This is a genomic window from Tepiditoga spiralis (assembly GCF_014701195.1).
Lineage (GTDB): Bacteria > Thermotogota > Thermotogae > Petrotogales > Petrotogaceae > Tepiditoga > Tepiditoga spiralis.
The window spans coordinates 452,501-567,843 of sequence record NZ_AP018712.1 but is presented as its reverse complement, the minus strand read 5'-3'; the positions used below and the strand labels follow the sequence as shown (position 1 = coordinate 567,843).

Below are 115,343 nucleotides of genomic sequence, written 5' to 3'. Positions count from 1 at the left end.
TTACTTCCATATGGATTTAACGGTGATGATTTAAATGAAAAAAAATAAAATAGTAGTTATAGATGATTCTTCTATAAATAGGATGTTTATAAAAACAATAATTGAAGAAAACCTTCCAAAGTTTGAAGTTTTTGAAGCGGAAAATGGAATGGAAGGTTTTAAACTCTGTAAAGAAGAAAAACCAAATGTAATACTTTTAGATATAATGATGCCAGAACTTGATGGTTATGAAGTGTGTAAAATGTTAAAAAAAGAAGAATCAACCAAAAGAATACCAGTTATATTTTTAAGTGCTTTAACCGATGCAGAAGATAAAGCAAAAGGATTTGATGTTGGTGGAATCGATTATATAACAAAACCATCAGAAATAAAAGAAGTAATAGCAAGAATAAATACACATGCAGGTTTATACAATGTTCAAAATGAATTGAGAGAATATATAAAAAAAGTAAATGAAGATTTATTAATGGCTCAAAAGGTTCAAATAGAAATGCTTCCAAAAACAAAAAAAGTAGATGGACTTTCAATGGATTGGTGTTTCAAACCATCTTTTAATGTTTCTGGAGATATGTTTGGATTAATACCAATAGAAAGCGGAGCAATTTTTTATGTTATAGATGTATCAGGACATGGTGCAGCATCTGCAATGCTATCTCTTTTAATAAAACAACAAATAGAAAATCTTGTTTCAACCGGAATAACAGATTTAAAAATACTTGGAAAAAAATTAGATGATGGAAAATTTTTTAATTTATCAGATGGAGCATACTTTACAGCGATATTTGTAAAGATAGAAAACAATAAAGCAAATATATGTAATTTTGGACATAGAGAACCTTTGTTGATTTCAGATAAAATAAAAGTTATAAACGAAGGAAATTTTCCACTTGGAATGAACTTGATAAACGAAGAAGAAATAGTTGAAAAAATATATGATTTTCAAAAAGATGATATAATTTTATTGTATACGGATGGTTTAATAGAAGCGGTAAATGAGAATAACAAAGAATTCACAATGGAAATGATAATTAAATTAATAAAAAATATTCAAGAAAAAACTCCAAAAATAATTATAAATAAAATAAAAGAAGAATTTGAGCATTTTATAGAAAGTAAAAAACCAGATGATGATATAACTATTTTTGCTGTAAAAAAGGAGATTTAAAATGAAATTAATAGAAAAAGAATTAACTGAAGAAAAAATATTTAAAGGAAGATTATTGGACGTTAGAAAGTATACCGTAGAACTTCCAGATGGAAAACATACAACAAGAGAATTAGTAGTTCATCCAGGAGCAGTTGCTATCTTACCAATAGAAGATGAAAATGTATACTTAGTTGAACAACACAGATTTCCTATAAGAAAAAACTTAATTGAAATACCAGCAGGAAAATTTGATACACCAAATGAAGATCCTTTAGAATGTGGAAAAAGGGAATTAGAAGAAGAAATAGGAAAAAAAGCAGATGAATGGATATATTTAGGATACATATACACAACACCAGGATTTTCAAATGAAATAATACATTTATATATGGCAAAAAATTTGAAAGATGGTACGATGAATACGGATGATGATGAATTTATAAATGTAAAAAAACTTAAAATAAATGAATTTGAAGAGCAAATAAAAGATGGTACAATAACAGATGCAAAAACAATAACAGCTTATACAAGAGCAAAATTAATGGGAGGAATATAAAAATGATAAGAACAAGATTTGCACCAAGCCCAACAGGATATTTACATGTTGGAGGTGCAAGAACAGCCTTATTTAATTATTTATTTGCAAGAAAAAATGGTGGAAAATTTATTTTAAGAATAGAAGATACAGATATAGAAAGATCAACAAAAGAATCAGAAGAACAATTGATAAAAGCGTTAAAATGGCTTGGATTAGATTGGGATGAAGGACCACAAGTTGGAGGAGAAGTTGGACCTTACAGACAAAGTGAAAGAACAGAAATATACAAACAAAAAACAAAAGAATTAATAGAATCAGGAAAAGCATATGAAGCATATGCATACTCTGAAGAATTAGATAAAATAAAAGAAGAACTTCTCGCAGCAGGTAAACCGCCACACTATTCATATGAAGAAATATCAAAGTATGATACACCTGAAAGAAGAAAAGAATTTGAAGAAAAAGGATTAAAACCAGTAGTATTTTTTAAAATGCCAAGAAAAGATTATTCAATAAAAGATTTAATAAAAGGAGACGTTACATTCAAAAAAGGAGCAATAGGAGACTTTGTTCTTATGAGAAGTAATGGACTTCCAACATATAATTATGCCGTTGTAATAGACGACATGTTGATGCAAATAAGTCATGTAATAAGAGGAGACGATCACTTATCAAATACACTTCGTCAAGTTGCAATATATGAAGCATTTGAAATGCCTCTTCCACAATTTGCTCACGTATCAATGATACTCGGAACAGATGGAAAAAGACTCTCAAAAAGACATGGTGCGACATCAGTTGAAGAATTTAAATATAGAGGATACTTACCTGAATCAGTAGTAAATTACTTAGCCTTACTTGGATGGTCACATCCAGAAGGAAAAGAAATAGTAGAATTATCTGAAATGATAGAAAAATTTGATTTAGACAGAGTAAATTCATCACCAGCAGTATTTGATGAAGTAAAAATGAAATGGATGAATGCAAATTACATAAGAAAAACAAACGTTGAAAAATTGTATGAACTATCCATACCATTCATAACAGAATCAAAATTGTTGACTGAAGAACAATGTAAAGACAATAAAAAATGGTTGCTCGAAGCCTTTGAATTAATAAAAACATCAGTTGAAGAATTACAAAAAGTACCAGAAGAACTATCAATATTGATAAAAGACTTTGAAATAGACGAAACAAATCAAGAATTTTTAGAATACTTAAATGCAGAAAATGTTAAACAATCGATAAAAATAGCACTTGAAAAATTTATAAATGATGAAGAATGGACAGAAAAAACAGTACTTGAAAACTTAAAAATAGCAATGAAAGAAGCAAAACCAGCAAAAAAACCATTTTATATGGCACTTAGAAAGAGCATAACAAATGAATTTCATGGACCAGACTTAGTAAAATCAATACACTTAATAGGAAGAGCAAGAGTAATAGAAAGACTCGAAAGAGTGGTGAATTTATGAAAATATACGACACTTTAAAAGGTGAATTAGTTGAATTTAAACCAATAAAAGAAAAAGAAGTAAAGATGTATGTATGTGGACCAACAGTTTATAACTTGATCCATGTTGGAAATGGAAGACCAATGATAGTATTTGATGCATTTAGAAGATTTTTAGAATACACAGGATACAAAGTAACAATGGTACAAAACTTTACAGATATAGACGACAAAATAATAAACAAAGCAATAGAAGAAAATGTACCATTTGAAGAAGTGAGCGAAAGATACATAACTCAATATTGGAAAGATGCACAAAATTTAAATATAAGAGCATCAAACTTTCATCCAAAAACAACAAATTATGTACAAGAAATAATAAAATTCATAGAAGACTTGATAAAAAAAGGATACGCATACGAATCAAATGGTGATGTATACTTTGAAGTAAGAAAATTTAAAGACTATGGAAAATTATCGCACAGAAATATAGACGATATGAAATCTGGTGCAAGAATAGAAGTATCAGATATAAAAAAAGACCCACTTGACTTTGCATTGTGGAAAAATGCTAAACCAGGAGAACCTGCATGGGAAAGCCCATGGGGAAATGGAAGACCAGGATGGCATATAGAATGTTCTGTTATGTCAGGAGAATTACTTGGAGAAACATTTGATATACATGCAGGAGGAAATGATTTAGTATTTCCACACCATGAAAATGAAAGAGCTCAATCAATGGCAAGACATGGAAAAGAATTTGCAAATTATTGGATGCACAATGGAATGATAAAAGTATCAGGAGATAAAATGTCTAAATCAATAGGAAATATATGGCTAATAAGAGATGTAGTAAAAGAATTTGGAGCAGATACAACAAAAGTATTTATATTGAGCAAACACTATAGAACACCATTAGACTTCACAAAAGAAGGATTAGAAGAACAAAAAAAATCAGTTACAAGAGTACAAAACTCTTTAATAGAAGCAGAAAAATACTTTAATGGAACAGTACCATTTATAAAAAATACAGAGTACATGAAACAAACAATAAACAATATGAAAGAAGCATTATCAGAAGATTTTAATACACCAAAAGTAATAGCAAAAATCTTTGAAGTATCAAAAAATTTAAACAAAGCAATAACAGAAAAAAACGAACAACAAATAAAAGAAAACTACCATTTAATAAAAAATGAAATGGGACCAGTATTAGGAATATTTGAAAAAAACGAAGTAACAACAAATGATTCAAAAATGGATAAAGTAATGGAAGTAATAATAAACACAAGAAAAAAAGCAAAAAAAGAAAAAAATTATGAAATGTCAGATTACATAAGAGAAGAGTTAAAGAAAGTTGGAATTATATTAAAAGACACCCCACAAGGAATGGAATATACAATACAATAAAAAGTATCCTGTAAAATTTACAGGATACTTTTTTTAGTGCGCCCAGCATGTGAGCTTGCTTGTCAGTGAAATATCAACTCTATTTTTTATAGATAGTATATTTTAAATAAAAGTTATCGTTTAAAATCGTTTTATATAAATAATTGTTTAATGTATAATAAAAGTAAGCCAGAAATACAATAGAAAAATGGGCCAGGAAGGAAAAAATACTCCTTTTAAAAGATGAGAGGATACCATGGAAAACTTCACCTTTAAAATTTCATGTAAAGCAGTGTGTCTTTACCAAAGAAAAGTGCCCCTTTGAAGGGGCGAGTCCGAAGGACGGAGGGATGTTGTTTGTTGTTATATTCGCTGTTTATTAGTATATAGAAAATTAGAAAGCTCCACACCCCACCGATAAAACCGCGTCCCCTCAAGGGGACATTTATAAACCATAAATATTAAGACATAATATAAGCATCCCCACATGGAACTGTTTAATGTATAAAAAAATTAAGTCAGGAATAAAAAAGAAAAATGGGTCAAGAAGAAAAAAAGAAGTATAAAAAAAATTTAAACAAAGCAATAACAAAAAAATGAACAACAAATAAAAGAAAACTACTATTTAATAAAAAATGAAATGGGACTAATATTAGGAATATTTGAAAAAAACGAAGTAACAACAAATGATTCAAAAATGGATAAAGTAATGGAAGTACTAATAAACACAAGAAAAAAAGAAAAAATTATGAAATGTCAGATTACATAATTTTTTACTTTTTTTCTTTCATTTTTATGTATTCTATCAATTATTTTTTGATTTTTCAATTGATACGGAAGACTATCTTTTTTATTATACATTAAACATATAGAAAGATTGGAGAGATTATAATATTAACAAACTCTTAATGTTTCCTGAAACGTGGTTTTATTCAGCGTTTTATTTTTTTGGCCCATTTTTTAATTGTAATTTGGCTTATTCTTCACTTGCAAAATACATAAATAATTATAGAAAATACAAAAAATTGAAATATAGTCTCATAAAAATATAAAAAATATTTAGATCAAAAATAATGAAATAAAAAACACAGCTTATAGCTGCGTAAAAAAAAATATAAATACGATTTAAAAAGTAATGAAACTATAATAAGAGACAGTACTATAAATATAATTAAAAAAACATATGGTATAATGAAATTAGAGGTGATAAAGATGAAAAAACTACCAATAGGAGTACAAGACTTTAAAGAATTAATAACAGATTATATATACATAGACAAAACAAAATATTTACATGAATTAATAACAAGTGGAAAATTTAATTTTTTATCTCGACCAAGAAGGTTTGGAAAGAGTTTAACGATATCAACACTGTACTATCTATTTAAAGGGGAAAAAGACTTATTTAAAGGAACATACATATACGATAAATGGGAATTCAAAGAGTATCCAGTGATAAGAATAAATTTGTTGGATGTCTCAACAGAGAACGAACAAAGTTTTAAGTATGGCTTGTTAGAAATAATAAAAGAAGAAGCGAAAAGATATGGAATAACAATAGAAAACACAAACTATAAATATGCATTCAATGAATTAATAATAAAACTATCCCAAAAAGAAAGAGTAGTAATATTAGTAGATGAATATGAAAAACCAATATTAGACAATATAAACAACAAAGAAAAAGCAGAAAAGTATAGAGAAATATTGAGAGACTTTTATGTGAGCATAAAGTCAAAAGATGAATACATAAAGTTTGTATTCATGACAGGAATAACAAAGTTCACAAAAACAGGAGTATTTTCTGCATTAAACAACTTAAATGATATATCATTGAATAAAAAATACGCACAGATGTTGGGATACACACAAGAAGAGTTGGAAAGTAACTTTAAAGAGCATATAAAAGAAACAGCAATTGAAATGAAGATGGAAGAAAAAGAATTATTAAAAAACTTAAAGATGTACTACAATGGATTTTCATTTGATGGAGAGAATTCTGTATACAATCCATTTTCAATATTAAGGTTTTTTAATGAAAGAAAGTTTCAAAACTATTGGTTTGAAAGTGGATCACCATCATTTTTGTACGAATACATAAAAGGGAAGAAGATAAGATATGAAGACTTAGTGAAGTATCCAGTGAGCGAACTCGATTTTTCAACACGAGAAATAGAAGAAGCAAATGCAAGCATATTCTTTACACAAGCAGGATACTTGACCTTTAAAGGAAAAGAACAATATGGAATGGAATATGAATATTTATTAGATTATCCAAATATAGAAGTAAAGAACAGCTTTTCAAAGATGATATTAGAAGCAAACTATGAACTTGAAAGAGGAAAAATAAAAGAAATAAATAAAACGATGTGGAGATCAATAAAAGAAAAAGACATAGAAGGAATAATAAAAGAAATAAAAAGAATAATAAGTGCAATACCATACAACTTACACAAAAAAGAAGAAAGCTACTATCATTCATTGATATACACAATACTCGCATCAACAGGACTAAACGTAACAGCAGAAGAATTAACGAACTTAGGAAGAAGCGATATAGTAATAGAGGAAGACACTATATACATAATGGAAATAAAGATAGATAAAAGTGCAGAAAAAGCCTTAAATCAAATAAAAGAAATGAAGTACTATGAAAAGTACAAAGGAAAAGAAATTTACATAATAGGAATAAACATAAACTCAGAAAAAAGAAATATAGACGAATACAAAATAGAAAAGGTATAATTTGAGAGTATTAAGAAAATGAGTCTGTAAAGATTAGTGTGTATTAGATATATCTGGTAGCATATAAATATTGGAAAACAACGACAAAAATCTTAAAAAAATGTAGTTATTAGAAAATGAAAAAAATGTTCCTGAATAGTATGAATTAAATAAGGCAAAATTGGTAAAACCACCCTTTTACAGTAAAAAACTGCAATGACTGAAAGGGCGACAACCCATCTGCCCGGTACAAAGTAAGGGCGACAACCCATCTGCCCGGTACAAAGTAAGGGCGACAACCCATCTGCCCGGTACAAAGTATAGAGTTTTTAAGGATTACAAGCTACTTTCAGAGGTAGTTTTTAAGACGATCCTCGAAAAGGATGGACTGTTCGGAAATAACAGCGTTCCAGTTGTGAAACCGTGCTGTCCATTTTTTTGTCACGTTTTTGGTAGTAAGGTATAAACTTTTAAGAACAGCATCGTCATTAGGGAATATTGATTTGGTCTTGGTAGCCTTCCTGAAGGAACAGAATATTACAGTGATGTTTTAACTACTAAAATAGATAGTTTTATATCTATATTTAATTTAGAAAGTATGAATAGCTTTATTAGTTTATTTAGGTTAATAATAATAAGTATTATCATGTTTAATTTAAATTATATAATAGGTTTTTCTACTTTTTTCATTATAACAGTTTCATTTTTTATATTTAAATATGCAAATAACTATTATTTAAAAAATATAAGTAATGTTGAAAAAGGATATATGATATATTTTGATGATACTGAGGATACGATAAATGGAAAAATAGAAATAATAAATTATTTTGCTTTTAATAAAGAAAATAAAAGGAACTATACTTTATATGATAAAATAAAAAGAAAAAAATCATATGAAATTTTATTTAATTTGAAAATGATGAAATCATAATAAGAAATAGTACTATAAATATAAAAAAAACATATGGTATAATGAAATTAGAGGTGATAAAAGTGAAGAAGTTGCCAATAGGAGTACAAGACTTTAAAGAGTTAATAACAAATTATATATACATAGATAAAACAAAATATTTATATGAATTAATAACAAGTGGAAAATTTTATTTTTTATCACGCCCAAGAAGATTTGGAAAGAGCTTAACGGTATCAACACTGTACTATCTGTTTAAAGGAGAAAAAGAATTATTTAAGGGTACATACATATACGACAAATGGGAGTTCAAAGAATACCCAGTAATAAAAATAGATATGTCAGATAACACATTAACAACATATGAAGAATTTATAGAATCATTAAAAGATAAGATAAATAAAATATATAAAGAAGAAGGACTAACCTCAACAACAAAAGATTTACCAACAATGTTTGGAAATATAATAGAAGATTTAAATAAAAAAAATAAAGAAAGAACAGTAATATTAATAGATGAATATGAATCACCAATATTAGAACATATGAACAATAAAGAAGAAGCAGAAAAAATAAGAAGATTTTTAAGAGAGTTCTATAAAAAAATAAAATCAAAAGATGAATACATAAAGTTTGTATTCATGACAGGAATAACAAAGTTCACAAAAACAGGAGTATTTTCTGCATTGAACAACTTAAATGATATATCGTTGAATAAAAAATACGCACAGATGTTGGGGTACACACAAGAAGAGTTAGAAAGTAACTTTAAAGAGCACATAAAAGAAACAGCAATTGAAATGAAGATGGAAGAAAAAGAGTTATTAAAAAACTTAAAGATGTACTACAATGGATTTTCATTTGATGGAGAAGATAGTGTATACAATCCATTTTCAATATTAAGATTTTTTAATGAAAGAAAGTTTCAAAACTATTGGTTTGAAAGTGGATCACCATCATTCTTGTATGAATACATAAAAGGAAAGAAGATAAGATATGAAGACTTAGTGAAGTATCCGGTGAGCGAACTTGATTTTTCAACACGAGAAATAGAAGAAGCAAATGCAAGTATATTCTTTACACAAGCAGGATACTTGACCTTTAAAGGAATAAAAAGATTAGGATTGAGGGAAAAGTACATATTAGACTATCCAAATATAGAAGTAAAGAACAGCTTTTCAAAGATAATATTAGAAGCAAACTATGGAATAAGAGAAATAGAACAAATAGAAACCACAATATATGAAAGAATATATGAAAAAGACATAGAAGGAATAATAAAAGAAATAAAAAGAATAATAAGTGCAATACCATACAACTTGCACAAAAAAGAAGAAAGTTACTATCATTCATTGATATACACAATACTAGCATCAGCAGGACTGAACGTAACAGCAGAAGAGTTAACGAACTTAGGAAGAAGCGATATAGTAATAGAGGAAGACACTATATACATAATGGAAATAAAGATAGACAAGAGTGCAGAAAAAGCCTTAAATCAAATAAAAGAAATGAAGTACTATGAAAAGTACAAAGGAAAAGAAATTTACATAATAGGAATAAACATAAACTCAGAAAAAAGAAACATAGACGAATACAAAATAGAAAAGATATAATCCCAGCGGGTGCTGGGATATTTTTTTATAAAAACTCATAAAAAGCGTGAAAGTAACGATGGAAAATAGTGAAAAAATAAAACATTCGCCATTCAAATTTTCTAAAAAACGTATTTTGTTTAATGTATAATAAAAGTAAGCCAGGAATACAATTGAAAAATGGGCCAGGAAGGAAAAAAGAAGTATCAAAAAATTAAAAAAAAGCAAAAAAAGAAAAAAATTATGAAATGTCAGATTACATAAGAGAAGAGTTAAAGAAAGTTGGAATTATATTAAAAGACACCCCACAAGGAATGGAATATACAATACAATAAAAAGTATCCTGTAAAATTTACAGGATACTTTTTTTGTTTTTTGAGTGAACAATAAAAAAAATTATATGAAGTTTTAAGAAATCAAATTATAATGAGAGATAGTACTATAAAAACATATGGTATAATAAAAATTAGAGGTGATAAAAATGAAAAAACTACCAATAGGAGTACAAAACTTTAAAGAGTTAATAACAGATTATATATACATAGATAAAACAAAATATTTACATGAATTAGTAACAAATGGAAAATTTTATTTTTTATCTCGACCAAGAAGGTTTGGAAAGAGCTTAACGGTATCAACACTGTACTATCTGTTTAAAGGAGAAAAAGAATTATTTAAGGGTACATACATATACGACAAATGGGAGTTCAAAGAATATCCAGTGATAAAAATAGATATGTCAGATAATACATTAACCACATATGAAGAATTTATAGAATCATTAAAAGATAAAATAAATAAAATATATAAAGAAGAAGGAATAACACCAACAACAAAAGATTTACCAACGATGTTTGGAAATATAATAGAAGATTTAAATAAAAAAAATAAAGAAAGAACAGTAATACTAATAGATGAATATGAATCACCAATATTAGAACATCTAAACAATAAAGAAGAAGCAGAAAAAATAAGAAGATTTTTAAGAGAGTTCTATAAAAAAATAAAATCAAAAGACGAATACATAAAGTTTGTATTCATGACAGGAATAACAAAATTCACAAAAACAGGAGTATTTTCAGCATTGAACAACTTAAATGATATATCATTAGATAAAACATACGCACAGATGTTGGGATACACACAAGAAGAGTTAGAAAGTAACTTTAAAGAACACATAAAAGAAACAGCAATTGAAATGAAGATGGAAGAAAAAGAGTTATTAAAAAACTTAAAGATGTACTACAATGGATTTTCATTTGATGGAGAAAATAGTGTATACAATCCATTTTCAATACTACAATTTTTTAAAAAAAAGAAGTTTCAAAACTATTGGTTTGAAAGTGGCTCACCATCATTTTTGTATGAATATATAAAAGGAAAGAAGATAAGATACGAAGACTTAGTGAAGTATCCAGTGAGCGAACTCGATTTTTCAACCCGAGAAATAGAAGAAGCAAATGCAAGTATATTCTTTACACAAGCAGGATATTTGACTTTTAAAGGAAAAGAACAATATGGAATGGAATATGAATACCTATTAGACTATCCAAACATAGAAGTAAAGAATAGCTTTTCAAAGATGATATTAGAAGCAAACTATGAACTTGAAAGAGGAAAAATAAAAGAAATAAACAAAACAATATGGAAAGCAATAAAAGAAAAAGACATAGAAGGAATAATAAAAGAAATAAAAAGAATAATAAGTGCAATCCCATACAACTTGCACAAAAAAGAAGAAAGTTACTATCATTCATTGATATACACAATACTCGCATCAGCGGGATTGAACGTAACAGCAGAAGAATTAACGAACTTAGGAAGAAGCGATATAGTAATAGAAGAAGACATCATATACATAATGGAAATAAAGATAGACAAGAGTGCAGAAAAAGCCTTAAATCAAATAAAAGAAATGAAGTACTATGAAAAGTACAAAGGGAAAGAAGTTTATATAATAGGAATAAACATAAACTCAGAAAAAAGAAACATAGACGAATACAAAATAGAAAAGATATAATCCCAGCGATGCTGGGATATTTTTTTATAAAAACTCATAACTTTTAAAGATATTATCCATAAAAGTGTGAAAGTAATGATGAAAAATAGTTAAAAATCAAAGTAAAAAAACACTTAAATTTTTTATATTAATATTTCATCAATAATAAAAAATTAAATCAAAATATTTATAAAAAAAATATTTTAATGGAATTTCACAAACTTTTATAATAAAAATGATTAATAATAACATTATAAAAAATATAAAATTTAAATTCACAAATATTAATAGTTAATATAAATTTAATAACATAAAAAAAAAAAATAAATGATATAAATTAATCAAAAAAACATTATATTTAGGTAAAAATATTAATTAGTGCACTAAAAATAGTTGATTTTTTTTTTTTTTTTTTGCTATAATATTTGTGCTAATTTACAAAAAGCAAACACAAAGATACATTAAATACATATAAAGTTTTTTGTAATACTGGAAATATAAGTAAAATAACTTAAAAATATTAAAGATTATTTTTATAAAATATTTTTCATAATAAAGATAAAAAAAACAAAAGCCGGCTTTGTTTTAAATAAATGAGAAGGGAGGATTTTGTATGAAAGTAATTATAAAAGCAGAAAAATCGGATAAAGGAGCTTATGTTCCAATGGGATGCGGACCATGTTCTCATTTGGGTCCTTGTAGAAAAGTAATAGACAGATAACTAAATAGGAGGAGCTTTGTGCTTCTCCTAAATATTAAATAAAGGAGAAAAAATATGTTTTTAACAAAAAATAAGGCTTTTTTTTATTTAAAAAATAATTATTATATTTTAAATACTGAAAATGGTGCTTTAATAAAATTAGATAAAAATTCATATGAACATTTAAAAAATAAAAATATAAAGAAACTTTCGAATGAAGAAGTTAATATTTTAAGAAAAAACGGATTTATAATTGATAAAAATGAATACAATAATTTTTATTTTAATAATAGAAATAATTATTTAATTAGTAAACATTTAAAAAGTGATTCTTTAAAAATAGATATTGCTGTTACAAATAAATGTAATTTTTCTTGTACTTATTGTTTTGAAAAAGAAAATTTAAATAATTATATTAATGTTAATGAAAAAACAAAAAATGAATTTAGAAAAAATTTGAGTGATTATATTAATAATAAAATAAAAAATAATAATTTAAAAAAAATAACAATTGTATGGTATGGTGGAGAACCAACATTAGAATACGATTTTATTAACAAAATTAATAAAGAATATTATGAGTTAGGAAAAGAAAAAGATATAGAATTTAATAATATAATTATTTCAAATGGATATTTAATAAATGATAAATTCATAAGCGAATTAAAAAAATACAATACAAGTTATATTCAAATCACTCTAGATGGTGAAAAAGATATGCATAATCATCGTAGAAAATTAAAAAGTAATAAAGGAACTTATAATCAAATTTTAAATAATATAGAAAAATTAATTTCTAATAAAATTGAGACAGTTATTAGAATAAATATTGATAAAGAAAATTTTAAACAAGTAAATAATTTAATAGATACTATAAATAAAAAATTTAGTAAATTTGTTGGTAAATATTTGTTTATTGATTTATCTAGAGTTTTTGGAAGTGAATATTCATATACTAATTATGAGTTTAAAGACATAAAAAATAATTTTACCCATAAATTATTTAAATATAAATTTTTAGAACCAATAATATCAAATAATGGAGTCAATGCTTTTTGTAGTGCTGAATGTGATAATGATGATTTAGTTATAGATATTTTTGGAAATGTTTATAAATGTTGGAATTATGTTTATGAAAAAGATAAAGCTTATACTACATTAAAAGAAATTATTGATAATGATTTTAAAATAATATCAAGAAATAAAAATAGATTAGATTATGTAGAAAAAGCATCTTTGTTAACAGTTAATGAAGGGGAATGCCTTTCATGTGAATTTTTGAGATATTGCAAAGGTTTATGTCCAGATCAAAGAAAGAGAATGATAGAAGGTTATGAAGAAAATATTTATAAAAATGATAAATGCAAAGAAATAGTATATAGTTATATAGAAAGCAATATAAAAGAAATATTAAGTTATTAGAACATTTGGAGGAGAAAACTTTGAAAGAATTTTTTATTTTGTTTAAAAAATTATGGAATTATTTTCCAAAGAAGATAAAATTTTATTATATATTTTATATGATTGTTTCTATAATTAATGTATCAATATTTATTATTTTACCATTTTTGTATGGAAAAATCATAGATGTTATAGAAAAAAATCAATACAATAGTCATAAAATATATTTATATGTATCATTAACAATATTAGGATATTTATCAATAAAAATAATGAGTTTAATAAATATAAAGGTTAAAGAATCACTCATTCAAATGTTCAATAATAAAATATATAAAAGTATACTATTATTAAATAATAAAGACTATAAAGATAAAGAATCTGGATATTGGATGAGTATATTAAAAAATGATATGAAACAAATTTCTGTATTATTTTTAGATTTTTTGTATACATTACCAGCAGAAATTTTTAATGCAATTGCTGTTTTTATTATACTTGCTTATTATTCTCTTACTATGTCAATTATTATATTAATATCTTCTATATTAAACATATTAATTAATTTATATAGAGAAAAAAATGTAATACCTTATTATAATAAAGCGCAAGAAAAATATAGACATTTTTATTCTATTTTAAATACTAATTTAAAAGGACAAAAAGATATTAAATACTTTAATTATTATTCTAAAGTATCCAAAGAAATTATAGATAATTATAATGTATATAAAAATGAATTTAATAAATATAAAAAACGTGATTTTATAATTTCTAACACACTAAATTTTATAAATTCAATTTCAGAAATACTGTGTACATCAATAGCTTTCCTTTTATTCATAAAAGGAAAGTATTCATTTGGTACAACTATTTTAATAACACAGTTTTTAACAATAGTAAGTACAAAAGCTACATATATTTATGAAAATATAAAATGGTTGCAGTCATTTCCAAATCATATGAAAAAAATACTTTATATTTTTGATAAAAGTAAAATAAATTTAAATAAGAGTTATTACGAACAAAAAAATGAATTTAAATATATAAATATAGATAATATAAGTTTTAAATATAAAGAAAAGAATATATTTAAAAATTTCAATTTAAAAATTAATAAAGGTGATAAAATTTCTATTTATGGAAAAAGTGGTGTTGGAAAAACAACTTTAATAAATTTAATATTAGGTATATTAAATCCAGATTCCGGAAAAATAAGTATAGAAAAAAACGTTAAAATAGGTGTTTTTAGTCAAGATTTTTATATATTTAATAGATCTATAAAAGATAATATATTGTTATCAGATATGAAAGTTGAAAACGAAGAAATAATAAAAATTCTTAAATATTGTGGATTAAAAACATGGTTTGAAAAGAATAACTATAACTTAGATTATACAGTCGGTAAGAGTGGAAATTTTTTATCTGGTGGAGAAAAAATGAGAGTAGCTTTAGCAAGATTAATTGTATATGACCCAGAAGTTATAATATTAGATGAACCACTTAGAGGTATTGATAAATCTTTAAAAGATGAATTAATATTATTTATGAAAGAATATATTAAACATAAAACAGTTATTATTATAAGCCATGATAAAGATGTATTGAGTTTAGGAAATAAAAAAATTGAATTAAATAAAAAAGTTTTAATAGGTTGTGATAAAAATGTATAAATTAAAATTTTTAATAAAAAAGATAGATAAAAAATTGATTATTCAATTAATGTTTATACTGATATTTTATATGATTGTAAATTTAATAATGCTAACAATTCCTTTAGTATATAAAAATATAATAGATATAATTCAGAGTAATAAATTAATTTCTATTAAAAATATAATTTTATGGGCAAGCTTAACTATATTATGTTTTTTTTTAAAATCATATTTTGAATATAAAAGTTCTATACTAAAATTAAAAGCAAGTGGAAATGTATTAAAGAAATTATTATATAATATATTAAATAAAAATTTTTATAATTTTAATAAAAATGGAACAGAATATTACAGTGATATTTTAACTACTAAAATAGATAGTTTTATATCTATATTTAGTTTAGAAAGTATGACTAGCTTTATTAGTTTATTTAGGTTAATAATAATAAGTATTATCATGTTTAATTTAAATTATATAATAGGTTTTTCTACTTTTTTCATTATAACAGTTTCATTTTTTATATTTAAATATGCAAATAACTATTATTTAAAAAATATAAGTAATGTTGAAAAAGGATATATGACATATTTTGATGATACTGAGGATACGATAAATGGAAAAATAGAAATAATAAATTATTTTGCTTTTAATAAAGAAAATAAAAGGAACTATACTTTATATGATAAAATAAAAAGAAAAAAAGTTAAGATATTATCCAGAGATTTTATTAATTTTTTTATGATTTTAGATTATTCAAGAGTAATTTATGAATTATTTATATTTGTTTTTTCTTTAAATTTAGTAATAAATAAGGAAATAACAATTGGAACATTGATTATATTGGTCGTTTATTCTAAAATGATATCAGAACCAATAATGTATTTAAATTCAATAATTAGTGATATTAGAAATAGCTTTGTAGCAGTAGATATATTATATAGTGAAACAAATACTAAAAGTAATGAAAAAATATATGAAATAAAAGATATTAATACTATATCTCTAAATAACATTAGCATAAATATTGAGGATAAAAATATTTTAAATAATTTTAATATGTATATAGAAAAATATGATAAACTTGGAATTATTGCTCCTTCAGGGAGTGGAAAATCTACAATTATTTCGTTGATAATTAAAGAAATAGAAGCAAAATTGGGAACAATATACATAAATAACAAGAATATAAAAGAAATATCACAAAAAAGCATTTTGAATTGTATGACTATACTATCTCAAGATTCATATATATTTGAAAATACTATTTATGAAAATATAAATATGGGTAGAAATATAAGCAAAGAAGAAGTTTTAAAAATACTAAAAAAAATGTCATTAGAATATTTTGATTTAAATTATAAATTACAATCAAATGGGAAAAATATATCTGGTGGAGAAAAATCAAGAATATTACTTGCAAGAACTATACTGAGTAAAAAAGATTTTATAATATTAGATGAACCATTAGAAGAAGTAGATAAAAATACAAAGGAAAAAATATTAATATATTTAAAAAAAGAATTAAAAGATAAAACATGCATTATTATTTCTCACAATGATGAAGTAATAAATTTTTTATGTAGTAAACATTTATATTTAAGTTGATATATCATTGAGTTATATTATTATCAAAAATGATACGTAAAATAATGAACAAGATACTACCAGAGATAAACAAATTAAAAATCAAAAACAATTGATAGAATAAAAATGAAAAAACTACCAATAGGAGTACAAGACTTAAAAAAATAAAAAAAAGAAAGGGAATGTCAAATAAAATATGTAAACAGTAAATTAAAAATCAGAAAAGTTACGAAAATGAGAGGTAGCATAAAAAATTTTGTGTAAACGGCTCTTCTTGGAAGGTAAAAATAAATAAAATTAGTTATTATTTTTAAAGTATTTCCATAAGAATTATCGACTATAAAGAAATAAGCTTTAAGAGTAAATTTTAGAAGTTTTTAGTATAATTTTTTGTAATAAATAGCCTTTTGCAACTTTTTATGGTCTCTTAAAAATAACTTTAACTGATATTTTTTCCAAAATTTTTATTTAATAATAAACAAAACAGGATAATTCTTTGAATTATCCTGTTTTTAAAGTTATTTATTTTTCTTGCATGAATCCATATTCATAACTTTTAGGAGGATTAAAGTTTTCTTTTACAGATCGCATAGATGTCCATCTCAATAAGTTCATGGCACTTCCTGCTTTATCATTTGTTCCAGAGGCTCTTGCTCCACCAAATGGTTGCTGACCAACTACTGCTCCTGTTGGTTTATCATTTATATAGAAGTTTCCAGCTGCGTTTACTAACTTTTCATTGGCAAGTAATATTGCATTTCTATCTTTTGCAAAAACGGCTCCTGTTAATCCATATATTGATGTTTTATCACATAGTTCTAGTGTTTCTTCATATTTTTCATCTGAATAAACGTATATTGTTAATACAGGGCCAAATATTTCTTCTTCCATAGTTTTAAAATGAGGGTTTGTTGTTTTTATTATTGTTGGCCTTATAAAGTATCCCTTTGTATCATCTGATTTTCCTCCTGCAATAATTTCTGCATCACTGCTATCTTTTGCATGTTTTATATAAGAGTTTATTTTATCAAATGATGCCTTATCAATTACTGCATTTATAAAATTAGTAAAGTCTTCAGGATTTCCCATTTTTAAATTATCAGTTTTTTCTATTAATTCATCTTTTATTTCATTCCACATACTTTCTGGAATGTATGCTCTTGAGAGTGCTGAACATTTTTGTCCTTGATATTCAAAGGAACCTCTTATTAAAGCTGTAAGAACTTCATTTTTTTCCGCAGATTTGTGAACAACCATAAAGTCTTTTCCACCAGTTTCTCCAACTATTCTTGGATATGCTTTATAATTAGAAATATTTTCTCCTACGGTTCTCCACATATATTGGAATGTTCCCGTTGAACCTGTAAAGTGAATTCCTGCAAGATCAGGATGTTTTAATACTACTTCTCCAACTATTGAACCTGAAACAGGTAAAAAGTTAATTACACCTTCAGGAACGCCTGCTTCTATTAATAATTTCATTGTAAAGTATGCTGAATATAACTGTGTTCTTGCGGGTTTCCAAAGAACTGTATTTCCCATAATTGCTGGTGCCGTTGGTAGGTTTCCTCCTATTGATGAAAAGTTAAAAGGAGTTACTGCAAAAACAAAGCCTTCAAGTGGTCTATATTCTACTCTATTCCATATTCCTTTTGGTGATATTGGTTGATCTTTATATAGTTGTGTTAAATAATAAGAATTAAAGTTAAAAAAGTCTATTAATTCGCATGCTGAATCTATTTCTGCTTGAAAAACATTTTTACTTTGGCACATCATTGTTGCAGCATTTAATGTACTTCTCCATGTTGTTGATAGTAGTTCTGCTGCTCTTCTAAAGATAGAAACTCTATCTTGCCATGTGTACTTATCCCAAATCTTTTTAGCATTCATAGCACTTTCTATTGCCATTTTAACTTCTTCTTCACCAAGCATGTGAACAGTTGCTATTTTATGAGTTAAATCGTGTGGCATGAATATATCTTTTGTATTTCCGGTTTTTATTTCTTTTCCGCCTATTATTGCAGGAATTTCTATTACTTTGTTTTCAAGTTCTTTTAACTTTTCTTTTAATTCTTTTTTTTCTTTACTACCTGGTAAGTATCCTAAGATTGGTTCATTTTTTGGCATTTCATACAAATTAATTGAATTCATTTTATCCCTCCTGTTTTTTAAACTACTGATGGTTCTTCTATAATTTCTTTTCTTTTAAATCTTCCTATATCAAGAGTTACATCCCATTGTAATTTTTCTTTTAATATTATATTTGACATTAAAATTCCAACTGCTGGTGATAACATAAATCCATGTCCACTGAATCCTATTGCCATATAAAAGCCTTCTATTTCTTCTGATTCACAGACTATTGGCTGTTTGTCTGGAGAAATATTATAGTATCCTGACCATTGTCTAACTATTCTAAGATTTTTTGTTGGCGGTAATAGTGTTGAAATCTTTTTTGTCATCCTTTCTAAAAATTGCCATGAAACATCTTTTACTTTTTCAATTGGACTCATTCCCATGATAAAAGATCCATGTGGTGTTTGCTGACAATAAAAATTATGTGAAAATGACATAACCATAGGATTTAAAATTGGTTTTACAGGTTCTGTTGCAAGTATTTCATGAACTTCAGAATAAACTGGCAAATCAATTCCAACCATACTTCCTATTTCTTTAGACCAAGAGCCTGCTGCATTTACAACACGTGTTGTTTCTATAAATCCTTTATTTGTTTCTACACCAATTATTTTACTTTCTTTTTTCTTTATTCCAAGTGCTTCTGCTTTTATAAACTTAACTCCAAGTCGTTTTGCTGCGTCAGCATATGCTTGATTTACAAGAAAAGGATTTGCATGTCCATCAGTTGGACAAAATGCTCCACCTATAATATTTTCTGTATTGAGCATTGGTACAATTTCTTTTGCTTCTTCTGGTGTTACTAATGTTGAAGGAATGTTATGCTCGTGTTGAATTTCTATATTTTTTTTGAATTGTTTTAATTCTTTTTCTGAATATGCTAACAGTAAATAACCTTTTTGTTTTAATTCGATATCTCTTTTTGTTTGTAGAATTTCATTCATATTTTCAAATATTTTTATGCTCTCTGTTGATAAAATACAATTTTGATGCGTTCCCCATTGTTGTCTAATTCCAGCTCCACATCTTCCAGTTGCACCATATGATAAGTACTTTCTTTCAAGTACAATAATATCTTTAATGCCTTTTTTAGCTAAGTTATAAGCTATTGAACATCCAGTTACTCCTCCTCCTATTATTACTACATATGCTTTATTCATCATTAATCACTTCTTTAAAAGTTATTCCACCAAATGGGGGTCTTAGTTTTTGAGTCATTACTTCTTCCATTGATTTTCCAGTCATTTTTACGATTTCTCTTGCTATTATTGGACCACAGGTTTTTCCTTGACATGGTCCCATACCGGCTCTCAATACTCTTTTTATTTCTTCTAAAGTTGTAAAACCTTCTTTTATTGCATCTCTAATTTCTTTCATAGTTATATCTTCGCATCTACAAACTATTATATTATCATCATTCATGAAATCGCCACCTTTATGTTTCGTGCTTCCATGTGAAATTCTTTTGGAATTTCAACTGTGATTACAGTTGTATGATCTTGTTTTTTTCCATCTAAAACCCTTATAATCTTACCTTTACATATTTTTTCGCCTTTTCTATTTAAAACATCAACTGTATCGTTTGGTTCTGGTTTCGGTAAAAATTCATATGGTAAGCTTATTGTTGATGTATTTTTTGTATAATTTTTATTGACTACAAAAATTGCAAGTCCTGGACAAGAACTTATACAAATACCACATCCAACACATTTATCATAATCTACGTATGGAATATCATTTATATCTTTAAAAGGTATTACAGCTCCATATGGACAACTATGAACACATGGATTACAAGGTATCTTTTGAAAACATTCAAATATGGCTGCAGGGCCTTTATTTAATCTTTCTTCAGATGGAAGCTTTTCATTTATAATTTCTTTTGAAGCTACACCCGTTTTTTTTAAAATATTTATTTCTATTTTAGTATTATTTTGATGTTCTACTTTAACATCAAAATTCATTTTTAAAAGCCCTTTTCTTATTTTTTCTCCTGTTGGTCCTGCTCTTAGACTATTTAAACTTTCTTTTTTTTCTTTTATTTTTTTATTTAATGCATTATTTTTTGTTATTGAAAATACTGCATTTAAACCCGCTATTTCTCCTTCAAGCATAGCTGCTGTTGCTTCTTCTATTCCATCAACATCTCCAGCAACATATATATTTGGATTTGTAGTTTGCATATTTTCATTTCTCAAAGGTATATTTCCTCCAAGTTCTCCAATATACTTTGTTTTACAACCAGCCTGACTAAATAAATCTATCATTGGACTCAATCCAACAGAAATACATATGACATCACATTCTATTTTTTTCTCTGAATTTTTTACTTCATTCCAATTTTTATCGAGTTCATATATTATTGCTCCTTCTACTTTATTTTTTCCAAGAGCTTTTTTTATTGTATGACCTGTTAGAATTGGTATTCCCATTCTTCTTAATTTTGATGCATGAACCATATAACCACCAATATTTTGAGAAGCTTCTATTACTCCAACAACATCTACACCAGCTTGAGCAAGTTGATAAGAAACTATTAGACCAATATTTCCTGAACCAATCATTAATACTTTTTTTCCAGGTAATATTCCATAAAGATTCATTAAAGTTTGCACTGCACCAGCACCAAAAATACCAGGTAAATGATTATTTTCAAATGCAAGAAATTTTTCAAATGCACCTGTTGCCATAATAATTTTTTTGGGATTTATTTTTTTCATATGTTCTTCATGAAGAACAGTGACTATTCCATCTTCATAAACACCCATTGCAGTAGCTTCAAGCATAACTTTTATATTTTTTAGATCTCTTATTTTTTGATTTAATTCATTAGATATGTCAAAACCTCTTGTTCCTGCATGTTCTTCTTTAGAACCAAAAAATCTATGCGTTTGTTTTACTAATTGACCTCCTAAGATATCTTTTTCTTCTATAAGAGTTACATCAAGATTATTTTCACCAGCAGAAATTGCTGCAGAAATTCCAGCGGGACCTCCACCAATGATTAAAACATCAGTATCAATCATTATAGACTCCCCCTTGGATGTTGTTTTTCAACAATCATTCCTTCTTTAATTTTAGTTACACAAATTCTTGTATTTGGTACTCCATCTACTTTCATTAAACAAGAAGAACAGTGTCCAATAGCACAAAATAAACCTCTTGGTGTATGTGAATGTGCTCCTTCTCCATACTCCCAAATACCTAATGCGTGTAAAGACGCTGCAATTGTTTCACCTTCATATCCATAAACTTCTTTACCTTCAAATAAAAAGTTCACCCGATTTTCTTTTTTAAATTTTAAAATTGGATGTTGTTGTATTCTCAAGGCCATCCCCCCGATACACATATATTATTTGTAAACCTTACTAAATAAATTTAATCATATCTTAATAATTTTTACAAACAATTAAACTTAAGTTTTTTAATAAATAAACAATAATATTGCTATTTAGTTTAAAAAATCTCTTTTATTTTAAAATTATAATACATTTATATTTAGAAAAAAATTTTTATAATTAAAAAATTACAAACAAAAATATTATAAAAACAAATATAAAATAAAATAGTTTTTTAATTTTAAATACAATATAATAAAAAAAAAGAATTTAAAAATTAACATAAATATTATTTATTTGACATATAAAATATTTTTATGTTATAATCATTTTGTATTACTTAATATAATTAATGTTGAAGGAGGGAAAAAAATGAAGATAAAAACTAAAGTTTTTTTATTAGTGAGTGTATTAATACTTTTACAGCTTATTTTCTTTGTGATGTCTAACAATTTTTTCTCTACCGTTTTAAAAAATGAGGATAAATTAACCTCTGTTTATATGAAAAACTTAAAAAATATAGGTAATTATTCTACAGTATTTATGGAAAGTAGAAAACTTATAGCGGAATACTTGGCTTTTAATGATATTGCTTTAAAAACAAATGCTGAAGAAAAAATGAAAAAATTAATAGAAGATATATCAAGATTAAATATAGAAAATAAAGATGAAACTTTAAAGAAAGAAGCAATAAATAAAATAAATACATATTTATCTCTTTTAAAAACATATAAATCTGTTGAAGAAATAAAAAATAATGTAAAAAATTTTAAAAAAGTTGGCAATGATGCAATTTCAGCATTTAGTAAACTTCAAATAGCAATAGAAAAGTCAGTAGATGACTTTGGTAATAAAAATGAAAATATTATTAAAAATTCTAAAAAAATAGGAATTTATATTATTATAATATCTTTTTTTATTGGAATTACTATATCTTGGATTTTAATAAGATCTCTTGCAAATACTTTAATTATATTAATGAATTATGCTAAGCATTTATCAGAAAGAAATTACAATGTAAAAATTCCAAAAACAAAAGATAAGAGTGAACTTGGTCAATTAATAAATATTTTTAAAACAATGCATAATCAATTAGTAAAAGATATGAAAAATATAAAAGAAGAAAGTATAAATTTAAAAAATTCAATGAAAGATATAAATGAAACTTTAGAATCAACAGCAGAAGCAACTCAAGAAACAACTACTGCAACTGCAGAAATATCTACTGAAATAGAGAGTATAACTGCAGCAATACAAGAAACAACAGCTTCAATTGAAGAAATCTCATCAGCAACCAAGTTAATTGCAGATGAAGCTACAGAAGCTGCGCAATTTGGTCATGATTCAACAGAGGAAGCAGAAGAAGCTGGTAATACAGTTAAAAAATCTATAGATAAAATGGTTGAAATAACTGAAGTTACAAAAGAAATAGAAACTGTTGTTAAAGAATTTAATGATAGTTCAGCTAAAATAAGTAACTTTGTAGAAACTGTAGCAAGTATAGCAGAACAAACAAATCTTTTATCATTGAATGCAGCTATAGAAGCAGCAAGAGCAGGAGAAGCAGGAAAAGGATTTGCAGTTGTTGCAGAAGAAGTTAGAGTTTTAGCTGAAGAAAGTAGAAAAGCTGCAGATGAAATTAAAATAGTTGTTGAAGGAATAATTAAAGTATCGAATGAAGCAATGAATGTTTCAAATTTAGTAAATAAAAAAGTTGAAGAAGGATCTGATTTATCAAATGAAGCTGGTAAAAATTTAAAAAAGATTCTTAAATCTGTTAAAGATATAACGGCAAAGTTAGAGAGTATTGCAGCAGCTGTTCAAGAACAAACCGCTTCAGTCGATGAAATAGCTAATGCAATGACTGAACTTTCAGATAATTCTGTTAAAGTAAATGGATCGGTTCAAGAAATAACTGCTGCAACTGAAGAACATACTGCAAATATAGAAACAATAACTTCTGAAACTACTAAAACATTAGAGCTTTCTGATAGATTAGCAGCTATTGTAAAGCAATTTAAATTAAATTAATAATTTATATTTAAAACTAAGCACAATGTGCTTAGTTTTAAATATTATATAACCTTAAAATATGTTATAATTTATTTGAGGTGAAATAATATGAATTTTAAAATAAAAAGAGGTATTAGATTTTCTATTTTTCAAATAGTAATAATGTCACTACTTTCTGTAGCTCTTATTCTTTTTTTCTTATCTAATATATTAACAAGAAATTTAATTGAAAAAAACTACAATCAAAAAAAAGATTTGGCAATTTCAAGTATAATGGAAATATTTGGAATTTCTACAAAAGGTTCTAAGAGTTCAGAAAATAAGTATAATTTAGCTATAAATAGCATTTTTGATAATATAAATAATTTGTATGAAAAAAATTATACTATTCAATCGCAAGATTTGGAAAAAGGAAAGTATATTTTTGACGATTTAAAAAATGTTTTTGAAAAATTGAAACTTCCAATTCCAAAAATAGAATACATATTATTTGATGATAAGAAAAATGTTTTATATCATTCCGAAATGAATAGTGATAAATACATAGATTTAAAAAACAATTTATTAAAGTTAATAAATAATAATACTAATTCAAAAAGGATAACTGATACATTAGATAGTACTGATAGTAAGTATTCTTTTTTAAATTTAGATAAATATATCTTTGGATTAGAAGTAAAACTTGGAAATGATGAGTTTTTTTTAAAAAATACTCAAAAATTTACTGATCTTTTAACAAAGCAATATGATGTAATAGAAAGTATAAAAGTATATAAGTTTGATGATTTTTTTAATTATGATTTAGAATTAAATGATAATCAAATAAGTTCTTTAAAAAACAATGAACAAATAATACTTAAAAATGATTTTAAAGAAACTTATTTTTTACCAATTGAAAATGACTTAATAATAAAAGTTGATTTTAATAAAAAAATAATATATAAAGATATGATACCAATATATTTTTCATTTGTAATTGCAATTTTTGTATCTTTAATAATAGGATTAATTGTTGCACATAGAGTTTCGAATCCTTTAATTAAATCAATTGAAAGTATTTCAAAGTCTATAAAAAAGTATACTGAAGAAAAAGATTTAACTGCTATTGCTGAAATAAAATTAAATAAAAAATCACCATATGAATTAATTAATCTTTCAAAAGGTTTTACTGAAATGACTCAAGAAATATCTGCATACACAGAAGAATTACAAGCAATGAATGAAGCTCTTGAAAATAGTTATAATGAAATAGAAAAAAAGAACAAAAAATTAAAAGAAGAAAACTATTATTTTTCAAAGCAATTGTCTAAAATAGCTGAAAGTTATGATGATGATACTGGAAATCATATAGATAGAGTTGCCTCTCTTTCTGAATTTATAGCAAAAAAATTAAATTTAAATGATGATTTTATTAAAGATATAAAGTACTTTGCCCCGCTTCATGATATTGGAAAAATATTAACTCCAATAGAAATTTTAAGAAAACCTGGAAAGCTAACTAATGATGAGTTTGAAATAATAAAAAAACATCCAATTGATGGTGGAAAGTTAATTGGTGATGGAGAGGAATATAAAGTAGCAAGAAATATTGCAATGTATCATCATGAAAAATACAATGGAAAAGGATATCCATTTGGAAAGATTGGAGATCAAATACCAATAGAGGCTCAAATAGTATCTTTTGCAGATGTTTATGATGCTTTACGTTCTGAAAGACCATATAAAAAAGCTTTTTCACATGAAGAAGTTTGTAATATCCTTGTAAATGGAGACAATAGAACAAAACCAACGGATTTTAATCCATTAATTTTAGAAGTTTTTAAAAGGTATCATAATGAAATAGATAAATTATATAATAGCTTAAAATAAAAAAACAAACTCAAAAATTTTGAGTTTGTTTTTTTATTTTATATTATTTATTCAATGCTTCTTTTGCAAGTGCAACATAAGCGTTAAATGCTTCAATATCACTTACTGCTAATTCAGCAAGCATTTTTCTATTTATATTTGCATTAGCAAGTTTTAAACCATGAATTAATTCATTGTATTTCATATCTTGAAGTCTTGCAGCTGCATTAATTCTTGTGATCCACAATCTTCTAAAATCACCTTTTTTATCTTTTCTTCCTGCGTAAGCCTTTACACCTGATCTATAAAATTGCTGTTTTGCAAGCACATATCTTCTACTTAATGCTCCACGGTATCCTTTAGCTTTTTTCAAATAAAATTTTTTCTTTTTTCTTGCAGTAACGGCTCTTTTTACTCTCATTTATTATCTCTCCTTCCTATTTTTTATTTAAGCGCGACCCATAGCTCTTTCTGTTTGTTTTAACAATGTTTTAGTTAATTCTGTTTGTTTTTGTAATCTTCTCATTTTTGTATTTGATTTAAATCCTGAATTGTGTCCTGTGTGGCTTCTTCTGTATCTTACAATTTTACCAGAACCAGTTACTTTATATCTTTTTTTCATAGCACTCTTTGTTTTAACTTTTATTTTAGCCATTGTTAATCCTCCTTTTTAGGTTTTTCTTCTAATGGTTCAAGATATATATCCATATCTCTTCCAGCAACTTTTATGTTTCTACTTACTTTAGCTATATCAGCTGTTTCTTTTATTATTCTTTCAATTAAATCTTTTCCTCTATCTTTAAACATAATATCTCTTCCAAGAAACATTATTACTGCTCTAACTTTGTTTCCTGCATTTATAAAAGTTCTGATTCTATTTACTTTTGTCATGAAATCGTGTTCATCAATTCTAAGTCTAAACTTCATTTCTTTAACTAATTGCTTTTTTTGTTTTTTCTTAGTTTCTTTTTCCTTCTTTTCTTTTTCATATTTGAACTTTCCGTAATCCATTATTTTAGCAACTGGTGGTCTTGCATTTGGTGAAACAAGTACAAGATCAAGATTTGCTTCATTAGCGAGTCTTAATGCTTCTCTTGTTGAAACTACTCCTTTTTTTTCGCCTTTATCATCTATTAAAAGTACCTCTCTTGCTCTAATTGAATCATTCCTAATAGCACCGTCTTTGGCTATTGGTATCACCATCCTTATATTAATTAAAAACGGGTGGCATTATGCCACCCGTTTTCTATGTAAATAATTTTATTTTTATTAAAAAACCTCTGACGGCTCATTTGCCCGGGGTGGGAAGAACTTTGGGTGACTTCCGCTTTTAAAAGTATTATGGTGGGCCATGCAGGATTCGAACCTGCGGCCTACTGATTAAGAGTCAGCCGCTCTACCAGCTGAGCTAATAGCCCACAACGTGAATATTATACAATAATTGAATCTTTTTGTCAAGAAAAAGGATGTTTCTTTTAAGTTAATTTATTATTTGGTAGAGGCGGTTTTTTTAGAATCATTTATATAGTAACCTGATCCTTTAAATGAAATGCCAACCTTTCCTATTATTCTTTTTGCAGGTGCTCCACATTTTTCACATTTTATATTTGGTGTTTCATTCATAGAGTGCATTACCGTAAAATCATGACCACATTCTGTACATTCGTATCTGTATATTGGCATTTGCATCCCTCCTTTACAACGAATTTTATCACTAATATTTTTATTCAATGTTAAATAATTGTCAAAATTATTTGTCTACAGATTTTTTAGCCATAAACCACATATACAAGTCTAACTTGCCAATAGGTTCTTCAAATTTTTTTGAAATTGGTCTTAATTTTTCTTCTATTTCAATATACTTTTTCTTTGACCAACCAGATTTTGGTAATTCATTTAAAAGACCTGCTTTTATCATCAATCTCATTATGTGTTTGTCTAAAATAGCAAGGTTAGAAATACCACAATTTCTTAAAAAATGACTAGATTCTTTCCAACTTATACCTTTAATATTTTTAACAATATATTCTCTTGCTTCAAAAGGATCTTTTTTTATTAAAGCTTTTAAATTTCCAATTATCCATCTGTTGCTGACAATATATTTAGCTCGTGCTTTTGGAAATCTGTGGCCAACACTTTTTAAGGCTTCAATTAATTTTTCTTCAGATAAATTTATAAAGCCATTTCCAATTTCTTTTTGAGCACGTATTCCACCTTTAGCACTCCAGTTTGCAGTTAAAACACAAAAGGATAATTCAGAAAATAAATCTTCTTCACTTCCATTTTTTCCAAGATTTTCAAATTCTTTAAATCTATTTTCCACTAAAGTATTACATTCTGGTTTTATGTTAAACAATTCTTTTACTAAATCCATTTTTTATTTTCCTTTTCTCATTATAAAAAAGAAGCCAATTGCCATATAAACAATAAAACAACCTAAAAATGTTATTGTTTCTGGTCTACTTATACTTTCAAGACTCATTAAAATTGTATTATCTCCAATTTTTAAAGAAGAGTATTTTTCAAGCAAAAATAATGTATAAAAACTCATCATTAAAGATCCAAAGATTACAGAAAGAGCTGCTATCATTTTTTCAAAGTCTTTGGAGATAATAAAGGCTACTATAAGACCTATAATTACAAGTCCCATCCAAGGGATATAAGAGCTATCAAATGGTAATTTTGTTAAAAATTCTGGATTTGATGAGACTAAGAAATTTCCAAGTGCAAATCCAAGTAAACCACCCATTGTAAAACCACTTATTATTATTGCTACTTTAACTAAACTATAAAAGATAATACCAAATATAATACTAACGATTAAAAAGATCATAAATTTATAATCTGTATACTTTTCTAATAAATTTTTTATTTGTTCTAACTTCATTGCGTAAGGTATTAAAATAGTATATGACATATACATACCAATTAAAAATATTGATATTTTTGATGATAGTTTTGAAAAAAATACAAAAAATGCTGCTATTGGAAACAAAACATACCATGAAGATATTAAAACATCATAATAATTTGAAATAAACTTAGTAACCTGATTCAACTCTTCCATAAATATTCCCCCTTATTCTTTAGAAACCTTTAAAAATCCTGTTGAAGCTAATGTTAGTACACTCATTATTATTATTAAGTTTGAGTGTGTAAACATTCCTGCAAGATACGGACCTAAGAAATTTCCACTTATTCTCAATGAAGAATAAACAGTCATACCAGTTTCTTCAAAACCCTTTGATAGCTTAGATGCATATTCACTACTCATAGTTAATGAAAGACCCAATAAGAACCCTGTTATCATTGTGAATAAAAGATATACAAATACAAAGTTTATGAATATATATGCAATAAACAACATAACAGAAGCTATCATTGGAATCCAGTATTTAACCCCTTTTATTTTGTGTTTCAACATGTTTCCAAGCATTATAAATGTTCCAAATATTGAAACAAGAAATTTTCCAACTATTGGAGAGTTAAAAGAATTTTCTCCAAATCCTGGTAATACAGCTTGATTACTAACTATGGTAGATAAGATTACAATTCCAAAAAAAGTAGCTAAAAATATCTTTGGAGAAAATTTTCCTTTTTTAGTTTCAACAGTATCTATTTTTATGTTTTTAATAATGTTATATCCAAGTATTGCATATAGCGAAACAATAATAATTACTAAAAGAAGAACATATTTTGGATTAAAAACAAAACCTGTTCCTATAATTAAAGGTCCCATTATAGATCCAAAACTTGCCATAAATTCTATTGCTCCATAGTACTTTGCTTTTAAATTACCTTCAATTGATGATTTTGAAACACCAGCAAGTGCTATAGAAAAAAATACTGCATCAAATATCCCCTGCATGCCTCTAAAAATTATACCTAATATAGGATTTGATAGAAATATTGTAATCAATATTAAAGATAAAATCCATCCTAATAAGGCTACACCAAATGTTTTCTTTTCACCAAGAGTTTTTAATATAGGTCCCCATAAAGATCCAAAAATCATAGTTATTAATGGGGTTATTGCTATAAAAGTACTTGTGTAAAAAGAATTTCCATACATTTGTTGTAATTGAGGCCCAGATGAAAGTATACCAACCTGAAAAAAAACACTTAAAAATGGTAAAATAATAAGAAATTTTAAACTTTTAGTTTCATTCACTTACTTATCTCCTTCCTCTTATATATGTTTCCGGTTTCAAGATCGATAAGTTCTAATATCATAGTGTTATTATTTATAGTGATTTTTCCAACACTATTTGGGGTATTTTCTTTTGGAAGAGCTGTTGAACCAGGATTAAAAATTATTAAGTTATTTCTTTTTTCTATCTTTGAAATATGCGTGTGTCCGTGTATTAAAATATCACAGTTATTTTTATTTGCAAGTTCAATAGCTTCTTCTATTGTTGGGGTAAAACCATGGGTCATTAAAATTTTAAAATTTTCATAACTTTCCATTGAATATGGTTTTACTTCTGGAAGATCTAAAACATAATTATCTATTTGTGCATCACAGTTACCAGTAACATAAGAGTATTTTAATTTTTTTAATTCTTTTGCCAATTCTTTTGGATTATATCCATCGGGTAATGGATTCCTTGGTCCATGATATAAAAAATCACCTAAATGAATGTATCTATCTACTTTGTTTAAAACTTTTAAAGCTTTATTAAAATAAGATAAAGATCCATGTGTGTCGCTCATTATTCCAAGTATCATTTTTATTCCTCCAGTTATTAAAAAATAATCTTTTATTATATATTTTATCACACAAATATAACAAAAAGTGGTATAATTTATAGTGATATTATTAATTTTGGGAGGATGAAAAATGGAGGGGATCGAGCTTAAAGTATCGGAGGATTTTATTAATGGTGTGTTTAAAAACATTATAAAAACAACAAATATCAAGGAAATTAAAAATTTAAACATAGAACTTGTAAAAGATGGACTGATTTTTAAAAGTGAATTTGATGTTTTTGGAAAAAGTGTGAATTTTAAATCTAATGTAAAAATATTAGAGACTCCAAACAGTTTAGCATCAGGGAGTTTAAGATTTGTTTTTGGTGGAGATGAGAGTTTAAAAAAAATATTAGAAGGATTATTTTTAATAGTAACAGAAGTTACTAATTCTATTTCATCCAATGATGATGAAATAACAATAAATTTTAATAATTTGAAATTAGATGAATCAATTAAAGGTACTCTTAAAAATCTAAAATTTTATGAGTTTAAGCTAGATAATAAAAATTTAAATTTAAATATTTTATATGATTAGGAGTTGATATAATGAAAGATGCTTACTTTAAAATAGACTCCAAAACACTAAAAAAAATAATTTCAGAAACATTAAAAAACAAATCTCCATTTTTAAAACTTTTATTTAATTCAACAACAAAATTAATTTTTGAAAATGATACAATAAAGATAAATGCTTTAATGTTTAAGTATTACATAAAGATAAAAGAAAAACCTTATTATTTAAATGGTACTTATATGTTTGAACACAATTTACCTCTTGATAAGATAAATACAAAATCTTTGCCTCAAAATATAAAAATAACTTCAAGCATGATGGCTGTTTATGTTCCAGAAAATCTTATAACCAAAAATATAGTATTAAAAAATTTAACTTTTGACGATGATAAAATAATTGTTGAATTAACAACATAAAGGAGGATAATATGTTAAAAAGTGATATTAAAAAACTTGAGAAATTAGCAAATATTGAATTAACAGAAGAAGAGGAAAAGGTTATTGAAAAAGATTTATCAAACCTACTTGAATACATGTCTCAATTAGATGAAATAAATGTAGATAATGTTGAAGAGATGTATTCACCAATTTCAAATGAACTTAAAACAGTAGTTCATAAAGATGATCCTGTATTATTTGAAAATACAGAAAAAATAAAAAATGAATTTCCAGAAATAAAAAATGATCTATTAAAAATACCAAGTATACATGGCTAATGGAAAAGTATATGAAGATATAGCTTGTACTTATTTAAAAAAGAATAAGTATAAAATATTAAAAAGAAACTTTAAAATTAAATTTGGAGAAATTGACATCATCTGTAAAAAAGATGATGTTCTTATTTTTGTTGAAGTAAAAGGAGGTACAGATAAATTATCTGATCCAGCTTATAGAGCTAATAGAAAAAAATTATTAAAAATTTCTCAAGTTGCTCAAATTTTTATACAAAATTCTAATATAGAGTTTTCAGAAACAAGAATTGATGTTATATCTGTAAATTATGATGGTAAGATTAATCATTATAAATCTCAAAGATTTTAAATAAAAAAATGGTTGAGTTAAAACTCAACCATTTTTTTATTATTTTTTAGAATTTTGTTTTTGGTGCAACTGAAATATCAAGTGAAATAACATAATCGTCACCAGGTCCAAAATTATTTGGAACATTTATATCAGCAAGTATAGCAAATTCTGGTCCATAAGTTCCATTATTTCTATTACCTATAAGATTTGAAACTTTTGCAATATTATTTTGATTACTAAGTGTATAACCAGCAAGAGGATCAGCATCTACTATTGATTTTGTAAACTTAACTACACTATTATTTATAGAATTATATGTTTTTAATTTTAAATTTCTAATTTTATCGTTCATATTTGTTTTTCCTGCTGGTGCGTAATTTGATGTTGCTCCTACTGTTATATCAACATTACCATTTGAATAAAGTGCAATTCCACCAAGAAGAACATCATTAACTATACCAGGCTTTGTTATTAAAATACCATCTGTTAAAGGATTTCCTTGAAGGTCTTTTGCTCCACGAACTGTTCTAAATGTTTCTCTTGAAACAAATGTTGCTGAAATCCATTGATAAACCATAACATCTACAGTTTTATTATTTAAATTAACATTACCATTTACAGCATGTGTATAAGCAGGATCATTTAAACCATGCCAATATGGATAAGCACCAAAACTCATAACTAACATCATTAATACTGCCACTAAACCAATAATTTTTTTCATAAAAACTCCTCCTTTATTCAACTTATATTTTCATTAAAATTTTATCTTTATTATGTTAATGAAAAAACATAAAATTTAAATGATTATTAAATAAAAGTAAAACTTAAGTTAATGAGATATTCTTTGTTTACTGTTTTTTAACTAAAAGTCTGTTTCAAAACCAACTAATTCTTCAATAGTATTATTTGTATAAGAAACTCTAAAATAAATTGAAAAGTTTTTATCTTTTTTTAAACTATTTATTTCTAACATTGGATAAATGTTTAAACTGCTTTTATCAAGAAAATAAATAATTCCACCACCAGCAAAAACATTTAAATAATTTGTAGAAAACAAATTAAAGCCTAAACTCAAATTAAAATTAGTTTCATATTTTTTATATATTTCATTAAATTCATCTGTAATATTTTGAATATTATAAGAGTTTATAAAAGAAATAAAACTTTTAGTTTCATTGTATATATTAAAAAAACGATATTTAAATTCAAAACCAAAATTTTCCAAACCACATGAATTAATACCAATAGAAAATCCTAGAGGTTTTATAAAATAAAAGTCTTCATAAGCAAGATCTCCTGATTTTGGAATAGAGTTTTTATCTTTTAATGAAATAATTTTTGTTTTTGATTCTTTTAGCATGGGGAGTACAACTCTAACTTGACCAATTGTTTTGTATTTATCTATAATTCTATATATACTAAATGGTAGAACTCCGTAGTTCAAACCACTATTTATAAAAACTTCGTTGTTTATAACTTTATTTACAGTTGTTCTTATTGGAAAAATAGTCATAATATTATAAGACATATCTTTTGAAATATTGTATACAATAGAATTTATTGCAGTGCTTTCAATATCACTTTCTATTCCTCCATAAAAATTTGTTGGTTTTGATAAGTACAAATCTTTATTTATTGAATTTGTTTTTTCACCTAAAAGTGTTGCGGTTTTTAAATCTATTATTCTATAAGTATAATTTAATATTATGTCTTCTTTTAAGTCAACATTTCCAATTTTAGTATAAAAATTTTTTATATTTAGATATTTAGGTTTTCTATCCCAAGGAGTTTTTATGGTTTTAACATAAATTCCTGTTGCAGATGGAGTATAAGTTATTTTATCTTTATTTTTAACTTCGTTGTAGTATGTACCTACATCCAGTTTATAATTATTACTATATTCACCGTATACATTATTTAAAAAATTATATTCATTATATGTTGAATATTTTTCTTTTTTATACATATTAACCTGTAAGAGAATTATGTATTCAACATTCTTAAAATTTGAAGCAACTTTATTTGTGTTTTTTGTTATCATATCTAGTTTTTTTTCTTCAAATAATTTATCTAAATTATTTCTATCTAAAACTGCATATCTTCCATCATTTTCAAAATTTGTTCTTATATAGTCATAAAGCTTATTTTCTATACTTTCATAACCATTTTTAGATATGTATAAAGCTATTTTAGGTTTTTCATTATAGAATTTTTTAAAATTAAAGTTTATTTTATTTAAGCTAGACTTTATTAATGTTTCTTTGTTTGATGATGATGTGTTTAAGGATCCAGAAGACACGACAAAGCTAGTTTTAAAGTCAACAAGTTCATATATACCATTTAAAGAGTATTTATATGTTTTTATAGTTTTAAGTTCTTTTTTGTAATAACCAGAGAATTCAATAAACTTATCTTCTTCATTTTTTGCCCAAAGATAGTTATCTAAATATATATACTTTCCATTTTTACTTAAAAAATAGTTTTTACCATCATAATCGTATCTTTTTTTACTTGTTATTGGAACATAAATATTTTTAAAATAAACATAAGTTCCAGAATTATCATTTCTTATAAATAAAACATTTTTAGTTATTTTTTCTTCTTTTTTTATATTGTTTATTTTTATATAAATTCCATAATCAGCTATATTAGGATTTTTAAAAATATTAAATGTGAGTTTAGAGTTGTAGGATATTTGCCTTTTAACAAAAGTAAAATTACCAAACTTATTTTCAAGAATTTTTGATATTTCATCAAAGTTTATATTTGTTTCTCTGTTTATTTCAATAAATTCAGCTATTGTTTTAGAATATGTAAGTATAGAAAAAATTAAAAACATTAAAAGTATTATTTTTTTCACACTAATCCTCCTAGAAAAATATTTTAGCTCCGTAATTAAAGTCATTTGAATAATCAATAAATAGACCAAAATGATTTAAAATATCTAATTCAATTCCACCAAATATATTTAAACTATTGATACCACTTCTCAAATAGAAATTTAAATTTTTATTTTTGTATAAAGAAAAACCACATTCAATTTGTTTTATATTGAATTTAAAATTAAAGTTTGCAATACAATAAGCTGTTGTTGTTCCATATATATCATAGTTTCTTAAACCAATACCAAAGGTTGGTTCAAATTCATAAGAAAGTTGAAAAATAAAAGGACTTATAAAAGGAAGAGAAAAAGCTTCTTTTACTGGCATATTATATTTAAAGTTCATTCCATAATCTATATTTATTATTTTAGTTTCTGATGTATTTGCGTTTACATTTTCAACCTTTAAATAAGCTTTTTTTCCATTATTTTCAGCTTTAAATATATATCCTTTTAAAATACCTTCATCTTCACCAACAGATAAATAAACATTTGTTTTGTCAATATCTATAACATTTGCTTTTATGGGAAAAATATATTTTAAGCTATTACTTATAGCATAACCAACTTCATTATTGTTATAAACAGCTATTTTAGGATTTTGTTTTTTAAAAAAACTCTTATATAAACTTGAATATCCATAGTTTTCTGTTGTAATAGTTTTTGCATTTTTTATAGTTTTGCTATAAAGAATTTTATTATCATTAGTGTTTGTTAAAGTGACAGAAATATCATAAGATAGTTTTGTTTTTTTTACTTTATGTGGAAAAAAAGAATAAAAATTAGAAGCAACATAGAACTTTTCATTTGTTGCTTTTACATACTTACCATATTCGTCTTGTATATAACTATTTGTTTTAACATCATATTTGTAATAATTTCCAACAATTACTTTTATATAAACTCCATTTTTATTAATAAAATTACCACTATTATTGTTTAATATATAGTTAAATGAAGTTTCTTGATTTGAAAGGCTATAATTAAAAACTTTTATGCTTAAATTTAAATCAGATGATTTTATTAAGTTATTATCTTTATCATTGTTAAAAATACTAGAAAGAATTAATTCTGTTGATATTTCTTTTTTGTTTACCTCTCCTAAAACAATGAATCTATTTGAAGAGGTTACAAAAGCTCTTATATCATTTATTACTGAATTAAATAAATCTTTTGGAATATCACCATAAACATGCATGTTTAGCGTATATCTTGAAAAAGAAAGTAATGAAATTAGCATAAAAAAGATAAATAAAAATTTTTTCAAAAAAATCCCTCCGTAAATTTTTATAATTTTATATTTTCATATTTATCTGTTTCAGATTCTAGTAATTTTTTTTCTGCTTTTTCTAAAAGTGTTTCTATAGTATCTTCTTCTGTAATTATACTTCCACCAAATAAAAATTCTAACTTAGTTTCATCAATTTCAATATTTTTAAGATTAGAATTAAATCTATTTGCTATTTCTAAAACTTGCGTATTATTTACAAATCTAAGTATCAATATAAAAGTATTTCCTTCCCAAAATCCAAAAAAATCAGATGATCTTGTAATTGAAGAAATCTTTTTAGCAACTTGTTTTAAAGCTTTTTCTGAAAAAACTTTACCATTTTTTTCTACTAAAGAGTTAAAATTTTTAATTTTTAAGAATAATACAGAAAAATCTAATTTATATCTTTTGTAATCATCATATAACTCTCTTAATTTTTTGTTTATATATTTTTTATTTGGTATTCCGGTTAAATCATCTATAAAAGCATCTCTTTTTAATTTTTCATATTCTTCTTTTAATCTTTCTTCTTCAGATATATCTATAAAAACTTCAAATGCGCCAATAATTTGATTTTCTTCATTTTTTAATGGATAAACTTGAACTTCTATAGGAATTCTTTCTTTGTTTTTTATTTGAATGTAAAGTTTTTCTATTCTTTCTCTTCCATCAGCAATTGTTTTCATAGAAGGTGTTTCAAGAGTATTTAAAAAATTTCCATTTTTATCAGAATACTTTAGAAGTTCTTCTTTAAATTTATTTCCAACTATTTCATCCTTTGTTATACCTGTTATCTTTTCTGCACCTTTATTCCAATAAACTATTTCTTTTTTCCAATCTAGTATATATATTCCAAGTTCCATGCTCTTTATAATATTTTCAAATATTTTATAGTTTATTTGCATTATTTTCACTCCTATTTGTTTTTTAATAAATAATTATATATTATTTTTATTTCATCTGAATTTTCTTCAAATATTCTTAAAATTTTTGGATTAAAATCTGATGGATTAGTTCTTTCATCTCCTTCAAATATTATTTTCATTGCTTCTTCATGTTTCATTTCTTTTTTATAAGGTCTTTTTGATCTTAAAGCATCATAAACATCGACTACGGAAACTATAGCAGCTTCAATTGGTATTTCTTCTCCTTGTATACCAAATGGATAGCCATTACCATTGTATTTTTCATGATGATAAAGAGCTATATTTAATGCAGTTTGAAAATATTTATTTTTTCCTAGAAGTCTTCTTGCATAAACTGTATGTTTTTTCATAATTTCCCATTCATCTTTTGTTAAAGGTCCTTTTTTTCCTAATATGTCATTTGGAATAAATATTTTTCCAACATCGTGAAGTGGTGCAAAATTTTTAATTTCAAATATTAAATCATTGCTTAAGTTTAATTTTTGTGCAATAAATTCAGATAAAACACCAACTCTATTTATGTGATTCCCTGTTATATCATCGTGTGCTTCTGCAATCATGGCAAGTCTATTTGCAAAGTTTGTGTAAGAGCTTCTGAATTCTTGATTTTGTGATTTTACTTTTAATAAGGTTTCAATGAATCCTCTTAAAGCTCGTGAAATTTCTAAAAAGTCTTTTTCAAAGTCACCTTTTATTTTATCTATGGTGATTATAAAATTAGTTTTTCCTTCAATAACAAAAGGTATTATAATAGAATATTCTGTTTCAAGTATGTATCCATTTATTTTGTCTTTATTTTCTTGAGGAGTATTTTCTTTTATCATTCTTTTTATATTTTTTAATTTGGTTATTTCTAATCGATTAAAAAAATTTTTTAATTTTAAATCTTTAAAATTATTAATTTCATGACCAAAAGCACTTAAAAAATATAAACAATCATTATCTAATTTAAATGCAATACCATAATTTCCATCTAATATTTTAATTGATACATTTAAAAGTTCAGAAATAAATACTGAATCGTTTAAATTAATATACTGTGGAATTTTAGAGTTTATTTCTAATAATTTTTTAAATTTTTCTTTTTCTTTTTCAGAAAATTCATATAAATCTTCTAATTCAGATTGATTAGCAGTTAATTCTTCATTATAAGCTTGAAGTTCTTCATAGGCAGCTTCTACTTCTTCTTTTTGTTTTAAAGCATCTTTAGTTTTTTTATTTATTATTTTTTTCATAAAGTAAACTGTTATTATAAGAATTATTATTACAGAAAGAATAAATCCAAAGATATAATAAATCCAAATTGGTATTTTATTTGAAACAGTTGATTCTATATACTTATTTATTATTTTATAATAAAAAGAATCATTTTTATTTTTTAATTCAAATAAATATTTATCTAATATAGGAATTATTTTCTTGTTTATTGGTGCATCTTTTTTAAATAAAAAATATAAGTTAATTGGGTTAAAAATCATAGCTGTAGCATTTACATTATATTTTTTTTGACTCATTACTCCATATAATCTTGAAACTACACCAAAGTTAATTTCTTTTTTTTCAAGAGCTTTAAAAATATCTTCATAAGTATCATATTCAACAAAATTACATTTAACTTCAAAATTTTTAAGTATATTTTTGATTCCTACAGGTCCATCATAATAAATGTCAGTTTTCATAACTCCAACTTTTTTATTTTGCATAGAAAAATAATTTAAATCTTTATCAGATAAGTTTGTATAAACAGTAGCCCAGTCATTCATTACAAAAACTTTATTATATTCATAGAATTTTTTTCTTTCTTCTGTAATTCCATATGCAAATGATAAATCTATTTTTCCATCTAAAAGTCTTTTCATTTGTATATTTTGAGGAAGTAAAGTATATTCTATGTTCCATCCTTCTTTTTTTGCAATATAATTTAGTATTTCTGAAAAAATACCAACTATTTTTCCATCATTTTCTTCAAATGAAACTGGTATATTTGAATATGTTCCAGCCCTTATCTTTAATGAGAAGCTATTTATTAAAATTAATAAAAATATTAGTATGAAAAATTTTTTCATTTTATCATCTCCGAGTTTAATTAATATAATTTATTTACTATAATATATATTATAACATAAAAATATAATGAATATAATGTTAAAATTTCAAACAGAATCAACGTGAGTTCTCATTGAGAACTCACGTTGATTAATACCTTTCTTCTATAATTTTTATTAATGTATTGTCTAAATTTTCAAAGGCCTTATTTATTTTAACAACATTATCTATTGTTTTTTCAAGAGAACAATCAATAAATCCTTCTGAACACGCCACATGAGTTTTCTTTAAGACCATTATTGCTGCAGCGTGTGCTTCTGCAACGGCAGTTCCAACTCTAAATGCACAGCTTTCTTTGGCTCCATCACACATAATTCCTGTTGTATTTGAAAGCATAGTTTCAATTGCTTGTTCGATTTGTCCTATATTTCCTCCCATTAGCCAAGTTAAAGCTCCTGCTGCACCAGCTCCTGCAGAAAAAAATGCTCCACAAATTGGAGCTAACTTTCCAACTTTATCTTTTATATAACCAGAAATTAAATGAGCTATTACTGCTGCTTTTGCTATTTCTTTTTTTGATTTTTTTAAGTTTTTTCCTAAAATACCAACTGGAACTGTAGTTACTATTCCTTGATTTCCACTTCCACCACTACTCATAATTGGAACAAAAGCGCCATCCATTCTTGCTGCTGATGCAGCCATGGCACATTTTCTTATTTCATTCATATCACAGTCTTCAAAATTTTTTAAAAGTTCATGACCTGGTATTTCTTCTTTTATACATTTATTTGCTGCATCTAAATTCATTTCTATTCCTTTTGTTATAAAATTTAAATCATTTTCATCAAGTGTTTTTAAAGAATTTAATATTTCATCAACAATTCCATCTTTTAGTTCAAAGTATTTAATTGAATCTTCTTCTATATATTCATTTTTATATATTTCTTTTCCATCTTTTAAAACCAAACTTATAAAATCATGTTTTCCTTCACTTATTGTAATAATTTCATGGTTTTTAGTTTTTATTGTTGCCTTTGTATAAACTCCACTTTTTTCATATAAGCATTTCACAGATACTTTTTTTTCATTAACCATTTTTAAGGCTTCTTTTACTATATTTGAAGTACATCCTTTAAAAATTTCTAAACTTATGTTGTTTAATTTGCTTCCCAATGCTGCTGCAATTATATTGCCTCTTTGACCATTAGTTCCAGGAATTTTAACAGCCATTCCATTTTTGTATATACTTTTACTCGTTTCAATAAATATATTTTCTACCTTTTCATCTGTTTCTTGACATGCCCGAGCAACAGTTAAAGCAACTGAAGCGGGCTCCGTACAGCCATATGCTTCTTTTACTTCGTTTTTTATATACTCTTTTACTTTTATCATAAAAGACCTCCCTTTTCAGTGGTTTAATTATTAAACAGTTATTATTTTTTTTCTTTTATTAAAAACAAAGGAGTAAAAATTAATAATAAAGCTGAAAGAATTATTATAGCATTACCAGGTCCAAAAACATCTGCACAAAATCCAAGAATTATAGAAGATAAAGCAACAATTATAGTACTCATTTGAGATGAAGCAGATAAAATAGTAGCTAAAATGTCTTTGTTTAATGATGAACTAATATAAGCAACACCAAGTGGTTTTCTAAGATTCTCAAGCATATAAATCAATAAATAAAAAACTATAGATAAAATTCTTAAATCAATATCATAAAATAAACCAGCTACTATTCCAGAACTAAGTCCAATTATCAAAGTGATATTAAGTGGTTTCGAAAAAGATGAAAATATCTTTGCAAACTTTCCAGAAAACCTTGCTGCAAATGCAGTAAAAATAAAAATTACAAAGTAAACAACTCCTATTATTAAAGATTCTCTTTGTTCATTTTTAAATGTTAAAAACAAAGGGAGTGTGAGTGCAAATGATTTTAAAACAGGTTGTAAATAATCTTTAACTGCTTTATAGTAACCAGTATAAATAGAACTGTTTAAAACGGCTTTTAGTAATTTAATATCTTTAAATGATAATATAAAATCTTTTATTACCTTTTTAAAATTATTTTTTAATTTTTTCTCATCAAATGTTTTTAATTCACCATCTAATTCTTTAGGGTAAGTCATCATTAATAATAAATCCATTATGTATGGAATTATTGAAAATAAAAATATTAAACTATAGTTTTTACTAAAAAATACAATTGAAGCAGCTATTAATGATGAAACAGCTGATCCAAACTGTGAAGATGATCTTGTGTGTCCATAATAATCAACTTTATAGTCTTCCCATCCTTTAATTTTTAAGTATTCAAAAATCATAGCTTTGTGTGTTCCAGTTCTAAAGGCTTCTCCAAAAGAAAAAAATACCATTCCTAAGATAAAAAGCCAATAACTTTTTGATAAATAAAAAAAGATAAAGGATATTATGTAAGAAGAAAAAGAAGAGATCATTGTTCGTCTTCTTCCAATTGAGTCAGCAACTATACCTGTTGGAATTTCTAATATATTAGTTGAAATTTCTCTAATTGCATAAAGTATTCCTATTTGAAAGTAATTTAATCCTTTTTCTAAAAAAAATAGTATTAAAAATGGTTCAAAAAATCTTAAGTTTTTAAAAAAGCCATACATACAAAACTTATAGTACTGTTTATCTTTCTTAAATTTCATAATATGCACCTCAAATAATTATTTGTAGATTTTTGCCACGTTGATATTTTTACTTCATGATTATTGAGTAAAACTGAATAATTTGGTCTTTTTGCAGGTAAGTTAAAAACTTCTTTTTTTACTTTAACAATTTTTCCAGTGTATTTTATTTTATTTAATATAAATTTTGCCCATTCATATCTATTAGTTGGTGTATTAGTTATGTGATAAGTTCCAAAACTTTTTTGTTTTATAAGAAAAAATGTAACTTTGACTAAATCCAAAGTATATGTTGGTGAACTAACTTCATTGTAAGATACACGAATTTCTTCTTTTTTACTCCACTCCAAAACTTTTTTTATAAAATTTTTATTTCCGCCAAAAAGCCAAGATGTTCTTATTAAAAGATAATTTTTTGACAATTTTTTTAAATATTTTTCTCCTATCAACTTACTTTTTCCATATTCATTTATTGGGTTTGGAGTATCAAATATGTTGTATGGATTATTTTTACTTCCATCAAAGACATAATCTGTTGAAAAGTGTATAAGTTTAGCATTTATTTTATTAGATATTAAAGATAAGTTTTTTACTCCAAGAGCGTTTGTTTTATAAGCAAGCTTTGAATTTTTTTCTGCTTTATCAACATCATTGTATGATGCACAGTTTAAAATATGAGTTATATTTTTATTTTTTAATACTTCATACAAATTGGATATATTTGTTATATCTAATTTCTTATGAGGAACTGCAATATAATTTATATTAATTTTTTCAAAAAATTTTTGAAACTCAACTCCAAGTTGCCCATTTGAACCTGTTATTAATATTTTTATTTTTTTCACCTCATATATCGTATAGTATAACATATTATTACATTAATAATATTCAGAATATATTTAATATATTTTCAAATATTCATTAAAATCAGGTAATTTTTGATCTTTACTCGATAATATCAATTCACTTTTTTTAATTTTATATTTATCTAAGTTCCAATTAATATTTAAAGTTTTATCATTCCAAATTATTCCAGATTCATACTCTGGATAATAATAGTCTGTTGTTTTGTATAAAATTTCTGTTTTATCTGACAAAACAAGATATCCATGGGCAAATTCTTCTGGTATATAAAGCATATTTTTATTTTTATCTGATAATAAAACACTAAAATATTTACCAAATGTTTTTGAATTTTTTCTTAAATCAACAGAGATATCATATATTTTTCCATTAATACATCTTATTAATTTACCTTGTTTATGTTTTGTTTGAAAATGAAGTCCTCTTAAAACTCCTTTTTTACTTTGGACATGATTATCTTGTACAAAGTCTTTTTTTATTCCAATATTAAAAAAATCTTTTTTATTCCAACTTTCCATAAAAAAACCTCTATTATCTTTAAATACTTTAGGTTTTAATATATATACTCCATTTATATTTGTTTTTAAAATATCAAACATTTTATCCTCCGTGCATGATTATATATAAATTATACATTAAAAAAATAGGGCTTAGCCCTATTTTTTTATATGCTTCTTTTTAACATTACTATTTCTACTCTATCTGATGAATCTTCTGCTCTATCTGCAATGTCTCCTATATTTAAAATTAATTCTTTTAAATGAATTTTTTCTGCAAGTTCCATATCAGATTCAAATATTTTTTTTATCAACCCTTTTTCAACAACATCTTCTTCATGTTCATAAACTTCAACATTTTTTATTAGTTCAGGAACTTTTTCAACATTTTCAAACATTTGTTTAATGGCTTCTCTTAATGCTAAATAAGTTTGATCCACCTTTCCCATTTGTTTTACTATTTCTATTTTAAAATCTTCTGGTATGCGTGGTTTTTGTATATAAAAAATATCTGCAACTGTTTCAGCTTTGTTTATTACTTTATCAACACTTTCTATTATACCAAGTAAGTCTCCTCTAAAGTTTGGTAAAAAGGCACCTTTATACATTACAGTTTCAACATCTCTTCTTAATAAATCTGCTTCTTGTTCTTTTGATCTAACTTTTTCTGTTAATTCTTCTATGCATTTTCCTTCCATATAAGTTTCAGACAGTTCAGTTAAAAGTTTTATACCTTCATCTACAAGATCTAAATGCTTTTTAAACATTTCTATTATATGTTCTTCTTTTTTTCCAAAGAAAAATTTCATAAAATCACCTCCATAATTAATGTTACTATCACTGATATTATACCTGAAAGAACTGGCGTTGAAACCCAGCCAGATACAATTTTAAATATTGCTTTTTTATCGACTGTCTTTGTACCAGTTGCAAAGCCTATACCTATAATAGCACCAACTATTGATTGTGAACTACTTACAGGGACACCTATTAATGAATAAATCCAAACTGTTGCTGATGCAGCAAAAATTGTAATCATTGAAGAAAAGTGATCTAGTTCTATGATTCCTTTTCCAACAGTCATCATAACTCTTTTGCTAAAAGTTAGTATACCAAAAGCTATTGAAAGACCACCAATAGTAGCCATTAATGGAATTGTAAATAATTCATTTCTTCCAACTAGTGCTCCAGTTACGTTTGCAACATTATTTGCACCAAGTGAATATGATCCATATATTCCAACAGCCCAAGTACCAACTATTATGAAGATATCTTGTTTTTGTACACTTAAAAATTGTCTAAAAAAATATGAAACAATTTTATAAGCAAAAAATGCAATTATTAAAGCACCAATCGGCGTACCAACCCAAGATATTACAACTTTTATTAATTTACTCAAATCAACAGATCCTCTAAGCATTCCAACACCAACTAAAGAACCAACAACTGCTTGAGAAGTTGAAACTGGTAATCCTAAAAAAGTCATAAAAGTAACTGTTAATGCAGCACCAAATAATGATATAGATGATTCTCTAAGATTTATATCAGTAAGTCCACCAATGGTTTTAAGACCTGCAGCTCCACCAATTATTGCTCCTAGAACTACAAATATTGAAGCTATAATTATAGCATGTTTATACTTAATTATACCACTTGAAACTGGTGGACCAAAAAGATTTGCTGCATCATTTGAACCTAAAGACCAACCCAAAAATATAGCTGGAATTAAAAAATAAATCACTAAGATAACCTCCCATAAAAAATAATGTGTATAGTTTAATATTTTATCACTTTTTTGTGTTTTTTCAAAATTTAATAATAAACATACAAACTCAGTTTTTGTATTTGCATGTATCTTGACACGAGATAGCCCGAAGAGTACAATTTGAATTAGAAAAGATACACTCTTGAAGGTGAAACGTGAAATTATATGTAATTCCATAGCTTATTTAAAAAAATAGGGAGTGAGATTATGAATTTTGAAGTTGTTAAGAAAGGTAATATTAATTATATTTATAAATCTAACAAGTTGTTAAAATACAAACCGTGGCTTGGAGATCTTTTTTCTTTTTTTTATGATAATATAATGAAAAAATCAGTGTTTCCTAAAAAATTTGGTAGTTCTCTTGAAAAACATTATGATTTTTTTAACTCTGAACTTAAAAAATTTGATAATTTTATTATTTTAGATTTGGCATGTGGAAATGCTTCTATATCTAAGTTTTTAAATAAATCAAATTTTTATTATGGTATAGATATTAGTAAAGGATTATTAAAAAATGCTATTAAAAATTTAAATGTAAATGGTTTTCAAAATTTTGAACTGTATCTTGCAAATGCTTCAGAATTACCTTTTGAAGATGATAAATTTGATGTGTGTTTGTGTAATTTGGCTATAAATTTTTTTAATGACTTAGATAAAGTCTTAACAGAAATTAAAAGAGTTTTGAAAGATAAAGGTGTATTTATAGGTGTTGTTCCTGTACCAGAAAAAAATTATCGAAATAGTAAAATTAATGGTACTTTATATTCTGAAAAAAAGTTGGAATCAATTTTTGAAAAAAATGGATTTAATTTTAAATCTTATAATTATGAAAATGGAGCATTATTATACTTTAAAAGTAGTTTTACTATTTAATAAAAAAACTACTACATATAAAAAATGTAGTAGTTTATTATTATTTTATAACCATATAAACATCTATTTCTTTTGTTTCTTCAATGAAACCAGAAAACTTTAAAATACTTCCATTAACACTAACTGTCATATCAGCACCACGTACAACAGAAGGTGGAGTTATATTTATTGGATAGCCAATTTTTTCAAGAGAAATTGCTATTGCACCTGAAATCATATTTCCAAGCTCACCAATGGCACTCAAAGCAAGTTCATCTATTTCTGTGATTTCCATCATTCCACCCATCATATTACCAACAATGCCTTTTGCTGTATCTTCTGAAAGTGTATAAATAACATTTCCTTCAAGAACGCCATTAAAACCAATTGTAGATACTATTGCTCTTGTTTCTCCAATATCTTTTACTAATTCAGGTTTTTGAAGTTTAACAACACTTTTTGCTGCTGCTTTAAAAGTTGCAGTTAAAGATGATAAAACAGCATTTACAATTTTTATGTCTACCATAATTTTTACCTCCTCTTTCTCTCACGTAAAAATTATACCATAAAAATTATAAAGTTATTCCACCATCAACTCTAATTACTTGACCTGTTATATAAGCTGAATCATCAGAAGCTAAAAATAATGCTGTTTTTGATATATCTTCTGCTGTTCCAAGTCTTTTTATACACATTCTATTTATTGCTGCTTCTTTCATTTCATCTTTTAATTTATCTGTCATAGCAGTTTGTATGAATCCAGGAGCAATTGCATTAACTCTAACATTTTCACCTCGCATAGTCATTTCTTTTGCCCATGTTTTTGTCATTCCAATAACCCCTGCTTTAGTTGCAGCATAGTTAGTTTGTCCTATGTTTCCTTCAATTCCAACTATACTTGAAATATTTATTATATTTCCTGATTTTTGTTTTCTCATAACTTTTGCCACAGATTTAGTAACTAAAAAAACACCTTTTAAGTTTATATTGACTACAAAGTCAAAGTTTTCTTCTTTCATCATTACAAGAAGTGTATCTTTAGTTACACCGGCATTATTTACTAATATATCTATTTTTCCAAATTCAGAGTTAATTTTTTTTACTGTTTCATCTATTTTTTTAGAATCAGTAACATCAACAACATATGGATAGTAATTATTTAAAGTGTTTTTTGCTTGCTTTAATCCTTCTTCATTAACATCAAAAGCTATTACTTTTGCACCATTTTCTACAAATTTTTTGGCTATTTCGTAACCTATACCTCTTGATGCACCAGTTATAATTGCTATTTTTTCATTTAATTTCATATTATTAGCCTCCTTATTTTTTTACTATATTGTATAAAGCAACATTGTGCCATAATAAGGAGTTATTTATTCAACTTCATCAAGATACTTTAATTCTCTTCCAACAAAGACCATCACTACTTTTTTTAATGGCCCATTGAACTCTTTGTTTATGGTTTTTTCATATCTCTTTATTTGATTTACTGCTTCTTTTATCTTTTCTTGATATATTTTTTCTGTATAGTCTTTCTTTTTTATGTATTTTAATTCTATTATTGCATTGTAGGGTACTTCTTCGTATCTTTTAAACATTGCTAAATCTATGTATCCACTTTCTACTGGATACTCGCTTTTAACGTATGCCCAGGGGGTTAAGATTAAATAACTAAACAGTAGCATCTTTATATGTTTTTCACTAAAGCTTTGAAAGTCTCTGTCTGATAGTTTTTTCAATACATTTTCTATTTCATTTGCAAATGGGTTTATGTTTCCATCTATTACTATCCTTTTTACTGCAAGTTCTAACTTTTCTGTATTTATATAACTCTTTGCTCTATCTTCTATTGATTCTACAAAGTACTCTGAATATAACTTTTTCATTGAATAGTTTGGTATCTTTAAGTATGTATAAAAGTTTTCTTTTTCAAAGGTTAAAAATCCTAAATAAAAGAGTAAGGTTTTTATATCTTTTATATCGAGTTTTCTTTCCATGTTAAAGGCTTGTGTTAATACTTCTATTTCTGTTTTTGAGTTTAATAGTATTTCATTCAAAAGTTCATTTACAACTTCATGGCTATTTTTTTCTGTATTTATTCCAACGATTTCACCAAGTTTAAATAAATTTTGTATTTTTTTATAGTCACTTGCTATATTCATATCTATTATATCTTCTGGTTTTCTCTTTTCTCTGTTGTATTCAGAGATGAAGTATAAGACCATATCACTGTTATAAACCTTTTTTTTTGCATGTTTATTGAACATGTATCCATTGTAGCTAAACTTCATATCTTGTAAAATATCATCATTTATTTGATATTCTTTCAGAATATCTTTGACTTCACTTTCAGTGAATCCCATCATTTCATTTAATTCTAAAGTTGTTGACATGTTTTTTGAGATGTTGAATCCACTCGTTAAACTATCTAAGGTTATTGGTGCTACTCCTGTTATGAATAGTCTGTCTATAACAGATCGTGTTCCTTCTTTTATTACTTCATAAAACTTTCTAACAAAACCTGTTTTACTGACGATATTTTTAAATTCATCGAGTTTAAAACTCAAAAGTTCATTTGCAAAGTGGTCGTATTCATCTATTAATAAGTATATTTTTGTTTTTAAGTTTAGTTTGTTATATTTGTTTATAAACTCTCTAAAAAGTTCTGAAGGTTCATTTTTACTTTTGTCTAATGTAATATTTAAGTTGTACTTATATATAAAAGTATCTAATTTTTCATAAATTTCATCTTTAAATCCATACTTCAACTCTTCTTTACTGTCTGTATTCAATCCAGAAAAATTAAACTCTAAAATATGATAACTATTTTTTTTAGGTGTTGGATGTTTTTGTATGTATAAGTCTTTAAAGATAGTATCAAACTCATCTGAGTACTTAACATCGTAGTACTTACTCATAGTGTCGAGCCACAAACTTTTACCAAACTTTCTTGGCCTTAAAAATAATATATATGATTCTGGCATATCTTCAATTATTTCTATATACTTAGTTTTATCTACATAGTAAAAATTTTCAGTTCGTATTTTTTTAAAATTTTGAAGTCCATATGGTACTTTTTTCATTTTGATCACCTCTGTTTTATTATAACACAATTGAGTAATTGAATAATAATAAACAAGTTTATAATAGATATAAGTAAAAAAAATAACAGACAACGTCTGTTATTTTTTCATTTCTATTGATGAAAATTCAAATGGAAAGTTTATAGTCTTTCCTGTTTTTGATGATTTATAAATTGCTAATACAGCTTCAACTGCTTTTTTCCCATCTTCTCCACTAACATATGGTTTTCTATTTTCATTGATTGCTTCAATGAAATCTTTGTAAAGTGGAATGTGTCCTGCACCATATACAGTATCTGGATCTGGCAATGATTGATAAGGATGTCCATCTTCATTTTCAAACTTCCAAGTTTCTATTTTGTTTACTGCAAGACCACCTATAACAACGCTTCCTTTTTCACCAAATACCGATAAAGTTTCATTTAAGTTTTTTGGATAAACATTTGCTGTTCCTTCTATTATTCCAACTCCACCATTTTTAAATTTTACTATTGCACTTCCAAAATCTTCTGCTTCATTGTAATCATGATTGAAGTTTTCTATTCTTCCTGTTATGGATTCTATTTCTCCACCAAAGGTCCATATTAGTAAATCTATTCCATGAGTACATTGATTCATGAGAGTTCCTCCATCCATCTCCCATGTTCCTCTCCATTTTGCTTGTTCATAATAATCTTTATTTCTATTCCATCTAATAGATATTTGACCATGAAATAACTCACCAAAATCACCATTTTCAATTTTCTTTCTAAGTTCTTGTACGGGAGGATTGAATCTATTTTGAAAACATACTCCCAGTTTTAAATTTTTTTCTTTTGAAAGTTTTATCATTTCATCCATGTGTTTTGTAGATAGTGCCATAGGCTTTTCTGTTAAAACGTGTTTTTCATTGTTCATAGCTTTCATTGCTATTTCATAGTGTTTTCCGCTTTCTGTTGTTATTGATACTCCATCTATATCTTTTCTTTTTAATATTTCATTGTAATCTGTATAAATTTCTGGTTTTTTTAGTCCAGCATCTTTTATTATATTTGCAAGGGTTTCTGCTCTTTCTTCTATTATATCTGCAACAGCTACTAACTCTATATTTTCTTTATTGTTTATTATTGCTTCTGTATGTTTTTTAGTTGCTATTCTTCCACAACCTATTATTGCCCATCTTAGCATGTTTTTCCCCCTATAATATAACTATCTTTTCTCTATTTTCTTTTACATTTTTCATTATATTTTTTGTATCAAAGATTATTTTAGCATTTTTTGCAACAAAGTCGTAGTCTATATTTGTGTGACCTGTAGTTACAACTACTGCATCAGCATTTTTTAATAATTCTTCTGTTAATTCAACTGTTTTTACAGTATCTCCATTCCATTTAAATTCAGCTACCCAAGGGTCAACTACTGTAACATCTGCTCTTTTCTTTTCAAGATGTTCTAAAACCTTTAATGCTGGAGATTCTCTCATATCATCTATATCATTTTTATATGCTATACCAAGCATTACTATCTTTGCGCCATTCATACACTTTTTATTTTCATTCAACAAGTCCATTACTCTTTCTACAACGTATTCTGGCATATAATCATTTATTTCTCCAGACATCTCAATTATTCTTGTATGATAATCGTATTCTCTTGCTTTATAAGTCAAATAAAATGGATCTATTGGTATACAGTGACCGCCAACTCCTGGACCTGGATAGAATGGCATGAATCCAAATGGTTTTGTTGCAGCTGCATCTATTACTTCCCACAAGTTTATTCCCATTTTTTTTGCAACTATTGCCATTTCATTTATAAAGGCTATATTTACTATTCTAAAAGAATTTTCAAGTATCTTTGCCATTTCAGCTTCTTTTGGTGAAGAAACACAGAATACTTCTGCATCTAATATACTTTCATATAAAGCTTTTGCAACTTTTGTTGAAGCTTCTGATACACCTCCTACTACTTTAGGAGTATTTTTAGTTTTAAATCTTATATTTCCTGGATCCACTCTTTCTGGACTGAATGCAAGATAAAAATCTTCTCCTGCTTTTAATCCACTTTCTTCAAGTATTGGTTGCATAACTTCTTCAGTTGTTCCAGGATAAGTTGTACTTTCTAAAACAACGAGCATTTCTTTGTGAATTCTCTTTGCAACTTCTCTTGTTGATGCTTCAACATAAGTTAAATCTGGTTGTTTAAATTTATCGAGTGGTGTTGGCACACATATCATAACAGCATCACAACTTTCAAGTTCATCAAAATTTGTGCTTGCTTTTATTTTTCCATTTTTTACTAAATCTTTTAATTCACTGTCTACAACATCACCTATATAATTAATACCTTCATTTACCATCTTAACTTTACTTTCTTGAACATCAAATCCAATTACATTGTATCCAGCCTTTGCTTTTTCTACTGCAAGAGGTAGTCCAACATATCCAAGACCTATTACTCCAAGTTTTGCTGTTTTATCATTTATTTTATCTATTAATGCCACTTTTATTCCCCCTTAAAATAATTTTTTATTGTTTTTACAACATGTTCTTGCTCTTTTTCTGTTAATTCTGGAAATATTGGAAGAGCTATTGTTGTTTTACACGCTTTTTCTGTAATAGGAAAATCTCCTTCTTTATATCCGAGATCTTCAAAACATTTTTGAAGATGAAGTCCTTTTGGATAATATATTGAAGTTCCAATTTCGTTTTCTTTTAAATGTTTAAATAGTTCATCTCTATTTCCACTCTTTAAAGTTATAACATATTGATGATAAACGTGCGTTCTATCTTTAAATACTTCTGGATACTCTATGTATTCATTTAGTCCATTTTCTGTAAATAGCTTTTTGTATATTTTTGCTACATTTATTCTTTTTTCTATGTATTCATCTAACTGTTTTAATTTTATGTCAAGTATAGCTGCTTGTACTTCATCAAGTCTTGAATTAAATCCAACTTCATCATGATAGTACTTTTTTGATGCTCCGTGAACTCTCAAATACTTTGCTTTTTGAGAGAGTTCGTCATTGTTTGATACAATCATTCCACCATCACCATATCCACCAAGATTTTTTGTTGGAAAAAATGATATAGTTCCAAACTCACTTGCAGTTCCTGCATATATCTTTTTGTCTCCATCGTACCAAACAGCTCCTATTGCTTGTGCAGTATCTTCTATTACTTTTAAATTATACTTTTCTTTGAGTTCTAATAACTTCTTCATATCAACTGTTTTTCCAAATAAATGAACAGGTATTATTGCCTTTATTTTTTCTTTTTGTGGATGTGTTTTTAAAATTCTTTCTACTTCATTTAAATCTATGTTATAATATTTTTCTTCTATATCCACAAAGATTGGAGTTAATCCATTTCTAACTATACAACTTGCAGTTGCAAAAAATGTGTAAGGTGTTGTTATTACATAATCACCAGGATTTAAATTTAAAGCTTTTACAGCAATAACAAGTGCATCTGAACCATTTGCAACACCAATTGCATTTTTAACATTCATATATTTTTCTATATTTTCTTCTAAATTTTTTACATGTTTTCCAAGAACAACCTTTCCGCTTTTAAAAATCTCATCAATTGTATTTAAAACTTCAGTTCTTATTTTTTCATACTGCCTTGTCATATCAAAAAGTGGTACTTTCATATTTAAGCCTCCTTCAATGAAACCTTTCCTTCATTGTCTATTTTAAAAATTTGTATATTTTTTAATCCAAAGTTTTTTGCTTTTTTCAATATTTCTTCATAATGTCTAAATGAAGCTATTATAATTGCATCATAATTTTTATTTTTCATTGATTCTGGAGAAAAAATTTTTATATTGTAAAGTTTTTCTCCTATTTTTAATGGTGATTCATCTATAAAGCCTTTTATTTCTATGTTTTCACTATTTAAAACTTTTAAAAGTATTCCTCCAACAACACCTGCACCGTATAAATATATGTTCTTTAAAGATTTATTTTTTATTTGATATAAAACACCATCAAAAGATATTTTTGTTTCTGCATACATCTTCGATACTTCGCTGGTATAAGAAACTATTAAAAACTGTAATCTCTTTATTCCATCTTCAGTCAATTTATACTGCATACTTCTTCTCGTTTTTCCAACTTTGTTTATGTACTTTTTTTCTTCAAACTCTTTTAAGTATCTATTTACCATTGACGGCGCTATTCCAGCATTTTTTGCAAGTATTTCTTGAGATACATTAGAATCCTTTGATATTATTTGTAAAAGAACCATTTCTCTAAAGTTTGGTGATGGATTAAAAAAAGAATATTCTTCAAATTTAAACATATTACACCTCGATTATTCATTCACTAAGTGAATGATATCATTTTTTTAATTTTTTGTCAACTATTACTATTTTTTAATAATTTTTAGTATAAAAAAATATGCAAATTGATTTATCAAATTTGCATATTTTTGTCGTATAAGATAAAAATTAAAAAATTATATTACTTGTTTGAAGTTTTTAAAACCATATCCAATTACCGTAGAAATTGGTTGTACAGTTATGAAAGCATCTGGATCAATCGATTGAATTTTATGTATCATTTCATTTTTTTCTCTTCTACTTAAAGCTACATATATAAATTGTTTTTTTTGTCCAGAATAAGCTCCTTCAGCGTTTATAAGTGATGCACCTCTATCTAAATCTTTTAAGATATATTCTAATATTTCTTTTTTCTTTTCAGATATTATCATCATTGTAACATCTGTTGTTATTCCTCTAATAATGAAATCAACTGTTAAGCCATTTATAATAACTGATACAATAGAATACATTCCAACTGTTGGATCATATGCAATTCCTGCAAGAAGACCTATAATTAAATCAGACATTAAAAGACCTATACCAAGTGAAAGTCCAAAATATTTATTAAATATTTTAGCAATTATGTCAGTTCCACCTGTTGATGCATTTTGTGAAAAAGTAATTGCCATACCTGCAGCAGATATAACAACTCCAAAAAATACAGCTAAAAACATATCATTTCCAGTGTATTTTGGTATAGGGAGTATTCTATCAAACATATCAACAAAAAAGTTAAGAATAAAAGTACAATATATACTTTTTGCTCCAAACTCTTTTCCTATAAAAATAAATGAAAGGATAAATAGAATAATATTGACACCATACATCAATATACCAACTGGAACATGAATTACACTGTTTAAAACAATTGCAAGACCATTTGCTCCACCACAAGCTATATCATGTGGCATTAAGAATACAGCAAGTCCAAATGCAGTTAATAAAGCTCCAATAGTTGCAAAAAAATACTCTTTAAAAATAATTTTTTTCATAATATACCTCCATATAAAAATTTTTCTCAATTCAAACCAAGAAATTGAGATAAAAATTGAATTAAGACAGGTCTCCCGACTTCTGTATCATTCTACTAACTACACCTTCCCGATTTCTCAGTGGTATTTTGTAGTGTTCGTTCTCAGTTACGGTGGCTGGACCGTTTTGGATTTTCACCAAATTCCTAAATGCCTTAATTCTAAATTTATTATTTATTTGTAATATATACATGTAATAAAATGAGATGAATTATTTTAAAATTTATATAATTTTTAATTTGCTAAGATTATATTACGTGTAAACCTTCTAATTTAAATTAAACGATATAGTTTAATAAGAGTTTAGCAGTATTATCTAAAGATTTTATATGAGTTCTTTCATAATGATGTGTAGCATCTACACCAGGCCCAAGGAGTGCATAATTTACATCAACACCTTGATGAACTAGTTTGCTTGCATCAGAACCATATCTATTATACATGTCTACTTTATATTGTATATTGTTTTTTTCACATATTTTTTGTAATTTTTTTCTAAATGAAAAGTCATAAGGTCCCGATGTATCTCTTGCTGAAATACAAACAGAAAATTCATCAGAGTTTTGACCGAGTCCAACCGTTCCTATGTCTATTGCAATAAATTCATCAGTTTTTTCTGGAATAGCAGATATTCCATGACCAACTTCTTCATAATTACTTATAAAAAAGTGAGTTGTATATTTTGGTTCTATATTATTATCCTTAATATACTTACAAATGCCCATAATTATTGCAACGGCGGCTTTATCATCTAAATATCTTGATTTTATATAACCATTTTTTGTAATAGTAGTTCTTGTTTCGCAGTAAACAAAGTCTCCAACATTAATTCCTAATTTTAAAACGTCATCTTTATTTTTTACGTCTTCATCTAATCTTATTTCCATATTTTCATCAGATCTAATTGTTTCACGAGGAATCATTCCATGTATATGTACAGATTGTTTATCAAATAAAATTGTTCCTGTATATTCTTCTCCATTTAATGTTTTTACTATAACATTTTCTCCTTCAACAGAAGTCCAAGAAAAACCTCCTATTTGCGCCATTTTTAATCTTCCGTTATTTTTTATTTCTTTAACCATGGCTCCAAGTGTATCTATATGAGCTGATATAGTTTTATGATGTTCATCATCTTTTCCTTTTATTGTTGCTATAATAGCCCCTTTTTTAGTTCTTTTATGAGATATTTTAAGTTTATCAAACTCTTCTTCTACATTTTTTATGCCTTTTTCTGTATCTCCAGATGGACTATGTACTTTCATTATTTCTTTTAAATAGTTTAAGGTATATTCCATATCAATTTTCACTATTTTTTCCTCCAAACATAAGTTTAAATGAACTTCCTTCATTTATTTTTGAGTTTGCTACAATTTTGATATTTAATTTTTCACATAATTTTTTTGCTATTGAAAGACCTAATCCGTGCCCAAAATCTTTTCTTGAAGTATCAGCTTGATAAAATCTTTCAAATATATGTTCAACTTTATCTTCTGGTATACCAATACCAAAATCTTTAATAATTATTGAATTTTTATCATAAATTATTTCTATTTCTTTTTCCGAATATTTTACTGCATTTTCTATTAATGTTTTAAGTATTATAATTAAGTATTCAAAGGATGTTTCTACATTAAAGGATGTTCCTTTTTCTATAAATTTTCTTTCTTGAGTGTTATATAGTTTTAAAACTTCTTTAATTGCATCTGAAATATTAAAAATAGATATTTCAGGATTAAAGTCTGGTTTAGATAAAATTAGAAGTTTTTCTATCATAGATTTTAAATAATTGGTTGATGTTTCAATTTTTTCTATTGATTCTTCTAATAATTTTTCATCATTTTTTCCCCAACGCTTTAACATTTTAATATAACCATTTAATGTTGTCAAAGGTGTTCTTAGTTCATGGGAAACATCTGAAACAAATTGTTTTTGAATTTCATATCCTTGTTCGATTCTGTCTAACATAGAGTTTAATCGATTTGCTAATACTTGAAATTCAATAGTTTTTTGTTCTGGAACTCTTTCTAAATTTTCTATATTAATTTTAGAGAGTTTTTTTGAAATTTTTATAGTTGGACTCAAAGATTTTTTTGCTAATAAATATGAAATTATTATTGAAAATATTAATCCAAATATTAATATTATAATTGATATATAATTAAAAGCTCCCATAACTGCAGTGAATTCAAGTGAAGGTCCTCCAACTATCATCTTTGAGTTGTCAAATAGTCGTAAACCTACAAATATGTAGTATATTCCATTTTTTTTAATTGCTACTGGTGTTCCAGGTATTCTAAAGTTTTCATCTATTATTTTGTAAGGATCATTAATTAATTTGTTATCCAATATTACTATTTTATTTTCCATAAAACTTCGTTTTATTATATCTGTATTTTCTAAAAATTTTGAAAATATATCAGTTTCATCATTTTTTAGTATTTTATTTGGATTTATTTGATTAATTAAAGCTTTTGAGTATCCATGCAATGCTGTTGTTGATACTAGAATTTTCATAGAAAAAGTTATTATGGTTATTATAATAAAAACCATAATAGTAAAAAATATTGCTTGATTTAAAACAGCACTAGATTTAATCTTCTCTGATAACGTATCCAACACCTCTCACAGTTTTTATTTTTTTTCCATAATCTCCAAGTTTTTTTCTAAGATAATTAACATAAACCTCAACTATATTTAGGTTTTCATCTTCATATCCCCAAACTTCTTCTAAAATTTTTTCTTTTGAAACAACGATATTTTTATTCAATAATAATGTTTTTAAAATATTGAATTCAGTTAAACTTAAATGAAGTTCTTTGCCTTTTATAAAAACTTGCATTCTTTCTGGAAATAATTCTATATCTCCAGCTTTTATACTATTTTTTGTTTTTCCAAGGCGTCTTAATAAAGATTCTATTCTTGCAAAAACTTCTTCAACTTCAAAAGGTTTTACTATATAATCATCTGCATTTTTTAAACCATTTACCTTATCTTCTAACTCGCCTTTTGCAGTTAACATTATTATTCCAACATCTTTATCATAATTTCTTATTATTTCTGCAATTTCGAAGCCATTCCTTATTGGAAGCATTACGTCTAATAATATCACGTCAGGCTTAAAATTTCCATAAAACTCAACAGCTTCTTCACCATCTTTTGCAATTAATGTTTTATAACCTTCATGTTGTAACTCTAATTCAAGTAACCTTGCAATAGACGCATCATCTTCTACTATTAAAATATTATACATATATTACTCCTTTCAAAAAAAGACGGCAGAAGCCGTCTTAGAATTCAAAACTCACATAACCATTGATGTCATAATTAAGATTTTTATTTATTTTGAAGTTTAAATACATTAAAGTTTTATCAAAACTGAGTTTGTTTTTTACTAAAAATTCAGGAAGTATATTAAATTTATTAAAATCATAATTTAAATCAAAACCAATTCCAAAATTAATATATTTTATTATAGAAACATCTTTCATAAATCCCCAATAAAGTCCAAGATTATATCCAAGATTTGAAAGTTCTGGAGAAAGTTCATTATTTTTTATAGTTAATGAAGTTCCCAAAGATACCTTTCCAAGCATAAAAAATGGATCAAATTTTTGTTCTTCTATAAATGAAATTTTTGTATTTAATTTTGAATTTTCATCTAATGAAGCTTCCATTTCACCATTTATTCCCGAAACAATATCACTTTTAAATAAAATTTTAAAATCTTTATTGAAATCATAACTAAATTGTACATATTTGTCACTTATGCTTAAGCCTGCAGTATATAATAATTTATTTGTATATTCAATTCCTGTATTTACTTTGGCATAAGTTCCAACTGGTTTAGTTAAAGATGTTTGAATTTCAGGTAATAAATTATAAACAATTAAATAAAAGGCTCCATTTATATTGTATGCTGCATATATAGTATCTCCAACTTTTTGAGTTGAAGAAAATGAATTTAAGACAGTTGAATCTTGAGTTGTTATAGATGTTTTTAAAGAATATAAATTATTTTCTATAGCAATTTGACCATTTAACTTACTAAAATCTATACCAATTGAAAACTTTGCATAGTTTGTAGTTTCTATAAAACCAGTTTGCTCTATTCTTGTTAGACGAGTAAAGTTTTTTTGCAAGAAATTCAATGAGTTTTCAAACTTTACAGGAAAATCATAGTAGTTTAATTGTTGTATAGCTTGATAGGCACTTTGAGTTAATGAGTAAATATTGTACAAAAAGATATATTCATTACCGAGTTTATCAAATTTTTCTATTGTATCAGTAATTTTTTTTGCTATTTTATCATTACCATATACAACTATAAAGTCTGCTCCATCTATATACTTTACACGTTCTCCATATTGAGATAAAACATTTTTTATATTTTCGGTTGTTATGTACTTTAATTTAATTATATTAGGTTGATTTAAGTACATCGAAATATTATTTTGAGCCTCTAATGTTCCTACAACATAAATACCTTCAGATATTTTTTTGTAGTCATAAGTCGTTCCATAAAGAATTAATTCTAAAGCACTATCAACACTTAAACCTCTTACTGAAAGCGTAACTCTTCCCTTAACTTCAGGGCCAATTATTATAATAGAATTACTACCATCTGCTATGCTTTGTATTGCATCTTTTAAAGGAGTTTCATAGAAATTTATATCTATTATTTTAGATGAAGAAAATATATACATTGGAATTAATATTAAAATAAAAAAGATTATAAATTGTTTTTTTAATTTTATTATCATTGTATTTCACCACCAGATGCATAGCATTTAACTAAGAAGATTATTTGTTGATCTGTTTTTTTATCTATACTTGTTTTAAATAAAGAACCAATACCTGGAATATCAGATAAAAATGGTATTCCAATACTTTTTTGAACTACTGTTGAATAATTAAAAGCTGCTATTGTACCTTCTTCTTCAAGATCCAAAACAAAAGTTGATTGTATCTTATTTTCAAGATAAGAATCATTTTCAACACTTCTTTTATCTTTTAATAATACAGTTGCATTTAATCTTACTTTTTTTCCAGACATTAAATATGGAGAAAGACTTAATTCAAAACCAGAATACTCTCCAACTACCTTTTGATCATTTGTTGACTGTACTAATTTTCCAGATAATGTACTGTTTTCACCAGATATAACATTTATTTTAGAGTTTGAAACAACTTCTCCATGCCCTTCTGAAATTGCTTTGTCTATGATTAATCCATAGTCTACTCCATTTAAATTTGCAAGAAAATCAAGAGATTTATCTGAAAGTTGTGTATGAGGGCTATTATTATAACCATTTCCTCTATCATAAGGTTGAGTTATTTCAAGTTTTGATATATTCCATTTTTTGAATTCTTCTGTATCTATTTGAACAACTTTAACCTCTATTGAAAGTTCTGCTCTTCCCATATCTATTTTTCTTATAGTATTTGCAATAGTTCCAGCAATTTTAGGTGGAGCATTTATAACTACAAAATTCCTATCTTGTTCACTGTATGACACAAAATTTTGAAAATATCTTGGTAAAAGTTGCATTAAACTTTTTGGAGTTAAATATCTTGTTTTCATTACATAAGTATCATTTAAATGGATGGAAGTTCCGCTTGAAGGATCGGGAACTCCAACCAATATATAATCATCAATTCTTTTCCAAGCATAACCAAAAGGCATTAAAATCATATCCAATAAAGTTTCTAATGGTTTATCAACAGCATCTAAAGTTACAAATCCAGCGATTTTAGGATCCATTATTATTGTAGTTCCCGTATCATAAGCAAGATTACTTATTGCTGTTCTTAAATCTTCTTGAAATAAAGAAACACTATATAAATTTGCATTTGCAAAATTAAAGGTAGAAAATATAATTAAAATTAAAAGTATTAAAAGCCTTTTTATTAAAATTTTTTTCAATGAGTTCACCCCATTATTTTATTTTTATTTCAGATGTTTTTTCAGAATATAATTGATTTCCATTTGTATCAAATCCATCTAAATATTTGTATTTTATAATTATTTTATCTGCATCACCTATTTTATTTATATCTTGTTTTAATGTATAAGAACAATTAGGATATACAATTAAGTTTTTTAAGTTTATGTCATCACCTATTTTTTCTCCAGTTTTTGAATTCATTACAAATATTGAGGCATCAAATTTAACTCTTGAATTTCCTTTATTTTCTACATTTATAAGTAAAGTAGACGCTTCAAATGTGGCATTTGAATTAAATTTATATGTGTTATCTCCAAAGTCAATTATAATTGGTACAGTTAAGTTTTTAGTTAATGTTTTATCTTTTAATTCACCTTTTGCAGATAATTCAAGACTTCCATAGTACTCACCTTTTAAATTTTCTAAATTTGCTCTTCTATAATCAGCCATAATTCTTAAAGAATTACCTCTTTCTGTGTAAGGTCTTGCTCTTATATCTCTTAAAGGTCTTATTTGAACAAATTTTGGATTTATTAATCTATTAAAGTTATTATCAGATCCTTTTGGATTGAAAGTAGCATTTATTCTTGGAGTAACTATAGCTTCTACATAATCATTATTTAAAATATTTAATGTGAGATTTTTAGGATTTACTTGTAAACCTCTAGATGAATTTCTTTTTTCTATTTTTGTGTAAAGTTCTTTTAAATCAGTACTTAAAAATAGAGATTTTCTATTTTTTTCAATTTCAGCTGGAACTGTAAAGGTACTTTCATAAGTTGTTTTTCCAAAATAATATTTATGATAACCATAACTTAAAGCCATTTGTATTTTATAATCACCAGGTGGTAATAATTTATTTATTTTATAGTTTAAAGATTTGCCCTTTTTAGGAGATACAAAGGTACCATTTTCTTCTGGAATATCTATTGATGCCAATATTTTTCTTAATTGATCTGATTTAACATCGATTCTTCCCCAAACAGAAGAAACCCAATCACTAGGGTTCTTTACATCTAAGTCTAAATTTATACCAAGTAATTCTCCATTTTCTTTTATTAAGGTTGGTGTTGCAGAAGATACAGTTATCTTTTCTTTGCTTCCTTGTCCACTAACTAATATTTGTACTACAGTTAAAAAATTCATTTTGTATGCAACTTGACCAGAAGTAACAGGAGCATTTGAAGAAAAGTTAAATGCAGCAAAGTAGCTTCCTGCAGTTCCAAAAGGAACTTTAACTTTAAATTTTTGTGTTGTTTTTTCATTTGGTAAAAGCGTTATATTTGGATTATATTCTATCCAGTTTGCAGCAGATCTTGAATAATTTTGATCTAATACCCATCCATCTTTTTTTTCATTTATAAAAACACCAGTAATATTTAAATTTATATCTTCTTTTACTTTAGTTGTATTTGACATAACATATTGTACTTCAACTTCTTCTCCGGGTTTTGCTTCAATATTTTGAACAAGTGGTTGAACCATGAAACTAAATGATAATATAGAGCTAAAAATTACTAAAAAAACTAATAATTTTTTCATTAAAAAACCCCCTTAAATTTATTTTGTCTTTTATATTTTATCATATTTTTATTATAGTAAAACAAAAGGGGCTTAAAAAGCCCCATGTTTTTATGAAGATCATGGTAATCTATTATTTGGTTGAAAATCAACAACATAAAATATTACGTAATTATCATTTCCTGTTGCTTTTAATTTGCTATCAATATTGAAATCTGCTCTTATATCATAAACATTTGTTGACAAAGCATCATCTTGAGAAAGAGTAAAAGCAATTTCTTTTGGATTTGTTTCTGTTAAAGGATTATCTTTATCATTATTATGTATTAATCTTAAAGCTGAAATAGCTGAATAAATATCTGATGTTGTTTCAGATGGATCTATTTTTACTTTCATTAATACTTCACCATTTGATTGTATTGAAAATGTTCCTAAACCTTCACCTAAATGATCTCCGCCATCCCAGTTTCCTGCACTAGTAAAGGTTAAAGACTGTGTAGGTTTAAAGGTTGCACTATACCATTGATCAACAAAAACTTTAACTTTAGCAGCAAGTGTTGTTGCATCATTTGAAAACTCTGCATAGTTGTTAACTAATGTTGGAGTATTATCAGCCCATAAAACTGTAATTCCAATTAATACCATTAAAAATACAAGTACTTTTTTCATAAAAATCACCTCACCTTTTAATGTCTCATTTATTAAATAATAATTTTTTTATGTAAAAAAAAAAACACAAATGTAAATTATTCAATTCAATTATATTAAGATAACTTTAATATTAAAAGGTAATTTACATAGTTATAAGTTTGAAATTTCAATTACAAGCACTCCATACTTTTTTTCTTGTTTTATTGAATATATCTCATATATCATACTTAAAAATTTTTCTAAAGAAATATCTTTATATCCATAAATATCTTTTGGAAGAGTTTTAAACATTTCTTTAAAAGTATTAAATTTTTTCAAATTAAATACCTTGACTTTTAAAGTTTCATTTAATTTGGGTAATTTTGAAAAAATAATAATGTCACCTTCTTTTATTTTTTGTCTTTTTTCATCAAATAGTCTAATTTCAACTTTTTTTTCTTTGTTTTTTATTTTTTCAAACATTTCTTCTATTAATTTCATTTGGTGTACCATGCTGTCCTCCAATATTTTTAGATATCAATTGATTATACCATATGAAAAGTGCTATAATAAAAAGAAAGTTTTCTTTTTATTTTAAAAAAAGAAAAAAATATACAGGAGGTGATTTATGAAGATTGGTCTTTTACATTATAGAGTTGGGGAAACAGATGGAGTTTCACTTGAAATGAATAAATGGAAAAATGTTCTTGAAAGCATGGGAAATGAAGTTTTTTTAATTGGTGGAGAAATGGGAAATGCAAGTGGAATACAAATTCCTCTATTAGCATATAGTGAAGAAAGTAATGAAATAATAAAAAAGAAAAGCTATATAAGTTTGGATGATTGGAGTGAAGATAAACTTGAAAAAGAAATAAATAAACTTTCTAATGAAATAAAAAAACAATTAAAACTATTAAAGGATTTTGATTTAATAGTTGTAAATAATATTTGGTCTTTAGGTCATAATCTTTCTGCAGCAAAAGCTTTATGGGAATTTTGTCATGAAAATAAAATAAAAGTTTATGCACATCATCATGATTTTTATTGGGAAAGAGATTATTATAAAAATCCAACGTCTGAATATGTTAAAGAACTTTTGAATGAGTTTTTTCCACCATTAAAAATAAAACATATAGTGATTAATTCAATTGCTCAAAAAAATTTATACAATAAGAAAAAAGTTAATTCTTATATTGTACCAAATGTATTTGACTTTGATAAAAAACTTTGGAAGGTTGATTTATACAATAAAAATATTTATTCAAAATTAGGAATAAAAGAAAATGATATTGTATTTTTACAAGCTACAAGAGTAGTTAAAAGAAAAGGTATAGAACTTGCGATTGATACATTGAGTTTGGTGCAAAAAAAAGCTAAACAAGGAACTTTATACAATGGAAAAAAATTTGATAAAGATTCAAAAATTTATCTTTTATTACCGGGTTTACAAGAAGAATTTGAATATACAAATTTATTAAAAGCGCAAGCTGAACAAAAAAATGTTAATTTGTTGTTTGCAAATGACATATGTGAAGATATTAGAAAAGATAAAAAGTATTCTTTGTGGGATTTTTATGCAATTTCAGATTTTGTAACTTATCCAAGTATACTAGAGGGTTTTGGAAATCAATTTTTAGAAGCATTATTTGCTATGAAACCAATATTAATGTATGAATATCCAGTATTTAAAGAAGATATAGCCAAAAATGGTTTTAAGTATGTTAGTCTTGGAGATAATGCAAGAAAAAATAAAAAGGATCTTTATGAAGTTAATGAAAATACTTTAATTAAGGCGTCAAATGAAATTATTTCAATATTGTATGATAAAAACAAGTATAATGATATAGTTCAAAATAATTTTAATTTGGGAAAAAAATATTATTCATACCAAACATTAGAAAAATTATTATTAAAAATAATATATTAATATTTTTGATATTTTATTAATTAATTATTCTTAATTGTTATTAATTTGATATAAATATATTAAAACAGATTTTGAAAAAAATTTTTTATATTCTATAATTTTGAAGAAAACTTTCTGTTTTTTTAAAAAAAAGAAAAAAATAATCTCAACATAGGAGGGGGAAGTATGAAAAAGTTAATTGTTTTAATTATTGTTCTTTCGATTTCATTGTTTGTATTTTCAAAAACTATAACATTTTGGACTACAGAAACAGAATCTGATAGACAACAAAGGATAAATGCTCTTGCAACAATATTTGAAGCTCAAACAGGTATAGAGGTTAAAGTTGTTCCAATACAAGAAAATGATCTCTTGAAACAAATTCCTGTAGCAAAAAATTCAGGAACATTACCAGATTTATTAGAAGGTGGAATTGAACCTTTATTACTTTTAGCAAGTAGTGGCTATATGAATGAAGATTTAACATCAAAAATAATAAAAGACTTTGGAGATGTTTATCCAGGTGCTTCTAGATTATTGAGTAATGGTAAAAGTAATTTTGGAATACCATTTCATGCTTGGGTACAAGGTATATGGTATAGAAAAGATTGGTTTGATGGTAAAGATTTAGGATATCCTTTAAGTTGGCATAATATTTTAACAGCTGCAAAATCTTTAAATAATCCAGCAAAAGGTGTTTATGGATTAATTTTACCAAAAAAAGCTGATTCTTATGCAGAACAAGTTTTTACAGAAATAGCTTTGGCAAATGGTGCAAGACCTATTGATGAAAATGGAAATATAACCTTTACTTCTAAAGCAATGATAGAAGCATTTAGATTCTATAAAGAATTAAATAAATATGCAAAACCTGGTTATACAACAGTTTTAGATGCATTGAAAGGTTATCTTGCTGGAGAAGCTTCTATGATTTTTTATTCAACATACATAATGGATGATATAGCAGTTGAAGATGTACAAAAGAGTAGAATTAACTCATTTGATCCAAAACTTGTTTTAAATACTGGTTTTGCAAATAAAATGATTAATATAAGACCAACATCTTATGGTCAAATGGTTGGATTAGGAATATTAAAAACTTCAAATAATACAGAAGAAGTAGAAAAATTTGTAAAATTTTTAATGACACCAAAGAACTATGTTTATTGGTTACATATGGCACCAGGTGGAATGAATCCAACAAGAAAGAGTGTTGCTGAAAGTTCTGAATTTTTAGATAATCCAATTTTATCAAGGTATGGAAAAGAAAAAATTTCTGAAATTGTTGGTGCTTTAGACAGTGTTGAAAGATTTGAATTTGTTAACGGAAAAGTTATTTCTGATATGAGTAAACTTTCTGCTAACTTTGTAATTGGAAAAGCTATAAATTATATGTTTGCAAATAATTGGACTCCACAACAAACTGCAGAATGGGCACAAAAGGAAGCAAAAAGAGTTTTGGGTAAGTAATAATGATGGGGGAAACCCCATCTTTTAATTAATTTATATATTCTCAAGATAATTTGAGGAGGAATTTTATGGTTAAATATACAAGTTTAAAAAGGAAAGAAGAAACTTTTGGGTGGAAGTTAATTTCTCCAACATTAATTTTAATAGGATTTTTAATTTTATATCCAGTACTATATAATATATACTTAAGTTTTTTTAAAGTATCATTAAATTTTGGAGAAAAAAACACATTTGTTGGAATACAAAATTATTTAAATGTTTTATCTGATTTATCCTTTTGGAAATCATTTGGAACAACAGTAGCTTTTACTTTGATAACAGTTATGGGAAGCATATTGCTTGGTCTTGGGGTAGCACTTTTAATGAATAAAAAATTTCCTGGTAGAAGTATTGTACGTGGATTATTACTCTTTCCATATGTAACACCATTAATTGCAATTGTGTTTTCTTGGAAGTATGTATTCTTACCAATTGATGGTCCACTAGTACAATTTTTATCTATTTTTGGATTTAATTCAGGAACAGATATGATAAACGATCCAAACAATGCATTTATTGTTGTATCTATTTTTAATATTTGGAGAAATTTTCCATTTGTATATTTAATGATTCTTTCAAGATTACAATCCATATCAGATGATTATTATGAAGCAGCTGAATTAGATGGAGCTTCATCTTGGCAAAAATTTTTAAATATAACTCTTCCAGAGCTTTATTTTGTAATAGGATCTATAGCATTGCTTAGAGGAATATGGAACTTTTATAAATTCGATGAAGTTTATTTAATGTCAAAATTTGCCAATACATTACCAATATATATTTATGAAAAGGCTTTTTCAGGACTTCCACAACAAGGAGTTGCGGCTTCTATTGCAACTATATTATTTGTAGTAATGTTTAGTTTAATAGGTTTTTACGTGAAGAAGGTGTTGAAATGGTAAAGAAAAAATCATTTATAAGAACTTTTTTCTTTTGGTTTTTAATAGTTTTATTGGTTACTTTTGTTATTTATCCATTTTTATGGATGGTATCTGTATCTTTTAGGTACGATACAGATGCTTTTGATAAGGGATTAATACCAAAAAGACCGACATTGAATGCTTATGAAGAATTATTGGGGTTAAAAAAATCAATTCGTGAAGAACTTTCAAATGAAGATAAACAACTTTTAGATTTAGTAAAAAACATGCCAGAAGAACAAAAGAAAAAAGTTTTGGAAAAAATATATTCTAAAAGAAAAAAGAACTCTTTTCCATTTCTTAGGTTTTTTAAAAATAGTTTATTACTTGCAGGAATAAGTGCTTTAATAAGTGTTATAATTTCTATTTTTGGAGCATATGCCTTTAGTAGAATAGAATTTTCTGGAAGAAGCTACATACAAAGAGGTGTTTTATTAGTTTATTTATTTGGTGGAACTATATTGGCAGTTCCTCTTTATCAAATATTTGTAAAGATGGGTATGACTAATTCTGGAATAAAAGGAATGCTTTCTTTATTTGTAATTTATATAGTACAAACATTACCAGTTTCTCTTTATATGCTTGGTAATTATTTTAGAACTATTCCAGAAACAATTGAAGAAGCTGCTATAATAGATGGTTGTTCAAGATTAAAGGTAATATATAAGATAATAATTCCATTATCTCTTCCAGCTATAGTAACTGTATTTATTTATGCTTTTATGATAGGGTGGAATGAATATTTATTTGCATCAATCTTTATTAGACCTTATCCAGAATTTCATACTTTACCAATAGGATTAAATGAAATTTTTAATTCTGAACATGCAATTTGGACAAAAATGATGGCGGCATCAGTTTTAACAGCTGTTCCTGTAATAATATTATTTATGACTATGGAAAAATATCTTGCTGGTGGATTGACAACTGGTGGAGTAAAGGAGTAAGTTTGTTGTATAATAATTACATACTTCATTAAAGAAAAGAGGGATATTTATGGTAATCAACAAACTTAAAGGTATTTATAGTTCACTTACAAAATCAGAAAAAAAAGCTGCTGATTATATAATAGAAAGACCAGATGATACTATACATTATAGTATAACTGAACTTTCAAAATGGTCTGGAGTTAGTGAAACAACTGTGTATAGATTAGTTAGAAAAGCTGGATTTGATGGATATCAGCAATTTAAATTAGAGTTAGTTAGAGAGATGAGCTCAGAATCAACAATAGAAAAGAGTAGTAATGTTTATGAATCTTACTTTAATAAAACAATCTCAACGATAAATACTATTTATAAAAATTTAGATATCGATACAATAAACGAAATAATAGATAGAATATTAATAAGTAATAGATTAATATTTTTTGCTGTTGGAAGATCGGCTCCTATTGCTGAAGATATTGCAATTAAGTTCTCAAGTTTAGGATATTCAGCTGTTGCTTATTCTGATCCTCACATACAGGTTATGGTTAGTGCATCTTTGACCTCAAATGATACAGTTTTTACAATAAGTCATTCTGGATTTATAAGAGATACTTATAAATCAACAGAAATAGCAAATGATGCTGGAGCTTATACTATTGGTATTACATCTGGAGTTAATTCACCATTAAGTAAAATAGTAAAAAAAGCTTTATATACAGTAGCTTCTCCACATGAAAATGAGTTTATTGAAAGTAGGATAGGAGAAGTATTTTTAATGGATATTTTGTACAATGCAATGCTAATGAAAAAAAATCATAATAAACATTTTGAGGAGTTGAGTAAGGTAATAAGACCAAAAAGGTTTTAAGGAGGTGTTTTGTGAACTCCATAGAAAAAAAGTTGGAAATTTTATATCCTAAAAATTCAAAATTTTTGTATGAAAATATAAAAAAATTAATAAAGAAATATGCGTTGAATAATATAAAAAAAGAAAAGTTTAATGAAAAAGACACTATATTAATTACTTATGGAGATTCCATAAAAAAAGAAAATGAAGCTCCACTTAAAACATTATATAAATTTTTAAATGAGTATATAAAAAATAGTATAAATACAGTGCATTTATTACCGTTTTTTCCATATTCTTCTGATGATGGATTTTCTGTTATAGATTATAAAAAAGTTAATCCAGAACTTGGAAATTGGGAAGATATAAAAATTCTTTCAGAAAATTATAAATTAATGTTTGATGCTGTAATAAATCATATATCAGCAAAAAGTTTGTGGTTTGAAGAGTTTTTAAAAGGAAACAAAAAATTTGAAAATTATTTTATAGAAGTTGAAGATTCAAAAGACTTATCTAAAGTTTTTAGACCAAGGGCATTACCTCTTTTAAATGAATATAAAACTTCAAATAGAATTAAAAAAATTTGGACTACATTTAGTAAAGATCAAATAGATTTAAATTATAAAAATGAAAAAGTATTTATTGAAATACTTGAAATTTTAATGTTATACGTAAAAAATGGAGCAAAATTAATAAGATTTGATGCAATTGGTTTTTTATGGAAAGAAATAGGTACTAATTGCATACATCATCCTAATACTCATTTATTTATACAATTATTGAGAGAAATTTTAGAAAAAATAGGAGATTGTAAAATAGTAACTGAAACAAATGTTCCTCACCAAGATAATGTTAGTTACTTTGGAAATGGTTATAATGAAGCACACATGGTTTATAACTTCACATTACCTCCTTTAGTTTTATATAGTTTTTTATCGCAAAATTCTAAATATATAACAAGATGGGCAAAGGAATTAGAATATAAATCCAATGAAACTACATTTTTTAATTTTTTAGCATCGCACGATGGTATAGGATTAATGCCTGTAAAAGGTATATTAAATTCTGAAGAAATAAAAAAGATGGTTTTAAATACATTAGAAAATGAAGGATTAGTTTCTTATAAAAATAATGCTGATGGAACAAAAGAACCATATGAAATGAATATAAATTATTTTGATGCTTTATATGAAAAAGATATTGAATTAGAAGAAAACATAAAAAAATTTTTAGGTGCATATTCAATCGCAATAGCACTTAAAGGAATTCCAGGTATATATATACATAGTTTGCTTGGATCTCGAAATTGGAATGAAGGTGTAAAAATAACAAAAATAAATAGAAGTATAAATAGAGAAAAATTAAATTATGATACATTAAGATTAGAATTAAATGAGGAAAATTCTTTAAGACATAAGGTTTTTTATGGAATGATAAAAATGTTAAAAATAAGAAATAATAATAAAGAATTTTCACCATTAGCTGAACAAGAAATTTTAGAAATTAATGATAAAGTATTTGCAATAAAAAGAGGAAACTTTTTTATTTTACATAACTTTACAAATGAAAGCATTAAATTAAATTTATCTAAGTACTTTAAATTAGGAATAAACCTTATAAATGATGAAAAAACAAAAAATGAATTTAAGATAAAACCATATGAATATATGTGGATAAAAGGTGAACTTTAGTTCACCTTTTTTAAAAAGTATGGAGGTTTTAAAATGAAAAAAGTAACTATAGTTGTTCCAACTTATTGGACACTTCCTTCCAATAAAAAAGATTCTAATACTATCTTTGATCATCCAACTCCTTTAGATTTTGATGGAACTTTAGAAAGAACGCTTGAAAGCTTAAAAAAAATTGAATATTATAACTTTGATATTTTAGTTATAACTGCTTCAACACATAAAGAATTATCATATGAAGTAGAAAAAAAGTACAAAAAATAATTTCTAAGTTTGAAAAAACTTTAAAAATAAAACAATTTTCTTATAGTAATTTAAAAGATTTAAAAGAAAAAATAAGAAAACTCGGTCATATAAAGATTTTAGAAGAAATAAATTTAAATAATTATAATAATATAAGAAATTTACAATTATTAATTCCTTATATAGAAGGTAGTGAAATAGGAATAGATGATGATGAAATAATTCCTAAAAATTATTTAATTCAAGCAACAAAGTATATAGGAAAATATTATAATAATGAACTTGTGTTAGGTATTGCTGGATATTATTTAGATAAACAAGGTAATCACAGATTAAGCTTTGAAGATAAAAATACTAACAATATTTTTGATAATAAAATAAAACTTATGGACAAAACTTATGAATTATTAGATAAAAAATTTGGAAATTTAGTAAAAACACCTATTATTTTTGGTGGAAACATGGTTTTACACAGAAATACTATTGAAAAAGTATCTTTTGATCCTTACAATACAAGAGGTGAAGATATAGATTATTTAATAAATGCAAAAATGGAAGGATTATCCTTTTTTTTAGATAAAAGTTTAAATATAATTCATTTACCTCCCGAATATAATGAAAGCAATAAAATTAATGTTTGTAAATTAAAACAAGATATTTTGAGATTTTTTTATGAAAAAGAAAAGATTGAATATTCAAAAAATATTGAGGAATTAAATTCTATAGATATAGAAAAGCTAAAACCATATCCTGGGGAGTTTTTTGAAGAAAAAAATTTTAAAGATGCAGAAGAAAAATTATTAAATATTTTAGAAAAAAATGAAGTTAAAGAATTTATTAACTATGCAAAGTTAAGAGCAAAAGAATTATCACCAAAATACTTTGAATTTAGAATATTGTGGAAAAATCTTTTTAAAGATTTAAAAAAGGAGATTTTAAAATGAAAAAAGATGCTTTAAATATAATAAAAAATTCAATAAATGATGTATTACCAAATGTTTCTGTAGAAAACTTTTTAAAAGATAAAAAATTTGAAGGGAATATTTATACATTAGCAATAGGAAAAGCAGCATGGGAAATGGCTAATTCTGCACTTAAAGTATTACCTAAAATAAAAAAAGGAATTATTATTACTAAATATAAACATTCAAAAGGAAGTATTAAAAATTTTGATATTTATGAAGCAGGACATCCAATTTCAGATGAAAATACCATAAAAGCAACTAAAAAAGCTATTGAATTTGCATCAAATTTAAAAGAAGAAGATACTTTATTATTTTTAGTTTCGGGTGGAGGATCATCTCTTTTTGAAATACCCGAAAAAAATATAAGTTTAAAGGAGTTGCAAGAAATAAACTTACAATTATTAAAATCAGGAGCAGACATAAGAGAAATAAATACAGTTAGAAAACATTTATCTAAGGTAAAAGGTGGGAAATTTGCAAAATTAACGAAATCAAAGATAATGACGCTTGTATTATCTGATGTTTTAGGAAATGATTTGAGTACAATAGCATCAGGACCAGCATATCCAGATTTTACTACATCTAATGATGCTTTCAATATAATAGAAAAATATAATATAAAAATATCAAAAAAAATATTAGAAACTTTAAAAATAGAAACACCTAAAAAATTAAAAAATATTGAAACTCACATAATAGGAGATATAAATAAATTTTGTGAAAGTGTTAAAAAAAATTCAGAATTACTTGGATATAAATCAATTATAATGGTTAAAAGCATGAATGGAGATGCAGATGAAACTGGAAAATTCATAGGAAATATAGCAAAAGATTTTGAGTCAAAAGAACCAACTTGTTTGATATTTGGAGGAGAAACTACTGTTAAAGTAAAAGGAAACGGAAAAGGTGGAAGGAATCAAGAAATAGCATTAACTGCTGCATTAAATATTTCTGGAGTTAAAGATACGATTATTGCTTCATTTTCATCTGATGGAACAGATGGACCAACAGATGCAGCAGGAGGAATTGTTGATGGAAATAGTTTAAAAAATTTGAAAGAATTAAATATTGATGTGAAAAAAATTTTAAAAAATAATGATTCTTACAATGCTTTAAAAAAAATAAATTCTTTAATTTTTACTGGACCAACAGGTACTAATGTAAATGATATTACTTTTATATTAAAAAATAATAGATAAAACACTTTATATCATATAATATATAAAATATGATATAAAGTATATTAAAATTAATATTTCTTTATTTAACAAAGCTTTATTTTTGAAAATTTAAAATTTTTAAACATAAGATAATACAATATATACATAAATTAAATATTATTTTTATTAAAAAATAATATTTAATTTATGTTCTAATTGTTTTTATGCTTAATTTAAATTTTTTTAAAAAAAGTCTTTTTATTACTAATAGTTTTTTATAAACGACTAAAAATAAGGTTGTGTTTTATTTAATTAAATAATATAATGAAATTACTTAAGAGACTTTAATAAGTTACTTAATTATTTTAGTAAGGGGGAAATAATATGAAAATAAATGTATATAGTGAAATAGGGAAATTACGGAGAGTGTTATTACATCGGCCAGGAAAAGAATTAGAAAATTTAGCCCCACGCTACTTAGCAGATCTTCTGTTTGATGATATACCCTACCTAAAAAAGGCACAAGAGGAACACGATGCATTTGCCAACCTTCTAAGAGAAAATGGCGTAGAAGTAAAGTATGTAACAGATCTATTCGTAGAAGCCATGGACTCACAAAATAACAAACTTGACTTTGTAAAAGAATTTTTAGACCTATCAGAAATAAACAATCAATATATAAGAGAAGCATTAATAGAGATGTTAACTTCAATGAGTACAAGAGAAATGGTAGACAAGTTAATAGCAGGAGTAAGAACAAATGAATTGAAGTTAAAACAAGATATATTTTCAGTAAAGGTAAGAAAAGCCAAGTTAGGAATACCCTTCTTTTTAAATCCAATGCCAAACTTATACTTTCAAAGAGATCCAGCAGCAACAATAGGAAAAGGAATAACAATAAATAAAATGAGAACACCAGCAAGAAGAAGAGAAGCAATGTTAATGGAATATGTAATAAATAATCATCCAGAATACAAAGGAACACCAAAGTATTATGAAAAAGATTGTCCATACGCATTAGAAGGTGGAGATGTATTAGTATTAAACAAAAAGACATTGGCAGTTGGAATATCTCAAAGAACAGATCCAGAAGCACTAGAAGCATTAGCAAACAACATATTTCATAAATATGGAGATTCATTTGAAAGCATATTGGGATTTTTAATACCAGAATCAAGAGCATACATGCACTTAGATACAGTATTTACAATGTTGGATTATGACAAATTTGTAGTACATCCAAAGTTAGAAGGAATAATAAAAATATTTGTATTGAGAAAAGAAGATAAAGGATATTCAGTATCAGAAGAAAGTGGAGAACTATCAGAAATATTGAAAAGACACTTAGAATTAGAAAAAGCAACGGTAATAAGATGTGGAGACTCAGATGAAATAGCAGCAGAAAGAGAACAATGGAATGATGGATCAAATGCATTGGCAATAGCTCCAGGTAAGATAATAGTTTATGATAGAAATTATGTAACCAACAGATTATTTAAAGAAGCAGGAATAGAAATACTCGAAATCCCATCAAGCGAACTCTCAAGAGGACGTGGAGGTCCAAGATGTATGAGTATGCCACTATTTAGAGAAGAATAATATAGTTCTCAAACATTAAAAACTCAAAAATTAAAATAAAAAATATTGAAAATAAAACACAACAAAAAAAGTGAAGGAGGAAGGATACAATGTCAGTAAACTTAAGAGGAAGACACTTTTTAACATTAAAAGAATATACACCAGAGGAAATAAGATACTTATTGGATTTATCAATGGACTTAAAAGCAAAAAAAAGAGCAGGAATAAAAGGAAACTTATTAGAAGGAAAAAATATAGTATTAATATTTGAAAAGTCATCAACAAGAACAAGATGTGCATTTGAAGTAGGAGCATATGATGAAGGAGCAAATGTAACTTACTTAACAAATAGTCAAATGGGAAAGAAAGAAACAATAGAAGATACAGCAAAAGTATTAGGAAGATTCTATGATGGAATAGAATTTAGAGGATTCAAACAAGAAACAGTAGAAACATTGGCAAAATATGCAGGAGTACCAGTATGGAATGGGTTAACAGATTTATACCACCCAACACAAATCTTAGCAGACTTTTTAACAGTAAAAGAACATGTAGCAAAACCATTAAATAAAGTAAAATTTGTATTCGTAGGAGATGCAAGAAACAATATGGGAAACTCATTAATGATAGGAGCAGCAAAAACAGGAATGGACTTTGTTGCATTGGCACCAAAATCATTATGGCCAAGTGAAGAACTTGTAAATGAAATGAAAGAAGTAGCAAAGGAAACAGGAGCAACAATAACATTAACAGAAAATGTAGATGATGTAAAAGGAGCAGATGTTATCTATACAGATGTATGGGTTTCAATGGGAGAAGAAGACAAATTTGAAGAAAGAATTAATTTATTAAAAGATTATCAAGTTAATATGGAAATGATAAAGAAAACAGAAAATGATGATGTTATCTTCTTACACTGTTTACCTTCATTCCATGATAAAAATACAGTTGTAGGTAAAGATATATTCGAAAAATTTGGTCTTGAATCAATGGAAGTTACTGATGAAGTATTTAGAAGTAGACATTCTAAGGTTTTTGATGAAGCTGAAAATAGAATGCATACCATTAAAGCTGTTATGGTTGCTACTATTGGAAATCTATAAGGAGGAATATAATTATGAAAGATAAAATAGTCGTTGCACTCGGTGGAAATGCTTTGGGAAAAACACCAGAAGAACAATTAAAATTGGTTAAACACACAGCAAAACCTATTGCAGATTTAATAGAAGCAGGTCATGAAGTTGTTATTGCCCATGGAAATGGTCCACAAGTTGGTATGATAAATCTTGCTATGGAAGTTTCATCAAAATCAGATGCAGGAACTCCTGCAATGCCATTTCCAGAATGTGGAGCTATGAGTCAAGGTTATATAGGATATCATTTGCAAAATGCATTAAGAGAAGAACTTTTGAATAGAGGTATAAAGAAACCAGTTGCCACTATAATTACACAAGTTATTGTAGATAAAAATGATAAAGCATTTGAAAAACCAACAAAACCAGTTGGAGCGTTTTATACAAAAGAAGAAGCTGAAGTATTGAAAGAAACAAGAGGTTATACAATGGTTGAAGATGCTGGAAGAGGTTATAGAAGAGTTGTTCCTTCTCCAATTCCTGTTGATGTTGCTGAAAAAGAAGCCGTTATGGATTTAGTAAAAAATGATCATATAGTTATTACTGTTGGTGGGGGTGGAATTCCTGTTGTTCAAGAAGGTAACTCATTAATAGGCGTTCCAGCAGTAATAGATAAAGATTTTGCAAGTGAAAAAATGGCAGAAATTTTGGATGCAGATTACTTAATTATTTTAACTGCTGTTGAAAAGGTAGCTATAAATTATGGAAAAGAAAATGAAAAATGGTTAAGTGATTTATCTGTTGAAGAAGCAGAAAAGTATATGAATGAAGGACATTTTGCACCTGGTTCAATGCTTCCAAAAGTAACTGCAGCTGTTAAGTTTGCAAAATCAAAAAAAGGAAGAAAAGCTTTAATAACCTCTCTTGAAAAAGCTAAAGAAGGTATTGAAGGTAAAACAGGAACATTAATATCTCAATAATAAATAACAAAAAAAGATGGCATAGCCATCTTTTTTTATTTAACAACTAAAAATACATCCATTTCTTTATCATCAAGGAGTTTACCAGGAAACTTTAAAATTGTTCCATGAACACTTACAGATATTTTTTCTCCATTTAAAACAGAAGGAGGAGTTATATTTATTGGAAATCCAGTTTTTTCAAGTGATATAGCAATTGCACCAGATATCATATTTGCAAGTTCACCGATAGCGCTGAGAGCCATATCATCTATTTTATCAATTTGCATCATTCCACCCATCATATTAGTTACAATACTTACAGCAACATCTTCAGGCATAGAGTATATTAAGTTTCCTTCAAGAACACCATTGAATCCAATTGTTGTTATTATTTGAAATGAATCACCAATATCTCTAAGCATTTGGGGCTTTCCTAAACTAATAGTAGTTTTAGAAGCCGCTTTAAATGTTCCAGTTAAAGCTTCAATTACAGCATTTATTACTTTAACATCAAGCATTAAAATCACCTCCATAAATATTGTATCACATTAATACAATATTTACAAAATGTTCTTTATGTTTTTTATTGAGTTTAAGCTTTTACTTTTAAGCTTAAAGTTTTTAAAATTTCTTCTTTTTCTTCTTCTTTTAATTTGAAAGTTTTTTCTAATTGATCTTCTAATTTTTTTGATAGTTCTGATAAATCCATGCTATTTTCTCCAACATTTTGAGCTACATTGACTTGAACTTTTATTGCTTCTGAAAGTTCATTTACTTCTTCTGATATATTTTCAATGGAAGATACAGATACATTTACAGCCGATAATATTTCATTTGTACTTGAATTTTGTTGATTTATAGCTATTGAAATTTCTCCAACTCTATCTACTATTTTTTCTATTTCATCCATTATTTGTTCAACGCTATGTGCTGCATCTTCTTCATTATCTTTTGCATTTATTGCAACTTCACTAATTTCTTCTGATTTTTTGTTTAAATTTTTAATAGAATCAAAGACTTCGGATAAAATTTGAGAAATATCTTCTGTGGCACTTCTGCTTTCTTCTGCCAACTTTCTTATTTCATCAGCAACAACAGCAAATCCTTTTCCGGCTTCTCCGGCTCTTGCAGCTTCTATTGCAGCATTTAATGCCAACAAGTTTGTTTGTTCAGTAATATTGTTTATTGTTTCAACTATTTGCATTATATTTGCTGATTTTTCATACAATTTATTTGACATTTTTGAACTTTCAAGCATTTCTTCAGAAATTTTAGCTATAACATCTTCTATATTCTTTATATTTGTTTTTCCTATTTCTGCATTTTTTTTCATTCCATTAGATTCTTCAACGACATTATTTATAAATGAAACAAGATTATTTGAAGCAGAAGTTATTTCTTCTATATTTGCTCCCATTTCTTGCAAGGAAGCTGATACACTTTGTGTGCTTTCATTTATTTGATCTGCTTGTGCAGAAATTTCTTGATTAGTTGCAGAGGCTTCTTCTGAAGTTGCTGATAATTCAGTAGAAGAACTATTAACATTCATAGATATTCCCAATATTTGTTTTACCATTGATTTTAATTTTTGAGTTGTTTTTAAAAGTGATTCTTGCATTTTACCTATTTCATCTTTTCTAATATTTTCAATATTAACATCTAATATTCCATCGCCTAGTTTTTCTATTTCTTTTGAAAGTTCTATTATAGGTTTAGAAACAGCATTTCCAATTAAGTATGCAGAAAATATACCTATAAATAAAAATGCAGCTATTATTATTATAAAGTATTTTATCATAGTGTATACATTTTTTAACATAGAATTTTTATCTATAGTTACTCCAAAAGAAAATCCTGTTTTTCCTATTGGAGAAAAAGCTATAAATGCTTGACTTTTGTCAGGTAATGTTACTTCTTCCAGATTTATTTCGCCTTTTTTTAATCTGTTATAAATATTGGTTAAGCCATTATATCCAAAATCTTTATCGGCATTAATTATATTAACCTTTCCTATAGAACTTTTATCTTTATGTGCAATTACTAAACCTGTATTATCTATTGCCCAACCATAACCTAAGTTTGATATTTTAAGACCGTTTATAAGACTTTGAAAACTATCTAAAAGAACTGTTCCTCCAATCATTCCAATTGTTTTTCCAGAGTTATCTTTTATTGGAACAGCTACAACTATGATTGGATTTTGTGTGGCTCTAGATATTAACATTCCTGAGATGGCATAATTTTTTCCAGACATTATTTCTTTAAAGTACTGTCTATCAGCTACGTTTGCAGTTACTCCATCTAAATTTGTATAAGAAAAACCATCTTTTCTTGCAACAAAAAACATTTCAAAAAATTTTTTATTAACATTGTACTCTCTTTTTAGCTTTTGAACATTATCTTTTTCATTAAAATTTGTGTTTTTAAATTCAGCATTAGCCATATTATTTAATGTATCTATTTTTTCATTAAACCACATTTCAACATATTTTGCTTGACTTTTTAAAACTTCTTTTGAATTAGTTTCTAATTGAGATATTGTTTGATTTCTTAAATAAATAACTGATATTGATCCAGATATTAATAAAATGGCAGTTACAAGAGTTCCAATTATAAAGACCATTCTCCATTTTAAGCTATTCATTTTTTCACCTCCAAAGAATTTTGTCTAATATTAATTATACATTTATAATATTTATATTATGTTTCTTTAAAGTTAACTAAAATAAATTGTTTTTAATTAATCATGTGATTAATTAAAAAGTAGTGTTTAATATTTCTTATATATATTTATTTATAATAAATAAAAAAATAATAAAATAAAAAAATTACAGATTAAATCTGTAATTTTTTTATTTTATTAATTATTTCAAGTTCAATATCATTATTATAAGTTACTTCTATAGGTTCTTTGGTTTCTTTAATACTAAGAATATAGCCTTTTTTAGGATATCCAAAATCTTTTAAAAGATACATATAAAATTGAAGTTGAAATATATAATCTTTAATTTTATTTTTATTTAAAAGATCAGAAAATTTATAATCTATAACTTCTATATTTCCATTGTTTATTAAAACTCTGTCAGGTATTCCAAATAACATGTATTCTTTATTATTGATTTCAATTTTTTTTACTAATCTCCATTCAGTTTTTACTATTTCATTTTTTCCAAAAGCTTTTTTTACTATGTTTAATTCATCAAATTTAGGAGGTAAATAATCATAATTTCTATTTTTTTCTTTATCTATTAATTTTTTTAAATGAATTAAAGATGGTGCACTCTGTAACTTTAAATGTAATTGTGAACCTCTAAACATTAATTCTTCGTCTGAAAAAACACTTTGTTTAAAATATTTTTTGTAGCTTATTCCAATATTTTTTAAGAATTTTTCTTCACTTTCTTTTGGTTCATTTATTAAATAAGTTGGTGCAATATATTGTTTATAAGCTAAGTTTTTTAAGTTTTTTAGATTATTTTTAGGTATATCTTTGAAAATTATTTCTTCAATTTTATTGTTTATTTTAATATCTTTTAAATCAATTTCATTTATTTTATCTATATTATCATATTTATAATTAAAAAAATAATTATTATAAGAGTTACTTTTTGTATTTATTAAAATAGGTATTAACATTTCTTTAGCTCTTGTTGTTGCTACATAGATTAATCTATTTGTTTCTGTTTTTTCTAAAAAATCATTATTTTTAAACCATTTTAATATATAATTAGAGCTTTCATTTAAGGTATTTTTCATAACATTTTTTAGTAAATAATATCTTTCACCATTTGAATTTGGTAATGAAAAATCAATATTTTTAATTATTTTTTTGTCTATTTTATTATGCAACCCACCAAGTAAAACTATAGGAAATTCTAGACCTTTTGATTTGTGTATTGTCATTATTTTTACACTATTAGATTTTTCATCTTCTAAAACAGCTTCTTTCTCATCAACTTCTGTAGATTTTTTTAGTAACTTTACAAGTTCAGAAAAGGTATTTGCTATTGAATCATATTGTTGTGACCCTGTAATTAATTTTTTTACATTAGAAATAGCCGATTCAGAATTATCTAGAGCCATTAAGTATACTAAATACTTAGTTTCTTTTATTATACCTTTTAATATATCTGTAGGTTTCATATAATATCTTAAATTTCTATATTTTTTTAATACTAAATAGGCTCTATTTAATCTTTCAGAAGAAAATTCAATAGTTTCAAAGGTTTCAAATAATGAATTTTTTTTATTTTTTATTAAGGTGTGTAATTGATTTAATGTCATTCCACCAATTAAAGACATCATATATTTTATAAATTCATAATCATTATAAGGGTTTTGAACAGCGCTTAAAGCACTAAAAACAGCTTGAACTTCAGGTTTATAATAAAATGATTTTCCTCCTACTATATAATAGGGAATATTATTTTTTTGAAATTCATTTTTTAAAATTTCTTCATAGCCACTTAATTGTTTTAATAATAAGGCTATATCACCAGGTTTTATTTTTCTTGTTTCAAATATTATTTTTCCATTTTTTCTTTTTCTAAATGTCATTTCTTTATTTAAAAGATTTTTTATAGTTTTGATTATTGTTTCTGCTTCTTTTTTTACTCTTAATTCTTTATTATCTTTTTCAGGAGTAGCGTATATATATTTTATTCTTTTATTATCATCTTTTAAAAGATTTGGCGTAATATTTTTATTTTCTTTTATTTCATAATTACACTCATCTATTTCTTTAAAGCATATACTTTCGAATAGTTCACTTTCAACATCATCCATATATATATTATTTTTTTCAAATAAAACATCTTTTGAAAGCTTATTTATATAACTTACAATTTCACTGTTTGAACGTCTATTTGTATTTAAACTTTCAACTATATAATTTTTGTTTTTAAATTCATTTTCGGTTTTTGAAAAAACTGATACATCTGCACCTCTAAATCTATATATGGATTGTTTTCTATCTCCAACATAGAATAAATAATTATTTTCATGATGCAGTTTGTCAAATATTTCTTTTTGAAGATAATTTGTATCTTGATATTCATCAACAATAATGTACTTAAATTTATTTTGATACTTTTTTAGTATGTTATTATTTTCTAAGGTTAATATTGTTTTTTCTAAAATACCTTTAAAATCATATTTAAATTGATCAATAGTTAATGATTCATAAAATTCAGATGCAATATATGAAGCATTTTTTAAAAGTTTTAAAAAATTTGTATATAAGTCTCCATTTTCTGAAAGTTCCATAGTTTCTACAATAGCTCTTTTCATTTCAAGACGCCAATTTCTAACCATTTCTTTTAATAATTCTTCAAATTTTTTAATACCTTCATTTTTCAAAAATTCTTTTACTATTTTCTTAAATTCTTTATCTTTTTTGAACTCTAAAAGTATTTTTTCTACATTGTTTTTTCTGTCTGTTGATAAATTTATCAAATCAGGATCAATATTTTCATAAGTTTCTAAAATAACTTTAAGAGTATAATAAACTGCTCTTTCTATTTCATTTTCTTTTTTAAACTCACTTATCATTGTAAAGTTTGGATCTACACCTATTAAAACATTATTATCTTTTAAAATTCTTGAACAAAAACTATCTATAGTTTTTATCCAAGCTCCAGATAAACTTATTTTTACTTCATTCCAATATTCATATTCTTTATTTGTTTTTGCAGCATTCATTTTTTCATAAATACTTTCAGTTATTCTTTCGCGCATTTCTCCTGCAGCTTTATTTGTAAAAGTAACGGCCAATATTTTATCAATTATATTTGAATCTTTATTTTTTTCAAGTATACTCATATAGTATTGAGTTAATGTATATGTTTTTCCAGTTCCAGCTGATGCTGAGATAAAAAAATTTCTATTTGGATTGTCCGTTATTTTTTTTATAATCATAATTTCAGTTCTCCATAAAGTTTTCTATATCACTTACTTCTTTTATTATTTCTTTAGATAAAACTTCACATCCATTTTCTGTTATTAATAAATCATCTTCTATTCTTATTCCAATACCTTCTTCTTCAATATAAAGACCTGGTTCATTTGTTATTACCATTCCTTTTTGCAATGGTAAACTTCTATCTCCAACATCGTGTGTATCTAACCCTAAATGATGAGATACTCCATGAAAATAATATTTTATAAGTTCATCATCTTTTTCTATTAAGCCTAAACTTTTACATTCTTTGGATAAAACTTTTTTTGCTATTTCATTTAGTTCAATTAAAGTAACTCCTGGTTTAGCATTTTTTTCAACTTCTTTTTGAGCTTTTAAAACAGCGTTATACACATCTTTTTGTCTTTGTGTGAACTTTCCGTTTACAGGAAATGTTCTACTTATATCAGCACTATAATGATTGTAAGCAGCACCTAAATCTAATAAAACTAGTGTTTTATCTTCTGCTTTACAATTATTTTGAGAATAGTGTAAGACAGTTGCATTTTTTCCAGATGCAGTTATTGTATGAAAGGCTTTTTCCCTTATGCCATTTGAGATCAATGAAAAGTCAAAGTAAGCTTCTAATTCATATTCCATCATATTTGGTTTAGCATTTTTTATCATATTTTCTATACCTAATTTTGTTATTGAAATTGCTTTTTTAATATTTTTTATTTCTTCTTCATCTTTGATCATTCTTAATTGAGAAATATTATTGTATATATTGTTTATTTTCACATGTGGAAATTTATTTTTTAATTCTAAAGCAAATTCTTCTGCTTCACTTTTACCTTTATTCCAACTTTGTCTTTCAAGATCAAAGTATATATTTTCATTTTTTTGTATTTGTTGATTTAAAAAGTCATTGAATGTATCTAAAAATCTAATATTTTTTATTCCAGAAATTTTTTGTGCTTCTTCTGGTTTTATTTTTTCTCCAATCCATCTTGATTTTATAGGATCATTTTTTTCAATAAATAAAAATTCTGAAGTTTTATCATTTTCTTTAATTAATATCATTGCAACATCAGACTGCTCTATATTTGTAAAGTAAAAAAAGTTTCTGTTTGGAGAAAATGTATAAAGTTCATCAGCAGTTTTAAACTTTTCTCTTCCAGAGAATAATACTACAATCGAATTATTTGGTAAGGTTTTTAATAATTCATTTCTTCTTTTTGATAAAGTTTCTATGTTCATTGTGGTTCCTCCTTAAATTTAGTTTTTATTTATTTTGTCGAATAAAGTTTTAATTTCTTTATGATTTTCTTCAAATATTTTTAAAATTTTAGGATTAAAATGTTTTGGAGATGTTCTTCCATCTCCAATTAATAGTATGTTTAAAGTTTCTTCGTGAGTAAAGGCTTTTTTATAAGGTCTATCTGAACGTAAAGCATCGTATACATCAGCAATACTAACTATTTGAGCCTCTATAGGTATTTCGTTTCCTTTTAAACCCATAGGATAACCACTTCCATCATATCTTTCATGATGGTTTAATGCTATTTTTAATGCTATTTCAAAGTATTCTCCTGTTAAAAGTCTTTTTGCGTGTATTGTGTGTTTTTTCATTTCTTCCCATTCTTCTTTAGATAATTTAGTATTTTTTGTTAGTATTTCATTGGATACAAATATTTTTCCAACATCATGTAGTGGTGCAAAGTTTTTTATATCTTGAACTTTATCATTATTTAATCCATATTTTTTTGCTATTAATTCAGATAAAGCACCTACTCTAATTACGTGTTTTCCAGTACAATCATCGTGTGCTTCTGCAATTGTTGCAAGTTTTTGAGAAAAATCTAAGTAAGCACTCTTAACTTTATCCATTCTTAAATTTAATCGCATGAACTTTTCTGCAAGATATATAAAGGTATTTATTATTTCTTTTGAATAACTTTTAAAAGTTTTAATACTTTTTTTATCTATATCAAGACATATCCAAAGTGTTTTTTCTTCTATATTTATTTTTGTCATTAGACTTTCTTTTATAGGTTTTGAAGCTTTGTATAACTTTTCTTTAATGTTTTGTGGCATATTTCCTAAGTGGAAATCTTCAAAACTTTTAATATCTTGAGTTCCATTAATTTGCAATGCATATTCGGGTTTTAAATCTAAAGTTTTTAAAATATTTAAATCATGACCTACAGTTGCAATATAGTTCCATTTATCCTTTTCCATAATTGAAATACTTCCATAATCAGCTTCTGGTATTAAGGCAATGGCTGCTTTTAATAAAGTATTACAAAATTCATCAAAGGTTGTATTCATTTTACTAAATTTTTCTGTTACTTCTATTATTTTATTTAATTTATCATTTATTTCTATATTTTTTTGTTTTTCAGATTTGATTTTTTTATAATTTTTTGTTAACTCTTCTTGTGTAGCTTCAAGTTCTTCATGTTGAGCTTCAAGTTCTTCATAGCTACTTTCTAATTCCATATTTTGTTTTTGAATAATATTTTCTGCTTTTTTTCTTTTATAAATATTTATAATTAAAAATAATATTATTGAAGTTAAAATAGTAATTGAAAAAAAGTATATTAAAATAACTTTTTTATACTTTTCAAAAAATGATTGTGTATTATTTATTAAAATTGATTTTTTAGGTAACAGTTTTTTTGATATATTAAATTTTTTCATTTGATTATAATCAAAAAATATTTGATTACTATTTATCGTTGCTTTCAAAATATCTTCTTTGCTAACTTTTTGATTTGTTAAAAGTTTTTTTGATATTTTTGCTGCTTCAACTCCCTGATAGTATCCGCTTGTTAAAACTCCACCAACAATTCCATGACCTAAATAAGAATAAAGCATGCCATAAATAGGTAATTTTGAGTTTTTTTCAATTATTTCTAGAGATTTTTCTAAGCTTAAGATATTTTCATTTGCATCTTTCAAAAATGCTTGAATAATTATTATTCCATCTTTTAAGGTTCTTATTTTTTTAATAGATTCTTGTAAATGATTAACTTTAATTATTTCAAAATTTTTGTTGTACTTTGTAGTATATTTGTTTATATTATCATTTAATTCTTGAAACATTATTTTTCCAGATTGAGTAAAGTCATCTATTAAAAAATAAATATTTTTGATTTTTGAGTGTAAGCTTAAAGCAATGTTTATTGTTCCATCAATATCTTCATATTCTCCTATTCCATAAAAGTTTTTAGAACTATTTATATTTGTTTTTTGTATGTAATTTATTCCACAAAACACTACTGGTATATTTATTAAAAATTTTTTTCCATACTTTTCAATAAAGTTATATGCATTATCATCTGAAGCAATAACAAGATCTATTTTTTTATCTTTATATTTCATATAATAAAGATCAAATAATTTTTTATAATATTCATCAGAATTGTTTCTTTTAGTATCCATATATTCTATGTATGTACTGTATTTTTCATTAAGTGTATCTAAAATTCCCCAAGTAATATTTTTTGTCCAAGTATAGTCATAGCTATATGAATTTAAAATTAGAATGTTTTTTGAAAAAATAAAAATTCCAAAAATTAAAAATAAAATAGTTGTGTATTTTTTAATATCAATCACCTCAAAGAATAAAATAATCTAACCTATATTATATATATATTATAAAACAAATGATATGTTAAAGTCAAAAGCTTAAACAAAAAAGAAATATTTTATATTTTTAATATAAATGATTTTGAAAAAAATTTTTCTTGGGGTATAATACAGAGGAAAAATATAAATTCATTATAAAATGGAGGAATAATGTATAAAAACTTATCAAATACTATTATAAAAATAAAATCTATTATACAAAATGATTTAAAAAGTTCAATAGCTTTAAAAAAATTAAAGATAAAAGATATTGAAGAATTGGTATTTACACACTTTAACTCTATTGTAGCTTTAAAAATTATGCAAGAAAAATTTTTAATAAGTGAAGAATATACATCAACTGATTCTTTAATATATGAAAAAATATCAAAAAAAATGAACTTAAAAAAAAATTCAGAGGAACTTTATTATGAAGTATTTCAAGTAGCTTTTAATGAACTTTATCAAAAAATACCTGAATTTTTTTTAAAACCAGAAATTTCTCTATCTGGATATGCTTTAAAAAAAATAATGAATGAATTAAATTTAGTAAAAGATTGGAATAAAGATGATATTTTAGGATGGTGTTATCAATATTATAATGATGATGTACGTGAAAATAATAAAAGTATAGCAATTCAATCGCAATTTTATACGCCTGAATGGATAATTGAATTTTTAGTGGATAATACACTAACAACTTATTATTCTGAAATAAATAAGTATACACATTTAAAAGAAAAGTATAATATAATCCCTAAAAAGAACAGAGAGTATAAAGATTTATCAAATATAAGTATTTTAGATCCAGCTTGTGGTAGTGGACATTTTTTAATAAAATCTTATGATAGATTAATTGAAATGTATGAAGAAAACGGAATATCCTCAGAAGATGCTTCAAAATTAATAATTGAAAATAATTTATTTGGTTTAGATGTAGATAAAAGAGCCATTCAAACAACAAAATTAATTTTAAAATTGAAAGCATTAGAAAACAATTGTTTTGAAACTTTAAATTTTAATATACATAGTATTTCAGATGACTTGGGAAGTCTTCAAAAAAATACAATATTTGAACAAAAATTTGATATAGTTTTATCAAATCCTCCATATACTGATTCATCAAATTATAGTAAAGATTTAAAAGAAAAGATTTTTTCATTGTATACAAACTTTAAAAAAAATTTATATACTTGTTTTATAAAAAAGAACTATGATTTTTTAAAAGATGAAGGATTACTTGGAATGATTACACCACAAACTTTTATGTTTATATCGAGTTATCAAAAAACACGTGAATTTATATTAAACAATATGAATATAAGAATGTTTGTTCAATTTGGCCTTGGTGGAGTATTTAATGATGCACTTGTTGATACTGCTGCTTATATAATGGAAAAATCAGAGTTAAATCATGGTACTTATATAGATTTAACAAAAAGTAAGAATAAAAAAGAAAAATTATTTTATATATGGAAAAATAAAAATTTTGAATATTCAAGAAATGTTTATTATATAGACAACAATAATTTTAAGAAGATTCCAGGATTTCCATTTGCTTATTGGATGAATCAAAAATTGTTAAATATATTTTCTAATCTACAATTAAAAGATATAGCTGATGTAAGACAAGGAATAGCAACAGGAGATAATAAAAGGTTTTTAAGATACAATTGGGAAGTAGCCAAAGAAGAAATAAATAAAAAATGGATACCTTATTCTAAAGGTGGACCATACAATATGTGGTATGGTAATTTATGGTGGGTAATAGCTTATGATGATAAAAATAAAGAGCTTTTGAAAAAAAGTGGAAATAAATTGCCAAGTAGACAGTATTACTTTAGAGAAGGGATAACTTATTCAATGACAACTTCTAAAGGTTCTACTTTTAGATATTTACCAAAAAATTTCATGTTTGATTGTAAAGGAAGTTCTATATTTTTTAAAAAAGAAAAGTTAAAATTTAGAATTTTAACTATTTTAAATAGTACTTTTGGAAGGTTTTTATATAAATTTATTGCAGGAAGTGTGGATTTAGAAGTTGGAGATTTAAAAAAACTTCCAATACATAAAAATATAATTGAAGATATAGATAAAACAAAATTTTTAGATTTATTAGGAAAAATATTAATAATAATAAAAAAACAAAACTTAGATATATATCCAATAGAACTACATTATAAAGGATCACCATTACATCAATTACAATGTAATCAATTGCCATTAATTACAGAAACGGATACTGTAAAGAGAATAAAAAACTTTATAAAGAAAAGGGATTCTTTAGATACATATTTGACTTTATTTGAAAGTATAGCAGATAAACTTATTTTTGAACTCTATAATTTAAATGAAAAAGATATTAAATTGGTATTAAAAGAAATGAGTACACCAGTTGGATGGCTAAAGATAAATAAAAATCATACAAATCATTTGCTTAAGTTAAAGGATATATTGACAAAAACTTATTTAAAAGAATTTAAAATAGAAGAAAGTGAAGTTGAAAAACTACAAAAATATATAGATTCATACATAGAAGCATTAAAAGTAGAAACTAAAAAAATAAACACTGAAGATAAAATACTTAAATCTTATTATAAACGTTGGAAGATAGATTATGATAATCAAATAAAAAAAGTTTCTACTGAATTAAAACTAAACCCTTTAATAATTTTTGAAGAAAGTATTAAAGGTAATGTTTTATCAAGATACAGAGTACAAGAATATTTGTTTCTTGCAATAGATCATTCAATAAAAAAGATTCTTAAGGAATCAGAATATGGTTTTTTAGATGTAGAAAAAACTAAAGAAAAGATTAAACCGCTTTCAACAAGAATAATGTTGGATCTTGAAAAAGTAGGTATAACAGATGATTTTTTTAGTTCTTTTACTGGAAAATCAATAGAAAAATATTTAATTACAGATTATATAAAATCACATAAAAAACTGTATAAAAATGCACCTATTATTTGGAAAATTGATACAGTATTTCTGCTTTTTTCAAGGTTAAATTCAGGAACATTTCAGTTAATTTCAAAAGTTTATATCAAACCAGAAATTAAGCAATTAGAATTAAAACGGTTTAAAACAGACAAAGATTTAAAACGAATAGAAAAATTAAAAACTATTGATGAAAATTTATTAAAATTATCTCCGATACCCGAGAAAGGAATTAAATATAATTTAAATAAATTAACTTTTATAAAATAATGGATAGTCTAAGACTATCCATTATTTTTTTATCTTATTATTATATTCGTTTTGAAGTTCATGAAGTTTTTTGGTACCATTTATTCTTTCTTGTTTTAGATTTTCTTGAATTTCACGAGTTTCATCAATGCCTTTCATTATAGTTTTCCAAGTTTCTTCTAATGTTTCTAATTTTATAGAACTACTACCTGCAAGTTGTGCAGTCATTTTTGATTGCATAGCCGTATTTTGAGCGTTTCTCAATAAAAGTTCATTTGTTTTTTCATCAAGCGCTGCCATTGCTTGTGCTTGAATTTTTTGCCTTTTAAGAGTTATTGCTTGGTTTAATCCTTGTTTAAAAATAGGAATGGTTATTATGAATGCAGAGTTTATTTTTCTTATTAAATTATAATTACCTTTTTGAATTAATTTTATTTGTGGCATAGTTTGGAGAGCGACACTTTTTGCAAGTTCAAGATCATAAATTCTTTGTTCCATCATTTCAAGAACCTGTAAACCATTAGAATAATTTACTTGATCTATTTGTTCTCCTGATTTGGTTTTTTCTTCAAGTTGAGGTAATATTTCACTTTTTAATCTTTCAACAACAATATGACCAGCTTGAATGTATTTTTCTAGAGTTTCATAATATTCCATATTTTTATTGAACATTTCTTCAAGCATTCTATTACTTTGAGTAATTTCATTTTCATATTCTTTTAATTGAATATATACTTTATCAACTTCTCCACCCATTGTATGGTATTTTTTTAATAACCCATCAATAGTTTTTTCTGCTTTTTTAAATAATTTTTTTAATAAACCTTGCTTTTTTTCAGCATCATTAAAATCCTTTATATCGAACTTATCCATGATCTTGTTTAATTGAACTAAAAGCGTTCCAGAATCTTCTATTTTTGTTGTTTCAATAGAATTCAAAATTTTATCTGCAAATTTTGATATTTCTTCAGCAGTTTCTTTTCCGAAGGTCAATATTGATTCAACATTTTTAAAATCTATTTGTGAAGATATAGCTTGTACTTCTGGAGAATTTTTTACTTTTAACTCTATTTCATTTTTTACTTCTTCAATGTTTTCATTTTCAATTTTAAATTCATCAGCCATTTTTTTTCCTCCTTATTTTTTTGAAAAAATAGACCAAATTGATTTTTTCTGTTTTTTTAATTTTTTTAAATCTGGTAAGTTTAAATCGAAGATATTTTTACCAATTTTATGAATATCATAATACTGTGTTTTAATTTTTTGTTCTATGTTATTGTATCCAGTTGGAGTTAGTATTAAAATATCAAATCCAAATAAGTTTAGAAAAGATATGATAATAGAATCTTCAATGCTAAACATCTTTTCTGTATTATCATAAATTACAATTTTAGGTGGAATAAATGGATAATCAAAGTTTTGAATCATTCTAACTATTTCTTTAGGTAATTCTAAAATTGTAACTAATATTTTTAGCTTAAGTTCCATAGTCATTGTTTCTTTAAATGGATTAAGTTCTATTAATTCTTCTATTTTATTTATAATAGAAGATTGAACGCCTGTATTTAAATATCCAAACTTATAAAATTCATAATTTAATAATTCTTCTTTATTTATTTTATTATCTTTAAATAAAAAAGCACTTTTATAAAGTTCTTGTTTTGTATAAGTTATTTTTGTAAAAGGAACTTCTTCAAAAAACAAAGTGTTTTCTGTTAAAAAAGAAGATAAATCAGACCAATAATCATTTATTTGTTCATGAGTTCCACTTATTTTAGCAAAAATGTTTGGTATATAAATATTTTTATTAAATACTTTAAAACCTGTTCTCATTCTCGATTCATTATTCCATAAGATTTTTAATTCATCATAAGTTGTTTTTAAAGTTACAGCTTTTGGATAATAATTTTGAAATTGCCAAGGTTTATAAACACCATCTTCTTCATTGTGTATTATCATTCCTATTTCTTCTGAAGCTTTATACGCAGTTGTTTCTTTTCTAGTTATTACTTCTTTTTGTGGAAAAGGAGTATTTTCACATCTTTTTTCTAATAAGAATGGAATTGAATATTTATTGTTTAGATCATATGTAACATCTTTTAATTTGTTTATATAAAGAATATCTGATCCCATTTTTGATAGAAATATCAAAAAATAAAATTCATGTTTTTTTATTTCACCATAATATAAAATTTTAGGATTGATTATAACTTTATTTAATTTATTGGCATAATCAAAGTTTGATATTAGGTTTGGTAAATATTCATTTATCCAAGAAATAAATTTAAATACAAAATTTTTAATCTTGGATGGATTATTTTCTTCTATTAAAAATAAATATAGAATTTCTTTAAATGAAGATAACAATTTTAACTTATATTTTTTATCTTCTAATTGAAAGAAAGCAGAATTTTGATTTAAATATTGTACAATTTCTTCAGAAGTTTTTAGACTCATCCAATTTAAATTAGGCATAAATTGAGGATTAAATGGTATTTTATTTATAAATTTTATATATTTACTTCCATATTCTAATAATTTCTTATCAAAATGAAATAATTCATTATTAAAATCAACTTCATTATCCTTAATTCCTATATATCTATAAAAAAATACAGGTAGAATAATTTTTTCACCATTTACATAATTATGTCTTTTTGATAGAGGAAGAAAAAAATCACTAAAAATATCATCAGATTTTTTTAAGGTTGTTATTATATCATCTGTATGAAAAGTATTTAATGGAAGTTTATTTATATTTGATTCATTATGTATTTTATTTGATTGAAGCTTAAAATTTGTTGGAACTTGTATAGTAGTTTTATTTGATATTTCATTTATAAAATCAAATTTTTCAAATTCATTGTCATTTTCATTTATATATAAGATATCACATCCTATTTCAAATAAAAAGTATAAAAAGTATATATCATGTTCTTTTATATTTCCATAGTATAAAATTTTAGTGTTATCTTCATCAATACAAATGTCTTTAGAATATTCTTTTATCTTTAAGAGCATTTTATAAGAAAAGTTTTTTATTTTAGTAATATTATTATTTTTCTTTTCATAAAGTTTCAATGTTTTATAAAAAGCGATTGCAATACTATCATTTAAAATTTTAGTATTTGTTATATTGAAAAAGTTGGTATTTTTTATAGATTTGAAAAACATATTAATATTTTCATTGTATGTATTTTTTATTAAAGATAAAAGATTATCATCTTGTTTAAAAGATTTTGCTTGTATTAGTATATATTTTTTATCATTTAAGGAATTTTTGATGTAATTTAATGTTTTTTCATTTCCCACAATTCTATAAAAATAAACTGGAACAAATAAAGATTTATGATAATAATAGTCAACTCTTTTTGTTATGTTGATTTTTAAATCTTCTAATAAGTTATTTGATTTTTTTGATTTTGAAATAATAATTCTTTCTATATTAAGCATTTTTAATACCTCATTTTAATATAAAGATTTAAAATTTTATTTTTTATAAAATTAATTCATTATTAGTATATCACATTTTTTTAGGAAAACAATAGTAAATTAATTAATTAATCAAGCATATTAATTAATTTGTAACTAAAAAATTTTTAATTTTTTTAATTTTGAGGTATAATATTTTTAGTTTTATAAAAAAAAATAAAAAAATTTAATTTTTTCAAAGGAGGAGAAAAAATGTCTATAAATTTAAAAAAAGGGGAAAAAATAAATTTAACAAAAGGAACAGGAATAAAAAAAGTTATAGTAGGACTTGGATGGGATACAAATAAATATGATGGAGGATTTGACTTTGATTTAGATGCTTCAGTATTTTTATTAGATGCGAATGGAAAAGCAACATCAGATTCTGATTTCATATTTTATAATAATTTAAAACATCCAAGTGGAGCAGTTATTCATACAGGAGATAATAAAACTGGAGAAGGAGAAGGAGATGATGAACAAATCTTAATAGATTTTGAAAAAATTCCTTCGAATATCGAAAAAATTTCTATAGCTGTAACAATACACGATGCAGAAACAAGAAAACAAAACTTTGGACAAGTATCAAATGCCTTTGTTAGAGTAATAAATCAAGATACAAATGAAGAATATTTAAGGTATGATTTAAGTGAAGATTTTTCAATAGAAACAGTTTTAGTTATTTGTGAAATTTATAAACACAATAATGAATGGAAATTCAATGCAGTAGGAAGTGGATTTTCAGGTGGTTTAGAAACACTTGTGAAAAATTATGGACTTGATGCTTAAAAAAAATAATATAAAATTAGGAGGATACTTTTATGTTTGAGTGGATAACAAATATTTGGATTGCTTTACCAGTATTAGTTGTAATGAGTTATTTAGTTAGTGTAGCATCAGATAAATTAGGAGATGTTTTACATATTACAGGATTAAAGTTAAATATCCCAACTTCTGTTCGTGGGGCAACATTTGATGCAATAGCTTCATCCTTTCCAGAATTTGCAACAGCAATGATAGCTGTTCTTTTATATCATAAATTTAATGATGTTGGAGTTGCCACTATTGCAGGGTCTGGAATATTTAATATATTATTAATACCTCTTGTTAGTATATTAGCATTTAAAGGAATTGATTTAAATTTGAAAGTAAAAGCTCAATATGTTTATAGAGATATGATTTTTTATTTAATATCAATAGTTACATTATTTATTTTTACATATATTGGATACTTTAACATTTATACAGGTTTAATATTATTACTAATATATTCTGCATATATATATGTTTTATATCTTCAAACTAAAGATTTTAGAAATAATCAAGAAGAACAAGAAGAATTAGAAGAAGATATGAGCTATTTGTTAATAACATTTTGGATAGTTGTTGCAATGGCTATTATTTGGATATCAATTGATGCAATAATTGCTTCAGCTTTAGTTATATCAAATACAATACATGTTCCACCATTTATTGTTTCTGTTGTTGTTATAGCAGCAGCAACATCTATACCAGATACATTACTATCAGTTAAATCTGCTAAAAAAGGTGATGCTGATGGAGCTATCTCAAATGCTGTTGGATCAAATATCTTTGACATATGTGTTGGACTTGGAATACCAATGGTTATAGCAGGAAGAACTATAGAAGTTCAACTATCTCAAAATGCAGGTATGTTTGGATTTTTATTAATTTCAATGTTTACAACTGGAATTTTATTATTGAAGAAAAAAGGAATGCATAAAAAAGATGCAGGGATAATGGGCATAGTTTATTTGCTTTTTATAGTTTATGTTGTCATAAAAGCAATAAATGGATAAAAAAGGGGGTAAAAAAATGGCTATTAGTTTAAAAAAAGGTGAAAAAGTAGATTTGACAAAAGGAACAGGAATAAAAAAAGTTATAGTAGGACTTGGATGGGATACAAATAAATATGATGGAGGATTTGACTTTGATTTAGATGCATCAGCTTTTTTATTAGATGCAAATGGAAAAGCAACATCAGAAACTGATTTTGTTTTTTATAATAATTTAAAACATCCAAGTGGAGCAGTTATTCATACAGGAGATAATAGAACTGGAGAAGGAGAAGGAGACGATGAAGAAATCTTAATAGATTTTGAAAAAATCCCTTCAAATATCGAAAAAATTGCTATAACAGTAACTATCTTTGAAGCAGATCAAAGAAAACAAAACTTTGGTCAAGTATCAAATGCCTTTGTTAGAATAGTAAATCAAGATACAAACGAAGAATATTTAAGATATGATTTAACAGAAGATTTTTCTGTAGAAACTGCTTTAGTTATTTGTGAAATTTACAAACACAATAATGAATGGAAATTCAATGCAGTAGGAAGTGGATTTTCAGGTGGTTTAGCAGCACTTGTAAAAAACTATGGACTTGATGTATAGGAGATGATATTATGAGTATAAATCTCACAAAAGGACAAAAAATAAATTTATCTAAGGATTATGCAGGCTTATCTAAAATAATGGTGGGCCTTGGTTGGGATCCTGTTGAACAAAGTGCAAAAGGTTTTTTTAAATCACTTTTTAAAGAAAATCAAGATATAGACTGCGATGCATCAGTTTTAATGTTGAAAAATGATAAGTTGCAAAGTAACTCTGATTTAGTTTACTTTGGAAATTTAAATGATAAAGCAAATAGTGTTATTCATCAAGGAGATAACTTAACAGGAGAAGGAGAAGGCGACGATGAACAAATATTTGTTGATTTATCAAGAGTTCCAAGTGATATAAGCAGATTGGTATTTGTTGTAAATATATATGATTGTGTTAGAAGAAAACAACACTTTGGAATGATAAAAAATGCTTTCATAAGATTAGTAGATATTGAAGGAAAAAAAGAATTACTTAAATATAATTTAAGTGATGATTATTCTAATAAAACATCTTTAGTAGTAGCTGAACTTTATAGACATAATAATGAATGGAAATTTGGTGCTATAGGTGAAGGAAATACTGATTCAGGACTAAAAGAATTGATAAAAAGGTATAAATAATAAAGTATTAAATTATAAAAAAACACAGTTGACAAAAAAATATTTTTGTGGTATTATTTTGAAAATTAAATAAAATTATCAAGAGAAAGTGAGGGACTGGCCCTATGACCTTTCAGCAACCTGCAATTTTTGTGTGGTGCTAAATCCAGCATTTCATTTGAAATGAAAGATAATAAAAAATATTGTCTCTTTCAAATGAAAGAGACATTTTTTTATGGAGGAATTTATATGAATGTAATAAAAATAGTAAAGAAAATAAATATGAATATGTGGATGTGTGGCATAACCGATTTTTATGCCCATGTCTTTTGTTATATAAATTGACATAATAGAGCTTTAAATCGGTTGTGAAGATAAATTCACAACCGATTTTTTTTTTAGGAGGGAAGAATGAATATTATAGTAAAAAAGTATGGAGGAACATCAGTTGCAACAGTTGAAAGAATAGAAAAGATAGCAAAAAAAGTAGTTGAATTAAAGAAAAAAAATAAAATAATTGTTGTTGTTTCTGCTCCTGCTGGAATGACTAATGATCTTTTAGAAAAGGCAAAAAAAATTTCAAAAACACCATCAAAACGAGAATTAGATATGATTTTATCTGTTGGTGAACAAGTATCTATATCTTTATTATCGATGGCAATACAAAATTTAGGAGAAAAATCCATCTCATTTACAGGTTGGCAGGCGAGTATTTTAACAAACGAGAATTACAATAAAGCAAAAATAAAAAAAATAAATATAAAAAGAATAAAAAAAGAATTAGAAAAAGATAATGTAGTAATTTTAGCAGGTTTTCAAGGAGTTACCAAAAAAAATGAAATAACGACTTTAGGAAGAGGTGGATCAGATATCACAGCAACAGCAGTTGCTGCAGCTTTAGGATTAAAGGAGGTAGATATATGTACAGATGTTAATGGAGTTTATACTTCAGATCCAAGAATAGTAAATAATGCAAAAAAAATACAAAAAATTTCTTATGAAGAAATGCTTGAAATGGCTGATTCTGGAGCAAAAGTTCTTCATGGAAGATGTGTTGAATTAGCTGCAAAAAATAATTTAAAGATACATTTAAGATCTTCATTTACAGAAGAAATAGGAACTATTGTTGGAGGGGTTAAAAATATGGAAAAACCTATAATAAAAGGAATTACATTATCAAAAAACGAATCAAAAATTTCAATAAAAGGAATACCTTACTCTATAAATGTTTTAAATACTATATTTAAGGAAATTGCAAATGAAGGTATAAACATAGATTTAATTGTAGAAAACAAAGTAAAAGATGAAATAGATATATCTTTTACCTTAAGTAAGAATGATTTTGAGAAAGCATTATGTGTAAGTAATAAGATAAAGGAAAAATTAAAAGCAAAAAATGTGGAGTTTAATGAAAGTGTTTCAAAAATATCTGTAATAGGATATGGAATAAAGTCTAATCCTGGAATTGCAGCAAAAGTTTTTGAAGTATTATCAAATGAAAAAATACCAATAGACATGGTTTCATGCTCAGAAATAAAAATTTCTTGTATTGTTTCAAAAGAACACTCAGAAATTGGTTTAAAAAAATTACACGAAAAGTTAATTGAAAAAAATAAGGAGGTTGAGAAGTATGAAAACTTATGAAGAGATAAATGAAAAAATTTCAAAAGGTGAAGCTGTTGTTGTAACAGCAGAAGAAATTATAGATATAGTTGAAGAAATTGGAATTGAAAAAACTGCAGAGTATGTGGATGTTGTTACTACAGCAACCTTTGGGCCAATGTGTTCAAGTGGAGCATTTTTAAATTTTGGACATTCAAATCCGCCAATAAGAATGCAAAAAACTTATTTGAATGGTGTAGAAGCATATTCTGGATTAGCTGCAGTTGATTCATATATTGGGGCATCTCAAGAGAGTAAAAATAAAAAATATGGTGGAGCACACGTAATACATGACTTAATATCTGGGAAAAAAATACATTTAGAAGCAACTTCAAATGGAACTGATTGTTATCCAAAAAAACATGTTGATACATACATAACAAAAGAAGATATAAATGAAGCTTATTTATTTAATCCAAGAAATGTTTATCAAAATTATAATGCGGCAACAAACGCTTCAGATAAAAAAATTTATACGTATATGGGAACTTTAAGACCAAATATGGGTAATATAAACTATAGTACAACAGGAGAGTTAAGTCCACTATTAAATGATCCATACTATAAAACGATAGGAATAGGAACAAAGATATTTTTAGCAGGAACTCAAGGATATGTAAGTTGGATGGGTACACAATTTAATTCTTCTGCAGAAAGAAATGAAAGAGGAGTGCCAATTACACCTGCAGGAACATTAGCGGTTATAGGAGATTTAAAAAAAATGAATAAAGAATATATACAACCTGTAATTTTTAAAAATTATGGAATATCAATGTTTATTGGTATTGGAATACCAATTCCAATCTTAAATGAAGAAATTTTAAAATATACAACAATAAAAAATGAAGAAATACAAACAAATATTATTGACTATAGTAGTGGTAAAAAAATAAAAAAGGTAAATTATAAACAACTTCAAAGTGGTATGGTGAAAATAAATGGAAAAGAAGTTAGAACTGCATCAATATCTAATTTAAAAAAAGCTAGAAAAATTGCAAATGAATTAAAAGATGAAATAAAAAATGGAAACTTTTTATTAACTAAACCACTTGAAGTATTTCCATTAGATAAAAAAGTAAAAAAAATGAAAGAAGATGATTGATTTGTATGAAGTAAGAGATTATAGAGAAAAAATGAAAAGTCAGGATATGACAAATTTTAGAGTAATGGAATTTGAAACAGACTTGTTTATTTCTGCAAAAAAAGATTTGTCTAAGATAACAAAAAAAATGGTAAAAAAATATAGAGAAGAAATAATAAATTATTCAGCTAAAAATATAGAATTTTATAAAAGTTTAGTACCAATAGTAGAAAAAGAAAATGCTAGTAAAATAGTAAAGCATATGATTAAAGTCAGTAAATTAACTAATGTTGGACCAATGGCTGCGATTGCTGGTGCAATTTCAGAATATGTTGGTATAGAACTTTTAAAGTATACAGATGAAGTAATAATTGAAAATGGCGGAGATATATTTTTAAAAACAAAAAAGGAAAGAAAGATTAAAATATATGCTGGAAAATCTAAATTTTCTAATAAACTATCTTTAAAGATAAAACCAAATTATGAAAAACTTGGAATATGTACATCTTCTGGAACGTTTGGACATTCTTTGAGTTTTGGAAAATCAGATGCAGTGGTAGTTTTATCTGAAGACACATTACTTGCTGATGCAACGGCAACAGCAATTGGAAATATTATTAAAACAAAAGAAGATATAAAAAAAGGAATAAAATTTGCAACTTCTATAAAAAATATTATAGGAATTTTAATAATAGTTGATAATACTCTTGGAAGTTGGGGTAAAATAGAAATAGAGAGGTGATATTTATGTACATAAAAGATATTTTTAAAGAAAAGAAACCAGTTATATCTTTTGAAATATTTCCACCAAAAAAAGAATCAAATATAAAAACAATATATAAAACAATAGATGAACTTGCACAATTGAATCCTGATTATATAAGTGTTACTTATGGGGCGTCGGGTAGTATAAAAAACAATAAAACAGTAGAAATTTCTTCTTTTATAAAAAGAGAATATAAAATTGAACCTCTTTCTCATTTAACATGTATAAATTCGAGTAAAAAAGAAATAGATGAAATATTAAATCAATTGATAGAAAACAACATATCTAATGTGCTGGCATTACGTGGAGATATTCCAAACGATAAAAATATAAAAAAAGAATTTAATTATGCTGAAGACTTAATAAGATACATATCTAAAAAAAAGAAGTTTAGTATAGGTGCAGCTTGTTATCCTGAAGGACATATAGAAGCAAGAAATAAAAGTTTAGATTTATATTATTTAAATAAAAAAGTAAATGCAGGAACGGATTTTTTAATAACACAATTATTTTTTGATAATAAATATTTTTATGATTTTAGAGAAAAATTAAAAAATAGAAATATAAATATACCACTTCAAGCAGGTATAATGCCAGTAGTAAATAAAAAACAAGTTGAAAAAATAGTATCTATGTGTGGAGTAAATATACCAGAAAAATTTATAAAAATAATGAATAAATACGAAAATAATAAAGAAGCATTAATTGATGCAGGAGTTACATATGCATGTGATCAAATTATAGATCTTTTAACAACTGGAGTTGATGGGATTCACTTATATGTTATGAATAAATCTAAAATAGCAAAAGAAATTGTAAAAAGAATAACATCTATATTAAAAATCAATATAAAAATGGAGGAATAAAATTGGAGTTTAAAAAAGAAGTGTTAAGGTATTTAGGGTACAAAAATCAAAAAATAGATAATAAATTAGATTTTTTAATAGATAAAAGTATTGAAGAAGTAAAAAACACTTCTATTTACAGATATACATTTAAAATTTTTGATTTAGAAAAATTAAAAGAAGGAATACTATTAAGTGGAACAGAGGTTTTATTAAAAGGTGAAAATATAAAAACTCATTTAAGAGCATCAGACAAATGTGCAATTATGGCAGTTACTATAGGATTTGAAATTGATAAAAAACTACGTTATTATCAATTAAAAGATATGACTAAAGCAGTTATTTTTAATGCTTGTGCTTCTGTTTATGTTGAAAAAAGTTGTGATGAAGTTCAAAGTATTATAGAAAAAGAAATGTATCCATATTATATAACTCCAAGATACAGTCCAGGATATGGAGATTTTTCAATAGAAGTTCAACAAGAAATAGTAAATATTTTAGATACAAGGAAAAAAATAGGATTGGATGTTACAGAAAATAATGTATTAATACCTGAAAAATCAGTAACTGCAATTATTGGATTACAAAAAGAAAATAGTGTTGCAAATATATATGGTTGCGATGGATGTAAGTTAAATTGTAGTTTTAAAAGAAAGGGTGGTTCATGTGCATATTAAAGAAAGAATAAAAAATGAGCTTTTATTTTTTGATGGTGCAATGGGTACGCAATTACAAAAAAAAGGATTAAAACTTGGAACATTACCAGAAACATTAAATATTACAAACCCAAATATTATAAAAGAAATACATGAACTATATATAAGGTCAGGTGCACAAATAATAACAACAAATACTTTTGGTGCAAGTGAATTTAAATTAAAAAGAACCGAGTATACTGTTGAAGAAATTGTTGAATCAGCTGTAAAAATAGCAAAGAGTGCAACTGGAGTACAATATGTTGCACTTGATATAGGACCAATAGGAAGATTATTAGAACCATCAGGAACATTGAAGTTTGAAGAAGCATATAATATGTTTAAAAGACAAATGATAGCTGGAGAAAAAGCAGGTGCAGACTTAATTTTAATAGAAACAATATCAGATTTATATGAAGCAAAAGCAGCAATACTTGCTGCAAAAGAAAATACAAAATTACCTGTTTTTTGTACAATGACTTTTACAGAAGATGGAAGAACATTTACTGGAACAGATCCATTGACAATGGTAAATGTTTTAGAAGGACTTGATGTAGATGCACTAGGATTAAACTGTTCTGTTGGACCAAAAGAAGCTATACCAATAGTAGAAAAAATTATAAAATATTCATCAATACCTGTTATGGTTCAACCAAATGCTGGATTACCAGAAATAGAAAATGGTGAAACAAAGTATAAGATTACTCCAAAAGAATTTTTAACTCACATGAAAAAAATAGTTGAAATGGGTGCACAGATAATAGGAGGATGTTGTGGTACAGATGAAAGATTTATAAAATTAATGACAAAAGAATTAAAAACAGTAAAACCAAAAAAAATAAAAGAAAAAGAATTCACGGCAGTTTCATCATATTCAAAAACTGTAAAGATAGGTGAAACTTTAAAAATAATAGGGGAAAGAATAAATCCAACAGGAAAAAAGAAGTTTAAACAAGCATTAAGAGATAAAAACTTAGATTATATAATAAAAGAAGCAATAAATCAAAAAGAAGAAGGCGCAGATATTTTAGATGTTAATGTGGGACTTCCCGAAATAAACGAAGAAGAAATTATGATAAAAGTTATAAAAGAAATACAATCAGTAATGGGATTACCACTTCAAATTGATAGTTCAGATCCAAAAGTAATAGAACATGCAGTTAGAATTTATAATGGTAAACCATTAATAAACTCTGTAAATGGTAAAAAAGAAAGTATGGAAAAAATATTTCCAATAGTAAAAAAGTATGGAGCATGTGTAGTAGGACTGACCTTAGATGAAAGAGGGATACCTAAAAAGGCAGAAGAAAGAGTTGAAGTTGCAGAAAAAATTATAAAAACAGCTCAAAAATATGGAATACATAAAAAAAATATATTGATAGATTGTTTAGTTTTAACAGCATCAGCACAACAAGAAGATGTTATGGAAACAATAAAAGCTGTTAGAATGGTTAAAGAAAAATTTAATGTTAAAACAACTTTGGGAATAAGTAATGTATCTTTTGGCCTTCCAAATAGAAGCATATTAAATAAAACATTTTTAGCAATGGCTTTAACAGCTGGAGTTGATGCACCAATATTAAATCCTAAAAAAGAAGAAATAAAAGAAATAATCTATTCATATAAAGTTTTATCAAATCAAGATAAACAATCAGAGAAATTTATAGAAAAGTATTCAAAAGTTATACAAAAAAAATTAAATAAAGAAATTAAAATGCAAAAAGAAATAGATTTAAAACAAATAATAATTGATGGTTTAAAAGATGAAGCAATTGAAGCAACAAAAATTTTGCTAAAAGAAAAAAAATCTATGGAAATAATAAATGAATTTTTAATTCCAGCATTGGATATAGTTGGACAACGATATGAAAAAGAAGAAATATTTTTACCTCAACTTATAAGATCTGCAGAAACTGTAAAAAAATCATTTGAATTAATAAAAGAAATAATATTAAAGTCAGGAGAAGAAAAAAAAGTTGGAAAAAAAATACTTTTGGCAACTGTTCAAGGTGATGTTCATGATATAGGAAAAAATATAGTAAAAGTTATACTTGAAAACTATGGATACGAAATAGTAGATTTAGGTAAAGATGTACCAGCACAAAAAATAATAGAAAGTATAAAAAAAGAAAATATAAGATTAGTTGGACTAAGCGCTTTGATGACAACAACAGTTAAAAGTATGGAATATATAATTAAAGAAATACGTAAGAATAAATTAGATTGTAAAATTATGGTTGGAGGAGCAGTCTTAAATCAAAAATATACTGATATGATAAAAGCAGATTATTATGTTAAAGATGCACAAAAAGCTGTTGAAATAGCAAAACAATTTTTTTCTATATAAAAAATCATACAGATAAGATACCTACTGATAGATAATCTAAGTTAAATGAAAATTAGATTATCTATATGCTTGATTTCTCGATTGTAAAGAAGTCAAGCATTTTAAATTTTTTCTTATTAAGAATTAATGTATTTTTTAATATTTTAAAGTAATTTTGATATAATAGTATATAAAGAATTAGAAATGAGGAGATGATTCTATGAAACGATTGCCAATAGGAAGAAGTGACTTTAAATCTTTAATTGAAGATAATATGTATTTTGTAGATAAAAGTATGTTAATCAAAGAAGTTATTGAAAGTGGAGATGTTTTATTAATAACAAGACCAAGAAGGTTCGGGAAAACTCTTAGTCAATCTATGATGAAGTACTTTTTTGATATTACTCAAAACAATGAATACCTCTTTAAAGATTTAAATATATACAAAGAAAAAAACATAATAGAAAAACATTTAAATAAACACCCCGTTATATACATCACCTTTAAGGATTTAAAGTCTAATAACTTAAAAAAAATGCATGATTTATTAGCTATGGAGCTTTCAAGGTTGTATATAAAACATGAATATGTTTTTGAAGTATTAAATGAAAGGGAAAAAGATGTATACAATAAAATAATGGGTAGAGAAGCTTTAGATGCTGATTATGAAAATTGTATAAGAAGTTTATCAGAATATATGGAAAGATACTATGATAAAAAAGTAATAATATTAATAGATGAATACGACACTCCCATTCAACAAGCTTATTTACATGGTTATTATGATGAAATAATATCTTTAATAGGTAATTTATTTGGCATGGCATTAAAAGATAATGTATACCTTGAAAAAGCAGTTCTTACTGGAATAACAAGAGTTTCTAAAGAAAGTATCTTTACTGGTGTGAATAATTTAGAAGTTTCTACTGTATTAAATGAACTATTCAATGATAAGTATGGTTTAACTAAAGAAGAAGTAGAAGAAGTATTGAAGTATTATGAACTTGAATACGAAGAAAATGAAGTTATAGACTGGTACAATGGTTATAACTTTGGTGGTGTTGAAATATACAATCCTTTTTCTATAGTAACTCTTGCAAAGAATAAAGGGAAAATAAGACCATATTGGATGAATACGAGTGGAAATTATTTAATAAGAAAGCTAATAAAAGAAGGAACTGTTAATATAAAAGATAATGTAGAAAAATTAATAAATGGAGAAGAAGTAGAGTGTGAAATAATAGAAACTATGGTTTATGGTGATTTAAACTTAAATAGTGAAAGTGCAATTTGGACATTATTTTTATTTAGTGGTTACTTAAAGTGGACGAGTAAAAAAAGAAAAAATAATATAACAATGTATAAAGTAAAGATACCAAATGAAGAAGTAAAAGATTTTTTTGTACAAACAGTTAGAAATATGTTGAGAGAATCAAATATAAACATTAATAATATACTATTGAACCTAATAAATGGATACATAGAAGAGTTTAAAGAAGACTTTCAAAAACTAACTATTAATACATTGAGTTACTTTGATGTTAGTGGAGAAGAACCAGAAAGATTTTATCATGGACTAATACTTGGAATGAGCGTTGGTTTGAAAGAAGAGTACATAATAAAGAGTAATAGAGAAACAGGACTTGGAAGAGCAGATGTTATTTTAATACCAAAAGATAAAACAGATAAAGGAATAATAATAGAGTTTAAAAAGTTTTATAAAAATGAAAAAACACTATTAAACAGTGCACAAAATGGATTAAAACAAATAAATGAAAAGAAGTATGAAGAAGAGATAAAAAGTTATGGAATAAATGATATAATAAAAGTTTCAATAGCTTTTGATAAAAAAGAGGTTGAAATCGTTAGTAATTTGGATAAAGATGTTGAAGTAACTCCAGAAGAAAGAATGGCAAAAGAACTATTAAAAAATGGAGTTGATATAGAAATTATTTCTAAAACAACAAAGTTATCTATTGAAAAAATAAAAAATATGAGTAATCAATTATGATATAAATAAAATATAATGTAAAATAAGTCGAGAACTATACAACGTATGGTTCTCTTGTTTATTGAAAAGAAAAATGATATAATAATGAGTTATTCGCAATATGTTATTGTAAGTGTTATAAAATGTGTTAATTGTGTAAATGTACAAAAAATAAAGAAAAATAAAAACACCTTTGATATATTAATATTTAAAAGTAAAACTAAAGAATAAATCAAGATAAAAAAATATTTTTAATATAAAAAAGGAGGAAGCTGGTTTAAAAGTTCAAAGTATGTAAGAGTATCAAATAGAAATATGAATACAAAAACATATAAGTACAAAGATTTAGGATTTAGAGTAGTAAAAAGAGGAAACACAATACCCAAGATACTTTCAATAAACCCAGAAAATTATAAGAGTATAGACAAAGGATTAGTTGGATTAAAATGGGAAGCAATAAGTGTTAATGGAGGAAATTTAACCTATGACGTGTACTTTGGAACAGAAAAAGATAACTTATTAAAAGTATCAGAAGCTCAAACAGAAAATAGTTATAATTTAGGAGAAATAAATGAAAAAGGAATATATTATTGGAAAGTAGCAGCAAAATCAGATAAAGGCAGGGTATTCGAGTCACCAATATATCGTTTTTATGTAGAGGTATGAAACAGAGAATGATATAGGATCCAGTCCAGCGATAGGGCAAGATGGGACGATATACGTAGGAAGTGTGGATAACAATTTGTACGCGATAACATCAAAATGTAAAGGAGTTTCAGAGTCTTCATGGCCAATGTTTAGACAAAACATAGAACACACAGGAAGAAAATAAATTTTGTAAAGGTAGCGTGTAAAATTTTGTGCCTTTTCTTGGAAGGTAAAAATAAATAAAATTAGTTATTATTTTTAAAGTATTTCCATAAGAATTATCGACTCTAATGAAATAAGCTTTAAGAGTAAATTTTAGAAGTTTTTAGTATAATTTTTTGTAATAAATAACCTTTTGCAACGAGACCATAAAAAATTTTGTGTAAATAAAAAAATAGGTAGTGTGTAAAATTTTACATACTACCTACTTTTATTATTATTTAGATTTTCTTTCTTTTGCTTTTTCTACAAGAGGTCTTCTTCCTCTCTTTTTTCTTTTAAATGTATCGATTATAATTTCAGCTTCTTCGAAAGGAACAGATATAAATGAGAAGTTTTCAAAAATTCTAACATCTCTAATTTTTTTAGTATCAACATCAGTTTTATCTTTGATAAACTTTAATAATTTTTTGATATCCATTTCATCTTTTTTACCAAGAGCAACAAATAATCTTGTTTTTCCTTTAGTATTTATAGAAACTTCACTTATTTCATTATAATTTGCAGTATCCAATTCACTTTGATAAGCATGTTTTAAAAGAGCAGAAATTGCTTGTACTGGATCTGAAATATTTAATAATTCTTTTGCTAAATTTTCATATTCAGAAGCATTTGAATTTTTAACTATATCTAAAATTTCATTCTTTATTCTTTCTTTTTTAGTTTTAATAATTTCTTTTATACCAGGTACCTTTTCTTTTCTTATATTAGTATTTGCAACTCTTTTTATAAATATTAATTTTCTATATTCAGAAGGTGTTACAAAAGTTATAGCGGTTCCTTCTTTACCAGCTCTTCCTGTTCTTCCAATTCTATGAACATAAGATTCTGGATCTTGTGGAAGGGAATAGTTAATTACATGGGTTAAATCATTTATATCTAAACCTCTTGCTGCAACATCTGTTGCAACTAAGATATGAGCTCTTTTATCTTTGAATTTTTTTAAAATTCTTTCCCTTTGATACTGTGAAATATCTCCATGTATACCTTCAGCATTATATCCACGTTCAGTCAATTTTAAAGCAACTCTATCAACATCTAATTTTGTTCTACAGAAAACTAAACCATAAAAATCTTTTTCTATATCAATTATTCTACAAAGAGCTTCAAATTTATCACTTTCATTAACTTCAAAGTATATTTGATCTGTAAGATTGGTTGTTAATTGCTCTTTTTTTACTTTTATAATTTCAAAATTTTTCATATATTTTTTTGCAAGACCTAATATAGGTTTAGGCATTGTTGCAGAAAATAATAAAACTCTTTTATCTGGATTTGTATGTTTAAAAATTTCTTCCATATCGTCTATGAATCCCATATTTAACATTTCATCAGCTTCATCTAAAATGAAATAAGATATGTTTTCAAGTTTTAAACTCTTTCTTTTTATATGATCTATTACTCTACCAGGTGTTCCTACAACAATATCAACGCCTCTTCTTAAAGCGTTTAATTGCCTTTCAATTGATGCTCCACCATAAATTGGAAGTATACTTAACTTACTTCTTCCTTTTAAAGAGTTTATTTCTTCTGCTACTTGAACAGCAAGTTCTCTTGTTGGAGCAAGTATTAAAGCTTGCACATGTTTTGCACCAGGTGTTAATTTTTCAATTAAAGGTAAACCAAAAGCTGCTGTTTTACCAGTACCTGTTTGAGCTTGACCGATTAAATCAACTTCGCCTTTTAATAAAACAGGAATTGTTTTTTCTTGTATTGGAGTTGGTTCTTCAAATCCTTTTTTCTTTAATGCTTTTAACGTTGTTTCGGATAAACCGAGATCTTCAAATTTTGACATTTCAAAACTTCCTTTCATTTGGGTTTTCTCGGATTATGTACTTTTTTATATTAAATAACTTAAACAATATGAAACAACACGAATCAGATGTTTAAAAAATTTTTTTGATTTTAATCAGAATTTAGTCTTTACATAGGAATAAAGCCGAATAAAAATAGTTGAAGTACATAATCTGAAATAATTTCAACTTATTATAACTTATTCATATTTAATATGTATAAATATTAAGTGTATTTATGTAACAACATTATCTAAAATAAGGAAATATAACTAAAAAATATTTATAATATCTTTTATATTATGAATTATTACATCAGCTTTTTCAACTTCTTTATTCCCATATCCATAATTACAACCTATTGATTTTATATTATTAGCTTTTGCAGCTTCAATATCTTTGTGCCTATCACCAATCATTACAAAGCTTTTGCTATTTGTTTTTTTTATAAAAGTTGATATAACATAATCTTTTTCTTTCCAATTATACATTTCAGAACAATGAGGTGAATCAATAAATTCATTTAAGCCTTTTTCTAAGACGATGTTTAAATATTTTTTATTACAATTAGATAAAAGATAAATATTTTTATTTTTAGATTTTAGATAAGATAAAACATCAAACACACCATCAAAAAAGATTTCATTTGTTTTTGATAAAAATTCTTCTTCATAAATATCTAAGTAATGTATAGCTTTTTCAATTAAAACTTTATCATCAGACTTAAATATATTTTTAAAGATATTGTCTATTGTATATCCTATGTATTTCATAATTTCATTTGAATTTACTTTTACTTTAAATCCATCTTTATCTAAAGATTCAAGAGTTTTTTTAAAAGCTGGTATAGTAACTTTTTTTGTATTTACCAATGTTCCATCAATATCAAAGATTATATTTTTAATATTTTTCATATTCTTCTCCTAATATTTTATTTTTTATTTCTAAGTAAATTAATTCATTTTCTTTTTTATTTCTATTTATAGCTTTTTTATAAGTTGTTTTTTCTGAAGAAATAGAAGGTGTGCCATAAAGAAATACAGTACTATCAGCTAACATAGAAAGTTCATAAGGATCATGAGAAACAATTATTATGGAAAATTTATACTTTTCTTTTAATTTTAAAAAATCTAAGATTATTTCATGTTTTATCTTTATATCTAATGATGAAAAAGGTTCATCCATTAATATTATATCTGGAAAGTATATTAAAGCTCTTGCTATATTAACTCTTTTTTTCATTCCTCCAGAAAGTTCATGTGGAAAGCTTTTTATTTTATCATATATTTTTAAAGTTTTTAAAGTTTCTACAAAAACCTCTTTTGAAATATTTTGATTTACTATTTTTATGTTATCTTCTACATTCATCCAAGGTATCAATCTATCTTCTTGAAATATATAAGCTAACCTTTTAAAATTTTTTTCAATTGTTCCAGAAGTTTTTGGAATTAAATTAGATAAAATATTTAAAATGGTTGTTTTTCCAGATCCTGAATCACCTATTATAGCAAATGTTTCAGATTGATCAATTAAAGTAGAAAAATTAGAGATAATTTCAGTGTTGAAACTCTTTTTTAAATTTTGTATTTTAATTGAAGCTGGAGTTATTTTATAAATTTCTCTAGTTTTTTCAATACACTTTTTTTCTGGAAGTTTCAACTTAAAATTAATTTTTAAAATTAATCTTTCAAAAATTATTCCAACTATTATTAAAAATAAAGTATAGGCAAATACTTCATCTGTATTTAAAGATATTTTAGAAATAGAAAGAGCATATCCTAAGCCTCTACTACCACCTAAAAATTCTCCAACTACAGTTGCTTTCCAAAGAGTTCCAGAAACTATTTTCAAAGTTGAAATAATAAATGGAAAAACGGATCCAAGATAAATAAATTTTATAGTATCACTTTTTTTTATATTATAAACTTTAGCCATTTCTAAAAGTTTTTTATCAGTTGATTCAATTCCTTGAGATACATTTAAAACGATAGTTGGAAATATAACTATAAAGGCAACAAACATAGGTGTATAAAATCCAATACCAAACCAAAGCATTATTATTGCAATGTAAGATACAATAGGTGCACCCTGAAAAAGCATTATAATAGGTCTAATGAAACTCTTAAATTTTTTATTTATTCCAGAAGCAAAACCAATAGGTACTCCAATTAAAATACTTAAAGTGAATCCAAGCAAACTCTTTAATAATGTATCAAAAAATTGTATCCAAAAAGATTGATTCATCATTAAATTAAAAAGAGTATGAAGAGTTAAAAATGGATCTGGTAAAATAATTGGATTATAAAAAAGACTTGCTATATACCATATAAGTATAAATATACCTATTCCAAATATCATAAGTATCCTCCATTAAAAATAAAACCCCAAATGGGGTTTTATTTTTTAGAATTAAAGTTCAATGTTCTTTCAATTTGAATATATTTATAAAATTCTAACTCATCACCAGAATTAAAGTCATTAAAGTTTACAAATTTTATTCCACATTCTTGTGGAGCACTAACAGATTTAACTATATCTTTATAATGTTGAAGAGTTTCTATTTCTACATCTTGAATTAATTTACCTTCTCTATAAATTCTAACTCTTCCTTCTGCAGAAACATAACCATCCGTTAATTGAATACCGGCTATGTTACCAACCTTCTTTATTTTAAATACTTCTTTTATTTTTCCACTACCAGTTATTTCTTCTTTTTCTTCAGGTTCAAGCATACCTTGAAGAGCTTTTTTTAATTCATCAATTAAGTTAAAGATTATATCATATCTTTTTATTTGAATTTCTTCTTTATCAGCCATTTTTAAAGTTTTAGAATCTGCTTTTACTCTAAAACCTAAAATAACAGCATTTGAAGCAGAAGCAAGCATAACATCACTTGTTGTTATAGCACCAATTCCAGCATGAACTATTTCTATATCAATATCTGAATTTTTTAATTTTGAAATTGAATTTTTTAAAGCTTCTATTTCACCATATGTACCAGCTTTTAATATTATATTTAATATTTTCTTTTGATTTTCTTTCATCATATTCATAAAATCTTCTAATTTTACATGTTTTTTTTGCTTAGATTTAGACTCTTCTTTTTCTTTTGCAATGGAAGAAATTTCTCTTGCTTCATCTAAAGTATTTACAGCATATAATATTGAATGCATACTTGGTACTTCATCAAAACCTAAAATTTGTACAGGAGTAGATGGACCGGCTTGTTTTATAGTTTTACCATTGCTATCTATTAATCTACGAACCTTTCCAAAAGTACTTCCAGCAACAAAAAAATCTCCATTTTTTAATATTCCATCTTTTACAATTACTGTAGCAACAGGTCCAAGAAATTTATCTAATTTACTCTCTATTATTATAGCTCTAGCATTTCCTTTTGGATAACATTTTATTTCTTGCATTTCAGAAACTAATAAAACCATTTCTAATAAATCATCAACACCCATCCCAGATTTTGCTGATATAGGAACAGTTATTGCATCTCCACCCCAATCTTCTGGAATTAAGTTTAACTTTGCTACTAATTGTTGTTTAGTTAATTCAACATTTGCATTTGGTTTATCAACTTTGTTTATAGCAACTATTATTGGAACACCAGCATCTTTTGCATGGTTATAAGCTTCTATAGTTTGAGGCATTACACCATCATCCGCAGCAACAATTAGTATTACTATATCAGTTGATTGAGCTCCTCTTGCTCTCATTTCAGTAAAAGCTTCGTGTCCAGGTGTATCAATAAAAGTAATCTTTTTTCCATTATAAACAGTTTGATAAGCTCCGATAGATTGAGTAATTCCACCAGCTTCTTTATCGGCAACCTGTGTTTTTCTTATGTGATCTAGTAAAGTAGTTTTACCATGATCAACGTGCCCCATTACCGTTACAACAGGAGCTCTGTCTTTAAATTTATCTTTCTTTTCAGAATAAATTTTTTCCCATCTTTCTTTTAATATATCCTTTTCTTGTTTTGTTTCAGTAGGTTTAGTTTGTTCATCATCATTTATTGTTAAAATATAGTTGAAATTCATAGCAATTTCTTCAGCTATTTCTATGTTTAAATCTTGATTAGGTTTTATCATAATTCCTTTCATAAACATACTTTTTATTAAATCGCCTTGATTTTTATGTAATTTTTTTGCTAATAAATCTAGTTTTAATTCATTAGAAGATAAAATTATTTCTTTTATATTATCTTCTTTACTTGATTCCTTTTTTGTTTCATTTTTAGCTTCTTTTATCTCTTTATTTTCTTTTACTTCATTTTTTATTATTTTGTTTTTATTAGAGATAACTTTTGAATTATTTTTATTAGGAATCTTTTTTTTATTATCATTAGATTTCTTTTTTGTAGAATTATAAAATTCTTTTATTGTTTCTATTGAATCTTCATCTAATGTACTCATATGGCTTTTTATTTCTAAACCAAGTTCTTTTTCTAAATAATTCATTAATTCTTTTGTACTTATATTCAATTCTTTTGCTAATTCGTAAACACGGGTTTTTGACATTAAGCATCACCCCCAACTAGGTCTAAAATACCTTTAACTATATTTTCGTCTTCTATTCCAACTATACTCACTTCAGTTTTACCAAGTGCATTTGAAAGATCTTCCTTAGTTTTTGTTTTCAAAACAACACAAGGAACATTAAAAGATTCACATCTTTTAATAGTATCATCCTTTGTACTTTTTCCAGTATCTGAAGCAATAATTACAACTTTTTTATTTTGTAAACTTTTGATATAAGATCTAATTCCATCTTTACCAAAAACAAAACTTCGGGTTCTTGATGAAAAACCAATTAACCCAAGTATTTTATCTTCTTTATTCACTAAACAACACTCCTTATTTCATATTTTACTATTATTATAACATATTTAAATAGAAAAAAGTAAGGTGCATTTACATTTTTCTTTAAGGTTTTATTTCATATTGAATTAAAAATAAAAAAATATGAATATGTAAATGAAAAAACTCTATTAAAAAGAGATTGATGGATTAACACGACGTTGAAAAAAGGTTAAAAGAAATGTAATTGACAAAAGAAGGAGAAAGTGATAGAATGATTGAGTCGCTGAGGGAAAAGCAAGCGAAGGAGAAAGAAGCTCATTGAAAAATGGATAGAGGTAGTAAAATAAAACTTTTCGAAAGAAAAGGACGCTAGTAAGAAAGAACTAGAGTGAGAATCAAACCATTCGAATGGAGGGTTTGATCCTGGCTCAGGGTGAACGCTGGCGGCACGCCTAACACATGCAAGTCGAACGAAGAAATCCACTTCGGTGGAGAGTATTAGTGGCGAACGGGTGAGTAACGCGTAGGAATCAACCCTTTGGACTGGGATAGCTATGGGAAACTGTAGGTAAAACCGGATAAGCTCGAGAGAGGAAAGGAAGAGAAGCGCCAAAGGACGAGCCTGCGTCCCATCAGGTAGTTGGTGAAGTAAAAGATCACCAAGCCGACGACGGGTAGCCGGTGTGAGAGCACGAACGGCCACAAGGGAACTGAGAGACGGACCCTACTCCTACGGGAGGCAGCAGTGGGGAATTTTGGACAATGGACGGAAGTCTGATCCAGCGATGCCGCGTGAAGGAAGAAGTCCTTCGGGATGTAAACTTCTGAATTTACAGAATATAAAGTACTGGGGACAGTACAAGGAAGGTATGTAAAGAAAAGCCCCGGCTAACTACGTGCCAGCAGCCGCGGTAAGACGTAGGGGGCGAGCGTTGCCCGGAATCACTGGGCGTAAAGGGAACGTAGGCGGTTATGTAAGTCAGGTGTGAAATGTCACTGCTCAACGGTGGAACAGCGCTTGAAACTGTATAACTTGAGGATACTAGAGGAAGACGGAATTACCAGAGTAGGGGTGAAATCCGTAGATATTGGTAAGAAGGCCAGTGGAGAAGTCGGTTTTCTGGAGTAATCCTGACGCTGAGGTTCGAAAGCTAGGGGAGCGAACCGGATTAGATACCCGGGTAGTCCTAGCCGTAAACGATGTTCACTAGGTGTGGGATGTCAAAGTTCCGTGCTGAAGCAAACGCGATAAGTGAACCGCCTGGGGAGTACGTCCGCAAGGATGAAACTCAAAGGAATTGACGGGGACCCGCACAAGCGGTGGAGCATGTGGTTTAATTCGAAGCTAACCGAAGAACCTTACCAGGAATTGACATGGAGATAAGGTAGTAGAGATACTACTAACTTTCGCAAGAAAGGAGTCTCACACAGGTGGTGCACGGCCGTCGTCAGCTCGTGCCGTGAGGTGTTGGGTTAAGTCCCGCAACGAGCGCAACCCCTGCCATTAGTTGCCAGCATGTAGAGATGGGCTACTCTAATGGGACAGCCGTCGACGAGACGGAGGAAGGAGGGGATGACGTCAGGTAAGCGTGCCCCTTATGTTCTGGGCGACACACGTGCTACAATGGTACGGACAGAGGGAAGCGAAGCTGAGAAGTGGAGCAAATCTCACAAACTGTACCTCAATTCGGATTGCAGGCTGAAACCCGCCTGCATGAAACCGGAATCGCTAGTAATCGCAGGTCAGCCAAACTGCGGTGAATACGTTCTCGGGTCTTGTACACACCGCCCGTCACGCCACCCGAGTTGGAAACGCCCGAAGATGGATGCTGTAACCGCAAGGAACGGATGCATCGAGGGTGGAGCTAGTGAGGGGGGCGAAGTCGTAACAAGGTAGGTGTACCGGAAGGTGCGCCTGGATCACCTCCTTTCTAAGGAGAACAACTACCTCTATCCATTATTGAGTGAGCAAAAGAACGGGGTGGTAGCTCAGTTGGGAGAGCATCTGCTTTGCAAGCAGAAGGCCAGGGGTTCGAGCCCCCTTCACTCCACCAAAGAAATCATTCAGAAAAGTTCATTGACAAGTGCATAAGAAAGAAAGTCCAAAGTAAAAAGGGCATACAGGGGATGCCTAGGCGACCAGAGGCGAAGAAGGACGTGGCAAGCTGCGAAAAGCTACGGGGAGAAGCAAGCAATCGAAGAACCGTAGATATCCGAATGGGGAAACCCGGAAGAGCCCGAAAGGGAGGCGAACCCAGCGAAGTGAAACATCATAGTAGCTGGAGGAAAAGAAATCAAAGAGATTCCCTGAGTAGTGGCGAGCGAAAAGGGAAAAGCCCAAACCAAATTGATGTAAAAGGGTACAGCCGTTGTCAATTTGGGGTAGAGGGACAGCTTAACTCGAACTGTAAATAGAGGGAATAGGTAAAGAGGAAGTCGAAGTATATGGGAAGATAAACCAAAGAAGGTGAAAGTCCTGTAGACGAAAACTCGTAAACTAATCGAAGCTGATCCCAAGTAGCGTGGGACACGAGGAAT

96 protein-coding genes, 2 tRNA genes, 2 rRNA genes, 1 pseudogene and 2 riboswitches (2 of these 103 running past the window's edge) are annotated in these 115,343 nt (G+C 25.8%); of the genes and pseudogenes, 47 read left to right on the top strand and 54 right to left on the bottom strand.

Annotated features, from left to right (window positions below; genetic code table 11):
* The 6 genes from IGS63_RS02525 to IGS63_RS02500 form a co-directional block, all read left to right on the top strand.
* A protein-coding gene (locus IGS63_RS02525) for a cytidine deaminase (protein WP_190615472.1) crosses the window boundary here: on the top strand, window positions 1-48 show its 3' portion. The gene continues 369 nt to the left of window position 1, outside the view; 48 of the gene's 417 nt are visible here — the last part of the coding sequence; its start codon lies beyond the left edge, outside the window; its stop codon occupies window positions 46-48.
* Entirely contained in the window at window positions 35-1,165 is a 1,131-nt protein-coding gene (locus IGS63_RS02520; RefSeq protein ID WP_190615471.1) for a fused response regulator/phosphatase, read from the top strand. The genes IGS63_RS02525 and IGS63_RS02520 overlap by 14 nt, the downstream gene beginning before the upstream one ends.
* 1 nt (window position 1,166) lies before the next feature.
* A complete protein-coding gene (locus tag IGS63_RS02515) occupies window positions 1,167-1,703 on the top strand; it encodes an NUDIX domain-containing protein (protein ID WP_190615470.1) in 537 nt (178 codons plus the stop codon).
* Between the two features lie 2 nt (window positions 1,704-1,705).
* Complete coding sequence (gene gltX / locus IGS63_RS02510) at window positions 1,706-3,160, top strand: glutamate--tRNA ligase (RefSeq protein ID WP_190615469.1); 1,455 nt, start codon at window positions 1,706-1,708, stop codon at window positions 3,158-3,160.
* A complete protein-coding gene (gene cysS / locus IGS63_RS02505) occupies window positions 3,157-4,548 on the top strand; it encodes a cysteine--tRNA ligase (protein WP_190615468.1) in 1,392 nt (463 codons plus the stop codon). Before gltX ends, cysS begins: the two co-directional genes overlap by 4 nt.
* A 1,191-nt stretch (window positions 4,549-5,739) precedes the next feature.
* Window positions 5,740-7,272: an ATP-binding protein gene (locus tag IGS63_RS02500; RefSeq protein WP_190615467.1), complete on the top strand. Its 1,533-nt coding sequence runs from the start codon at window positions 5,740-5,742 to the stop codon at window positions 7,270-7,272.
* A gap of 328 nt (window positions 7,273-7,600) precedes the next feature.
* Here IGS63_RS02500 and IGS63_RS11840 read toward each other — a convergent pair.
* Window positions 7,601-7,777, bottom strand: a pseudogene (locus tag IGS63_RS11840) (IS256 family transposase); the annotation flags it as partial.
* Between the two features lie 72 nt (window positions 7,778-7,849).
* On the opposite strand from IGS63_RS11840, the gene IGS63_RS02495 reads away from it, so the two are divergent.
* From IGS63_RS02495 to IGS63_RS02470, 6 genes are all read left to right on the top strand, one after another.
* On the top strand, window positions 7,850-8,185 hold the full coding sequence (locus IGS63_RS02495; protein WP_190615466.1) for a hypothetical protein: 336 nt from the start codon (window positions 7,850-7,852) through the stop codon (window positions 8,183-8,185).
* Window positions 8,186-8,247: 62 nt separating this feature from the next.
* Complete coding sequence (locus tag IGS63_RS02490) at window positions 8,248-9,780, top strand: ATP-binding protein (RefSeq protein WP_190615465.1); 1,533 nt, start codon at window positions 8,248-8,250, stop codon at window positions 9,778-9,780.
* Between the two features lie 460 nt (window positions 9,781-10,240).
* A complete protein-coding gene (locus IGS63_RS02485) occupies window positions 10,241-11,779 on the top strand; it encodes an ATP-binding protein (protein WP_190615464.1) in 1,539 nt (512 codons plus the stop codon).
* 754 nt (window positions 11,780-12,533) lie between these two features.
* Window positions 12,534-13,880, top strand: a complete 1,347-nt coding sequence (locus IGS63_RS02480) for a radical SAM/SPASM domain-containing protein (RefSeq protein ID WP_190615463.1) — start codon at window positions 12,534-12,536, stop codon at window positions 13,878-13,880.
* 20 nt (window positions 13,881-13,900) lie between these two features.
* Window positions 13,901-15,532, top strand: coding sequence for an ATP-binding cassette domain-containing protein (locus IGS63_RS02475; protein WP_190615462.1), 1,632 nt, complete (start codon window positions 13,901-13,903; stop codon window positions 15,530-15,532).
* The gene (locus tag IGS63_RS02470) at window positions 15,525-17,120 is read left to right on the top strand and encodes an ATP-binding cassette domain-containing protein (protein WP_190615461.1); all 1,596 of its coding nucleotides are present in this window, start codon (window positions 15,525-15,527) and stop codon (window positions 17,118-17,120) included. Before IGS63_RS02475 ends, IGS63_RS02470 begins: the two co-directional genes overlap by 8 nt.
* A 501-nt stretch (window positions 17,121-17,621) precedes the next feature.
* On the opposite strand, the gene pruA is transcribed toward IGS63_RS02470, so the two are convergent.
* From pruA to IGS63_RS02445, 5 genes are read right to left on the bottom strand one after another with little or no spacing between them, the layout of a single operon-like run.
* Window positions 17,622-19,250, bottom strand: coding sequence for an L-glutamate gamma-semialdehyde dehydrogenase (gene pruA / locus IGS63_RS02465; protein WP_190615460.1), 1,629 nt, complete (start codon window positions 19,248-19,250; stop codon window positions 17,622-17,624).
* A 17-nt stretch (window positions 19,251-19,267) separates the two neighbouring features.
* Complete coding sequence (locus tag IGS63_RS02460; RefSeq protein WP_190615459.1) at window positions 19,268-20,398, bottom strand: NAD(P)/FAD-dependent oxidoreductase; 1,131 nt, start codon at window positions 20,396-20,398, stop codon at window positions 19,268-19,270.
* Window positions 20,388-20,657, bottom strand: a complete 270-nt coding sequence (locus IGS63_RS02455; RefSeq protein WP_190615458.1) for a (2Fe-2S)-binding protein — start codon at window positions 20,655-20,657, stop codon at window positions 20,388-20,390. The genes IGS63_RS02460 and IGS63_RS02455 overlap by 11 nt, the downstream gene beginning before the upstream one ends.
* A complete protein-coding gene (locus IGS63_RS02450) occupies window positions 20,654-22,261 on the bottom strand; it encodes an FAD-dependent oxidoreductase (protein ID WP_190615457.1) in 1,608 nt (535 codons plus the stop codon). Before IGS63_RS02450 ends, IGS63_RS02455 begins: the two co-directional genes overlap by 4 nt.
* On the bottom strand, window positions 22,261-22,563 hold the full coding sequence (locus IGS63_RS02445) for a (2Fe-2S)-binding protein (protein ID WP_190616081.1): 303 nt from the start codon (window positions 22,561-22,563) through the stop codon (window positions 22,261-22,263). Before IGS63_RS02445 ends, IGS63_RS02450 begins: the two co-directional genes overlap by 1 nt.
* 382 nt (window positions 22,564-22,945) lie before the next feature.
* On the opposite strand from IGS63_RS02445, the gene IGS63_RS02440 reads away from it, so the two are divergent.
* Window positions 22,946-24,604, top strand: coding sequence for a methyl-accepting chemotaxis protein (locus IGS63_RS02440; RefSeq protein ID WP_190615456.1), 1,659 nt, complete (start codon window positions 22,946-22,948; stop codon window positions 24,602-24,604).
* A 90-nt stretch (window positions 24,605-24,694) separates the two neighbouring features.
* Window positions 24,695-26,455 (top strand): HD domain-containing phosphohydrolase, encoded by a 1,761-nt coding sequence (locus tag IGS63_RS11675; RefSeq protein ID WP_198423069.1) that lies wholly within the window; start codon window positions 24,695-24,697, stop codon window positions 26,453-26,455.
* A gap of 43 nt (window positions 26,456-26,498) precedes the next feature.
* Here the strand turns inward: IGS63_RS11675 and rplT are convergent, their stop codons facing one another.
* The 9 genes from rplT to yfcE form a co-directional block, all read right to left on the bottom strand.
* Window positions 26,499-26,855: a 50S ribosomal protein L20 gene (rplT, locus tag IGS63_RS02430; RefSeq protein WP_190615455.1), complete on the bottom strand. Its 357-nt coding sequence runs from the start codon at window positions 26,853-26,855 to the stop codon at window positions 26,499-26,501.
* Window positions 26,856-26,882: 27 nt separating this feature from the next.
* The gene (locus IGS63_RS02425) at window positions 26,883-27,089 is read right to left on the bottom strand and encodes a large ribosomal subunit protein bL35 (protein WP_190615454.1); all 207 of its coding nucleotides are present in this window, start codon (window positions 27,087-27,089) and stop codon (window positions 26,883-26,885) included.
* A gap of 2 nt (window positions 27,090-27,091) precedes the next feature.
* Window positions 27,092-27,634: a translation initiation factor IF-3 gene (gene infC, locus IGS63_RS02420; RefSeq protein WP_232521262.1), complete on the bottom strand. Its 543-nt coding sequence runs from the start codon at window positions 27,632-27,634 to the stop codon at window positions 27,092-27,094.
* Window positions 27,635-27,776: 142 nt separating this feature from the next.
* A tRNA-Lys gene (locus IGS63_RS02415) sits at window positions 27,777-27,852 on the bottom strand.
* Between the two features lie 70 nt (window positions 27,853-27,922).
* The gene (locus tag IGS63_RS02410; protein WP_190615452.1) at window positions 27,923-28,117 is read right to left on the bottom strand and encodes an FmdB family zinc ribbon protein; all 195 of its coding nucleotides are present in this window, start codon (window positions 28,115-28,117) and stop codon (window positions 27,923-27,925) included.
* Between the two features lie 67 nt (window positions 28,118-28,184).
* Window positions 28,185-28,808: an N-glycosylase/DNA lyase gene (locus IGS63_RS02405; protein WP_190615451.1), complete on the bottom strand. Its 624-nt coding sequence runs from the start codon at window positions 28,806-28,808 to the stop codon at window positions 28,185-28,187.
* Between the two features lie 3 nt (window positions 28,809-28,811).
* Complete coding sequence (locus tag IGS63_RS02400) at window positions 28,812-29,501, bottom strand: hypothetical protein (RefSeq protein WP_190615450.1); 690 nt, start codon at window positions 29,499-29,501, stop codon at window positions 28,812-28,814.
* 12 nt (window positions 29,502-29,513) lie between these two features.
* The gene (locus IGS63_RS02395; protein WP_190615449.1) at window positions 29,514-30,605 is read right to left on the bottom strand and encodes an MFS transporter; all 1,092 of its coding nucleotides are present in this window, start codon (window positions 30,603-30,605) and stop codon (window positions 29,514-29,516) included.
* The gene (gene yfcE, locus IGS63_RS02390) at window positions 30,602-31,162 is read right to left on the bottom strand and encodes a phosphodiesterase (RefSeq protein ID WP_190615448.1); all 561 of its coding nucleotides are present in this window, start codon (window positions 31,160-31,162) and stop codon (window positions 30,602-30,604) included. Before yfcE ends, IGS63_RS02395 begins: the two co-directional genes overlap by 4 nt.
* Window positions 31,163-31,319: 157 nt before the next feature.
* Between yfcE and IGS63_RS02385 the strand changes: the two genes are divergently transcribed.
* From IGS63_RS02385 to IGS63_RS02370, 4 genes are read left to right on the top strand one after another with little or no spacing between them, the layout of a single operon-like run.
* Window positions 31,320-31,721 (top strand): hypothetical protein, encoded by a 402-nt coding sequence (locus IGS63_RS02385; RefSeq protein ID WP_190615447.1) that lies wholly within the window; start codon window positions 31,320-31,322, stop codon window positions 31,719-31,721.
* Window positions 31,722-31,732: 11 nt separating this feature from the next.
* Window positions 31,733-32,116 (top strand): hypothetical protein, encoded by a 384-nt coding sequence (locus IGS63_RS02380; RefSeq protein WP_190615446.1) that lies wholly within the window; start codon window positions 31,733-31,735, stop codon window positions 32,114-32,116.
* 11 nt (window positions 32,117-32,127) lie between these two features.
* On the top strand, window positions 32,128-32,415 hold the full coding sequence (gatC, locus tag IGS63_RS02375; RefSeq protein WP_190615445.1) for an Asp-tRNA(Asn)/Glu-tRNA(Gln) amidotransferase subunit GatC: 288 nt from the start codon (window positions 32,128-32,130) through the stop codon (window positions 32,413-32,415).
* On the top strand, window positions 32,408-32,740 hold the full coding sequence (locus IGS63_RS02370; protein WP_190615444.1) for a YraN family protein: 333 nt from the start codon (window positions 32,408-32,410) through the stop codon (window positions 32,738-32,740). The genes gatC and IGS63_RS02370 overlap by 8 nt, the downstream gene beginning before the upstream one ends.
* A gap of 46 nt (window positions 32,741-32,786) precedes the next feature.
* Here the strand turns inward: IGS63_RS02370 and IGS63_RS02365 are convergent, their stop codons facing one another.
* From IGS63_RS02365 to IGS63_RS02315, 11 genes are all read right to left on the bottom strand, one after another.
* Window positions 32,787-33,446 carry a hypothetical protein gene (locus IGS63_RS02365; protein WP_190615443.1) on the bottom strand — a complete coding sequence of 220 codons (660 nt, stop codon included), beginning with the start codon at window positions 33,444-33,446 and terminating at the stop codon, window positions 32,787-32,789.
* Between the two features lie 141 nt (window positions 33,447-33,587).
* Window positions 33,588-35,585, bottom strand: coding sequence for a hypothetical protein (locus IGS63_RS02360; RefSeq protein WP_190615442.1), 1,998 nt, complete (start codon window positions 35,583-35,585; stop codon window positions 33,588-33,590).
* Window positions 35,586-35,595: 10 nt separating this feature from the next.
* Complete coding sequence (locus tag IGS63_RS02355; protein WP_190615441.1) at window positions 35,596-36,873, bottom strand: hypothetical protein; 1,278 nt, start codon at window positions 36,871-36,873, stop codon at window positions 35,596-35,598.
* A 20-nt stretch (window positions 36,874-36,893) separates the two neighbouring features.
* Window positions 36,894-37,781: a sensor domain-containing diguanylate cyclase gene (locus IGS63_RS02350; RefSeq protein WP_190615440.1), complete on the bottom strand. Its 888-nt coding sequence runs from the start codon at window positions 37,779-37,781 to the stop codon at window positions 36,894-36,896.
* 11 nt (window positions 37,782-37,792) lie between these two features.
* Window positions 37,793-39,868 carry an HD domain-containing phosphohydrolase gene (locus IGS63_RS02345; protein ID WP_190615439.1) on the bottom strand — a complete coding sequence of 692 codons (2,076 nt, stop codon included), beginning with the start codon at window positions 39,866-39,868 and terminating at the stop codon, window positions 37,793-37,795.
* Between the two features lie 130 nt (window positions 39,869-39,998).
* Complete coding sequence (locus IGS63_RS02340; RefSeq protein WP_190615438.1) at window positions 39,999-41,240, bottom strand: L-serine ammonia-lyase, iron-sulfur-dependent, subunit alpha; 1,242 nt, start codon at window positions 41,238-41,240, stop codon at window positions 39,999-40,001.
* 41 nt (window positions 41,241-41,281) lie between these two features.
* Window positions 41,282-42,520, bottom strand: coding sequence for an MFS transporter (locus IGS63_RS02335; protein WP_190615437.1), 1,239 nt, complete (start codon window positions 42,518-42,520; stop codon window positions 41,282-41,284).
* Window positions 42,517-43,344, bottom strand: coding sequence for a dTDP-4-dehydrorhamnose reductase (rfbD, locus tag IGS63_RS02330; protein ID WP_190615436.1), 828 nt, complete (start codon window positions 43,342-43,344; stop codon window positions 42,517-42,519). Before rfbD ends, IGS63_RS02335 begins: the two co-directional genes overlap by 4 nt.
* A 54-nt stretch (window positions 43,345-43,398) precedes the next feature.
* Entirely contained in the window at window positions 43,399-43,962 is a 564-nt protein-coding gene (rfbC, locus tag IGS63_RS02325; protein WP_190615435.1) for a dTDP-4-dehydrorhamnose 3,5-epimerase, read from the bottom strand.
* Between the two features lie 65 nt (window positions 43,963-44,027).
* A complete protein-coding gene (locus IGS63_RS02320) occupies window positions 44,028-44,669 on the bottom strand; it encodes a TIGR00153 family protein (protein WP_190615434.1) in 642 nt (213 codons plus the stop codon).
* Entirely contained in the window at window positions 44,666-45,601 is a 936-nt protein-coding gene (locus tag IGS63_RS02315; protein ID WP_190615433.1) for an inorganic phosphate transporter, read from the bottom strand. The genes IGS63_RS02320 and IGS63_RS02315 overlap by 4 nt, the downstream gene beginning before the upstream one ends.
* Window positions 45,602-45,832: 231 nt before the next feature.
* Between IGS63_RS02315 and IGS63_RS02310 the strand changes: the two genes are divergently transcribed.
* Window positions 45,833-46,498 carry a class I SAM-dependent methyltransferase gene (locus IGS63_RS02310; RefSeq protein ID WP_190615432.1) on the top strand — a complete coding sequence of 222 codons (666 nt, stop codon included), beginning with the start codon at window positions 45,833-45,835 and terminating at the stop codon, window positions 46,496-46,498.
* Between the two features lie 40 nt (window positions 46,499-46,538).
* Here IGS63_RS02310 and IGS63_RS02305 read toward each other — a convergent pair whose 3' ends face one another.
* The 16 genes from IGS63_RS02305 to IGS63_RS02230 all read right to left on the bottom strand — a co-directional run bounded on the left by IGS63_RS02305 (window position 46,539) and on the right by IGS63_RS02230 (window position 63,511).
* Entirely contained in the window at window positions 46,539-47,003 is a 465-nt protein-coding gene (locus IGS63_RS02305; protein WP_190615431.1) for a chemotaxis protein CheX, read from the bottom strand.
* Window positions 47,004-47,049: 46 nt separating this feature from the next.
* The gene (gene fabG, locus IGS63_RS02300; protein ID WP_190615430.1) at window positions 47,050-47,784 is read right to left on the bottom strand and encodes a 3-oxoacyl-[acyl-carrier-protein] reductase; all 735 of its coding nucleotides are present in this window, start codon (window positions 47,782-47,784) and stop codon (window positions 47,050-47,052) included.
* 66 nt (window positions 47,785-47,850) lie between these two features.
* On the bottom strand, window positions 47,851-49,560 hold the full coding sequence (locus tag IGS63_RS02295) for an AAA family ATPase (RefSeq protein ID WP_190615429.1): 1,710 nt from the start codon (window positions 49,558-49,560) through the stop codon (window positions 47,851-47,853).
* Between the two features lie 99 nt (window positions 49,561-49,659).
* Window positions 49,660-50,727 carry a Gfo/Idh/MocA family protein gene (locus tag IGS63_RS02290; RefSeq protein WP_190615428.1) on the bottom strand — a complete coding sequence of 356 codons (1,068 nt, stop codon included), beginning with the start codon at window positions 50,725-50,727 and terminating at the stop codon, window positions 49,660-49,662.
* Window positions 50,728-50,737: 10 nt separating this feature from the next.
* Window positions 50,738-52,042 (bottom strand): nucleotide sugar dehydrogenase, encoded by a 1,305-nt coding sequence (locus IGS63_RS02285; RefSeq protein WP_190615427.1) that lies wholly within the window; start codon window positions 52,040-52,042, stop codon window positions 50,738-50,740.
* 2 nt (window positions 52,043-52,044) lie between these two features.
* The gene (locus tag IGS63_RS02280; RefSeq protein WP_190615426.1) at window positions 52,045-53,196 is read right to left on the bottom strand and encodes a DegT/DnrJ/EryC1/StrS family aminotransferase; all 1,152 of its coding nucleotides are present in this window, start codon (window positions 53,194-53,196) and stop codon (window positions 52,045-52,047) included.
* Between the two features lie 2 nt (window positions 53,197-53,198).
* A complete protein-coding gene (locus tag IGS63_RS02275) occupies window positions 53,199-53,846 on the bottom strand; it encodes a winged helix-turn-helix transcriptional regulator (protein ID WP_190615425.1) in 648 nt (215 codons plus the stop codon).
* A gap of 156 nt (window positions 53,847-54,002) precedes the next feature.
* Window positions 54,003-54,860, bottom strand: coding sequence for a YitT family protein (locus IGS63_RS02270; protein WP_198423067.1), 858 nt, complete (start codon window positions 54,858-54,860; stop codon window positions 54,003-54,005).
* 48 nt (window positions 54,861-54,908) lie between these two features.
* A riboswitch (cobalamin riboswitch) is annotated at window positions 54,909-55,072 on the bottom strand.
* 105 nt (window positions 55,073-55,177) lie between these two features.
* Window positions 55,178-56,209 carry a M42 family metallopeptidase gene (locus tag IGS63_RS02265; protein WP_190615424.1) on the bottom strand — a complete coding sequence of 344 codons (1,032 nt, stop codon included), beginning with the start codon at window positions 56,207-56,209 and terminating at the stop codon, window positions 55,178-55,180.
* The gene (locus IGS63_RS02260) at window positions 56,199-57,518 is read right to left on the bottom strand and encodes a sensor histidine kinase (protein WP_190615423.1); all 1,320 of its coding nucleotides are present in this window, start codon (window positions 57,516-57,518) and stop codon (window positions 56,199-56,201) included. Before IGS63_RS02260 ends, IGS63_RS02265 begins: the two co-directional genes overlap by 11 nt.
* Window positions 57,493-58,152 carry a response regulator transcription factor gene (locus IGS63_RS02255; RefSeq protein ID WP_190615422.1) on the bottom strand — a complete coding sequence of 220 codons (660 nt, stop codon included), beginning with the start codon at window positions 58,150-58,152 and terminating at the stop codon, window positions 57,493-57,495. Before IGS63_RS02255 ends, IGS63_RS02260 begins: the two co-directional genes overlap by 26 nt.
* Window positions 58,153-58,189: 37 nt before the next feature.
* Window positions 58,190-59,662, bottom strand: a complete 1,473-nt coding sequence (locus tag IGS63_RS02250) for a type II secretion system protein D (RefSeq protein WP_190615421.1) — start codon at window positions 59,660-59,662, stop codon at window positions 58,190-58,192.
* Window positions 59,659-60,825 carry a hypothetical protein gene (locus tag IGS63_RS02245; RefSeq protein ID WP_190615420.1) on the bottom strand — a complete coding sequence of 389 codons (1,167 nt, stop codon included), beginning with the start codon at window positions 60,823-60,825 and terminating at the stop codon, window positions 59,659-59,661. The genes IGS63_RS02250 and IGS63_RS02245 overlap by 4 nt, the downstream gene beginning before the upstream one ends.
* A 13-nt stretch (window positions 60,826-60,838) precedes the next feature.
* Entirely contained in the window at window positions 60,839-62,389 is a 1,551-nt protein-coding gene (locus IGS63_RS02240) for a COG1470 family protein (protein WP_190615419.1), read from the bottom strand.
* A gap of 99 nt (window positions 62,390-62,488) precedes the next feature.
* Window positions 62,489-63,037: a hypothetical protein gene (locus tag IGS63_RS02235; protein ID WP_190615418.1), complete on the bottom strand. Its 549-nt coding sequence runs from the start codon at window positions 63,035-63,037 to the stop codon at window positions 62,489-62,491.
* 132 nt (window positions 63,038-63,169) lie between these two features.
* Window positions 63,170-63,511: an ASCH domain-containing protein gene (locus tag IGS63_RS02230; RefSeq protein ID WP_190615417.1), complete on the bottom strand. Its 342-nt coding sequence runs from the start codon at window positions 63,509-63,511 to the stop codon at window positions 63,170-63,172.
* Window positions 63,512-63,626: 115 nt separating this feature from the next.
* Between IGS63_RS02230 and IGS63_RS02225 the strand changes: the two genes are divergently transcribed.
* The 12 genes from IGS63_RS02225 to arcC all read left to right on the top strand — a co-directional run bounded on the left by IGS63_RS02225 (window position 63,627) and on the right by arcC (window position 76,796).
* Window positions 63,627-64,925 carry a glycosyltransferase family 4 protein gene (locus IGS63_RS02225; RefSeq protein ID WP_190615416.1) on the top strand — a complete coding sequence of 433 codons (1,299 nt, stop codon included), beginning with the start codon at window positions 63,627-63,629 and terminating at the stop codon, window positions 64,923-64,925.
* A gap of 165 nt (window positions 64,926-65,090) precedes the next feature.
* A complete protein-coding gene (locus IGS63_RS02220) occupies window positions 65,091-66,374 on the top strand; it encodes an ABC transporter substrate-binding protein (RefSeq protein ID WP_190615415.1) in 1,284 nt (427 codons plus the stop codon).
* Between the two features lie 68 nt (window positions 66,375-66,442).
* Window positions 66,443-67,315: a carbohydrate ABC transporter permease gene (locus tag IGS63_RS02215; RefSeq protein WP_190615414.1), complete on the top strand. Its 873-nt coding sequence runs from the start codon at window positions 66,443-66,445 to the stop codon at window positions 67,313-67,315.
* The gene (locus tag IGS63_RS02210; protein ID WP_190615413.1) at window positions 67,309-68,280 is read left to right on the top strand and encodes a carbohydrate ABC transporter permease; all 972 of its coding nucleotides are present in this window, start codon (window positions 67,309-67,311) and stop codon (window positions 68,278-68,280) included. Before IGS63_RS02215 ends, IGS63_RS02210 begins: the two co-directional genes overlap by 7 nt.
* A gap of 49 nt (window positions 68,281-68,329) precedes the next feature.
* The gene (locus tag IGS63_RS02205) at window positions 68,330-69,130 is read left to right on the top strand and encodes a MurR/RpiR family transcriptional regulator (RefSeq protein ID WP_190615412.1); all 801 of its coding nucleotides are present in this window, start codon (window positions 68,330-68,332) and stop codon (window positions 69,128-69,130) included.
* 11 nt (window positions 69,131-69,141) lie between these two features.
* The gene (locus IGS63_RS02200; RefSeq protein ID WP_190615411.1) at window positions 69,142-70,800 is read left to right on the top strand and encodes a sugar phosphorylase; all 1,659 of its coding nucleotides are present in this window, start codon (window positions 69,142-69,144) and stop codon (window positions 70,798-70,800) included.
* Window positions 70,801-70,833: 33 nt separating this feature from the next.
* Entirely contained in the window at window positions 70,834-71,061 is a 228-nt protein-coding gene (locus tag IGS63_RS02195) for a glycosyltransferase family A protein (RefSeq protein ID WP_190615410.1), read from the top strand.
* Window positions 71,062-71,324: 263 nt separating this feature from the next.
* On the top strand, window positions 71,325-71,984 hold the full coding sequence (locus IGS63_RS02190) for a hypothetical protein (protein ID WP_190615409.1): 660 nt from the start codon (window positions 71,325-71,327) through the stop codon (window positions 71,982-71,984).
* Entirely contained in the window at window positions 71,981-73,204 is a 1,224-nt protein-coding gene (locus IGS63_RS02185; protein ID WP_190615408.1) for a glycerate kinase type-2 family protein, read from the top strand. The genes IGS63_RS02190 and IGS63_RS02185 overlap by 4 nt, the downstream gene beginning before the upstream one ends.
* Window positions 73,205-73,549: 345 nt before the next feature.
* Window positions 73,550-74,764, top strand: coding sequence for an arginine deiminase (gene arcA, locus IGS63_RS02180; protein WP_190614380.1), 1,215 nt, complete (start codon window positions 73,550-73,552; stop codon window positions 74,762-74,764).
* A gap of 89 nt (window positions 74,765-74,853) precedes the next feature.
* The gene (gene argF / locus IGS63_RS02175; RefSeq protein WP_190614381.1) at window positions 74,854-75,846 is read left to right on the top strand and encodes an ornithine carbamoyltransferase; all 993 of its coding nucleotides are present in this window, start codon (window positions 74,854-74,856) and stop codon (window positions 75,844-75,846) included.
* 14 nt (window positions 75,847-75,860) lie between these two features.
* A complete protein-coding gene (gene arcC, locus IGS63_RS02170) occupies window positions 75,861-76,796 on the top strand; it encodes a carbamate kinase (RefSeq protein ID WP_190615407.1) in 936 nt (311 codons plus the stop codon).
* A 35-nt stretch (window positions 76,797-76,831) separates the two neighbouring features.
* Here the strand turns inward: arcC and IGS63_RS02165 are convergent, their stop codons facing one another.
* From IGS63_RS02165 to IGS63_RS02145, 5 genes are all read right to left on the bottom strand, one after another.
* Entirely contained in the window at window positions 76,832-77,296 is a 465-nt protein-coding gene (locus IGS63_RS02165) for a chemotaxis protein CheX (RefSeq protein ID WP_190615406.1), read from the bottom strand.
* A gap of 74 nt (window positions 77,297-77,370) precedes the next feature.
* Window positions 77,371-79,422, bottom strand: coding sequence for a methyl-accepting chemotaxis protein (locus tag IGS63_RS02160; protein WP_190615405.1), 2,052 nt, complete (start codon window positions 79,420-79,422; stop codon window positions 77,371-77,373).
* Window positions 79,423-79,613: 191 nt separating this feature from the next.
* Window positions 79,614-82,694 (bottom strand): UvrD-helicase domain-containing protein, encoded by a 3,081-nt coding sequence (locus IGS63_RS02155; RefSeq protein ID WP_190615404.1) that lies wholly within the window; start codon window positions 82,692-82,694, stop codon window positions 79,614-79,616.
* A 4-nt stretch (window positions 82,695-82,698) separates the two neighbouring features.
* Window positions 82,699-83,934, bottom strand: a complete 1,236-nt coding sequence (locus IGS63_RS02150; protein WP_190615403.1) for an aminopeptidase P family protein — start codon at window positions 83,932-83,934, stop codon at window positions 82,699-82,701.
* 18 nt (window positions 83,935-83,952) lie between these two features.
* The gene (locus IGS63_RS02145; protein WP_190615402.1) at window positions 83,953-86,295 is read right to left on the bottom strand and encodes an HD domain-containing phosphohydrolase; all 2,343 of its coding nucleotides are present in this window, start codon (window positions 86,293-86,295) and stop codon (window positions 83,953-83,955) included.
* Window positions 86,296-86,478: 183 nt separating this feature from the next.
* On the opposite strand from IGS63_RS02145, the gene IGS63_RS02140 reads away from it, so the two are divergent.
* Window positions 86,479-89,517, top strand: a complete 3,039-nt coding sequence (locus IGS63_RS02140; protein ID WP_190615401.1) for an Eco57I restriction-modification methylase domain-containing protein — start codon at window positions 86,479-86,481, stop codon at window positions 89,515-89,517.
* A gap of 21 nt (window positions 89,518-89,538) precedes the next feature.
* Here the strand turns inward: IGS63_RS02140 and IGS63_RS02135 are convergent, their stop codons facing one another.
* Window positions 89,539-90,621 (bottom strand): toxic anion resistance protein, encoded by a 1,083-nt coding sequence (locus IGS63_RS02135; RefSeq protein WP_190615400.1) that lies wholly within the window; start codon window positions 90,619-90,621, stop codon window positions 89,539-89,541.
* 12 nt (window positions 90,622-90,633) lie between these two features.
* Complete coding sequence (locus tag IGS63_RS02130) at window positions 90,634-92,949, bottom strand: YceG family protein (protein WP_190615399.1); 2,316 nt, start codon at window positions 92,947-92,949, stop codon at window positions 90,634-90,636.
* Between the two features lie 231 nt (window positions 92,950-93,180).
* On the opposite strand from IGS63_RS02130, the gene IGS63_RS02125 reads away from it, so the two are divergent.
* From IGS63_RS02125 to IGS63_RS02070, 12 genes are all read left to right on the top strand, one after another.
* Window positions 93,181-93,756, top strand: a complete 576-nt coding sequence (locus IGS63_RS02125; protein ID WP_190615398.1) for a TerD family protein — start codon at window positions 93,181-93,183, stop codon at window positions 93,754-93,756.
* Window positions 93,757-93,788: 32 nt separating this feature from the next.
* Window positions 93,789-94,787: a sodium:calcium antiporter gene (locus tag IGS63_RS02120; protein WP_190615397.1), complete on the top strand. Its 999-nt coding sequence runs from the start codon at window positions 93,789-93,791 to the stop codon at window positions 94,785-94,787.
* Between the two features lie 16 nt (window positions 94,788-94,803).
* The gene (locus IGS63_RS02115) at window positions 94,804-95,379 is read left to right on the top strand and encodes a TerD family protein (protein ID WP_190615396.1); all 576 of its coding nucleotides are present in this window, start codon (window positions 94,804-94,806) and stop codon (window positions 95,377-95,379) included.
* An 11-nt stretch (window positions 95,380-95,390) separates the two neighbouring features.
* Window positions 95,391-95,990 carry a TerD family protein gene (locus IGS63_RS02110; protein ID WP_190615395.1) on the top strand — a complete coding sequence of 200 codons (600 nt, stop codon included), beginning with the start codon at window positions 95,391-95,393 and terminating at the stop codon, window positions 95,988-95,990.
* Window positions 95,991-96,062: 72 nt separating this feature from the next.
* A riboswitch (SAM riboswitch) is annotated at window positions 96,063-96,166 on the top strand.
* A 214-nt stretch (window positions 96,167-96,380) separates the two neighbouring features.
* Window positions 96,381-97,613, top strand: a complete 1,233-nt coding sequence (locus IGS63_RS02105; RefSeq protein ID WP_190615394.1) for an aspartate kinase — start codon at window positions 96,381-96,383, stop codon at window positions 97,611-97,613.
* Window positions 97,600-98,733 carry a homocysteine biosynthesis protein gene (locus IGS63_RS02100; RefSeq protein ID WP_190615393.1) on the top strand — a complete coding sequence of 378 codons (1,134 nt, stop codon included), beginning with the start codon at window positions 97,600-97,602 and terminating at the stop codon, window positions 98,731-98,733. Before IGS63_RS02105 ends, IGS63_RS02100 begins: the two co-directional genes overlap by 14 nt.
* Window positions 98,726-99,454: a UPF0280 family protein gene (locus IGS63_RS02095; protein ID WP_420856916.1), complete on the top strand. Its 729-nt coding sequence runs from the start codon at window positions 98,726-98,728 to the stop codon at window positions 99,452-99,454. The genes IGS63_RS02100 and IGS63_RS02095 overlap by 8 nt, the downstream gene beginning before the upstream one ends.
* A gap of 5 nt (window positions 99,455-99,459) precedes the next feature.
* Complete coding sequence (gene metF, locus IGS63_RS02090) at window positions 99,460-100,344, top strand: methylenetetrahydrofolate reductase [NAD(P)H] (RefSeq protein ID WP_190615391.1); 885 nt, start codon at window positions 99,460-99,462, stop codon at window positions 100,342-100,344.
* 2 nt (window positions 100,345-100,346) lie between these two features.
* Window positions 100,347-101,000 (top strand): vitamin B12 dependent-methionine synthase activation domain-containing protein, encoded by a 654-nt coding sequence (locus tag IGS63_RS02085; protein ID WP_190615390.1) that lies wholly within the window; start codon window positions 100,347-100,349, stop codon window positions 100,998-101,000.
* Window positions 100,990-103,365 (top strand): homocysteine S-methyltransferase family protein, encoded by a 2,376-nt coding sequence (locus IGS63_RS02080; protein WP_190615389.1) that lies wholly within the window; start codon window positions 100,990-100,992, stop codon window positions 103,363-103,365. Before IGS63_RS02085 ends, IGS63_RS02080 begins: the two co-directional genes overlap by 11 nt.
* Before the next feature lie 199 nt (window positions 103,366-103,564).
* Entirely contained in the window at window positions 103,565-105,355 is a 1,791-nt protein-coding gene (locus tag IGS63_RS02075; protein WP_190615388.1) for an AAA family ATPase, read from the top strand.
* A 294-nt stretch (window positions 105,356-105,649) separates the two neighbouring features.
* A complete protein-coding gene (locus tag IGS63_RS02070; RefSeq protein WP_190615387.1) occupies window positions 105,650-106,000 on the top strand; it encodes a hypothetical protein in 351 nt (116 codons plus the stop codon).
* A gap of 418 nt (window positions 106,001-106,418) precedes the next feature.
* Here IGS63_RS02070 and IGS63_RS02060 read toward each other — a convergent pair whose 3' ends face one another.
* The 5 genes from IGS63_RS02060 to IGS63_RS02040 form a co-directional block, all read right to left on the bottom strand.
* Complete coding sequence (locus tag IGS63_RS02060) at window positions 106,419-107,996, bottom strand: DEAD/DEAH box helicase (protein WP_198423066.1); 1,578 nt, start codon at window positions 107,994-107,996, stop codon at window positions 106,419-106,421.
* Between the two features lie 270 nt (window positions 107,997-108,266).
* A complete protein-coding gene (locus IGS63_RS02055) occupies window positions 108,267-108,908 on the bottom strand; it encodes an HAD family hydrolase (RefSeq protein WP_190615385.1) in 642 nt (213 codons plus the stop codon).
* A complete protein-coding gene (locus tag IGS63_RS02050; protein ID WP_190615384.1) occupies window positions 108,895-110,352 on the bottom strand; it encodes an ATP-binding cassette domain-containing protein in 1,458 nt (485 codons plus the stop codon). The genes IGS63_RS02055 and IGS63_RS02050 overlap by 14 nt, the downstream gene beginning before the upstream one ends.
* Window positions 110,353-110,390: 38 nt before the next feature.
* Complete coding sequence (infB, locus tag IGS63_RS02045) at window positions 110,391-112,523, bottom strand: translation initiation factor IF-2 (RefSeq protein ID WP_190615383.1); 2,133 nt, start codon at window positions 112,521-112,523, stop codon at window positions 110,391-110,393.
* Window positions 112,523-112,846 carry a L7Ae/L30e/S12e/Gadd45 family ribosomal protein gene (locus IGS63_RS02040; RefSeq protein ID WP_190615382.1) on the bottom strand — a complete coding sequence of 108 codons (324 nt, stop codon included), beginning with the start codon at window positions 112,844-112,846 and terminating at the stop codon, window positions 112,523-112,525. The genes infB and IGS63_RS02040 overlap by 1 nt, the downstream gene beginning before the upstream one ends.
* A 364-nt stretch (window positions 112,847-113,210) precedes the next feature.
* Between IGS63_RS02040 and IGS63_RS02035 the strand changes: the two genes are divergently transcribed.
* From IGS63_RS02035 to IGS63_RS02025, 3 genes are all read left to right on the top strand, one after another.
* Window positions 113,211-114,736, top strand: a 16S ribosomal RNA gene (locus tag IGS63_RS02035).
* Window positions 114,737-114,783: 47 nt separating this feature from the next.
* Window positions 114,784-114,859, top strand: a tRNA-Ala gene (locus tag IGS63_RS02030).
* Window positions 114,860-114,905: 46 nt separating this feature from the next.
* A 23S ribosomal RNA gene (locus tag IGS63_RS02025) occupies window positions 114,906-115,343 on the top strand; it runs 2,480 nt beyond the window's last position.
* Together the 16S and 23S rRNA genes with 1 tRNA gene alongside form the textbook arrangement of a ribosomal RNA operon.

Excerpts from the sequence above, each read along its gene's own strand:
- IGS63_RS02165 (WP_190615406.1), bottom strand. The coding sequence starts at position 77,296 with ATGCTTGATGTTAAAGTAATAAATGCTGTAATTGAAGCTTTAACTGGA.
- IGS63_RS02370 (WP_190615444.1), top strand. The coding sequence starts at position 32,408 with ATGGCTAATGGAAAAGTATATGAAGATATAGCTTGTACTTATTTAAAA.
- IGS63_RS02060 (WP_198423066.1), bottom strand. The coding sequence starts at position 107,996 with ATGTCAAAATTTGAAGATCTCGGTTTATCCGAAACAACGTTAAAAGCA.
- yfcE (WP_190615448.1), bottom strand. The coding sequence starts at position 31,162 with ATGATACTTGGAATAATGAGCGACACACATGGATCTTTATCTTATTTT.
- IGS63_RS02105 (WP_190615394.1), top strand. The coding sequence starts at position 96,381 with ATGAATATTATAGTAAAAAAGTATGGAGGAACATCAGTTGCAACAGTT.
- IGS63_RS02320 (WP_190615434.1), bottom strand. The coding sequence starts at position 44,669 with ATGAAATTTTTCTTTGGAAAAAAAGAAGAACATATAATAGAAATGTTT.
- infB (WP_190615383.1), bottom strand. The coding sequence starts at position 112,523 with ATGTCAAAAACCCGTGTTTACGAATTAGCAAAAGAATTGAATATAAGT.
- IGS63_RS02230 (WP_190615417.1), bottom strand. The coding sequence starts at position 63,511 with ATGGTACACCAAATGAAATTAATAGAAGAAATGTTTGAAAAAATAAAA.
- IGS63_RS02215 (WP_190615414.1), top strand. The coding sequence starts at position 66,443 with ATGGTTAAATATACAAGTTTAAAAAGGAAAGAAGAAACTTTTGGGTGG.
- metF (WP_190615391.1), top strand. The coding sequence starts at position 99,460 with ATGTACATAAAAGATATTTTTAAAGAAAAGAAACCAGTTATATCTTTT.
- IGS63_RS02305 (WP_190615431.1), bottom strand. The coding sequence starts at position 47,003 with ATGGTAGACATAAAAATTGTAAATGCTGTTTTATCATCTTTAACTGCA.
- IGS63_RS02350 (WP_190615440.1), bottom strand. The coding sequence starts at position 37,781 with ATGCAAATAAACTATAAAATATTTGAAAATATTATAAAGAGCATGGAA.
- fabG (WP_190615430.1), bottom strand. The coding sequence starts at position 47,784 with ATGAAATTAAATGAAAAAATAGCAATTATAACTGGTGCATCAAGAGGT.
- IGS63_RS02500 (WP_190615467.1), top strand. The coding sequence starts at position 5,740 with ATGAAAAAACTACCAATAGGAGTACAAGACTTTAAAGAATTAATAACA.
- IGS63_RS02365 (WP_190615443.1), bottom strand. The coding sequence starts at position 33,446 with ATGAAAAAAATTATTGGTTTAGTGGCAGTATTAATGATGTTAGTTATG.
- IGS63_RS02485 (WP_190615464.1), top strand. The coding sequence starts at position 10,241 with ATGAAAAAACTACCAATAGGAGTACAAAACTTTAAAGAGTTAATAACA.
- IGS63_RS02340 (WP_190615438.1), bottom strand. The coding sequence starts at position 41,240 with ATGATAAAAGTAAAAGAGTATATAAAAAACGAAGTAAAAGAAGCATAT.
- gatC (WP_190615445.1), top strand. The coding sequence starts at position 32,128 with ATGTTAAAAAGTGATATTAAAAAACTTGAGAAATTAGCAAATATTGAA.
- IGS63_RS02205 (WP_190615412.1), top strand. The coding sequence starts at position 68,330 with ATGGTAATCAACAAACTTAAAGGTATTTATAGTTCACTTACAAAATCA.
- gltX (WP_190615469.1), top strand. The coding sequence starts at position 1,706 with ATGATAAGAACAAGATTTGCACCAAGCCCAACAGGATATTTACATGTT.
- IGS63_RS02495 (WP_190615466.1), top strand. The coding sequence starts at position 7,850 with ATGAATAGCTTTATTAGTTTATTTAGGTTAATAATAATAAGTATTATC.
- IGS63_RS02470 (WP_190615461.1), top strand. The coding sequence starts at position 15,525 with ATGTATAAATTAAAATTTTTAATAAAAAAGATAGATAAAAAATTGATT.
- pruA (WP_190615460.1), bottom strand. The coding sequence starts at position 19,250 with ATGAATTCAATTAATTTGTATGAAATGCCAAAAAATGAACCAATCTTA.
- IGS63_RS02455 (WP_190615458.1), bottom strand. The coding sequence starts at position 20,657 with ATGAATGATGATAATATAATAGTTTGTAGATGCGAAGATATAACTATG.
- rfbC (WP_190615435.1), bottom strand. The coding sequence starts at position 43,962 with ATGTTTGATATTTTAAAAACAAATATAAATGGAGTATATATATTAAAA.
- IGS63_RS02050 (WP_190615384.1), bottom strand. The coding sequence starts at position 110,352 with ATGATATTTGGAATAGGTATATTTATACTTATATGGTATATAGCAAGT.
- IGS63_RS02310 (WP_190615432.1), top strand. The coding sequence starts at position 45,833 with ATGAATTTTGAAGTTGTTAAGAAAGGTAATATTAATTATATTTATAAA.
- IGS63_RS02405 (WP_190615451.1), bottom strand. The coding sequence starts at position 28,808 with ATGGATTTAGTAAAAGAATTGTTTAACATAAAACCAGAATGTAATACT.
- IGS63_RS02270 (WP_198423067.1), bottom strand. The coding sequence starts at position 54,860 with ATGAAAAAAATTATTTTTAAAGAGTATTTTTTTGCAACTATTGGAGCT.
- IGS63_RS02125 (WP_190615398.1), top strand. The coding sequence starts at position 93,181 with ATGTCTATAAATTTAAAAAAAGGGGAAAAAATAAATTTAACAAAAGGA.
- IGS63_RS02275 (WP_190615425.1), bottom strand. The coding sequence starts at position 53,846 with ATGTTTAAATTTGAAGAATATTCTTTTTTTAATCCATCACCAAACTTT.
- IGS63_RS02380 (WP_190615446.1), top strand. The coding sequence starts at position 31,733 with ATGAAAGATGCTTACTTTAAAATAGACTCCAAAACACTAAAAAAAATA.
- IGS63_RS02160 (WP_190615405.1), bottom strand. The coding sequence starts at position 79,422 with ATGAATAGCTTAAAATGGAGAATGGTCTTTATAATTGGAACTCTTGTA.
- rplT (WP_190615455.1), bottom strand. The coding sequence starts at position 26,855 with ATGAGAGTAAAAAGAGCCGTTACTGCAAGAAAAAAGAAAAAATTTTAT.
- IGS63_RS02150 (WP_190615403.1), bottom strand. The coding sequence starts at position 83,934 with ATGAACATAGAAACTTTATCAAAAAGAAGAAATGAATTATTAAAAACC.
- IGS63_RS02335 (WP_190615437.1), bottom strand. The coding sequence starts at position 42,520 with ATGAAATTTAAGAAAGATAAACAGTACTATAAGTTTTGTATGTATGGC.
- IGS63_RS02075 (WP_190615388.1), top strand. The coding sequence starts at position 103,565 with ATGAAACGATTGCCAATAGGAAGAAGTGACTTTAAATCTTTAATTGAA.
- IGS63_RS02345 (WP_190615439.1), bottom strand. The coding sequence starts at position 39,868 with ATGAAAAAATTTTTCATACTAATATTTTTATTAATTTTAATAAATAGC.
- IGS63_RS02235 (WP_190615418.1), bottom strand. The coding sequence starts at position 63,037 with ATGAAAAAAGTACTTGTATTTTTAATGGTATTAATTGGAATTACAGTT.
- IGS63_RS02115 (WP_190615396.1), top strand. The coding sequence starts at position 94,804 with ATGGCTATTAGTTTAAAAAAAGGTGAAAAAGTAGATTTGACAAAAGGA.
- IGS63_RS02095 (WP_420856916.1), top strand. The coding sequence starts at position 98,726 with ATGATTGATTTGTATGAAGTAAGAGATTATAGAGAAAAAATGAAAAGT.
- IGS63_RS02515 (WP_190615470.1), top strand. The coding sequence starts at position 1,167 with ATGAAATTAATAGAAAAAGAATTAACTGAAGAAAAAATATTTAAAGGA.
- IGS63_RS02055 (WP_190615385.1), bottom strand. The coding sequence starts at position 108,908 with ATGAAAAATATTAAAAATATAATCTTTGATATTGATGGAACATTGGTA.
- IGS63_RS02440 (WP_190615456.1), top strand. The coding sequence starts at position 22,946 with ATGAAGATAAAAACTAAAGTTTTTTTATTAGTGAGTGTATTAATACTT.
- IGS63_RS02225 (WP_190615416.1), top strand. The coding sequence starts at position 63,627 with ATGAAGATTGGTCTTTTACATTATAGAGTTGGGGAAACAGATGGAGTT.
- IGS63_RS02070 (WP_190615387.1), top strand. The coding sequence starts at position 105,650 with ATGAATACAAAAACATATAAGTACAAAGATTTAGGATTTAGAGTAGTA.
- IGS63_RS02255 (WP_190615422.1), bottom strand. The coding sequence starts at position 58,152 with ATGTATAATATTTTAATAGTAGAAGATGATGCGTCTATTGCAAGGTTA.
- IGS63_RS02410 (WP_190615452.1), bottom strand. The coding sequence starts at position 28,117 with ATGCCAATATACAGATACGAATGTACAGAATGTGGTCATGATTTTACG.
- IGS63_RS02185 (WP_190615408.1), top strand. The coding sequence starts at position 71,981 with ATGAAAAAAGATGCTTTAAATATAATAAAAAATTCAATAAATGATGTA.
- IGS63_RS02155 (WP_190615404.1), bottom strand. The coding sequence starts at position 82,694 with ATGATTATAAAAAAAATAACGGACAATCCAAATAGAAATTTTTTTATC.
- IGS63_RS02290 (WP_190615428.1), bottom strand. The coding sequence starts at position 50,727 with ATGCTAAGATGGGCAATAATAGGTTGTGGAAGAATAGCAACTAAAAAA.
- IGS63_RS02250 (WP_190615421.1), bottom strand. The coding sequence starts at position 59,662 with ATGATAATAAAATTAAAAAAACAATTTATAATCTTTTTTATTTTAATA.
- IGS63_RS02210 (WP_190615413.1), top strand. The coding sequence starts at position 67,309 with ATGGTAAAGAAAAAATCATTTATAAGAACTTTTTTCTTTTGGTTTTTA.
- IGS63_RS02120 (WP_190615397.1), top strand. The coding sequence starts at position 93,789 with ATGTTTGAGTGGATAACAAATATTTGGATTGCTTTACCAGTATTAGTT.
- IGS63_RS02195 (WP_190615410.1), top strand. The coding sequence starts at position 70,834 with ATGAAAAAAGTAACTATAGTTGTTCCAACTTATTGGACACTTCCTTCC.
- IGS63_RS02425 (WP_190615454.1), bottom strand. The coding sequence starts at position 27,089 with ATGGCTAAAATAAAAGTTAAAACAAAGAGTGCTATGAAAAAAAGATAT.
- argF (WP_190614381.1), top strand. The coding sequence starts at position 74,854 with ATGTCAGTAAACTTAAGAGGAAGACACTTTTTAACATTAAAAGAATAT.
- IGS63_RS02110 (WP_190615395.1), top strand. The coding sequence starts at position 95,391 with ATGAGTATAAATCTCACAAAAGGACAAAAAATAAATTTATCTAAGGAT.
- IGS63_RS02140 (WP_190615401.1), top strand. The coding sequence starts at position 86,479 with ATGTATAAAAACTTATCAAATACTATTATAAAAATAAAATCTATTATA.
- cysS (WP_190615468.1), top strand. The coding sequence starts at position 3,157 with ATGAAAATATACGACACTTTAAAAGGTGAATTAGTTGAATTTAAACCA.
- IGS63_RS02220 (WP_190615415.1), top strand. The coding sequence starts at position 65,091 with ATGAAAAAGTTAATTGTTTTAATTATTGTTCTTTCGATTTCATTGTTT.
- IGS63_RS02295 (WP_190615429.1), bottom strand. The coding sequence starts at position 49,560 with ATGAAAAAAGTACCATATGGACTTCAAAATTTTAAAAAAATACGAACT.
- IGS63_RS02135 (WP_190615400.1), bottom strand. The coding sequence starts at position 90,621 with ATGGCTGATGAATTTAAAATTGAAAATGAAAACATTGAAGAAGTAAAA.
- IGS63_RS02460 (WP_190615459.1), bottom strand. The coding sequence starts at position 20,398 with ATGATGAATAAAGCATATGTAGTAATAATAGGAGGAGGAGTAACTGGA.
- arcA (WP_190614380.1), top strand. The coding sequence starts at position 73,550 with ATGAAAATAAATGTATATAGTGAAATAGGGAAATTACGGAGAGTGTTA.
- IGS63_RS02480 (WP_190615463.1), top strand. The coding sequence starts at position 12,534 with ATGTTTTTAACAAAAAATAAGGCTTTTTTTTATTTAAAAAATAATTAT.
- IGS63_RS02400 (WP_190615450.1), bottom strand. The coding sequence starts at position 29,501 with ATGGAAGAGTTGAATCAGGTTACTAAGTTTATTTCAAATTATTATGAT.
- IGS63_RS02450 (WP_190615457.1), bottom strand. The coding sequence starts at position 22,261 with ATGATTGATACTGATGTTTTAATCATTGGTGGAGGTCCCGCTGGAATT.
- IGS63_RS02130 (WP_190615399.1), bottom strand. The coding sequence starts at position 92,949 with ATGCTTAATATAGAAAGAATTATTATTTCAAAATCAAAAAAATCAAAT.
- arcC (WP_190615407.1), top strand. The coding sequence starts at position 75,861 with ATGAAAGATAAAATAGTCGTTGCACTCGGTGGAAATGCTTTGGGAAAA.
- IGS63_RS02100 (WP_190615393.1), top strand. The coding sequence starts at position 97,600 with ATGAAAACTTATGAAGAGATAAATGAAAAAATTTCAAAAGGTGAAGCT.
- IGS63_RS02520 (WP_190615471.1), top strand. The coding sequence starts at position 35 with ATGAAAAAAAATAAAATAGTAGTTATAGATGATTCTTCTATAAATAGG.
- IGS63_RS11675 (WP_198423069.1), top strand. The coding sequence starts at position 24,695 with ATGAATTTTAAAATAAAAAGAGGTATTAGATTTTCTATTTTTCAAATA.
- IGS63_RS02240 (WP_190615419.1), bottom strand. The coding sequence starts at position 62,389 with ATGAAAAAATTATTAGTTTTTTTAGTAATTTTTAGCTCTATATTATCA.
- IGS63_RS02280 (WP_190615426.1), bottom strand. The coding sequence starts at position 53,196 with ATGAAAGTACCACTTTTTGATATGACAAGGCAGTATGAAAAAATAAGA.